Below are 115,343 nucleotides of genomic sequence, written 5' to 3'. Positions count from 1 at the left end.
GGAATTGCAGCTGAGCACCCCGCAAATGGCCTGGCTGCTCAACCGCTATGAAGGAAATACCGCTGATGATCTCAACCTGGCTGCGTTGAGCTACCTCATCCACGTTAATTTCGAAAAGGAATATCCGGGGCGTCCGGGGCGGGCCCAAGAGACCGTGAACGAACTGGTGCAGGCGGTGCGCACCCAGCGTCCTGATATTGAGGAGCGGGCCCAGAGCTACGTGCGGGAAGCGCGCGCCAGCGCCGCCGTCGGCTACGTGAGTGGAATCGTGGAAGGCGAAGGGGACCGCAGCGGTGTCATCCGCGGTATCGGTGTGCACCCGGATGATTCCGAGGCGTGGCTGCCCGGAATTCCCGTGGTTATTACCCTCAGCGGCCCGGCGGTTTTTGACGCGAGCGGAAGCGCAACCTGGAGCGGGGTGACCGATAGCAAGCCGCTGGAGCTGGCGTGGTCGGCCACCGGGAATGGCCAGGTGAGCTATACAGCCGTTTTCGATACCCCGGTTCGCACCACCCTGACTATTTTCGGGGCTGATGGCACTGTTCAAGACACCATCACCTACGGCCACCGCCCGGTCAGCGATCCCCTCACTCGCAATGTTCCGGGCCGCACCTGGGAAGTTATTTATGATTTCCAGCCGCTTGGCACCTCGAAGGTGAGTACCCGTCCTATTAATACCGACGGCGTTATTCGCGATACCCTCACCACCGCCGTCAAGGAGGATTACGGGGACGGAAAATGGACCCAGGTGAGGGGGAAAAATGTGCCCGTCACCTACCGGGCTACCGCCTATTGGGCGGGTCGCACCACCCCGCAGCGCAGCGATACCGTTCCTGAAGGAGCCGAGGTGCTGGGCTCGGTCACGGTCCAAGCGAACGGCCCGGGGCAGACTCTCACCGCGGAACTTTCCACTCCCAAACGCGGTTTCGTCACCTGGGTATGGGAGGTCCGCAAAAACGAGCAGGGGGAGAACTCCCGCTATATTCACGCCGATTGGGCTGATCATTACGGGCTTCCGGAGGAAACCTCCCGGGAAGAATTCCCCTTCCGGCCTCTCGGGGTATCCCACGTGGCTGATGCGAAAGTGGTAGATACCGGCACGGTCCTCAGCGATACTTTCGTGGCCCGCGCCGATGAGAATTTCCGGGATGGGGAATGGAGCCGCCGCCCGGGAACGAACGGTTCTTTTGAGGATGGCCCCTTTATTCCGGTTACGTACCGGGCCACCGCCTGGTATGTCTCACCCACGGCCGTTCCCGAGCCGGGCGTGGTCCCGGCCAGCTCGGAAAAAATCGGGTCGGTAACGGTGGTTGCCGAAGGTCCGGGCCCGATTCGGGCAGAATTGAGCGAGCCGGTGAGCAAACCCGGAATGTACACCTGGGTGTGGGAAGTCCTCGCGGAGGACCAACCGGCCGAGTTCACGCCGTGGATTGAGGCCGGCTGGTCGGATACGTTCGGGCTGGCCGATGAAACAACGTCGGTGCGCTACCCCGGGAAGATCGATTCGGCTCTCTCGATTCGCCAAACGAAGTCCGGCACCTACCTGGTCGATGATGTGTGGGTGAGCGGCCTACCCGCGAACCACCCCGATTTCACCGGCGGGGCTGGATTTGGGGCGGATACTCAGACGCTAACCCACACCCTGCTGTTCTTCCCGGAAGGCCAGGCGGTCACCGATGAGAACCGCGCGGCCGCCCGCCAAATCGGGCAGCCGGTGGTACTTCCCGCCCGTAACGGTTTCTATCCCAGTGTGGGCGACCCGTCCTGGATTATGGAGCAGGATGAGGCCGGGGAGAACCTGCCGGGCACCTACGTAGTGGTCTCCGATTTCGCGGGCGATGATCGGGCGGCGCCACTGGCCACCAGCGTGACCGATGTGACCGAGCAGTTCACGGTGACCCGCGAACCGTCCCTCCACACCACCATGCACCACGAGGACACCCATATCGCGCCCAATACCGGCACCGTCACCCTGGTGGATACTGTTTCTTATCAGCACCTGCTTCCCGGTAAAGAATACGAGGTCCACGGGGCGCTCCTGGATCCGGCTAGCGGCCAGCCGCTGCGCGATACCAGTGGCAGCGAGCTCACCAGCACCAGCCGCTTCGTGCCCGAGCACCCCAACGGTAGCGTCGAGGTGGTTTTTGAGGTCGACGCCGCAACTCTGGCCGGCACCAAGGTGGTAGCCACGGAAACTCTGCGTCAGGACGGGCGGGATATTGCCGTGCATGCTGACCTGAAGGATACCAACCAGACGGTGACGTTCACGCGCCTGGCCACCCGCGCCCGGGATGGCGCTCCGAGTGCTGCTGATCATGCCAGCGGCAAAGATGGTTCGGCGGGCACCGATGGTACCGAGGGAACAAATGGTGCCGGCGGCGATCAGATTCTGAGCGCCACCGCGGACGCGGTGATCACCGATGAGGTATGCGAACTCAGCGGAGCGCTTATTCCCGGGGAAACCTACCGGATCGAAACGGCCGCCATGTTCCCCGATGGGACGCCGGTGCTCGGGAAGGATGGCACCCCGGTACGCAAAGTCAGCGACTTCGTTCCCGGTTCGCCCAGCGAATGCGCCCGCATCAAGCTGGACTTTGATGCGAGTGCTTTAGCCGGCCGCGAGGTGGTTCTTTTCGAATGGGTGTACCTGGGCGACCGGCTCATTTCCGAGCACACCGATCCTCTCGATAGCGAACAGACCGTTCGCTTCGAAGAACCACCGGTACCTCCGACGACGCCGCCCGCTACGCCGCCGGCCACCCCGCCCACCACTCCGCCGGCTACGCCACCCGCTACTCCTCCGGAGCTGCAACGCACCGGTGTGGCACTCGCGGGCTGGCTCCTGGCCGGGCTCACCGCGCTTGCCGGTGGCTTGACCCTGCGCTACCGGGCCAATTCTCGCTCCAGCGCCACCCGCTAAATCCGGGATAACCAACCACTAACTATCTCCAACGTGTGTCACTCACAGCCCGGGCCGGGGAGGAAAAATCCTCTCCCCGGCCTGGGCTTGTGGGTCTGGTCATTCACGGCCGGTGCCGGGTGCAGGCAGCAATATCGGTCCGGGCGGTACCGCCAGGATCGGTGCAGAGCTCATCGACGGAAAGATGCACGGCCGGCTCGGGAAGGAGTGCGCGCCAGGCGGGCGGAATCTCAAGCGGAGTGATGTTTTCCCAATTCGCGGCCCGGCGCAGCTGGTCAAGATCGGCGATATCTACGAGGGTGCTTCCCTGCAAGAGGGTGGCACTTCCCGCATCCGTGCCGGCCACGAGCGCAGCTCCGCTGGGTAGCAGCGGGGAATCAGGTGCGTGCACCAGGAACGAGCTTCCCGCGTGGAAAGCCGTGCATACCCGCGCGGGGCCGGGCTGCGCGGCATCGGAAGTTGGGCTTGAAGCGGTAGCGGAACCACGCTCGGAATCCATACCGGCAGTCGCACCAGCAGTCGGGGCGGAAGCCGAGGCGGTGAGCGCGCCGAGATCAGCGGGCCAGCCGTCTCCGGGGCCGGTTTCGCGAAAACTAAGATGGGCGCGAGCTGCCGGATCAAGGGCGTATACCCGCGCCCGAGCGCTGTGCTCGGAGAGCCGGTACAGGTGGAACGCGGTGGGGGAGAGCGGTTCGAGCACCCCGCCCGAACTGATGTGGAACCAGGTGCGGGTGCCATCACTTCCAGCAAAAACAACCAGGTCACCAACCCGGGCCTCCCCGATGCCAGGAAGATACCCGGCCGACTCGCCAGCAGCGGGAACGCTGAGCGGGGTGAGGGCCCGGCCTTCTGACCAGAGTTCCACCCACGCCGGTGGCGCCTCAAGCACCGGTAAGCCCGGAAACTCACTACGGAAAGCGGCTTCCGGTATATCCACCCGGTAGCGTTGCTCAGCAGCAACCAGCCACAAACCACTTGTTGTTCGCACCAGCACCGCCCCACCGAATTCAGGGAGTGGGGCTGAGGCCGCCAGGGATAACGGCGCGGCCGTGCCCTGCATATTTTCTTTGTTGCCCTCCCGTGAATCTGTAACAGTCACGGGGCAGGCCACCAGCCACGGGTCACGCAGCTCGGCTGCGCTTGGTAGAGAATCGGGAGCACCCGGAATTCCCACGGGCGCCCCGCGCGGTACATCTGCGAGCCGGGCAGCCGGGAGCACATGGGTCGCCACGCCTTCCGGATACAAAAGATAAGCGCCAGCCAGGGTGGTGAGGGGATGGAGAATTCCACCGGAACTGAGATAGCGCGCCCCGCTCTCCGCAGCGATGAGAACAGCGCCATCTTCCCAGCCGTCGGGAAGTTGCGGTGAGAGCGCTCGCGCTGCCCCGGTACCGGCCGCAGTCACCAGGGCAAGCCCAAGGGCTCCGGCCAGCCCTGCTAATCCCGGGCGGGGAGCTTCCTCATGAGCCGGCAGCCCCCACCACAACGCGCCCGCAATACTGCGGCGCCGAAAACGGCGGGAGCTCATAATCGTGCGCGCGTTTACCATGGGCTGATCGCAATAACTATCCCGGCGCCAAGCAGCGCGGTAAGAATCTGCTCGGCGATCTCCATCCGCCGGATGAGAAGAAGCTGGGCCTCAGAGTGCTCGCCGCGGCCCCGATGCTCGGTAGCCCCCAGGCTCTCCAGTGTCTCCAATGTTTCCCGAGGGCTCCGATATCCGAGGAACAGAGCGGGAATACTCACCAGCGCCGGAGCGGCCAGGCAAGCAAGAAGGCCCGGTGCTGCGTGCGCTGCCGGATTCCGCATGGCCAGCACGCAGAGCTCCACATCAAGAAGAAGGAAGAAGACAAGCCGAAGTACAAACGCGGCGTCGGCGCGCATACTTATGGCACGCAGCCCGAGCACAGTTACTGCCGTGCCGCATATGGCCGCGCTGAGGATATCCGGGCGGTAGGCCAGCGGTAGCAGCGCGGCGATCACGAAGACCGTGCCGGCTTCGCCGCCCAGGGCGCGGAGGATGAGAATGCGGGCCCAGTTTTCCGGGCTGTGCTCCGCCGGTAAATCCGCTATTTCGGCGGCGGACACCTCCGGCGGGGGCGCGCTCAACCGCAAGATAATCGGCGCAATCAGGCGGGCCGTGCACACCAGGGCCACCACGATCACGAGGGCAGCCGGCTCGGCAAGTCGGGCGTGAAGCAAGGCGCTGCCGCCCCAGCCCGCCAAACAAAGTGCCCAGCTCAGCAGCATACTGCGGCCGCCCGGCACGGGAACTATCGCCCGGGCTAGCAGCGCGATGATAAGGAGAAGGCTCCCGGCTGCAATCCCACGCGGTCCCGCACCTGGTAAAACCAGCGGGGCCGCGCGCCATCCGCAGGCTGCCCCCGTCCAGCCACTGGCCGCGAGTAGAGCTAACACCACCAGCTGCGCCCGCGTGCTCCCACCTGGGCCTTCCCACCGGCGAGCATGCGCCCAATTCACGCGGGCAAGACCGAGGAAAACAAGCGCGAGCCCGGCCAGTACGGGAAGGGCGAGCATGTGGGGGAGCGCGGCCCGCGCGGTATATCCGGCCAGGCCCAGCCCGCATACCACCACCAGCACCGTGGCACAGTTGCGGAGTGTGGCTGAGGAAAGTTCGCCGCGCTCCTTCAGAGTGGAATGGCGGATGCGGCTGAGAACCGGGTCGCTGCGCGGGGGCGTGGGCGGTGCAGGTCTGTCAATAAAAAGGCAGATTCCGGGGGAGAGCTGGCCGCCTGCCGGCAAGCTTGGATCTAGCCGTTGCCCGGTGGCGGTACGAACCGTCCAGGTGGGAGCCGCAAAATCCGGGGCGAGGAGGCGCAGCACCTCGGGAATAAGCGCCGTTAGTGAGAGCGAACTGGCCAGCTCGAATTCGCCGCGCTGCCCCGCGCAATGCACGCAGACGGGAATCGCAATATCCGCCGGCTGCGCGCCGCGCGATTCTGCTAGTTCTTCGGCCATATGCCCTCCTTTCTGCGTTCTTAGGTGACCGCGCCCGCCTACCCGAGCACTCGCTTACCCGAGCACTCGTCCGCCCGGCGCGCGGCATACCGCTCGGCATACCCGCCCGCTCATGTCGCCGCAGCCGCGGGGTGAGGGCACGGTATCAAGAAGGCCGCAACCTGACCAGGGCTCATCCACAGGCCAGAGAGTTATCCACAAGCCCAGCTGGCTCTTTGCGAGAGAAATGCGTCGTCGTACCGAAGCTGTGGATAACGGTTCGCCAAGAAACCGGACCCCCGCTAGGGTGTGCCGCAAGGAGAGCGCGCTCGCGAAAGGAGGAAGCCATGGAGGCCCTGTGCATTCCCGCGCCGCCCGCGTGTTATCGCGGCAGTGGGCAGAAAATGAGCGCCGTCATGTTCCTTCCCGCGCTGCTATCCGTGGTGATGCTCGTGATTCTCACGTCCACCACCCGGCGCTCTCCCCATCTGCTTCTCCTCATGGGAACGCTCGGGGTTCTCATGCTCGCGCTCGCGCTCCTCAACGTGGGCGTGGGGCTGCGGCGTAACGCCGGGGAACGCGACGGCGCGCGGCGCGACTACCTCGCCGCCCTGACCAGGTGCGAAGCCGAAGCTGCCCGCATACTGGAGGCCTGTGCTCGCGAGGAAGCGCAACGTTATCCGGCCCCGCTCGTGCTCCCGCTGCGCCTGGGCCGCGGCACGCCACCGCCACCGGGCCCGATCCGGGTGGGGCAGGCGCTGCTCGCGCCGCCGTATACTGTCACGCTCGCGGAGGATCCTCCGGGGGAGCGCGACGACGCCGCCCGCCGGGCGCGGGACCGCTGTGCCACGGAGGTGCAGTGCCCGATCCCCGGACCTGCACTCCTCGACCTGCCTTCGTATTCCACTGTGACGGTGAGTGGGGAGGCGGCCTGGGCCTGGGTGCGGGCCCTCCTCTGCCAGCTCGCGGCGAGTTTTTCGCCTGGTGATCTCGCTATTATCCCGGGCGATCATGTGCCTGAGGCCGAGGCGGGCTGGCTCAGTTGGCTGCCCCCGTACGCCGTCTCGGAACCGGGGCTCGGAAAGGCCATACACCTTATTATTAAGGGGCCTTCCGGGGAGCCTGATTGCCCAGGCTCCTCTTCCCACCTCGCTTTGCATGTCCGGGAAAAATCAGAGCGCGAAAATCGGCCCTCGGAAGAAGCTGGCCCGGCTGATCAACCCCGCGCGCTCGCACGCGACTGGCCTGCCCAGCATGAAGCGGGCCCGCTTCCCGAACCCGGCAGTCTCGTCGCGCTTGTGGATTATTCGGATGGTGCCGAGCCCGCGCATCTCAGCCTCGCCGATAGTACCGGGGTACGCTCGGGGATTCCCGATTTGCTTGACCTGGACGGGGCGGCTTATTGTGCCCGGGCGCTCTACCGGGCTCACGGTTCGGCTTCGCAGGATTCCACCGGCGTGCAGGGTTTTGCGAAGTTGCTCGGATTGCCATCCCTCACGCCGTCGCCCGTTTCGTCACCCGTTCTACAGTCCTCCGCTCCGCAGCTCCCCGGCTCGCTTTCTCCAACTCACCGCCCGGCCGCCACCTTGCGCGTGCCGCTCGGGCTCGATCCGCAAGGCACCCTGGTGTGGCTCGATCTCAACGAGGCCGCGGCCGGTGGGATGGGCCCGCACGGGCTGCTCGTGGGCGCCACCGGCTCCGGGAAATCGGAGCTGCTGCGCACGCTCCTCCTCGGGCTCTGCCTCACCCATTCACCCGAACAGCTCAACCTGGTCCTGATCGATTACAAGGGCGGGGCGAGTTTCCATCCTTTCGCCGAGCTGCCCCACACCGCGGCCCTGGTCACCAACCTGGAACGCGATAGCTCCCTGAGCGAGCGCATGGAGGAAACCCTGCGCGGGGAAATGAACCGCCGCCAACACCTGCTCGCCGAGCACGGCCAGCACTCTCACCTGGGAGAATACGAGGCAGCGCGCGCTCGCGGCGCCCATGACGGCCCGCTTCTCGCGCCACTCCTTATTATTATTGACGAATTCGCCGAGCTCCTGACCGACCACCCCGATCTCATCGACACCATCGTCGCCATCGGCCGCCTGGGCCGCTCGCTCGGCATCCACCTGCTGCTCGCCACCCAGCGCCTGGACGAAGGCCGGTTGCGCGGCCTGGATTCCCACCTGTCCTACCGCATCGCGCTGCGCACTTTTTCCGAGCACGAATCTCGCGCGGTCATCGGCACCCCGCAGGCCGCCCACCTCCCACCCCAGCCCGGTTGCGGTTTCCTTGCCTGCGGCGGTGCGCCGCATCGCTTCACCGGGTTTTATGTTTCTGCGCCGCTCGCGGCCCGCCCGGCTCAGGTTCCCGCGGTACGACGACGCAGCTCCGGGCCACCAGCCACCCCGCTCACTCATGCAGCTTCCGGGGCGGGCACGGTTCAGACCGGGCCATCCACACTCACTGCGGCACTCGCACCGCTGCGGGGGACCGGGCCGCGGGCCCACCCGATCTGGTTGGAGCCGCTCACCCGCCCGCGCCACCTCACCGAGCTCATCGCGGTGCGTACTTCAGCCCGGTTTGGGATATATGCGCCGAGCCAGCGCGCCGCCCCGCTCCGGCTCACGCTCGGCGAGCGCGATCTTCCCCTGCTCCAACGCCGCGAAGCGCTCCATATTGATCTCGCGGATTCTCACCTCCTGGTGCTCGGTGCTCCGGGAGCCGGATGCGATGAAGCCCTGCGGACTATTGCCGGGGCGTTGGCGCTGGGATATACCCCGGCCGAAGCGCAGTACGCGCTGTGCGATGCTTCAGGGGCCGAGCTCGCAGCCCTTATTAATGTGCCGCATATTTGTTTCCGGGTCGATTATTCCGAGCCGGAGCGGATGCGCGCCGGATTGGTTGAGCTGAGGAATATGCTTCGCGCTCGCGAAGCCGCACGCAGCGGGGAATCGCCCAGCCCCGATCCTTTCGGAGAAATATTTATTTTCCTGCGCGGTTGGTCGGTGCTGCGGGCACGCCCCGAACTGGACGAGCCACTCACGGAACTTATTGAGCGTGGCCCTGCTAGCCGCATCCACATTATTACCACGGCCGGGCGCCCCACCGATATTCCCGCGCACCTGCGCGATTTTTTCACCACCCGACTGGAGCTGCGCCTGGCTGATCCCTATGATTCCCATGCCCCGCACCGGCGCGCGGCCACCGTGCCGGTGGACTGCCCGGGCCGGGGGATAACTCCGGCCGGGGAACATTTTTTACTCGCCACCACCGAGCCGTACTCCGCTCACTCAGAGGCAGCGAGCCTGCCCGCATATTCAACCGCGCCGCCCGTATATTCAACCGCGCCGCCCGCGCATCCACCCGGCTCGGGCCCGGACTCACCCGGTCTCGACCGGGGTGATCTCCTCGCCAATATCCGCGTGGCCTGGTCCGGGCCACCCGCACCCCAGCTGTGGGAACTTCCCACCCACCTCACCTACCAGGACCTACTCACGGGAGGCGGCCTCCACAAGCCCGCGCTACATTCGTTGCACCTGGGAATGAGCGCTCGCCATCGCGGGCCAGCCACTCTTGATCTTGCCGCTACCGGGCATGCTCTTGTTATTGGGGAAGCAGGTTCGGGGAAAACCGCGGCGCTGCGCCTCCTCGCCCGGCAATTAACGCATATATCCCCGCTCCCGCGGCTCTTCCTTATTGACCCGCATGGCCATCTGCGCACGTACCTCCCGCCGGAACTCATCGCGGGAAGTTACCGAAGCACCACGCAGGCCCGGGCGGATATGGAAGCCCTCGCCCAGGTACTCGCCGCCCGCCGCACCCAAACGCACAGCACGGCGGACCGTGCCCATACTCCAGATACAACCCGCCGCACCGAGCCCGCCCCGCCACAATCCCCGTCACCCGCACCGATTATTGTCATGGTGGATGATGCCGAACTTCTTGATCCGCAAAGTTCTCCGCTCGCACCCCTCGCCGAGGTACTCGTCGATGCCGCAGAACTCGGGTGGCACCTGATCCTCGCCACCGCAGAGCCCTCGCACCTCAGCCACCTCCCGCTGTGGCGGCGGCTCCTGGCTACCTCCCCGGCGGTCGTCCTGTTCTCCGGAGATTTTCGCTATCGCGGCGTGAGTGCCCGCCGTGATATTCCGGGCCGAGCCCAGCTTATTATCGGCCCGGTAGCAGATACCGTGCAGGTCGCATGGTCCCCGCCCGCCGCGGCGAACCTCGAAGAAAGCAATCGGGTGAACCCCGCCCGCCGCGGTACGGCCCCAGAAAACCCGCGGGTTAACGCTGGCAGCCCGGGCACCAGAAGAGGCGCCGCCCCGCCATGAGTTCCTCCCGGATAATTGCGCCGCAGCGCACGCACGGGCGGCCGGTGCGGTGATACACCGCGAAGCGTGAGAGCTCCGGATCCCCCTCGGGAATCGGATCGGGCTGGAATTCGGGCGGGATCGTCACAATAATCCCGGAATCCACATCGCGGCCCATGCACAGCACCAGATCATCCCACAGCTCGCGATACCGGGATTCGGAAACTTTATTAGCCGGCCGCAGCGGGGAAATCCCGGTGCGCCACAAACAATCAGCCCGATAAATATTGCCCGGGCCCGCCACAACAGCCTGATCCATCACCACCTGGCCGGCCGGGATCTTCCGGCGGCGCGCCCCGGCCACGAATCGCTGCCGGTCACCCTCCTCATTACGAATAGGATCGGGGCCGAGCCGCGCAATCACCCCCAGGACTTCCTCCCCGCTGAGAATCTCGCAGCGGGCAGGGCCGGTGAGCTGGGCAACCGCCTCCGGCCCGGCGAGGCGCAAGCGAGTTGTCGGCGTCGTCGCCAATTCTCCCAGGACTTGAATATTGTCTTCCGGTAGACCATCGCGACCACCCGTCGGCGCCTCGACCAGGCGCGTTGTGCCATCTTGCCCGCCGTCGATGGTTTTGCGCATCCCCGAATCTTCGGTGGGGCTCACCCGAATCCCGGCGCCGTGCAAACCGGCTACTCCCGGCCCCGCAAAAGCCCATTTTCCGTAAAGGCCTAGATGAATATGGAGCCAGGTGGCCTGCGGGTCGCCAAGCTCAACGGTAGGAATACCACCCGCCGCGGCTTGTTCGGAAGTGGAAAGGAAAGGCCAGAAAAGATGCTTGCCCCAGGCGTGGGCCCGCCCGGCGCGCAATCCGTCCAGCAGGGCCGCACCTTCAGCGAAACGCCCCTGCGGGGAACTGGCCGCCACGGCGTCCCCACCGAAAAGCGCCGTGAGAATACGTCCGTGACGATGAATAGCGTGACCTTCCGGCACCGCTCCTCCTCCATTCGGTATGCAATTCATCCAGTATAGGCGGGCGGGTTCGGGTGCGCCCCGCGGGGCGGCTCCGCGCGGCCCCGCAATATGCGACGCGGCACGCGGCCGCTAGGATAGCGGGTATGGAGCCGAACGCAGCAGTACGTCTTTTCTCTCGCGCAATCGAGGGGCGCCTGACCGCCACCGATGAGGGCGAGCTGGCTCGGCTGGAGGAAACCGGGCGCGTCCATGATCGCGCGTCGTTGCTGGCCGCGTGTGGGCCGGCCGCGCCGCTGCGGGAACGGGGCGGGCAACTGCTCTACAGCGATAAAACCGGCAAAGATTTATTGCGCAACCTCGCGCTCATCACAAAAACTTATTGGATTTCTGGGGCTCTTGCGCTGTCGGCGAGCCTGGATCACGCGGTGAGCGGCACACCTATTTTTTATATTCCGCAAGCCGATATTGATCGTCTGGATAAAACGGCTGCCACCTGGGGCGGCATGCAGCCCCTGTGGGTGCTCCCGATTGACGAGGATGTGAGCGCGGGAGCGCAGTGGATCGATTTCTTCAAACATTACGTGGGGGTCGGGCGCGCGGTTGTAGATACGTACGCGGTTGGTGACGTTCCTGCGGCGCTCACCTGGATTAAGGAAAAAGAAGATGATGTCGCGGTATAGCCTCGGGTCGCGGCAGTATCACGGGTACGACGACGCAGCTACCGGGCGGCCGGCCTCTGTAGGCGATGGCATTGGCGCTTTTCTGTTGCCCGCTCCTGCCGCACCCGCGATTGCACCCCGCACGCCAGAAAAAGCGGTTGAGCGCTTCGCCTTTCTTACCTCGGGGCACGTGTGGTCCATGGCCACGCTGGAAGGTAAAACTATGACCCTCCCTGAGGTTGTGACCCTGATCGAAGAACGCCCGCTACCCGGCCACAAGCGCAGCGATGAGGATGTGGCGGCGATGGTTTCCGCCCATGAGTTGGTCGCAAATCTAGTGCGGGCAGGTTTGTTCCGGATGGATGAGGACACCCAGAACCGCATCCATCGCACCCTCACCTACCACTCTCTCATTGATTCCGGCGTATTTCGGGGAGAAGGTGCGGTCCGCGGGCAGCACGGGAATGTGGACGTGGCGGGTACGCACTACCAAGCACCCCAGGATCCGGCTGCGCTGCACGCGATTTTCACGGCTTCGCTGGCGCGCCTGGATGAGAGCGATCCGCTGCGGAGCGCGGTGCAATTTTTCGCTACCTCCACGCTGGCACAGTATTACTTTGATGGTAATAAGCGCACCGCGCGGCTCATGGCTTCCGGGTATCTCATGACCCACGGATACGATGCCATAGCTATTCCGGCAGCGTATTTCGAGGAATTCCAGGATGCGCTGCGCGAGCTTTTCTTGAATCGGGATATTGCTCCGATTGCGGAGTTGATCTATCGCGGCGCCCAAGAATTAGGGTAGCGCGCGTTTCAGTGGCTTGGTACCCGCAACTGCTACATCTTCTAACTTGAGTGGAATAGACTCAAGAAAGCTTGCGTTGCTATGAGTGGATCGGCGAAGTGGTGAACAGGTAGCCGCCGCCGATGTAAGGAGTTGTCATGGATAAACTAACAACGAAGTCGCAGGAAGCTTTGGCGCAGGCCATTCGCACGGCGACGGATGCGGGCAATCCCCAGGTGGAGCCGGTGCATCTTCTCAGCGCGCTGCTCGCCCAGGAAGGCGGAATTGCTCTTGCCCTGCTCGAAGCGGTGGGGGCTAATCGGGTGGAGATCGCGGAGCGAGTATCCGGGGCGCTGGCTTCGTTGCCGCGTTCGGCGGGGGATTCGGTGCAAAATCCCGGGGCGTCGCGCCCGCTCTCGCGGGTGATTTCGGAGGCCGGCAAGGAAGCAACCAGTTTGGGTGATGCCTATATTTCTACCGAGCATCTCCTCATGGCGATTGCGGCTTCGCAGTCCCAGGCGGGGGAGATCCTCCGGAACGCCGGTGCCTCGCATGAGGCGCTGCGTGCTACCCTGCCGCGCGTGCGCACCTCGAAGGTGGATAGCGCGGATCCGGAAGGCACATTCCAGGCACTGGAGAAATACGGTCAGGATCTCACCGCGATGGCTCGGGAAGGGAAAATGGATCCGGTGATCGGCCGCGATAGCGAAATCCGCCGCGTGGTCCAGGTCCTTTCCCGGCGTACCAAGAATAATCCGGTGCTCATCGGGGAACCGGGTGTTGGGAAAACCGCCGTTGTGGAGGGGCTGGCGCAGCGCATGGTCAATGGCGATGTGCCGGAATCTTTGCGCGGTAAGCGGCTCATCCAATTGGATGTGGCTGCAATGGTGGCCGGTGCAAAATACCGCGGTGAATTCGAGGAACGCTTCAAGGCTGTCCTGAATGAAATCAGAGAGGCAGCGGGTGAAATCGTTACCTTTATTGATGAGATCCATACCATCGTGGGGGCCGGTGGCGGTTCCGAAGGCGCCATGGATGCCGGAAATATGCTCAAGCCGATGCTCGCGCGCGGGGAATTGCGGTTGATCGGTGCTACCACCTTGGATGAGTACCGCGAAAATATTGAGAAGGACCCGGCTTTGGAGCGCCGTTTCCAGCAGATTTTCGTGGGTGAACCCTCGGTGGAAGATACCATCACAATTTTGCGTGGCATCGCCCCGAAATACGAAGCGCACCATAAAGTAACAATTACGGACGGTGCTCTTGTTGCCGCGGCGCAGCTCTCGAATCGGTATATTACCGGCCGTCAGCTTCCCGATAAGGCCATTGATCTTATTGACGAAGCGGCCTCCCGCCTGCGCATGGAATTGGATTCTTCCCCGGAGGAAATCGATGTTTTGCAGCGCCAGGTGGATCGCCTCACCATGGAGGAGTCCTATCTTTCTGAAACTCAGGACGACGACGCAGCTACCGCCGACCGCCTAGAAACCATCCGTGCGGAATTGGCGGATCGCAAAGAAGAATTAGCTGCCCTGACCGCTCGGTGGGAAAATGAGAAGGCCGGGCGTAACCGGGTGGGTGATTTGCGGGTCAAGCTTGATGAGTTGCGCACCGAGTTTGAGTTAGCGGTTCGCGAGGGCCGGTATGAGGATGCCGGGCGGCTCCAAAACGGTGATATTCCTGATGTAGAACGCCAGATTGCCGCGGCGGAAGCGGCCGAAGCGGATGGCCAGGCTCGCGATCATGAACCGATGATTGCTGAGCGGGTGGATTCTGAGGAAGTTGCCGAAGTGGTGGCGGCCTGGACGGGCGTGCCGGTGGGTAAACTCATGCAGGGCGAAACGGAGAAACTCCTCCATATGGAGGAGGAAATCGGGCATCGCCTTATTGGCCAGCAGGATGCGGTGCGGGCGGTTTCTGATGCGGTGCGCCGTTCGCGCGCCGGCGTGCAGGATCCGAACCGGCCCGATGGTTCCTTCCTCTTCCTCGGGCCTACGGGTGTGGGGAAAACGGAGTTGGCGAAGTCGCTGGCGGACTTTATGTTCGACGACGAGCGCGCCATGGTGCGTATCGATATGTCGGAGTACGCCGAAAAGCACTCGGTTTCGCGGCTGGTCGGGGCACCTCCGGGATACGTGGGCTATGAGGAAGGCGGCCAGCTCACCGAAGCGGTGCGGCGGCGGCCTTACTCGGTGATTCTGCTTGACGAAGTGGAAAAGGCCCACCCGGATGTGTTCGATATTCTGCTCCAGGTTTTGGACGACGGGCGCCTCACGGACGGCCAGGGCCGCACCGTGGACTTCCGCAATACCCTCCTTATTCTGACCTCGAATTTGGGTTCTCAGGCTTTGGCTGATCCCACGATGGATGCGGCGGCCCAATATGACACGGTCATGGCGGCGGTGCGTGCGCACTTCAAGCCGGAGTTCCTCAACCGCTTGGATGACGTGATTGTTTTCCATCCGCTGAGCATGGAGGAAATCGGCAAGATTGTGGATCTGCAAATCACGCAGTTGGAGCAACGGCTGGGTGAGCGGCGGATGCATCTGGATGTGAGTCCGGCGGCGCGCGATTACCTGACGATGGATGGATACGATCCGGCTTACGGGGCTCGCCCGCTACGTCGGCTTATCCAGCGGGAGATCGGTGACCAGCTGGCCCGCATGATCCTCGCAGGTGACGCTCATGACGGGGATACCATCCGGGTGGATACCCGGGAAAATGCCACGGCCAGTGGTGGGACTTCGGGCCGTAGCTATGCCCTGCGGCTCAGCACTGAATCCTAATAACTAAATTGCCCTATCTACGTCCGGGGTGTGCCGACGCGGCACACCCCGGACGTTCGTTTCCGTGAAGCGTGTTAGTCGCAACGCTATTGAGCGCGATATTGCGACAGGTGTGCCGTTAAATGCGATGCCGGTGCACGCGATGTGGTTGCCGAAATTAAGTGGCACCAAGGTATTGACAGATGGTTAAGACGTCCTTTAGCGTAGCGTTAACGGCGCTTATCCGAGCGTCGTTAAGGGTCACAAGTCCCAACCGTTCAACGATGAACAGGAGGCAGATCATGAAGACTATCCGAAAAGTAGGTGCTGCATTCGCAGCAACACTGCTATCAATCGTGGCGTTTATGCCATCAGCCAGTGCTATCCAGGTGGGTGGCTACAAGAAATGTAACTTCAACCAGGCTCATGTTGGCGTATATGCGCAACAGCAGACGTATGAATTGATGACGATTGCGGTGCGTGGGGAGACGCTTTATTCTCGGAGCGATAGATTGAGGGCCAGCGTCGTTTCGCGTTATTTCGATGGGAACTGGAGGGCCTCGGCGGAAGAACTACTTCGTGCGCCTACCCATGCTACCTGTACCCCGATTGACTGGTAGATGGTTCTGAATCCTGTAGTGGGTGGCGGGGGAGGTCCCCTCGCCACCCACTCGATTTAGCGGGGGAGGGAAGCTCAATGAAGAGATTTTTTCTTTGTTTAGTGGTTGCTGTGGTGATCCCGATTAGCGGCTGCACAGGTGAAGGCTCCGGAGGAGCCGAAAATGCTCAAACATCGGCTTCCTCCGAATGGGATCCGAAGTCTTGGAAGTCTGATATAGAGATTTCTCCTAAGTTTACAAGTGAGGAAGATAAGCTAGCTTTCCGGAAACGCTGGCTGGAGCGTAATACTCGGACGATGGGTGTGGTGGATCCACCTGATATTGCTTTAGTTGAGTGGATGGATTCTCCGCATGCGGCCGATGAAAAGCAGGCGGAATGTTTGCGGAGTAAAGGGTTTTCCGCTGAGGTTGCTCCGCAAGGGGGAATCATGTATGACCCTCCGATCCCTGAATCGCAGCAGGAGGCTTTCGGTATGGCTCTCTATGAGTGCCATTCGATGTACTTCCTTAACCCAGAGTTTCTTGCGAATTTGACAGAGGATCAGTTACGGGTGCAGTGGGATTACTGGGATGAATACTATATTCCCTGCCTGGCGGCACATGGATTTACCGTTGATACTTCCGAGCGTCCGGGGCGGGAAACCTATGTTGCTAAGTTCCATACTGATCCGGAGCATCGCTGGTGGCCGGATAATCACGGTGAGCTTTCTTTCCGAATCACGCCGGAAGTTATGAAGGTGTGTCCGGAAACGCCACCAATTACAGAGTTTTACGGGATCGATTGATGCGTAGCGGATAGAGGTGTCGCATGAAGCATAGGATTGTACCGGTCTTCAGTTCGCTACTCATGGCAGTGGGTGGTTGCGCCCAGGCTGGTTCTGATTCGGGAAGTACCGGCGAAACTGGAAGTAAAACAGCTGTAACTTCAGCATCCGAGTGGGATCCAAATAGTTGGAAGGCGAAGATAAAGATTTCGCCGCGTTACAAGACGGAAGAGGAGAAACTCGCTTTCCGTGCGCAATGGTTGAAACGTGATGCGGAATTTTTGGAATTGGAGACTCCGCCGGATGTTCCGCTTGTGGAATGGCAAGGGTCTCTGGAATTGATGGATAATAAGAATGCCGAATGCTTCAAGGAAAGAGGTTTTAGCGCTCATGCGATACCGCAGGGCGGAGTTATTTTTAACCCAGCTATTCCGGAGTCTCAATATGAGGCGTATAAAATTGCTGCGTACGAGTGCCAAGCGATGTATTTTCCTAATCCGGAATTTCTTACTGACTGGTCGGAAGATCAATTGCGAGTGATATGGGATTACTGGGACGAGTACTATATTCCCTGCTTGGCGGCGCACGGGTTTACCGTCGATACTTCCGAGCGGCCTGCCCGAGAAACATATGTTGCAACATTTCACACTGATGCCGTAAACCGATGGTTCCCCAGCAACGACGGAGCTCTCCTGACCCAGATTCCACCTGAGGTATGGAAAAAGTGCCCTAATATCCCTCCAGAATCAGAGCTTTACGGCTTGGAATGAGGCGTGAGAGATGAGAAACAGGATTCTATGTACCTTAAGTTCCTTATTTATTGCGGTGGGTGGTTGTGCAAGCGGTAATTCTGACTCGGGAAGCGCCGGCGAAACTGGAAGTGAAACAGCTGTAGCTTCACCGTCCGAATGGGATCCGAATACCTGGAAAGCGAAAATCAAGATTTCGCCGCGCTATCACACGGAGGAAGAGAAACTAGCATTCCGCGCGCAGTGGCTGAAACGTAATGCAGAATATTCTGGGATTGAAGCTCCTCCGGATGTCGCTCTTGTTGAATGGCAAAACTCTGTGGAATTGATGGATACCAAGCACGCCGAATGTTACAGAGAAAAGGGTTTTAGTGCCTATGTGCCACCTCAGGGCGGAGTCGCTTTTGACCCGGGTATTCCAGAATCGCAAGAAGAGGCGTACGACCTTGCCTGGTACGAGTGTTATGCGAAGTATTTTCCGAATCCGGAATTTCTCACCAATTGGTCAGAAGATCAATTGAGGGTGATATGGGATTACTGGGATGAGTATTACATTCCTTGTTTGGCCGCGCATGGATTCAAAGTAGATACTTCCAAGCGCCCGGTTCGGGAAACCTATGCCACGACGTTTTACAGTGATGCTGAGCATCGTTGGTGGCCAAACAATGGAGGATCTCTTGAATTCGAAATCCCTCCAGAGGTGTTAAAGGTTTGTCCGGAGATTCCTCCAGCTTCCCAGTTTTATGGCGTGGAATGAGGTACGGCCATGAAACATAAGATTGGATCTACTCTCTGGTTTGTCCTTACAGTGCTGACTGGCTGTGCTGCTGGCGGTTCTGATTCCGGAACTGCTGGCAATGCTGACAGTGAATTGGCAGCGTCCGCTGCATCTGAATGGGATCCGGATTCTTGGAAAACTGATATAGAGATTTCTCCTAAGTTTACAAGTGAGGAAGAGAAGTTAGCTTTCCGGAAACGCTGGCTGGAGCGTAATGCCGAGACGATCGGAGTTATGAACCCACCTGATATTGCTTTAGTTGAGTGGATGGATTCTCCGCGCGCGGACAATGAAAAGAATGCGGAGTGTTTGCGGAGTAAAGGGTTCTCCGCTGAGGTTCCCCCGCAGGGGGGAATTCTGTTTGATCCTCCGATCCCTGAATCGCAGCAGGAGGCTTTAGGTATGGCAGCCTATGAATGTAAATCGATGTACTTCCTTAACCCAGAGTTTCTTGCGAATTTGACAGAGGATCAGTTGCGGATGCAGTGGGATTACTGGGATGAATACTATATCCCCTGCCTTGCGGCACATGGCTTCACAGTTGATACTTCCGAGCGTCCGGGGCGGGAAGCTTACGCGACGACGTTTTACTCTGATGCTGAGCATCGGTGGTGGCCGGATAATAAGGGTGAGCTTTCTTTCCGAATCACGCCGGAAGTTATGAAGGTGTGCCCGGAAACGCCGCCAATTACAGAGTTTTATGGGATTGACTGATCTGCTGGCGATAGGGGTGTTGCATGAAGCATAGAGTTCTACCGGTTTTTAGTTCGTTACTCATAGTGGTGGGCGGTTGCGCCGCGGGTGGTTCCGATCCTGGAAGTGCCGGTGCAACCAGTCACGGCACCGCTGCGGCTTCAGCATCCGAATGGGATCCGAATACCTGGAAAGCGAAGATTAAAATCTCGCCGCGCTATCACACGGAGGAAGAGAAACTCGCATTCCGCGCGCAGTGGCTGAAACGTGATGCGGAGTTTTTGGAAATTGAGGATCCGCCGGATGTTCCGCTCGTGGAGTGGCAAGAATCATTGGAACAGTCGAATATCAAAATGGCTGAGTGTTTGACCGGCAAGGGTTTTGGATCCCATGTCAATCCCAAAGGTGGGGTCGCTTCCAATGGGAGTATTCCAGAATCGCAAGAGGCGGCATATAACTTGGCTAGTTACGAATGCTATGCGATGTATTTCCTCAATCCAGAATTTCTTACCGACTGGTCGGAGGATCAATTGCGGGTGGTCTGGGACTACTGGGATGAATACTATATTCCATGCCTCGCCGCGCATGGTTATAAGGTTGATACCTCCAAACGTCCCGCTCGGGAAACTTATGTTGCTAAGTTCCATACCGATCCGGAGCACCGCTGGTGGCCTAATAATGGGGGATCTCTTGAATTCCAGATCCCCGTGGAAGTGTGGAAAGTTTGCCCCAGTGACCCTCCTGCCACAGAGCTCTATGGCATAAAATAACCCCATGATGTTTACCATTCACGTGTGATCGCGTGGCTACCACGAAAGGCGTGCTGCCATGAACAAGAAAATAATTCAGATCCTCGCAGGTGTGATAACACTCCTCCTCGTGGCGGCACTGGCATTCTGGGCGGGCCGCACCACCCTGAAACCCCCGGAGCGGATCACCCAAACGGGAGCGGAGACAATGACCGTCACCGTAACCGAGCAAAATATTGGCCGCACCCTCACACTCTCCACTACGGTAGAACGCGCGGCACAACCAGTTGCCGTGAACCAGCTCAACGGCACCATCACCTCCGTTGCCGCGGACGGAGAATTCCACGCTGGCGACACCCTCTACACCGTCGGAAATACCGAGGTAATCGCGGCAGAAGGTTCCACCCCCTTCTGGCGGCCCCTCGCCGAAGGAACCGAAGGTGAGGATGTCTCCCAATACCAGCGGCTCCTCGCCACCCTCGGTTATTCACAAACCGTGGCAGATGGGAAATTTGGCCCCGCCACCACCGCGGCAACGAAAGCGTGGCAAAAAGCGCGCGGGCAGGAACAGAGCGGCGTCGTCGGCCTGGGAGAACTTGTGGCAGTGCCGCAACTACCAGCTGCGCTCACCCTGGACCGCAGTATTGCATGGCCCGGTGCGGCCCTGAACGGAAGTGAAAATATTATTAACTCGGTGTCAGGAACGCCCAGTTTTTATATGGAAATCACGCGCGAACAGCAAGCCATGATTCAGCCGGGAATGGGTATTCGCGTCAAGCTGGGTGAACAGCCCCTCATCGGTATTACCGGTGAGCCGGAGGAAACAGAAGGGGGCCAGGTCAAGGTCCCTGTTACCGCGGAAGATGGCGGGCTGCTGTGCGGCACTCGGTGCGGGGAATTGCCGGCCAGCCAAAAAGCCTATCTACTTACCGATATTGAGATTGTGCCCGCGGTGACCGGGCCTACCGTGCCGGTCTCCGCGCTTTCTACGATGCCGGATGGGACCGTGAGCGTGAGGGTCGTGGGGGAGGCCGCGCCCCGCACCGTCACGGTTCAGACTGTGGCCGGCGGCCTGGCGGTAGTTGAGGGAGTGCGGGCTGGGGAAAGCGTGTATGCGTTGGCCGACGCGAAGAAGGCCGGCGCGCCCGGTGGGTCCGGCGCGCCTAGCGGCTCCGGAGCGCCCGGCGGTTCCGGCGCGGATACAGGTTCCCGCGAAGGCTCAGGAACCGGCCCCGGTGCAGATTCAGGCACGGGCACTAGCGAAGGCTCAGAAACCGGCCCCGGCGCAGATGCAGAAACCGAAGCCACCCCGAGTCCGGAAAGCACGAAGTAATGGACGCGCCCGGCATCGCCACCCGTGAGCTGCGCTTCCGCTACCGGAAAGGCGCCGAAGAACTCTTCGACGGCCTCACCCACGTTTTCGCCCCCGCCGCCATTACCGCGGTGACCGGGGCCTCGGGGCGCGGCAAATCCACCCTGCTCTACCTCCTCGGGCTCACCCTCACGCCCAGCTCCGGGCAGGTCCTTATCGACGGCGCCGCAGCCAGCGAGCTCACCGACCGGGAACGCTCGCGCCTGCGCGCCCGCCGCATCGGCTTCGTTTTTCAAGATTCCGAACTTGACCCCACCCGCCCCGTTCTCGATTCCGTGATGGAACCCGGGCTTTACGCGGGACATTCGCTGGCAGCCACCCGCACCCGCGCCCGCGAACTCCTGGCCGGCCTGGGCCTGGAACACCGCGCCGACCACCGGCCCGGGCAAATCTCCGGCGGGCAGGCCCAGCGGGTGGCGGTCTGCCGCGCCCTCGTCAATTCCCCCACCTTTATCCTGGCCGACGAACCAACCGGAAACCTCGACCCGGATAATGCCAACCTCGTGCTCGGCGCCCTGCGCGAAGCCGCGGAATCCGGATGCAGTGTCATTATTGCCACCCACGATCCCACGGTGGTCAATGCGGCAGATGAGGTGGTGCGGCTATGAAATTCGCTGTTCTGCTACGCGAAGGCGCGAAAAATGCGCGCGGGGCCCTGGTCACCACCATCCTGGTGGCCCTGGTGCTCGGAGTGATGTGCGCGGCGTCGCTCGTGACGGTGGGCCGCCAGGCCGCCACCGAAGCCGAGCTGCACCGCCAGCTCACCGGCCCGCAAGCCCGCCAGCTCACCCTCATCGATCAACAAAACGCTGGGCTGCTCCCCGAAGCATTCCTGGAAACCCTGCACGGCACCTCCGGGGTGGCCGGGGTAGTGGGATACCGGAGCACGGTGGACGTGGTCAATGGGCCGCTCGGCCCGGCCTCCCAGCTGTTCGCCCTGGTGGAAACCGGTGGCGACATCTCCAAAATAATTACATTAACAGCCGGGCGTTATCCCGGTCCGGGAGAAGCCATCGTGCCCGAAGCCATGCTGCCGCAGCTGCGCCTGGCCTTCCCCAGCGGGTACGTGGAATCGCGCGGCGGGCGGCAGTGGGCCGTGGTCGGCTCCTTCACCCCCAGCGGCGGATTCGAGGACCTCGATAATTACCTCCTGGCCGGGGGCGGCTCGGGCGCCTACGTGCGGGTGACCGCACTGGCCAACGACGCCGAAAATATTGCCGCGGTCACCGATGTTGCCCTCGCGGCCCTCGGGGATTTCGACCCCGCCAAACTCATTATCCGCAGCTCCGTCAGCCAGGCGAAACAGGGCGTGGCCGTGACCGGGCAGGTCGCGGGCATGGGCCGCGCGCTCCTCATCCTCATTCTCGGGGTGGGGGCGCTCTTTATCGCCGCGGTGGTGCTGGCCGACGTGCTTATCCGCCGCCGCGACCTGGGCCGGCGCCGCACCCTCGGTATCACCCGCGGCGGGCTGGTGGCCTTGGTAATCGCGCGCATTGCCTACCCGGCCGTGGGCGGCACCGCGCTGGGCATCGCCGCGGCCTGGGGTTATTGCCGGCTGAGCGGCAATCCGGTTGCCCTCGATTTCTCGGTGGCGGTGGGGGTGCTCGCGGTGCTCGTGGCGCTGCTCGCCTGCATTCCCCCGGCGATTTTCGCGGCCTACCGTGACCCGGTGGAGGTCATGCGCACGCCGTAGCCGCGCGCATTACACTGGCTGTCATGTACGTGGCGAGTCGTTTTGCGTTGGAACCGGAACGCGCGGTGGAACTAGCTGCCCAAATCGGGGTGGGAGAATTAATAACGGCCGGCCCGCGCGGCCTGGACGCCACCCTCCTTCCTTTTAATATTAAGTACGACGACGCCGGCACTCTCCACCTCCACAGCCATATGGCACGTATTAATCCCCAGGCGGGTGATAGCGGACCCTGCCTCATGGTGGTCACCGGCCCGAATACCTATATATCACCCTCCGATATGCCACCCGGCCCGGCAGATGCGCCGTTGGCCCGGGTTCCCACCTGGAATTACCTCACCGTGCACCTGCGCGGCGAGCTCACTATCCACGAGGACCCCGCCTGGCTCATCCCCACCCTGCGGGAATTAGTAGACGCCCACGAAATTGCCCACCACGGAGGTACCTGGCGCCCCGATACCCACGCGCGGCCTGACCAGCTGCGCCGCATGCTGCGCGCCATCGTGGGCGTGGATATTAAAGTCACGGAGATTATTGGCAAGGCCAAGCTATCCCAGAACTTATCCACGGAAGAGATTGCCGCCACCGCCGCCAGCTTGCGGCGTCGTCGTGAAAATAATGCCGCCACACAGATAGCCGAGCTGATGGAAAACCTGGCCATCCCCACCGCCGCGGCGCGCGAAGAAGCCGTGGAACGGGCGAAACACGGCCCCTGGGCCGCCCGCGCCGGCACGGAAACCGCAGAGAAGCGCACCGAAACCGAATAGCGGCGCGCGGAACGCGAAGAGAATTGCACCGAAACTTAATATGCCACCGGCGGCAAACGTGCCCTATCTCACGTACACTGTGAACATGGAATTTCTTGAGGAGAACGTCGACCCCCTGGATCTTTCTGCCATGCAGCTGGCGCGGCGCATGCGCACCGGCCGTGTGGACCCCGTCGTGCATACCGAGCGGGTGCTGGAACGGGCCCGCAGCCGCGGCGCCGCGGTGGGCGCATTCACGCATATCGCAGAAGAATTCTCGCTGCGGCAGGCCCACGCCGCCGCCGCGCAACTGAAAGAGGGCAGGGGAGGGCCGCTCACCGGGGTGCCTTTCCCCATCAAAGACCTCGACGACGTGGCCGGCCTGCCCACCGAATACGGCTCGCGGGCCATGCGCGGAAATGTCGCCACCACCACCGGCGGGGTCGCCCAGTCCATCCTGGACGCCGGCACCGTGACCATCGGAAAAACCACCACCCCGGAATTCGGTTTCGTCGGCTACACCGAACCGGCCGGCCTTACCCCGGCGCGCACCCCCTGGGACCTGGCCCGCAGCGCCGGCGGATCCTCCGGGGGAGCGGCCGCGGCGGTTGCGGCCGGCGTAGTCCCCATCGCGCACGGGAACGACGGCGGCGGCTCGGTCCGCATTCCCGCCGCGCACTGCGGGGTACTCGGCATCAAACCCAGCCGCGGGCTGGTCTCACCCGGACCCGGATCCTCCTTCTTCTCCGATAGCGGGCTGGCCACCGCCGGGGTGCTGGCTCGTACCGCCCGCGATTTGGCGGCCGGGCTCGATATTATTGCGCGGCGCCGGCCCGGGGATTGGAGCCCCTACCCGGGAGCGGGGGACTACCTGGCCACCCTGGATGCGGAATTCGGGTGCGGGCCGCAATCGCGCAGCCGGGCGCTGGCCTTGGCTGACCTGCGGGTGGGGGTGCTCACCGAACCGCTCAATGTTGATACCGAGATCCACCCCGCCTGCCTGGACGCGGTGGCGCGGGCCGCGGAAGATTTCCGTGCTATGGGTGCGCGGGTGGAGCAGATTGCGCGGCCCTTCGGGCCGGAAGCCTGGCAATCCTTTATGCCGATCTGGCAGGCGGGCGCGGCTGCCATTCCGCTCCCGCCCGAACGCGAGGAGCTCCTCACCCCGATGAGTCGGTGGCTGCGCGCTCGCGGGCGGGAGGCATCCGCGCCGCAGCTTATGGCCGGCTTGCAGGGAATGTACGCCATTGCCCGGCGCATGGGGGAGGCTTTCGCGGATTATGACGTGATTGTGAGTCCGGCGCTCGGTACTCCGCCGGCCGACCCGGCCTGGGTGTGCTGCCCGGATGATCCGGCTGAAGATTTCCGGCGCCAGTGCATTGTGAGCCCGTGGACCAGCTCCTGGAATATGTTTGGACCGGCCGCGGTCGCCATCCCGATCCACCGCGCGGAAGTCGATGGCACGGAGTTGCCCTTCGGGGTGCACGTGGGCGCCACCCGCTTCGGGGAAGAACAGCTGCTGCTTTCTATTGTTGCGGCCTTGGAAACTCTGGATCCCTGGCCGCTGATCCGGCAGCCGCGCCAGTAACGGGCGCGCCGAATTTTAAGCGCATAAATATCAATGGCCTAACGGAAGTGTTCACGTTGTGGACGCTCTGGACGGATGCGCACCATTCTTTGCGATGATAGCCCGCATCCGGTATTCCCACGCGTCACGCACTGCCGGTCTATCGCTCAAGGGTGAGAGGCTGAGCGGGAGGGGTGCATAACTTCTCCACTGGTTGGTAGATATGCGCGGCGGGGTGGGGAGGCTGCGCCGCGTGCGCCGTCGCCCTACCTCTCCCGATCCCTGGCCTCCGTGCAGGAATGACAACACCGGATTCCCCGACGGGATCCCTCCCGTCACGAAGTTAGGAGAAGGTGTGACAGGTTTTAACTGGCGCCGCCTGGGCGGATTATCCGTCACGGCTGCGCTCGCCTTAAGCGTACTCACTACTCCGGCGCTCGCTGCGGATCAGCCAGCGCCGTCGAATCCCGCCGGCGCTTTTGCCGGTCTCTTCTCTCCCGATAACCCCGAGCTGGCTGCCTTCCAGGATCTGCAGGGCTCCAATGAGCGGGTGCGGGTTATTGTGCTCCTCAAGGACCAGTCTCGCCTAGGCAGCGATACCGGTGAGGCGCAGAGCCTGGCCACGCAGGAAGACCTGGTGGCACAGTGGTCGGAGAAGTACGGTCTGCAGCTTGAGCGCCAGTTCGGCTACCTCGTCAATGGTTTCGCCGCGACGATGCCGGCGGATAAGATGGCGGCTCTGGAAGCGGAAGCTGCGGTGGCCTCGGTCAAGCGTGAGCGCGTCTACCAGACAACAGACGTGGCCGCGACCGAGCGCGCTGCGGATATTTCCCGCGCCGTCGCCCAAAGCGCGCTCGCCCAGAACGCGGGTGCCACGCAGGCGCTCGCCCAGGGCGCCCTCGCAACGCAGCCGCAGGAAAATGTGCCCCTCGAAGATGCCTCGCGCGATATGCAGGGCGCGCCCGCGGCCCTGGCTGATGCCGGCGCGGATGGCACCGGCATGGTTATTGCGATTGTGGACACGGGTATCGACCCGACTCACCGTGATATGCGCATCGATAATTGCGATACCGCGAAGATTAAGAATATTAATACCGCTGCGAATCCCGCTTTCACGTGCAAGGTTCCCAACGGCTACAACTACGCCGATGATAATTTCGAGATCGTCGATACCACCTCGTCCATGCACGGCATGCACGTGGCGGGTATTGCCGCGGCAAACGGCCTGGATGAAGGCCAAACCTTCGCGACCACCGGCCGGGTGGAAGGCATGGCCCCCAATGCCCAGCTGCTGGCAATGAAGGTCTTCTCCAATGACCCGGCACGTGCCGGCGGCGCGGCTGACGGCGATATTATTGCCGCCATTGAAGATTCCGTGAAGCTGGGCGCCGACGTTATTAACCTCTCGCTGGGCTCCGATAACGGCTTCGGATACTCCAACGGCGCGGGCCTGGCCATTGAAGAAGCGCGCGCTAAGGGCGTGCTCCCGGTGATTTCCGCCGGTAACTCCGGGCTCAATTTCTCGCCGAGCGGCGGGGAAGACGATATGTTCGGTAAATGGGACGACGGCGTTATTGGCTCGCCCTCGGCTCACGATGCCACGCTTTCGGTTGCCTCGATTGATAATAATTTCGAAACCCGCTCGGTCGCCCGCGTGACCGTGGGGGACAAGTCTGAAGATATTTTCTACGAACTTGCCACCGGTAAGCCGGATAATGTGGCCCGCGAAGCGGTAGCCGCCGGCACCGGTAAGCCGGAAGAATTCCCGGAAAACACCGCCGGTAAATATGCTCTTATTGAGCGTGGCGGCATCACCTTCGGGGAAAAGTTCGGTAATGCGCAAAAAGCCGGTGCGGCCGGTGTGATTATTTACAACCACGAAGCCGGCGGGGATTCCATGATCTCCATGGGCGGTATTGACGAATACACCTTCCCCGGTGGCGTGATGTTCCGCTCCGATGCGCTGCGCCTCGTGGAGGCGATCAAGGCCGGAACAACGGTCACCATCGCCCTCACGGATGAAGCTCGGACCACGCCCTCGGCCACGGCCGGCGCGCCCTCCAACTTCACCTCCTGGGGCCCGACCTCCAACCTGGACTTCAAGCCGAATATTTCGGGTGTGGGCGGCAACGTCTACTCCACGCTGAATTCCAATACCTACGGCTCAATGTCCGGTACTTCCATGGCCGCCCCGAACGTGGCCGGCTCCATGGCCAGCGTGCTCCAGGTGCTCGGTGAGCGCTTCCCGGAGATGTCTCGGGCGGATCGCCTCAGCCTGGCGGAAACGCTGCTCATGAACACCGCGGAGATTCCGCGGCACGACGGCGTTCCTTACGCTCCGCGCCAGATCGGCGCCGGTTTGGTGCGCGTGGATCACGCCCTGGCTTCCCAGGTGCACGCCCGCGTGGACGGCGCCAATTCGGTGGCCCTGGGTCAGGTGAACGGGCCGGTGTCCTTCACCGTGACCCTCACCAACCACGGCGATAAGGAAGCCGCCTACGCGATTCCGCGCCAGGAAGTCGTGAATGAAACGAATAACGCGAACGACACCACCTCCACCTTCATTTCCAAGGAAACGCTGACGGCGGACCGCAAGGTCCTCACCGTGGCGCCCGGGGAAACCACGCAGGTCACCTTCACGCTCACCCCGAGCAAGGGTAACCACTTCGTGGAAGGCTGGGCGGTCCTCGAAGGCGTGCAGGAAACCCCGGATATTAAGGTGCCCTACCTGGGCTTCGCCGGGGACTGGAACGCCGAACCCATTTTCGTGGCTCCGGGCCAGACCTGGGGTGAGGGAAATACCTCCACCTCCCAGCTGACCACCACGATCTTCGGGATGACCCTGCCCATGAAGAACAATATCTTCGGGGAATTCTGGCTCTCGCCCAATAAGGACAATAACGTTGATGCGGTTGTCCCGAACCTGACGCAGCTGCGTAACGCGGAAGAAGCCCAGTTCGAAATCTACGATGCGGCCGGCAAGCTCGTGACGCGCGTGGGTGAGGAACAGGAACTTTCCCGCCAGATCGCCGGTACTGCCCTGGGCACGAAGAATATTGCGCAGGCCTACCGCACCCATGCTTTCGATGGCACGGTGTGGGATGCGGCCAGCGCGAGCTTCAAGGCGATTCCGGACGGGCGCTACACCTACCGCGTCAAGGCGCGCCTGGGTGATCGTTTCGACTGGCAGACCCTCGATATGCCCTTCGGTGTGGATACCGTTGCCCCCGAAGTTTCCGTGGGTGAACCCTTCGAGCGTGACGGCCAGAAGATCCTGCCCTTCACCGTGACTGAAACCGGATCGGGGATTTTCTCCTCGCCGATGGTGGAAACGGATAAGGGCACCCAGATCAAGCCGGTTACCAAGAATTCCGATTCTTCCTTCGAAGTGGTGCTCCCCGAAGGCGTTTCCTACGTGATCGTTACCGTGGCTGACCAGGGCATGAATAACACCATGGTCACCAAGGTGCTGGGCGCGAACGCCATCGAGATCCCGAGCCTGAACACCTACAACACCCAGGTCTTCACCCCGAATCACCGCCTCGTCAAGGACGGCAAGCTGACCGTCTTCGGCCTGGCCTCCGATGCGGTGGCCCGCGTGAGCGTGGCCGGCACCGATGCGGAGCTCGGTGGTGGATTCTTCGCCGCTCAGGTCCCGCTCACCGCGGGTACCCAGGAGATCCCCGTGGTTGCCTACGGTGATAACGGCCGCGAAATCACCCGCACGGTGCTCACCGTCACCTACGATACGGTGGCCCCGAGCGTGGCGATTACCTCCCTTAATGCCGGCGGTAAGCAGCCGGTGGCTGAGGATGGTTCGGTTACGATCACCGGTAATGTGCGCGATGAGCGCGCCGGCGCCACCCTCACCGTCAAGGTGAATGGCAAGGATGTCACGGTGGATGCCAGCGGCGGATTCACCACGACCTTCACCCCGGAAGCTGACGCCGTCAGCGCCACCGTGGTGGCCTCCGATGGTGGGAATACCACCACCGAAACGGTCACCTACGAAGGCCGGGAGGTCGTGGCGGAAGATACGTCGTCGTACCAAGCACCCACCTTCACGAATGTGCAGTGCTTCGGCACCACCTGCCTGCCGGATATGTCCACCGCGGAAACCACGGCGGACGGCAAGCTGGTGCTGCGCGGTAAGGCGCAGGGCGTGTCCGCCTTTGTGCTCCAGCCGCGCGTGACCGTGAACGAGGCCGGCGCCTACGTGGTTCCGGACCCGATTAACGTGAGCGTGCAGGCCGATGGCACCTTCGAAACCGCGGTGCCGGTGACCACCGGTATTAACGCCTTCCACATGAAGGTGACCGATACCGAAGGTAAGGTCCGCATGGATAGCATCCTGCGCGTGTTCTGGGATACCGGGTACCCCAAGGTGTCCTTCACGGAACCGACCCTGTACAACGGCGTGCTCTACGCGAATTCGGATGAGGTCACCTTCGCGGGTACCGCTTCCGATGACGCCTGGGGCTACGAACTCAAGATCAACGGTTCGGTGGTGCGCAGCATTATCGACCACACCGTGGGCGGCACCAAGACCAATACCCGCAGCTTCAACCAGGCATTCCCGGTTGCGGACGGCGATACGGTCCTTGTGCAATTCGGTGACAGCATGGGCAATACCCTGCTCAACACCATCCCCGTGGTGGTGGATAAGGAAGGCCCGGCGGTGAGCATCGACGGCACGGACGGCGCGGTTATTCGCGACGGCGCTGCCATTGCCACCAGCGTGACCGACCCCAACCTCAAGGCCGCGCGCGTTCTCCTCAACGGGAACGTGCTCAGCGAGCAGAGCACCGATGCGGGCCTGCTCGGCCAGACCGTTGAGGACAGCCTCGTGGACGTCAAGACCTACTTCGGTGGAGGAAACGATGCCGGTGCGAACGGTGCGGATGCCGCGAAGGCCGTCAAGACCGATGCGAACGGCGTGGCGGATAAGGACGACGCCGCACGCGTGGTTGCGGGCGTGAAGGATGCGGCTGGACTTATGGCTGAGGCCGATGCTCCGGTTGCCGACGACGCCGCAGCTGGCGATACCACCGGTGATGCCGCGACCGCTCTCAACTACACCGTGGAAACCGCGGAGCTGGCGGCCGGTACCTACACCCTCACGGTGGAAGGTACCGACCTGGCCGGTAACTCCACCGCGCAGTCCATCTCCTTCACGAAGGACAGCCTGCCCGTGATCGAGGGCCCGGACACCGTGGAACTCACGGCGCCCGCCGGCGCTCTTGACCGGCAGGCCCTGGCCGCCGAGGTACTCGCCAAGTACACGGTGAAGGACGACGGCGCAGCTGGGGCCGCGGGCGATACCGCTCTCACCCTGGCATCGGGCACAGTGCTCAACCCGGGCGAGAATACGGTGACCCTCATTGCCACCGATGCTGCCGGGGCTGCCGTGACCAAGACCGTTAAGGTTACGGTGACTCAGGAGAGCGCTCCGGCGCCGTCTCCCACTCCGGGTGAGCCGGGCACACCGGGTACTCCGGATCCGACGCCGGGCCAGCCGGAGCCGAACCCGACTCCTGCGCCGAACCCGACGCCGGGTACGCCTGGTACTCCGGCGCCCGAACCGGGCACGCCGAGCAAGCCGGGTGATACCGGGAACGTGTTCTACCTGTCCAACGATTGGGTCTCCACGGTTGCTCAGCAGGTCTTCTCCTACGGGCGAGCCGCAGACCAAGTGTTGATCGGTGACTGGGATGGAGACGGCAAGGAAACCTTGGCGGTGCGCCGCGGTAACCAGATCTTCATTCAGAACAGCCTCACCGGAGGCGTGGCTGATGAAGTGATTTCCTTCGGGCGCGCCGATGACACCATCGTGGTTGGTGACTGGGACGGAGACGGTAAGGATACCTTCGCGGTACGCCGCGGCAACCAGGTATTCGTCCTCAACTCGATCCGCTCGGGGGATGCCGACCAGGTATTCAGCTTCGGGCGCGAGGCCGACGTGCTGCTCGCCGGTGATTTCGACGGGGATGGCAAGGATACCTTCGCGGTGCAGCGTGGGAATGTGTTCTTCGTGAATAACACCCTCACGGGCGGCAAGGCTGAAACATCCTTCTCCTACGGCCGGGCCGGTGACCAGATCTTTGTTGGTGACTGGGATGGCGATGGTAAGGATACCTTCGCTGTTCGGCGTGGTAACCAGGTGTTTGTGGCGAACTCGCTCAAGAGCGGGAACGCTGATATCACCTTGCATTATGGCCGGGCTGGTGACCAGATGCTGGTTGGTGACTGGGACGGGGATGGTGTTGATACCCCCATCGTCCGCCGCTAACAACTAGCAGCACCTAGTGCAAGAGAAAGGGGAGGCCCCGGATTTTCCGGGAGCCTCCCCTTTTCATATGCTGCCTTTAGCGCGCCCGCTGCTCCCGCCGCACCTGCCGCTGGCAAAACTCCCGAATCTCCGCGAATCCGGCTTCGCGCACCGGCGCGCGGGAGAGCAGTACGTCATGCACGGCATGATCCAATTTCAGGATATGCACATCGCTGGCAATTTCCGCGGCCCGCGCCCACATCTGCTCAACGTCCAAAACCGTATCGGCCCCGCGCAGTTCCTCGCTCCACGCGGTGGCCACGATGCTGCGCGCAGCGGTGAGCATGAGCACCGGCAGCCGCAGCCGCACATTCCGCGCCACGTACCGCTGTGCCCGAATGACCGCGTGCAGCCAGCCGCCGCGAATCGGCGCGGGATCCGGGCGCATATCCCAGGCCGGCGTCCACCCGGTGGTCCAAAACGGATCGCTGGTGCCTTCCGGCGCCCCGGGCACCCGCGTCATTCCTTCCGGGCGCCACGCGTCGAGCACCATTCCGTAAAAGCCCGGGTCGTGTACGGGCAGCGGTTTTTTCGGTGCGGTACGCGCCGCCAGTTCCGCCACAGGTACGACGACGGCGCTCCCGGCCGCGCCCACCTGCAAATCCAACCACGGGGAATTAAGCACCAGGCCAGCCAGGTCTTTCCCGCGGCGTGACCCGGCGTAGAGGGTGGCGGTGAGGCCGCCGGTGGAATGCCCGTACAGGATGGTGGGGAGCTGGGCTGCGGCGGGGCCGAAGCGCGCGGGGAGGTCGGTTCGCATAGCGGCCAGGGCGGCATCAATATCGGCAAAATACACCCGCATGCTATCCGTGTAGCCGTAGCTTTGCCGCTGCGAATCCCAGGAGCGGCCATATTTACGCAGGTCAATTGCGTAGAAAGCCCCGCCGGCAGCTGTGACCGCTTCGGCAAGAGCCCACTGGTAGAACATGTCATTCCAGCCGTGAATGGCGAGGAAAGCAAAGCTCGGGGCAGGCGCGCTTGCGGGTGGCAGCGCGCGGATAAGGGTGGCGACGACGGCGCCTTCGTCGTCGTTGGGAAGAGCAAGGGTGAGGCGTTCGTAACCGGCGCCGAGGAGGTCGGGTTCCCACGCGAGCGCGGGGTGGTGGGGTGTGGCGGCTCGAGTCACGTTCATCCTTTCGGCTTTTCCTCGATTTTACCGCCCGCGTGGTGTTCTTCGGGTCTTTCGCAAGGCCAGGATCGCGGTCACCAGCGTGACCAGGAGGAATGGGGCTAGGGCAATAGCGGTTTCCGAGATTGTATTGACGCTGCGGTAGAACACCGGGAAATCGGTATAGCCGCGCAGCGTATCCATCCATTCCGGCCCCCACCGGAAAATCACGAAGCCTACGATTGCGAGGGCCATGCATCCGATTGCGCCGAGTGCTTTCTTTGCCGTGGATGTTTGTGGCATCGTTGCCCACAGCGCCGAGGCGAGCAGCGGAAGCAGGAGGAATCCTCCGAAGAAAACCAGGGCGATCAGATCGGACCGTGTTGAGGGATATTCATCGGCAACCTTGGGCCAGTAAAGCTGGGAGGCGTAGAGAATCGTCCCGATAACAATCGCGATGCCGATGAGGATAATAATCGCAAGAACACGGTTGGGTTTCATGATTCTTCGCAATCTCGAGGAAAGTGATGAGAACCCCGGTGTTCTCAGGGACAACCTATCATGCCCGATTACCCCGCGGCAGCGGTAGCACGTGCCTCCTTTAGCTCGGCGTTCGGTGGGAGAATCGGCTGGAGGACGAGGGTGCGGTCGGTGCGGGCGGCGATGCTTGGGTCGTGGGTGACGAGCAGCAGGGCGCAATCGCGTTCGCGCACGGTATCGAGGATGAGGCTGAGGACTTCATCGCGCAGCTCGGTATCCAGCGCTCCGGTCGGTTCATCAGCCACCAGCAGGCGCGGGTGATTAATGAGCGCCCGGGCCAGCGCTACCCGCTGGCGTTCTCCGCCGGAGAGGTTTTCAGCCATCGTTTGGGGGAGGACACCTAGGGTGCCGAGGAGCTCGCTGGCTTCGGTGGCGACGTCGCCATCATGACGGTTCCACAGTAGGCGCGGAAGCATCACGTTATCGAGGGCGGTGTATCCGGCCATGAGTTCGCCGTGCTGGAAAACGGTGCCAATGGTTGTGGAACGCAGGCGCGCGAGGCGGTTGAAGGGGAGGCGGTGGATATTGGTGTCGGTCACCTCGATGGTGCCGGAGATGGGTTTATGCATCCCCAGAATCGTGGTGAGGAGGGTTGTTTTCCCCACGCCGGAGCGGCCCATGACGGTGAGGGTGTCCCCGCCGTTGAGGGTGAACGTGATGGGGCTGAACAGCGGGTGGGTGTAGCCGCAGACGAGGTTGTCACAGTGCAGAATACTCATGGTGATCCTTTCCCGGGCGCCACGCGCGGGCCCGTGCGGTTAGCCGGCGATACACAAGAATGGATTGCGCGGCGATGAAACAGCCGTAGATCGCGGCGATGGTGAGGATGAACTCCCAGGGGATAAATCCGGTTCCGGGCAGTAAGAATTGCCGTGCCAGGAAGGTGCCGACCGCGAGGGCAGCGATCCCGGTCACGATATTGGTAGCGAGGGTGCGCCGGGCGAGGATGCGGGCAACCGTGCGGGTTTGCCCGGTGAGTGCCGTGATAGCGGCGGCATCGCGCGCCTGGGCTTCGGCTTCGCGGGAGAAATTCAGCCACACCACCAGCAGCCCGCAGACGAAAGCAAAGGTAGTAAAGAGACTGAGCCAGGTGGAATGCTGGCGGTAGATTTGTGCCAGTCCGCGGCTATCTTCACCTAGCGGTGCGGATAGCGCGGGGATCGGGCTGCCCAGGTCCAAGCTGTGGATTTGGCTGAGGAGCTTTTCTCCAGAATCTGGGCCATCTGATTCGATGAGGGTGACGAGCCCGCCGCGGTTTAGGTTTTCGGGGAGATCTTTCTTCGGTGCGCCATATAACGGGGCAAGGTAATCGGAGAGCACCAGCTCTAGATTTTCTGGAGCAACCTGCCCGGCTTCTAGCGGGACCACTCCGATTCCGTTGCCGGCGGCGATAATGGCGGCATCCGGACGGGCCGCGTGAATCTGAGCAGCGGCATTTTCGAGGCAGCCCGGAGTATTGGGGCGGCACACAAAAGAGGAATCAACTGCGCTGAGGTGCTCAGGCAGAGGCGGCATCTCCTTATCGGTATCCGCGACCGCGTTGAAGCAAGCGATTAGCAGGGTTCCGATAATGAGGAAACAGCCCGCGAGGGTGCCGGAGCGGGAAGCTACCTCGGGATGGCGCATAACCCAGCGGGTGGTGAGATCAGTAAGGCGATCCCGGCGGGATCTGGTGGCGAGGCTTGCCGCGGCACGGGTAAGCAGCGTGAAGGTTGCCGGCAGGCCGAGCAGGACCAGAATAATACCTATAGGAATGGCGGCAGAAGCGATTTCCAAGGGAATCCACCAGAGATACCATTGGAATCCTGCTGCCAAGAGAATCCCGATAGTGAAGAGAGCTAGGCCAAGCCGAGGATGCTTCCTTTTTTGCCGAGCTGGGCGCATCGAAAGTGTGAGGCGGGGCCAGGCGAAAAACAGCGCGAGCGCAGCGAGTGTGACTAGCAAGGCGAGGATGATCCAGCCTAGCTGGGGGAGAAATGCCTGTGGGTGGAAGTGGAATCCGGTGAAAGGCAGGCGAATAACACCGCTCATGAGAATGGTGACCGCGGCGCTGCCCGCTAGTCCACCGAGTAATACTGGCGGAATGACTCGGGTACTGGCGTGCCGAATGAGGTGACTGCGCCGCGCCCCCACGCATTGAAGAATGAATTGCTCCTGCGCAATGCTGCTCTGAAAATTCTTACGGCATGCCAAGACGTAGAGGAAAGTGGGTAGGACGATAACAATTAGCGCGAGCGGGAGAAGGTTTTTGGCCCAGTCCTCGTACATCACAATGCTGAAACGGAAACCGGGCGTATTGTTTGGATCTGTGGTGAATCCCAAGGAGAGTGATGCTTGAGATCCTGCCCGGGCAAGCTCGGGCAAAGCATCGGTGTTTGCGGGGCGACTGATAACCAGTAGTTCGCCCTCAAGGGTTGCAGAGTCGTCAATGATTGCTGTTATGGGGCCGAATTGGCTCTCAATAAGATCGCGGTAGGGGAGAGCAGAACGATTAACTGCCGTGTTCCCCGCTGCGGGCCAGGTATCAAGCCCCAAGGGTGGTGGAATCTCTGGCCCTAAGGGTTCCACGTAGAGGACGCTCAGAAGGTGAGAATCGATGAACGCATGATCAGGCCGATAGGCGAGAGACGCTTGTGACTTATCTTCGGTGTATAAAAGTCCACTCTTCTGCACAACCTTGTTCCGGTACGGGAGCTCAACACCTATGGAAGCCAGTGAAAAAACCGCGATGACGCTCAAGAAGCCCGCAATGAACAGGGCCGAGAAGGATCTCCGAGATTCGAGGGGCTTCATGAGCGGTTGGGGGTTGTTGTTTCCCGTTTCATGATGGAACCTCCGTCTCGGTTGTTACCACCCAATGAAGCGAGTTTGCCCGGTTGGGTAGCGTGCGCTCCGTTGCGCGGTGGGGAGAGCTGGAATCTTTCCCCATTTAGGATTCTACGGGCAGATGGGCTTCAAGGGAAATCTGTCCCAATATGCAAATAGCGAAATAGATTCTCAATTTGGGTTTTCGTTATATAAAATTATCGGTTATTTTGGATGGGGAGTTCGGTAGAATCCCCATAATAGCCCATCACATAGGGAGGAGCGGCCCGTGCCCACAACCCAACGCCAACCCGGCTTTTGGGAAACAGCCACCCGGCTGCTACCCGCGCTCGGTTTCGGACTTATCCTCGGCGCCCTCCCCCTGCTCTGGATGAACGACTGGCACGGCACCCTCTACATCAGCCTCATCGTGATCGGCGCACTCACCGTGCTGGGCGGCATTATTTATTTGCGCTACCGCTATCTCCACACCGCTGCCGCGCACGACCACCCACTCCGCCCCCTCACCGCCACGCTCACGGGCATCGCATTATTTCTGGGCGGCACCCTCCTGCCCACCCTCCTCAACCCACCCCAAGCCATCCGCATCGTCACCACCCAAATCAAAGACTGGGGCGGCGGCCCACTGCGCTCCTATTTCACGGGCGGGGCTGAAGACCTGAGTGTCGCCGTCGTCGATATTGAAAAAGAAGCCGGGACCACGCAAGCGTTCCGGGCCCTCGTGCGCGAACGCCGCCTCGAAATTGACGTTCCCGTGGGCGAACACAATAACGCCGCGGTCACCTACTCCTGGGCGCTTCCGCGCGATACCACGCCCTACGGCTTCGCGGCCTCGCGGCCCTTCCGTTTCGAGCGCGTCCCCACCTTCGACTACACCCAGCTCGACGCCGCGCTCTTCACCCGCGCCACCACCCTCGTGCGCGAACGCGCCGCTCAGATCGGATTGACCGCCGAGCAGCTGGAAAGCGCGGAAGTATTCGTGCGAGTGAAAGCCGCGGCCGCCGAACTGCCCGAATGCGAAGGCACCTGCCCCGCGCCCGAGGACCTCATCTACACCGGATGGTTGCACGCCGGCGGTAAAGCCGGGCACGTGATGATCGACGCACGCGGCACCGTGCTCGGCGAAGACTGGTCGCAATTCGGCGAGTAACGGGCCGAGAAGCGGGCGGCGCGGTGGCTAAAGGGTAGCGCCCTCCCGGGCGGTTGCAACCGGCGCGATTTCCACCGGCGCCACCTCGGCGAGGAAATCCGCAATAATCGCAGAAACCTCATTATTTTCGATAAGGAAACCATCGTGACCGTGCGCGGAATGCACGGTCTGGAGCGGGCGCGCCCCGGACAAAGCCGCGGCCAAGTCCGCCATATGCTGCGGATAAAAAAGCCGATCAGAATCAACGGCGACGACGAGCGCCGGCTGCTTCAGCCCCGCTACCACCTGCGCGGTGCCGCCTCGCCCGCGCCCAATATCGTGAGTAATAAATGCCTGGCTGATTGTCAGGTAGGAATTCGCGTCAAAACGCGCCACTAATTTTGCGCCGTGATAATCCAAATAAGATTGCACCGCGTAACGGCCCCCGCGCAGCGGATCTTCGCCCTCCTGCGGGGTGCGCCCGAAACGCGCCGCCAGCTCCGGGGCGCAGCGATAAGTTAAATGCGCTATTTCACGGGCGAGGCCGAGCCCGGCATCCGGGCCGCTCACCCCGCTCTCATCGGGTTCGGCATCGTAATAATGCCCGCCGCGCCAGCGCGGATCCAGGCGAATCGCCAGATTTTGCAGATGGGCATAAGCAATATGTTCCGCGGTGCTTGCCGGGCCCGCCACGAGCACCGCAAAAGCACCCACCCGCTCCGGGAAAGAAGCCGCCCATTCCATGGTGCGGCAGCCGCCGAAGGAGGCACCTGCCACCAGGGCCCAGCGCTCCACCCCGAGCAGATCGGCGAGCCGGGCCTCCGCGGCAGCCATATCCCGCATGGTAATTTCCGGGAAGCGCGGGCCCCAGGGCTGGCCATCGGGAGCCGGGGAAGCCGGGCCGGTAGTTCCCTGACAACCACCCAACACATTCGGGCACACCACGTAATACCGGTCGGTATCAATGGCCAGACCCGGGCCCACAATATCCTTCCACCAGCCGCTCTGCCCATCGCGTGCCGCGGCATGGGAATCCCCGGTGAGCGCGTGGCACAGCAGCACCGCATTGGAGCGGTCCGCGTTGAGCTGCCCCCACGTTTCGTAGGCGAGCCGAACCTGCGGCAGGCGGCCGCCCAGCTCCAGTTCCAGGGGGCCAAGATCCGCGAAGCGGCGCTCACCCGGATCGTCCCCTTCCAGCCAGGCGCCGGTAGGGCGCTCGGTCAGGCGGGGTGCGGGGGTGTAGCCGGTATCGAAATCACCGATAGGTTCGGCATCGGTGACCGGGTCTAGGGGAGCGTGTCCCACGAGGAACTGGGGGCTGGGCGTCATGATAATCCTTGATCTTCTGGCTCTAGGCGATGGACTCGAGGCCCTGGCGAATATCGGCAATAAGATCGCGCGGATCTTCGATGCCGATGGACAGGCGCACGGTGGCCGGGCTAATGCCATTGGCCGCCAGCTCTTCCTCGGTCAGCTGCGAATGCGTGGTCGAAGCCGGGTGCACCACCAGCGACTTCGCATCCCCAATATTCGCGAGATTGGAGAAGAGATGGAGGGACTCCACGAAAGCCGCGGCCTTCTCAAATCCGCCCGCAACTTCCACCGTGAAGACCGAACCGGGGCCCTTCGGGGCATACTTGGCGGCCAGCTCATGATACGGATTATCCGGCAGGCCAGCCCAGTTCACCGAGTCAATCCCGGGGTGTTCGGCCAGGAATTCCGCCACCGCGCGGGTATTGGAAAGATGGCGGTCGATGCGCAGGGAAAGGGTCTCCAGGCCCAGCCCGATCAGGAAGGCGTTGAAGGGAGAAATCGCGGCGCCGGTATCACGCAGCAAGGTGGCGCGGATCCGGGTTGTGAAAGGAGCTCCGGGAAGATCACCCCAGACGATACCGTGGTAGGACTCATCCACCTCGTGGAAACCGGGGAACTTGCCGTTCTTCCAGTTGAAGCCCGCGCGTTCCACCACGGAACCGGCAATCGAAGTGCCGTGCCCGCCCAGGAACTTGGTGGCCGAATCCACCACCACGTCCGCCCCGAAATCAAAGGGATTCACATTGGCCGGAGTCCCGATCGTATTATCCACAATGAGCGGAATATCGTGGGAATGGGCGAGCTTGGCCAGCGCCTCAATATCGAGAATATCCTGCTTCGGGTTCGGGATCGTTTCCCCGTAGAGAGCCTTGGTGTTCTCATCAATGAGGGCTTCCCAATTGGCCGGATCCGCAGGATTCTCCACGAAACGAGCCTCGATACCGAAGTTCTTGAGCACGTGCTTGAACTGGTTGTAGGTCCCGCCGTAGAGCGAATCGGAGGACACAATATTATCCCCGGCCTGCGCCACATTCGTGACCGCGTAGAAAATAGCAGCCGAACCGGAAGCGAGGAGCAGCCCACCCGTGCCGCCGTACAGCGCGGAAATACGTTCTTCGACAGCGCCCTGGGTGGGGTTGGTGATGCGAGTGTAAATCATGCCCGGATCGGTGAGCGCGAAACGCCCGCGCGCCTGCTCATTATCTTTGAATACATAGGACGTGGTCTGGAAAATCGGCAGCGCCCGGGCGCCGTGATCGGAATCGAGGACCTGGCCGGCGTGCACCTGAAGAGTGTCGAAGTGCAAAGCCTCCGGGGTAGCTGCGGTGTGCTGGGAATTCTGATTTTCTGACATGGTGCTCTCCTTCAAAAATGTGATGGGGAGCGGGCGGCAGATAACGCCCCGGCATAAACCTAGGAAAATATTCTTTTTCTCAGGCGCAGCAATATCCATTCTGGATAAACCAGAGGTGTGACATATGAGGAATGGAATTGTGCGATGCGGCGAATGCGCTCTGACCAGCCCGCTTATTTTTCTACTTGGTGTTCTTTTCCAAAATCAGCAGGGCTGATAGCGCACGTTAGGGCGGCTGGGCCGCGGAACGTGCGCTAGTTGGGCATTCGCATGACGAACATGATGCAAGCATAGGCAGGCGGGGGTGGTGTTCGTCAAGTTCACGACGTGAATCACATTCTTGATTGAGTGCGCGGTGGCGGAGCTGCGCCGTCGTACTTGAGGCCCTTCGAGGGCTCGCAACCCTGCGCAAGCGCGCGGGCGCCCGGGCCGTTCTTCCATCGCGAGCCGTGGCGACCGCAGTTTCGGACGGGTGGTAGTTGCGGTTCCTACCCTGTGACGGTTGTGGTTTCTGATAAATGCAGGCAAGCGGTGTGACGAAAAAGAACAGAATTACACCTGTGAAATTTTGGGGCAGATGTTTCGTTTTGGACTGGTGTGAGGTATGTTCTTAGTGTTTATATCGAATTGTGGGCTCAGTCTGCGCGCACCCGTCCGGGGCGCGGGAAAGCCCGCCCTCTGGAGGTCGTGTGGAGAATCGTTCTCGGCGCCTAACGGCTGTGCTGGCCGCCTGCGCCCTCGCTCTCTCAGTGCTACCCGGCGCCCGCGCGGATAACGTTGATCGCGATATTGATCGCTCGCGGGCCGCGGAAAAGCAAACAGCTCAAAGTATCGGGCAGATTGAAGCTTCGCTGGCCGGGCTCGCCTCCCAGGCCGAAGCCGCGCGTACCGATGTGGTGATTAAGGCGGCCGAAGCCCAGCGTGCCCAGCGCAACCTGGAAGATTCGGTCAATACTGCGATGGATGCCCAGGTGGTGGCCAATAGTGCCCGGGCGGAAGCCGATGCGGCGCGCGGGGAACTCGGCTCGATTTCCTCGGCGATGTACCGGGATTCTTCCACCACGCTCACCGCCGCGAACGCGCTGCTCGGGGCGCAATCCCTGCGCGATGCCGATGATCGCCAGCGCGCCTTCCGCACCGCCGGCCACGCCACCGACCAGAAGCTGCAGCGCTACCAGGCCGCCCGCGATATCGCCGATACCCTCCAGGGCGAAGCGGATCGCAAGGCCAATGAGCAGGCCACGATTGCCGCGCGCGCCGAGGGCGCCGCGAAGGACGCTAGCTCGGCCGCCTCCCAATTGGATAGCCAACTGGCCTCCATCGAAGCGCAACGCGACCAACTTTTCGAAACCCTCGCCCGGCAAAAGGGTACGACGGCGGCACTGGAACGCGCCCAGCAAGAACAGAAAGAAGCCGCGGCGCGTGCCCAGGCCGAAGCCGAACGCCAGCGCATCGCGGCCGAAGCGGCAGCCCAGGAGCAGGCCGCCCGCGAGGCAGCGGCTCGGGAAGCCGCGGCTCGCCAGGCGGCCGCGGAAGAAGCGGCGCGGCGCCAGGCTGAAGCTCAGCCCGCTCCCGCGCCGGCACCCGCCCCCGCTCCGGCCCCCGAACCTGAACCGGAACCGGCACCCGCCCCCGCTCCGGCCCCCGAACCTGAACCGGAACCCGAACCGGAACCGGCGCCTTCGGGTGATGGCTGGGCGATTGTCAGCTTCGCGCGGCAATTCGTGGGCGTGCCCTATGTATGGGGTGGCAATACCCCCTCGGGTTGGGATTGCTCCGGTTTCACCCGCTATGTATACGGGCACTTCGGCTATTCCCTGCCGCGTACCTCCGGGGCGCAGCGTTCGGCCGGCTACGAGATTTCTCCCTCCCAAGCCCAACCCGGCGACCTGCTGTGGTGGCCCGGGCACGTGGGAATCTACACGGGTAACGGCATGCATATTGCGGCCACCAATCCGGAAGGCGGCACCCGCGAAGGGCCGATTTGGGGTAGCCCCACCTACGTGCGGATTATTGACTAGGTGCGGCTAGCGCGCGGCGGGTAAGGGTCGCGGAGCGTACTGATGCCGGCGCGCGGCACACAAGCATAAAAGAAAAGCGGGAGCTGTGCATGATCTGCATAGCTCCCGCTTTTTACGCTTCTATTTGGGATTATTGGCCCGGCTACCCGCCTACTGTTGGCCGGCTGGCTGCTTAGTGCTGGCTGGGCGGCTGCGCTTCGTGCGCGGTGTAGTAGCCTTCGTCGATGGCCCGCTGGAAGGAAGCCCGGATTTCCTCTTCCGCGGCTTCGCGGCCCACCCAGTGGGCGCCTTCCACGGACTTGCCTGGCTCCAGATCCTTGTAGACCTCGAAGAAGTGCTGGATTTCCAGGCGATGGAATTCCGAAACGTCTTCAATTTCGGTACGCCAGGAGGCCCGCTGATCCGAGGCCGGCACGCACAGCACCTTATCGTCGCCGCCCTTTTCATCACGCATGCGGAACATGCCCAGCGCGCGGCACCGAATCACACAACCCGGGAACGTGGGCTCTTCAAGCAGCACCAGGGCGTCCAGCGGATCGCCGTCCTCACCGAGGGTGTCATCAATAAATCCGTAATCATCGGGGTACCGGGTGGATGTGAAAAGCATGCGGTCCAGGCGAATCCGCCCGGTTTCGTGATCTACTTCGTACTTATTTCGATTTCCCTTGGGGATTTCGATGGTGACATCGAATTCCATCATGTGAAGCTCTCCTCGCTGACGGCTGGCACATAAGAACACCTAAGAATACGAGCTGCGTTCCGTGCAAGAATAGGCCCGTGAAAGGAAAAGCTCAGATCGCTTTGTCCCTGGTGCTCCTTCTTGCGGGCGGGTACGCATTCGCTGATGCCTTTGATCTTACCCCCGGATTGCTCACCCTGGGACCTAGGGCCGATGCCGCCGCGCCGTATCCGCATCCCACTCCCGTGCCGGCCGTGACCATTCCGGCTGCTCCCGCGCCCGCGGAACTCGAGGATGCCAGCGCCGCCAAAGTGGCCGCCCTCGGCCAGGAATTCGCCGCGCGCCTGGTCCCCACGGGCCAGGTATCCTATGAAATTCGCGAGGCTGCCACCGGGCGGGTCCTCGCCAGCAAAGACGCAAAAGTCCCGCGGGTGCCGGCCTCCAATATGAAACTGGTGACCGCCCGGGTGGCCCTGGAAACCCTCGGCCCGGATCGCCGCTTCGCTACCAGCGTGGCCGCTTCCGGCTCCACCATCCACCTCATCGGCGGGGGCGATGTGTTCCTGGCTCCCGATACCGCCGCCACCCAGGTCCCGGGCACCATTGCCCGCGGCGATCTCTCGGAATTGGCCGCGGCCGCCGCCACCTACGCGCGCGAGCACCCGGGCGGCCCGGTGAGCGTCGTCGTTGATACCTCTCTTTTCACGGGGCCGGAATACGCGCCCACCCTCGACCCGGTCAATCACGATTATGTGGCACCCATCACGCCGATTGCTGTGAATGGCGGGGCGGTGGGCTACCACTACAGCGCCACGCCCGCCCTCGACGCCGGGAATGCCCTGGCCGAACAGCTGCGCGGGGCCGGTGTGGAGGTGGCGGAGGTGCGTGCGGGGCAGGCCCCCAAGGAAGCGGCGGCCCACCCGCTGGCCACGGTGCATTCGGCGAGCGTGCGCGAGCTGGTGGACCGCATGCTCACCGAATCGGATAACACCCTGGCCGAAACCCTCGGGCACCTGGTGGCGCGTGAGCGCGGGGAAAGCGCGGATTTTGCGGGGGCGGCGCGGGCCACGCGCGCGGTCCTGGAGGAGCTCGGCTACCCGCTGGAGGGCGTGGTGATTTCCGATAATTCCGGGCTGAGCGAAACGAATCGGCTCACCTGCGTGCTCCAGCTCGCGATCCTGGAGGATCTGGCGAATCTGGCGGACGGCACGGTGGGGGCGCTGGGCGCGGGGCTGCCGGTGGCCGCGCTCAACGGCACGCTCGCGGATCGCCTCACCGAAGGCGCCGCGCCCGGGATGATCCGTGGGAAAACTGGCACGCTCGCCGATGTGGTTTCCCTCAGCGGGGTGCTGCGCACGCGTTCGGGGGCGCTGCTGACCTTCTCCATCCTCACCGATTCCCACCACGACGTTTCGTTGTTGGATGTGCGGGCCGCCGAGGATGCTTTCCTCACCGCGGTGGCGGAGCTGTAATGGCCGGACCCCATCCCGCGTACGCGGCCGGCCGGCGCCGCCTGCGCGCACTGCTGAAGAGCTGCGGTTACGGGCCGGGGACCCGCCTGACGGTGGCGGTATCCGGCGGTTCTGATTCCCTCGCGCTGGCCCGCATCGCGCTCTTCGTGGCGCGCCGGGACGGCTACCTGCTGCGCGCGGTCACCGTCAATCACGGGATTCGCCCGGAGGCGGGGCGCGAAGCCGCGCAGGTTGCGAGCCGCTTACGTTCGTGGGGGTACGACGACGCCGCAACGGTCAGTGTGGACCTTGGCGATGGATCGAGCCCGGAAGGGCAGGCGCGGGCGGCCCGGTACGCGGCATTGGCCGAGGCGGCTGGCGCTGGCGAGATGGCGGGCGTGGGTGGCGCGGCTGGCGCGGCAAGTGAGGCGCCGGGCGGGGCAGGCGAGCTTGGAGCTAGTTGCGGCCCGGTGCTGCTGGGCCACACCGCGGACGACCAGGCCGAAACCGTGCTTCTGGGCCTGGGCCGGGGTTCGGGAGCGCGTTCCCTGGCGGGTATGCCGGAAGCGGGTCCGCTGCCAGGCCACCCGGAGATCACTGCGTTACGCCCGCTGCTGGGGCTGCGGCGCGCGGCGCTTCGCGCCGCGCTGCAAGAGGAGGGCATTGCCTGGGTGGAGGACCCTTCCAATGAGCCCGATGGCCCGTGGCGGGCGGCGGGCGGTGGCCCGCTCACCCGCGCCGCGCTGCGCTCACGCGCCCTGCCGGCCCTAAAAGAGGCGCTCGGGCCGGGCACGGTGGAAGCCCTGGCACGCACCGCCTACCTGCTGCGCCGCGATAACGAAGCGCTCGATAGTTGGGCGGCCCGGGAGCTAGCCACCTGGGAAGAACACGGTGTGGTGAAAGAGGCGGGGGAGCCAGCTGGCGGCGTCGTCGTACCTATTGCGCCACTGCGCGAACTTCCCACGGCCGTACGCACCCGGATTCTGCGTGCCCTTGCCCTGCGCGCCGGAGCGCGTGGCGGGGAGGTGAACGCGGGGCATATCGAGGCCCTCGACGCGCTGGTGACCGGGCCGGGCGGCGTGCGCCACTGCGACCTGCCCGGGGCGCGAGCGCTTCGGCGCGATAATATTGTCGTCTTCGCGCGTTAGGCTTAGATGCACAGCGGAACTGCTCAAGGAGATGGTGATGGACCACACCGATATGGGTGATAAATTGGAAAAAATCCTCGTCACAAATGAGGAAATCCAAGCGAAGCTTGAGGACATGGCGCGCCAGATTGACGCCGATTACGATGGTGATCTGCTCGTGGTGGGCGTGCTCAAGGGCGCCGTCATGGTCATGGCGGATCTGGTGCGGAAAATCCACTCTCCGCTGAATATGGATTGGATGGCGGTCTCCTCCTACGGGATGGGTACCAAATCCTCCGGCGTGGTGCGGATTTTGAAAGACCTGGATGCTGATGTGACCGGCCGGCACGTCCTCATCGTGGAAGATATTATCGATTCCGGCCTTACCCTCGCGTGGCTGAAGAAGAATCTGCTGGATCGCGGGGCGCAATCGGTGCGGATCGCGGCTATTCTGCGAAAACCCGAGGCGGCTAAAGTTGACGTTCAGGTTGACTATCTAGGCTTTGATATTCCCGATGAGTTCGTGGTGGGGTACGGACTCGACTATGCCGAACAATTCCGGCATCTGCCTTTTGTGGGCACCCTGGCCCCGCACGTTTACGGAGGATAAGTGGACGAACAGCAAGAACCTCGCGGTACGGAACCGGGCGGCACCGCGCCGGGCGGAAGTGACGCTCGCGGCGGTGAGGCACGCGGTAGTGACGCTCGCGGTAGCGAAGCGAATCGCGCCGAACCCAGCGCGTATGAGCGCAAGCGCCGGGCACGCCGGGCCCACCCGCCCCAGCCGGACAACTCGGGCAGTGATACCGGTACGGAAGGTGGCGCCGGGAAGAACAAGAAATCCCGCGGCTCCGGCTCCGGCCACAAGCTCAGCGAAGAAGAACGCACCAGCCGGCGGCGCTGGCGCGTTATCTCCGGCATCGTCATCGCGGCGCTTCTTGCTTTTATCGGGACCAACCAATTCATGGCCATGCAGTGGTCCAATATCTCCACCTCGGAAGGTATCGCGCTGTTGGAAGGCACCACCGTACAGCGCGTGCAGATCACAGACGGCACCAACCGGGTACGCCTGTGGCTGACCGAGCCAACGCAAACCATGGATGGTGACGGCGATAAGCACGACGCCGGGAAGAAAGTCACCTTCCAATACGCTGACCCGCAGGGCCAGCACATCACCTCCCTGGTGGAACGGGCCAATCCGGAGCGCGGGCATAACTCAATCGTTCCCTCCCAGAACGTGTTTGTGTCCATGCTCTTTACCTTCCTGCCCATGATCCTCATCTTCGCGGTGTTCATCTGGTTCATGCGCAGCCAGATGGGGCGCGGCTTCGGGGCGAAAGATGCCAATGCGGACGGGGAAGTCTCCGAAGTGCGCTTCTCCGACGTGGCCGGGGAAGATGAAGCCGTGGAAGAAGTGAAGGAAGTGGTGGACTTCCTCAAGAACCCGGACCGCTACCAGGCCCTCGGGGCCCGCATCCCGCGCGGGGTGCTCCTCTACGGCCCGCCCGGAACGGGTAAAACCCTGCTGGCCAAGGCCATCGCCGGGGAAGCACAAGTGCCCTTCTTCTCCATCGCCGCCTCGGAATTCGTGGAACTCTACGTAGGCATGGGTGCTTCGCGCGTGCGCGAGCTGTTCAAAACTGCGAAGAAAAAAGCCCCGGCCATTATTTTTGTGGACGAAATTGACGCGGTGGGCCGCGGGCGCAGCAGCGGCGCCCTCAGCCACGGCGAACAGGAACAAACCCTCAACCAGCTCCTCGTGGAAATGGACGGCTTCTCCACTGACGAAGCGGTGGTTCTTATTGCCGCCACCAACCGCCCGGACGTGCTGGACCCGGCGCTGCTGCGCCCCGGGCGTTTCGACCGGCAGGTCGCGGTAGATGCCCCCGATATTCGCGGGCGCGAAGCAATTTTGCGGGTGCACGCGCGCGGTAAGCCGCTCGCGGACGACGTAGACCTGGCCGGGGTCGCCAAGCGCACCCCCGGTTTCACGGGCGCGGATCTGGCCAATATCCTCAACGAAGCCGCGCTCTTGGCGGCGCGCCGCCACGCCCACGTCATCACCAATGCGGATGTGGATGAAGCCTCGGATCGCGTGATGGCTGGCCCGCAGCGCTCCAGCCGGGTGATGAGCCCGGAGGATCGGCGCATGACGGCCTATCACGAGGGCGGGCACGCGCTCGCGGCCGCGGCGCTGCGCTATACCGACCCGGTCACCAAGGTGACCATTTTGCCGCGCGGGCGGGCCCTGGGTTACACGATGGTTATGCCCACCGAGGATCGCTATTCGGTTACCCGCAACCAGCTCCTCGACCAGCTCACCTACGCGCTGGGCGGGCGCGCCGCGGAAGAAATTATTTTCCGGGATCCCTCCACCGGCGCCTCCAATGACATCCAGAAAGCCACCGAAACCGCGCGCAAGATCGTGACCGAATACGGGATGACCACCGCGGTGGGGGCGGTGCGGGTGGCTCCCACGGCCCAGGAAGAAGCGAGCTTCGGGGCGGCTTCGCGCACCTCGGATTCTCTGGCTGCCACCGTGGATGAAAATGTGCGGGCCCTCCTCGACCAGGCTCTCACCGAAGCGTGGACGATCATCACCGAAAACCGGGATATCCTCGACCACCTGGCCGCGGTGCTCCTAGATAAGGAAACCGTGCTGGAAAACGAACTCGCGGAGATTTTCAAGGATGTTGTCAAAGCCCCGGAGCGGGAAGTGTGGCTTTCCGCCCCGGATCGCCCGGTCTCGCAGCGCCCGCCCATCCCGCTCCCGGAAGGGAAAACCGAGGCGGAAGCGGCAGCGGATTCGCGCCTTGCCGCCCCGGAACTCCCCGATGCTGCCACCGGGCCGCTCGGCCCGCGCGGCCGGCACGGCGCGGAAAATGAGGATGCCTAAACTTTCGTGGTTATGAGCGCGAAAAATACGGGGCGTGAGCGGGGAAAGGACGGATGCATGAGCGCAGTGGAATCAGCGGGAAGCGGCCAGGTGGATTGCCAGGGTGTGGACACGCAGCGCCGCGGCGCGCGGCAGGTCGATACCGCGCAGCAGGTCGATACCGCGCGGGTGGAGCGGGCCGTGCGGGAACTCCTCAGCGCTATCGGTGAGGACCCGGACCGCCCCGGCCTGGTGGATACCCCCGCGCGGGTAGCCCGCGCCTGCGCCGAAATTTTTTCCGGGGTGGGCAAGGATCCCGACGCGGTGCTCGACGCCCAATTCGCGGAGGACTTCCACGAAATGGTGGTGGTACGGGATATCACCTTCTATTCCATGTGCGAACACCACCTGCTGCCCTTCTTCGGGGCGGCCCATATCGTCTATATTCCCGGGGCGGAAGGGAAAGTCACCGGCCTATCCAAACTGGCCCGACTGGTGGAAGGCTACGCGCGCCGCCCCCAGGTGCAAGAGCGCCTGACCACCCAGATTGCCAATGCGCTGCGTGACCGTTTGGGCGCGGCCGGAGTGCTCGTAGTGGTGGAAGCCGAACATATGTGCATGACCATGCGCGGGGTGCGCAATTCCGGTTCGCGTACCGTCACCTCGGCGGTGCGCGGCATGCTACGCAAACCGAGCACCCGCGCCGAAGCCATGAGTCTCATCGAACGGGGAGCCTAAAATGCCAACACCACAACCGGAAGCAACCGCAAACACATACACGGCCGCGAATACCCCGGCGCCCGCGCCGCTGCGCGATCCGGAACTCCTGGGGGGACCCCGCACCCGCGTCATGGGAATCCTCAACGTCACCCCCGATTCTTTTTCCGACGGCGGACGCTGGGCCACGGTCGATACCGCCATCGCCCACGGCCATGAACTCATCGCCGCCGGGGCAGATATCATCGACATCGGCGGGGAATCCACCCGCCCGGGAGCCACCCTCCTCAGCCCCGCGGAAGAATGGGAGCGCATCGGGCCGGTGGTACGCGAACTAGCCGCGCATATCCCCATCTCGGTCGATACCTACCACGCCGAAACCGCGGCGCGAGCCTGCGCGGCCGGCGCCCGCATTATCAACGACGTGACCGGCGGGCGCGCAGACAGCTCCATGTGGGAAACCGTGGCCGAATCCGGGGCCTACTATGTGCTCCAGCACGGGCGCGGCGACGCACAAACCATGAATTCCCTGGCCGGCTATCGCGCTATCGGCCGCGAAGTCAGCACGGAAGTCCTTGAGCGCGTGGCGGGCGCCGTTGCCGCCGGAATTGCCCCCACCCGGATCATCATCGACCCGGGCTTCGGCTTCGCAAAAATGGGCGACGACGATTGGCGCTTGGCGGCCCATATTGACGAATTCCTGTGGGCCGGCATGCCGGTCCTCATCGGAGTTTCCCGCAAACGCTTCCTCGCCGAAGTAACCCCGGAAGGCCTACCTGCCAGCGGGCGAGACGGCGCCACCGCGGCACTGAGCACCTATTTCGCCGAAAAAGGCGTGTGGGCGGTGCGGGTCCACGACGTCGCATCATCGCGGATCGCGGTGGATACCGTGGCGAAACTGCGCGAATGCGGACTGGTATCCACCTCCCAACCCGGAGTGGCCCGCCCCGAAAACGCGGGAGCTGTGGAGGCCGCGCGGTCATGATGGGACTACCCCCGCGTATTCACGATGCCCTCGCCATGCTCGGATGCTGCCTGGATACCGTGAGCATCACCGGCGTGGAAGTATCCGCCCGGCACGGCGTCTACGCGGAAGAACGCGAAGCCGATCACCCTTTTATTTTCGACATCGCAGCCCTCGTGGACACCAGCGCGGCAGGCCACGCAGATGACCTCGCGGCCACCATCTCCTACGCGGATCTGGCAGAGGACGCCCGCACGGTCGGGGAAAGTGCTCCCGTGAGCTTGCTTGAAACACTGGGGGAGCGGGTAGCCAGCCGGGTCCTCGCGCGCGGGGCCCTGGCGGTGGAAGTTACCGTGCACAAACCCGAAGCCCCCGTGCCGGGCCGCTTCGCGGACGCTCGGGTGACCGTGCGGCGCCTGGCAGCTATTGCGCGCGGGGGAACCATGCGGGAGATGGTGATCGGGATGGGCGCGAATCTGGGGGAACGCGAAGAAACATTGCGTGCTGCCCTCACCCAGATTGCCGCGCTCCCCGTTCATATTGACGCGGTCTCCTCATTTCATAGCACCGCGCCCGTGCTTGCCCCCGGGCAGGAGCCGCAACCCGATTACCTCAACGCGGTACTGCGCCTGACCACCGAGCTGGCTCCCCTTGAGGTGCTGGCCGCCCTCCGCGCTATTGAGGCGAGGGCCGGGCGCCAGCGCCGCATCCACTGGGGGGCCCGCACCCTCGACCTCGATATCGAATGGGTGGAAGGAGTGCGCAGCACCAACCCGTTTCTCACCTTGCCCCACCCGCGTGCCCATAGCCGTGCATTCGTGATGGAACCCTGGCAAGAAATCGATCCGGATGCCACCGCAAAACTGGAACGCGCCCGGCTAAGCGAGCACGCGGGTGCCGGCGGCGGCGTCGGCCCCGATACGGGCGGCCGCTGTGCGTAATCTACGAGCCTTCCTGGGGTGGGGCGCGGCCGGTGCCTTAGCGGGTGAAGCGCTGCGGCGCCTCCTCGCCGCGCAACCGGTCGCGGTGCCCGCCTTCGCCGGGCTGCCACTACTCCTCATCGCCGCGGTGCTGCTCTGGTACGGCTGGCGGGTGCGGCGCCTACGCCGTGGGCGTGCTGAATCCCTTTCGCGGCTGGCCGCGCTGCGGGTGGCAGCAGGCGCGGCAGCGGGGCTGCGCAGCGGCGCACTCCTGGCCGGTGCCGGGGGAGTGCTCGCGATCATGAGTGCGCTGGGCTCCACCTCCTTTACCCGGGCGAGTGCGCGGGCCTGGGGGATCCTCACCGCCGCGGCGCTGGTGCTCGCGGTGGTCGGGTGGATCGTGGATACCTGGTGCCGTATTGAGCGGCGGTAGCGGGGCGTCGGATTCATTGCGCCGCGGCAAGCGCGGGTGTTTTTCCGGGCCAATTTTTATGTCGTAGCCCTTTGGTAGCGTTAAGCCATGGTGACTACCCCTCTTGATCCTGGGCGGAACTACCGCGCGGTGTCGCGCAAACTCTTCACGGTGCGGTGGATTATCGCCGCGTGCTTCTGGCTCGTGCTCCTCATCGCGCTCGCGGTGGCCGGATTTATTGCGCGCCCCGAACCGCTCGCTTATTATGCGCCCCTGCTGGGGCTGCCCATCCTCGGTTTCCTCATTCACCTGCGCATCGTGTCCCGGCAGGTGAATCACCTCGGTTACGCCATGGATGATATTGCGCTGCGCCTGTGCCGCGGGATTATGTTCCGCCGCATTGACGTGGTGCCCTACGGGCGTATCCAAACGGTGGATGTGCAATCCGGGCCGCTGCTGCGCCGCTTCGGGCTCGCGAAAGTCACCCTCCACACCGCCTCCATGGAAACGGATGCGGTCATCACCGGCCTGCCTACCGCGGAAGCGGATGAGGTGCGCGAACGTCTCCTTCACCTCGGCGTAGCCGAAATGGAAGGGGTCTAAATGGCGGGCACCGAAATATCCCAGGAAGCGGGAAGTGCGCTGCCCGCAGCTCCGGGCGCGTTACCGATTGCGCCCGGAGTGAGTAGCACCGCGATCTCGGGCACCTGGCAGCCGGTCTCGAAATGGACGCCGTGGAGTTCGCTGCTCTCGTTGTGGTTCTTCGTGCTGGTCGCGGGTGGCTGGATTATTATTCAACGCCTGGAGGATACCGATTCGCCCGGAATAGTCTGGCGTGATGTTGTTTATCTGCTGCGTTCCTTCTGGCTGATCGCGGTGGGTATCGCGGTGGTAGTCACCCTCGTGACCGGGATCATCGCGGCCATCCAATGGCGGCATATGGCCTGGATGTTCGATGCGTCCGGGGTGCATATGCGCAGCGGTGTGCTGTTCAAACAGCACCGCCACGTGCGCTGGGATCGTATCCAAAGCGTGGATGTCACCCAAAAACTCCTCGCGCGGTTGGTGCGCCAAGCCAGCCTCACTATTACCTCCGGTGGAGAAAAAGTAGAGATAGGGTGGTTGGCGCTGCCCCACGCTGAAAAACTGCGGCCCCTCGTGCTCTCGCTCGCGGATAAAATGCGCAGCGGGGATAGCTCGGAAGTTCCCGATCTTGCCACGGTGAGCGCTCCGGAAGTGCGCCCGCACCTGTATGCTATGTCCGCGCGGCGGTTCCTCGCCTCCCTCGTGCTGTCCCCGCGAATCTTCCTCGCTATTATCACGGTGGCCGGATCGGTCACCACCTATCTGCTTACCGATGAAGGCGGCTCCTTCGCCCTCCTCTTCCTCATCATCGCGCTGATATGGCAGCCCGTGAGCTCCCTGCAAGCCAATTGGGGAGCCCGCATCTCACCCACGGCCGAAGGCGTGGAAAAACAAGAAGGGCTCCTATCCCGGCGCACCCTCGGGTTACCTTCCTATCGCGTCCACGCGCTGGCCTTCAAAAAACCGAATTTGTGGCCCGGATGGTGGAAAGTAGAAAGCTGCGTTATTTCCGGCTCGATTTCCGAAGCGATGGAAGCAGCCAAGACCGCGAATGATGCCCTGGTCCCGGTAGGAACGGTCGAGGATGTCCTCGCCGTTGCGCGTGAACTCGGCTTCGCGAAAGACGCCGACGCTGACGTGCTTCCCGAGGCCGATGCCGCATCCGAGGCTACTACCGCTGCCGCTAGTGGCGCCGATGCTGCTGGAACTGCCGATGCTTTGGCGCGCCCACCTCACACCGGGGTGCCCAGCCTGGTCCAGCTACGCAGCTATCTTCTTGATGACAGTGCCCTCCCCGGATTCATTCCCAACCCGCGCTCCTCACGCTGGTTGGATCCCATCGGGTGGAAACGCTCGGGTATTTTCGTGGGGGAGGATGTCATTATTATGCGGCACGGCTGGTTCTGGTACCGCAAAGTAACAATTTTGCTGCGCGAACACTATCAATCCGCCATTATCAGCCAGGGCCCGCTTGAGCGCCGCTTCCAGCTCGGCACCCTGCGCTGGGCAACCGTGGGGCTTTCGGTAGATGCCCACGCCAAACACATGGATGCTGCTACCGCCAGCCGTGTCCTCACCGCCACCGTCCGCGAACGCGGGAACGGCCCACGCGGCTGGCACCCCGAATTACCTCCGACCGGGCCCACCGCGCCATCAGCCGTGCGGCCCTCCGCGCAGCCAGCGGCACCCACTCAGCCGGGCGCGCCTACGGCGCCGTCGTACCCCCAAGGGAATGACAATAGTCCCGGGTCGGGCCGCAGCCAGGTTCCTGAAAGTGATTTCGGCCCGATACAAGAGTGAAACACGTCGCGTAGCCGCACTTTTACATTTTTCTACATCTAGGATTATTCCCATGCTTAATATCTACGGCCCGGGTGGTATTGGTGGGCTCATCGCGGGAGTTCTCGCGCACAACGGTCAAAAAGTCGCGGTTGTTGCTACTGAGCGCACCGCAGATGTTATTAACCGCAACGGAATTATCATTAAATCCAAGCGGTTCGGTAATTTCACCGCGCAGGTGCCGGCAATAACCAGCCCGGCCCGCGGCAGTGAAATCCTCCTGTGCACCAAGGCATACACCCTCCCCAGCATCGAAAAGTCGATTCGCTCGGCCCGCCCCAAAGAAGTGGGGGCGCTCTTCAACGGCTTCGATCATGCTCGTGCCATCCACACCCTCACCGAAGGGGAATCCTGGTCCGGCTCCGTCTACACCATCAGCGAACGCACCGCGCCCGGAGTTATCGAACACACCTCCCAATTCCTCAAAGTGGAAATGCCCGATACCGCCATGGACGGCGAAATCGCGCGCGTACTCCTCAACGGTGGAATTGACGTGTTCTTCCGCGGCACCGAAAACCAGGTACTGTGGCGCAAACTCCGCAACCAATGCGCCATGGCCCTGCTGACCGGCGCCACCGGGCTACCCATCGGCCGCGCCATGGAACGCGCCCCGGAACTCACCGACGCGATGTGCACCGAACTGGCCCGCATCGCCACCATGGAGAAAGTTCCCACCCGCCCCGCGGAAATCCACGCGTGGCTGCGCCGCCTCGCGCCCGATGCACACTCCTCGCTCTCCCGCGACCTGCGTGACGGCAACCGCACCGAAATCCACTCCCTGGGCACCGCGGTCCTCGAAGAAGCCGCCCGCCTCGGAGTCCCCGCGCCGGCCATCACCGCCGCGCTCTCCGCCATCGACGATCGGTTGCGGGGCCGCAAGTGACACCGGGCCGGATGACCATAGGGATCATCTCGGCCGGAAAAGTCGGAAGCGTCCTCGGCGCAGCCCTGCGGGCCGCCGGCCACACCATCATCGGTGCGGTGGCCCGCAGCAGCGCCAGCCGCGAACGCCTCGACGCACTCCTCCCCGGAGTACCCGCGCGCGAAACCAAAGACCTCCTCGCCCGCGCAGACCTCATCCTCCTCGCTTTGCCCGACGCCGCCCTGCCCGGCGTCGTGGAACACGCCGCCGGGCAGGGATGGTGGCGCCCCGGCCAGCTCGTCATCCATACCAGCGCGCGCTTTGGCACGGGCGTACTCCGGGATGCGGCCGCCGCCGGTGCACTCACCCTCGCCCTCCACCCGGCCCTCACCTTCACCGGGACCTCCCTCGATATGCGCCAACTCATCGGCGCCACCTGGGCAGTCACCAGCTCCGCGCCGCTCCTCCCCATCGGCATGGCCCTCGTGAGCGAACTCGGGGGAGAACCCTCCGTCCTCGCCGAAGAAAACCGCGGACTCTACGCTGCCGCCCTCACCCACGCCTCCCGGCACACCGCACTCCTCGCCGGCCAGGTCCAGCGCATGCTCGCCGCCGCCGGCCTGGACAGCACCTACGCCCGCGGACTCCAAGAACAAGCACTCGCCATGGCCGATGCCGGTATCGAACTTATTGACCCGCCAGCTAGCGGCGTCGTCGCCGAAAAAAATGAAGACGCACCCGCCGCAAGCGCTAGCACCCCGGACGATATCGCCGCGGTGGAAGCCCTGGCAGCAACCGGGAATTATCCTGATATTCCGCCTGTCTATCGGGTGATACGGGCCGCGTCACGTGACCGGGCGGCGCGGCGTCGTCTACCATGACCATGTGAGTGAATTTCTTGATAGTGAAACCCCGGAACAGATGCGTATCCGGCTGGACAAGCGCGCCCGCCTGCTCGCGGAAGGAACCGAAGCCTACCCGGCCGAACTTCCTATCACCGCCACCATCCCGGAGATCCGGGAACAATACAGTGATATCGAAGCTGGTGAAGAACTAACCGAGACCTCGGTGGGCATCGCCGGGCGTGTCATGCTTTCCCGTACCGGCGGCAAAATTGCTTTCGCCACCCTCCAAGACGGGCGCGGCAACCGCCTCCAGGTGATTCTCTCCCTCGCGCACGTGGGCGAAGAACGCCTGGCCGCCTACAAACAGGATGTTGACCTGGGCGATTTCATTTTCGTGTCCGGGCACGTGGGGGCCTCCAAGCGCGGCGAACTTTCCGTTTTCGCCCACGAATGGCAGATGGCCTCCAAGGCCCTGCGCCCGCTGCCGAAGATTTACCAGAACGAAGCCGGCGAAGACGTTGCCCTCAACGAAGAATCGCGGGTGCGGATGCGCCACCTCGACCTCATCACCCGCCCGGCCGCCCGTGATATGGTGCGGCTGCGCGCCGGGGTCATGAAATCGCTGCGCGCCAATTTTGACCGCCGCAGCTACGTGGAAATCGAAACCCCGATCCTCCAGCCCATCCACGGCGGCGCCGCGGCCCGGCCCTTCCAAACGCATATTAATGCCTACGATGAGGACCTCTACCTGCGCATTGCCACCGAGCTCTACCTCAAGCGCGCGGTGGTGGGCGGCGTGGATCGCGTCTTCGAAATCGGGCGGAACTTCCGCAACGAAGGCGCCGATTCCACCCACTCCCCGGAATTCACTGCCCTGGAGGCCTACCAGGCCTACGCCACCTACGATACGATGGCCGAACTTACCCGGGACCTCGTCCAGCGGGCCTGCCTGGATACCCTGGGCACCACCACCGTCACCCTGAATGACGGCACCGAATATGATCTGGGCGGCGAATGGCAGAAACTTGATTTGTACGAATCGGTTTCCGCGGCCGTGGGTGAAGAAATCACCGTGGATACCCCGCGCGAACGCCTCGAAGCCCTCGCGGAAGCCCGCGATATCGCGATCGCGCCCTTCTGGGTGAACGGCAAAATCGTGGAAGAACTCTTCGAAGAACTGTGCGGGGACCAGCTCTACGCACCCACCTTCGTGTACGACTTCCCCGAGGACACCTCCCCGCTCACCCGCCCGCACCGCACCAAGAAGGGCCTGACCGAAAAGTGGGACCTGTACGTGCGGGGCATGGAACTGGGCACCGCCTACTCCGAGCTGGCCGACCCGGTTATCCAGCGCGAACGTCTCACCCAGCAATCCATCGAAGCCGCCAACGGCGATCCGGAAGCCATGCAGCTGGACGAAGACTTCCTCGCCGCCATGGAACAGGGCTTCCCGCCCACCGGTGGCATGGGCATGGGCATCGACCGCCTCCTCACCGCCATGACCGGCCTGGGGATCCGTGAAACGATCACCTTCCCCTTCATTAAACCCGGGAAGTAACCCGGCCCGAAAACAATTTTTCGGTACGACGACGCCCGCGCCGCGGAGGCTCAGCCCCCGCGGCGCGGTTGCGTATCTGGCGGAAGGTAAGTTGCCAACTAAAAGAAACGTGATGAATTTTCCTATTTATTTTTCGGCCTCTTCACGGTAATCTTCCAAGTAGTTCGGTGCCACGCCCGGCTTCCCGAATCCTATTTCCCGTGTGCAAAGGTGCCCGTCCATGAAGAAAACTGACACCATTTTCCAGGTCATCAAGCTCCTGCTCGGCCTCGTCATCGCCGCAGCCCTCGTCAAGTTCGCATTTTTCCCGAACCAACGCACCTCCACGGAACTCGTGGCCCAGGGGGATTTCACCATCCCCACCGTGGTGGCTATGCCGGGGGATATCGATAATTCCCTCACGCTCGATGCCACCGTCATGCGCAATCCGGCCACTCCCGTGCGGGCCACCGCCAACGGCACCGTGGACGTGGTCGATGTCAAAGCGGGCGCCGTCGTCAATGAAGGTGACCGGCTGCTGCGGATCCGCCACGAAGAAGAAAAAACCACCGCCGCCACCGTGGAAACTTTTGAGGACGGCACCGAAGTGGAAGTGCCCGGCGAACCCTATATCGAAGTGAGTTACGTAAATGTGCTTGCCCCGGTGAGCGGCACCGTGGCGGTGGATGTGCTCGTGGGCCAGCCGGTCTCCATCGGGGAAAGCATCGGCTCGATCACCCCGGCCACCTACCACGCCCGGGTGAGCGTGAAACCCGAACAGCTCTATTCGCTCGCCTCGCTGCCGCCGGCCGGGCAACTCGCGGTTACGAACGGCCCGGCGCCTTTCGACTGCACCAATCTGCGCACGGTCACGGAAAAAACCGGCGCGGGCGCGGGTCTGGGCGCTAAAGAAGCCGAGGCGCGCGGCCTGGATGGGGTGTCTGGAAGCGTGCAACCCGCCCTCATCTGCGATATTCCCGCCGAACAGCAGGTCTATGACGGTTCGGCCGCGAAACTCACCATTCCGGGGAGCAATACCACCGGGGTGCTCACGGTACCGGTGAGTGCGGTGGAAGGGCGCTTCCGCGAGGGCGTGGTCTACCTGCCCGCGGCGGACGGCGCGCAACCCACCAAACGCACCGTGCAACTCGGGGTCACGGACGGGCGCCAGATCCAAATCACCGGCGGACTGGAAGAAGGCGAAGAAATCCTCCAGTACGTGCCGAGCGCGCAGCCCACGCCCGACCCGATGATGGGGATGTGATGTTAGAGCTTGAGCAGGTGACCCGCACCGTCACCCTCCCGAACGGCCGCCCGCTGCCGATCCTGCGCGGGGTGGACCTGCGCATCGAGCGCGGGGAGTACGTGGCGATTATGGGCCAGTCCGGAACGGGGAAATCCACCCTCCTCAATATCATCGGGATGCTCGACCTGCCCGATACCGGCTCCTACCGTTTTGAGGGCCGCGACGTGGCGGACTTGAGCGAATCGGCGCGCGCCCACCTGCGCGGCTCCCTTTTCGGTTTCGTTTTCCAGCAGTTCAATCTTTTCCGCGGCCGCACCGCCGTGCAAAACGTCGAAGTTCCCCTGCTGTATTCGGATACCGCCACTATTTTTCGACGCCGCAGCTTAGCTGCCCAGATGTTGGATCGGGTGGGATTAGGGGACCGCCTGGATGCGATGCCCTCCCAGCTCTCGGGCGGGGAACAGCAGCGGGTGGCCCTCGCCCGGGCGCTCGTGCGCCGCCCCCAGGTGCTCCTCGCGGATGAACCAACCGGCGCCCTCGACGTGGATACCGCGGGGCGGGTCATGGATCTTATGGAAAGCATGGCGCGGGAAAATAACGCCACTTTCATTATGATCACCCACGATCCGAAAGTGGCCGCCCGCGCGGATCGCCGTTTCACCATCCACGATGGGCTCGTCTGGCCGGAGGAAAAATGACACGCATTTTCGGGGCTGTTCTCGAAGCCTGGGAAGAAATTCGAGTGGATCGCGGGCGAGTTATCCTCTCCCTCGTGGGGGTGGCGGCCGCGGTATGGGCAATGGCAACCGTGCTCGCCCTGGGCCAGCTCATTAGCGCCGCCGGGGAACACCAGCTCGCCCAATGGGAGGGCAAACCCGGCACCGTCAATATCGGGGTGTATAACACCGGCGGGGAGGGCGGCGCTGACCCGTACGCCAACCCTTATGCCGATCCTTACGCGAATCCCGTGGCTCCGCCCACCGGCGCGCAGCTCGGCACCCTAGCCGGCGCCCAAGCCAGCGAGGATGTTTTCGGCACCACCGTGGCCGAATACATGGAGAAGGCCGGTGCGAATTATTGGACGCGCTCGCGTACCTCCTATGTCTCCCTCGCCTTCCCGCCGGTGCTACCCGGAGCGGGTGGCGCCGGTGATATTCAGGACCTGGAGGGGTGGGAATCTGAAAGCATGGCCGGGGCGGAAGCCAGCGGCGAGATGGAAAGCGCCGGCGAGCTGGAAAGCGGCGGCGCGGTAGAAGGTGCCGAACCGGTGGGGGATGGTTCTGCCAGTACCGAGTTCGGTGAAGGCGGCGGCCCCGGATTCGGGATGATGGAACCGAATTACGAAATGCTCGCCGTGGACCCGGCCTACGGCCCGCTCTTCGATGTGCAGCTCACCCGCGGGCGGTGGCTCACCGAAGCGGATGGCGAGCGCCTCATGAACCCCGCCGTCGTCAATGAAATGCTCTACAAGGAAATGGGCGAGCCTTCGCTGGCCAGCTACCCGCAGATCGCGCTATCCGGACCCACCGGGGTGCGGATGACGGTAGTCGGGGTGGTCGCGGACCGCTCGCGCTGGGATAGCCCGCGCCTGCACGTGCCCTACCAGAGCATGGCCGCCGCCGCGATGGCTCAGCTTTCCCCTATGAATTCCTCCACCGTTTCGGTGCTGGTGCCGCGCGGGGAAGAAGCGGAAGCCCAGAAGGTCCTCGTTTCCGTACTCCAGGGCCGCCTGGGGAAGAACTACCAGGTGGAAGGCCAGTTCATCGAAAGTCAGATGCGCGGCCAGGAATCCACCGAACGCCAGGTCACCGCGATTATCGCGGCCATTGGCGGGATCGTGATCCTGGTGGGCGCCCTGGGCCTTCTCACCGTTTCCATCGTCACGATGAAGCAGCGGGTGCGGGAAATGGGGATCCGCCGCGCGATGGGCGCCTCCGCGCGCCGTATCTTCACCTCGGTATTCCTGGAATCCGTGGTGGCGACGACGGCGGCCGGTTTCATCGGGGTCATCGCCTCGATTATCACCATCCGCACCGCGCCCCTAGCCCGGTGGCTCGACCTGCCCTTCTCGGTGGATAGCGTGGGATACCCGGTCCTGGCCGCCTTTATTGGCCTGGCGATCTCCGCCGGAGTGGGCGCACTTTGCGGAATTATCCCGGCCACCATGGCGCTGCGCATCAAACCGATTGACGCCATCCGCTTCTAGGTGGGAGCGCGGAGAGTTAGGCTAAAGCCATGAAAGTACTGCTCCCCAATAGCTTTGACCTCTCCCTCCCGCCCGAAGCGGGCGTCACCTGGGTGACCTTCGATGTGAACGCACCCATCCCGGAAGAATACCGCGATGCCGAAGCCCTCGTGGTCTGGCTCGATCCGAATGCGACCGAACACGTGGCCCAGCTTCCCCAACTCAAACTCATCCAGGGCATGATGGCCGGCGCGGAAAGCTTGCACGCCACCAACCCGCCCGCCGGAGTCATCCTCGCCACCGCGAACGGCCTGCATGACGCTACCGTATCCGAACACGCCATCGCGCTCGCGCTCTACCTGGTGCGCGACCTGCGCGTCGCCACCGAAGAACAGCACAACCACCGCTGGTCCCGCGATCGCATCTTCTTCACCGAGCTGCGCCCGGGCGGGCGCCTGACCAGCCTGCTCGGCGCGAACGTCACTATCTGGGGCTACGGGCATATCGGGCGCCACCTGGCCGGGATGCTCAAAGTTTTCGGGGCGCAGGTGCGCGGCCTGGCCACCTCCCGGCGCACCGAAGGTGATATTGAGGTGTACGACGGCGCCAACCTCGCCCAGCGCGATGGCATCCTGGCCGATACCGATGTCCTCATTCTCATCCTCCCCGCCACCGAGGCCACCGCCAACGTGGTGGATGCGAGCGTCTTTGCGGCCCTGCCCAGTCGCGCCGTCGTCGTTAATGTGGGGCGCGGAAAAACGGTGAACGAAGAAGACCTGGCCACCGCGCTGCGCGAAGGAAAAATCGCGGGCGCCGGCCTGGACGTAACCGCCACCGAGCCGCTCCCCGCGGATTCACCGCTGTGGGATCTGGCCACGATTATTACCCCGCATACCGCCGGCGGGCGGCCCGTGGGTGCCGAAGAGCTTATCCTCGCCAATGTGCGGGCGCTGCGCGATGGAGGGGAGTTTATCAACCGCGAAGCCTAAGCGCGGAACGAAGCCTCTAGCGGCCGCGATTCCGCACCCAACCACCCGCCCGGGACTACCACCCTGCGGCAATAGTGCGCTACACTCCTTAAACTGACATACAGTTCAGCTCAAGGAGGAGTAGTGATGTCATCGAGTGACGATAAGCGGCCGGCCACGCCCGCCGCGGAATCCGAGGACACCAGCGCGCAATTCGCCGCCGCGCACCCGGACACTTTCGCGCAGTACCTCAGGCGGCGCGGCATGGTGTTCTTCGTGGCCTACCTCGGCTACGTATGCGCGTACCTGGTCCGCAATAATTTCAAACTCCGCTCCGAAGCCCTGCGCCTGGAGAACGACTGGAGCCTGCCGCAAATCGGCCTGGTGCTCACCATGTTCACCATCACCTACGGCTTCGGGAAATTCTTCATGGGGATGCTGTCCGACCGTGTTTCCCTGCGCCGCATTTTCGCCGGCTGCCTGGGGCTTTCCGCGGTGCTCTGCGTTGCCATCGGTTTTACCACGAACTTCTACCTGCTCGCGGTGCTCATGTTCCTGCTCGGCTGCGCGCAGGGGGCGCTCGCGCCTTCGTCCATGGCGATGATCGCGAATTGGTACCCGAATAAAACCCGCGGTTCCGGTATCGCGATCTGGAATACCTCGCAGAACCTGGGCGGGGCGCTGCTGCCCCTCATGATCACCTGGCTGCTGGCCCTGGGCGGACCCAGCGGCGGCGCGATTGCCTTCTGGGGCCCGGGCCTGGTGGTCTTCGGCCTCTCGATCTTCTTCTGGAAGTACGGCGGGGACCGCCCCGAAGCTGAAGGCATGCCCACCCTGCGCCAAATCTACGGGAAGGCCGGCGAACCGAATACCGACGAAACCCCCGACGAAAGCTACTGGCATATCCTGGTGCGTTTCGTTTTCACCTCCCCGCTGGTCCTCACCGTGGCCTTCATCAACGCCGCGCTCTACTTCCTGCGTTTCGGGGTGCTCAACTGGATGCCGGCCTTCCTCGGCACCGAAATGGGCTTCACGGAAGCGCAGTACTCCACGGCTTTCTCGGTGCTGGAATGGATCGCGATTCCCGGTTCCTTCCTCTTCGCCTGGATTTCCGTCAAGCTCCCCAACCGCCAGTCTGTGGTGGGCTTCCTCGGCTTGCTGTGCCTGGCCGGCCTCATCTGGGTCTACATGGGCAACGACAATTACGTGGTGCTCCTTATCGTTTCCGGGCTTATGGGCGCGCTGATTTACGGCCCGCAGCTCATCGTCAATATCCTCACCCTCAACTTCGTTCCGCTCAAAGCGGCCGGAGTGGCGGTCGGTTTCGTGGGGCTCTTCGGCTACATCGTCGGCGAAATGGGCGCGAACCTCATTATGCCGATCCTCGCCGAGCGCTTCTCCTGGGCGGCCTCCTTCACGCTGCTCGCCGGCATCGCGGTGGCGGCCGGGGTTATGTACCTTTCGCTCTCGCGGCGCGAACAGGCTGTGGTGCAGGCCTAATAGTTGCCGCAGCATAATGTACGACGACGCCGGCGCGGGGCCCGAGGATTCGGGCCCCGCGCGGGTGTGCTGGCGGCCAGCTAGCGGCGTCGTCGTTCTTAATACCGCAGGCTGCGCATTTCCGGGCCGCGCAGGCTCGCGTAACCGGCCGCGCAGATGAGGGCGGTGAGGGCGAGGCTGGTGTAGGCCACCGTCCAGCCGTAGCCGGTGACCAGGTGGGGGATGAGGAAATTCGCGAGGGTTTCGCCGGCGAGGTAGCCGGCCGCGCCCACCACCCCGGTGGCAGCCCCCGCCACATTATCGGGAACCAGGGAGAGGGTGAGCATATTAATACTCACCTGAGGTCCGTAAATGAGGGCACCGAGCAGCAGCGCGCCGGCCGCCGAAGAACTGCTAAAAGCCAGGTGGGGCCAGGCGGCGAGTGCCACGGCCAGGGCCAGCATCGCTTTCATGGCGGCCGACGAAGCCCGGTTGGGGTAGCGTGCCGCGTAGGCCCCGAAGGCGAAAGAGGCCGGAATCGCCGCCAATTCCGCGCCGGCCAGCGCGATTTCGCCGTCGCGCCCGGTGGTGTGGGCGGCGGCGAAAATAACCACCCAGTTGATGACCCCGAAACGAATGCAATACAGCAGCGTATTAATGCCGACTAGGGTGAGGATCCAGCGGTTGGTGAGCACCGCCCGCACTACCGTGGGCCAGTAGCCGTCCGCGCGGGTGCTCAGCTGCGGGGTGCCGGCCGGGCCGAATAGCATGGTGAGGGTGGGTAGGCCCTGGCGCCAGGGGCGGTCCGCGCCGGTGCGGTAAGCCCAGATGCCCACCGCGACAGTGGCCAGGCCCGGGATGAGGAAAATATGGAAATGGGCCAGGCTCCAGCCGGTGAACGCCCCGGCCAGCAGCGGGAGGAGCGCGGCGCCCAGGTTTTGGGAGGTATTCCAGATCGCCACCCGCGAACCGCGCGAAGAATTGGGGTACCAGGCCCCCAGGAGGACCAGGGCGGCCGGGGCGAGGGCCGATTGCACCAGCCCGTTCGCGAAGGTCAGGGCCGCGATAGCTTGAGGGGAGCTGGGGAAGCCGGTGAGGATGCACAGGATTCCGGAAATAATGAGTGCCCCGCCGAAGAGCCGGCGCAGGGAGACGCGGTCGGCCACCATGCCGAAAATGATTTTCCCGAACCCGTAGGCGAGGGTGAAGGCGCTGAGCACGAAACCGACCTGGTAGAGGGACCAGCCTTCTTCCTCCACGAAGCGGGCGGAGACTACTTTGAGGTTATTGCGGGTGGTGTAGGCGAATACATAGCCGATATAGACAACGAGGAAGACGTGGGCGCGCCAGCGGTAATAATCCGGGGCGGGGGTGCAGCCCGGTGGGAACCGCGTGGCGGCCATAACCCCTCCTTTCGTGCGTGCGGCGCGCGGGCGTAAAATCACAGTGGAAACTGACAGTCAGTTTACCTAGGATAAGGCGGGAGCGGGTACTCACCCAGCTCGTTATCCCGCGGAGGAAAGGAGTGCTCATGGCTCGCCGGCTTGCCGATGATCTGGCTGACCACCTGCGTGAACGCATCCTTTCCGGAAATATTGCGCCGGGGGAGCGCCTGGCCGAAGCCGCGATCGCGGAGGAATACTCGGTGGCGCGTTCCACCGCCCGCATCGCGGTGGAATCCTTGATTGCGGACGGTTTGGTCGAGCGCGAAGCACGTAAACACCCGCGGGTGGTCACCGTGGACGGCTCGGAAATCCCGGAGATCGTGGCGCTGCTGGAGATTAGTGAATCCCTGGCGCTGGCGCGGATTATGGCCGGCCATCCGGATCTGCGCCCGCTGCGCGCGGCCCGTGGGGAGCAACCCAGCCGGGTGCTCCACACCCTCGTGGAGGTCTCCGGCTCGAAGCGCCTGGAAGCACTCCACCGCCCGCTCACCTTCCACACCATGCTGTACGCGGCCAGCCGGGCGGAGGCCAGCAGCGCTGATGCCAGCCGCATCGGGGCAGCCCGCGCCGGTGCCGGCCGCACAAACTCTAGCCGCGCCGATGCCAGCCACATAGATAGCGCGCTGGAGCAAGCGCAGGAACAACTCATTGACGCTGTTTTGCTGGGGCAGGAGAGCGCCTGGGAGGCACTGCGTGCCTTACAGCGGGCACGCCAGGCCCGGCTCGGGGTGGACGCGGGCGCGGTGCTCTCGCATGCCGGCGGCGTCACCCCGCAAAAGGCAAGGTAGGCTGGCCGGCCACCGGCCCGTCCATCCACCACAGCGCCCCGGCGCCCCGCGAATCGTCATTTTCGCGCGAGACGGTCACGAAAACATCCTTACCGTCCGCCCCGCCCAGGGTCACCGCGGTGGTCCCGGTTACCGGGAGCTGGTATTCCTGCACGATCTGCCCGCTCGGATCGAGGACCCGGATGATGCCGGCCCGGTTGAGGGCCACCCACACATTCCCTTCGCTGTCGACGGTCAGCCCGTCCGGGCTCGCACCTTCCACGCGGTGGAAGTCGCTGCGGTGCTGAAGTGCGCCTGCGTCGTCGACCTCAAAAACAGAAATCGCGCGCGTGGAGGTGTCGATGTAGTAGGCACGGGTGCGGTCGGGCGAAAAACCGATGCCGTTCGAAGTGGTGACATCGTTCAAAATCACGCTGACCTCGAGGGTGGGGGAGATGCGGTAGAGGCGCGCGGTGCCGCGGGTGGTGGCGTCGCGGGTGTAGGGCATGGAACCTGCGTAGAGGTAGCCCCACGGGTCCGCGGTGCCTTCGTTCATGCGGTAGGCGGGGCTGTTCCACAGGGTTGCGGCCGGGCGCGGGGCGGCCGTGGCGGTATCGGCCAAGGCCAGCCCGCGTTCGGTGGCGACGACGTAACCTCCGCCAGTGCGCGGGCGCACAAATGCCGCGATTTTCGAGCCGGTGGCCAGGCGATCCACTCCGCCGTCGCTCCGCAGGGTGAGCAGGTCGCCGGCCAGCATATCCACGAAACGCAGCCCGCCCCAGCTTTCCGACCACACCGGGCCTTCGGCGTGGAAAGCAACAGCGTCGGTAATTTGTTCAAAAGCCATGCTCTCCAGGGTAGGCCAGTGCGCCCGGGCTGGCTAGCTGTACGGCGGGCGCGCCGGCGGGCTAGTTGCAGAGCAGGCGCCCCGGTTGGCGAGCCGCAGCGCCCGCGTCCGTTTACGCGGTGATGAAGCTCAGCACCCCGCTCGCGGCCAGCACGACGACGAGGGTCAGCAGGGCGAGCAACCCGAGCGAATAGGCAGCTCCGCGGCGCAGCAGTTCCGGTTCGCTGCCCGGGGCGCGTACCGCGGTGGCCGCAATCGCGAGGTTTTGCGGGCTGACGATTTTCCCGAGCCCGCCCCCGAGCTGGTTGGCAGCCAGGAGGAGATGCGGGTCGATGCCGGCCCCGGCGGCCGCGGTGGCTTGCAGGTTCCCGAAGAGCGCTGCCGAGGAAGTGGCCGATCCGGTGACCGCGGTGCCGATCCACCCGAGGAAGGCGGAAAGCGCCGCGAAAGCAGTGCCGGCCAAGGCCATGAAGGCCCCGATGGCCTGGGTTTGACCGGAGAAATTCATGACGTAGGCGAGGGCCATAATGGTGGCAATCGTTCCCACGGTCACGGCCAGGTTTGCCACGGTGGCCCCCAGGGTGGCCAGGCCGGTGCGGAAGGAATAGGGGTAGCGCCCGCCGGAGGAACACCGCGCGTACACCGCGGTGACCACCACTCCGGTGAGGAAGAGCATCGTCCCCGGGGAGGAGAGCCAGTTGAAAGTGAAGGTGGTGGTGGACAGGGCGTTACCGGCCTGGTCCACCAGGTGCCCGTGCAGGCCGGGCCAGCCGAAGCTGATATCGGTTTGGGCCAGGAATTCGATGCGGCGCGGGGCGGCGGCTCCGGCCGCTCCTCCCGCGCCGCCCGGGCCGGCGGTGCCCGGAACGGTAACCCGCCACAATTTGGTGACCGCGAGGACCACCACAACCAGCAGGTAGGGGAGCAGGCCCAGGAATACCCGGCTGGCGGAGATTTTCTCACCCGCGGGGGCGCTGGCGAATTCGGCCGGGGTGTGGGCCGGGCGCCAGCGGGTGAGCAGCACGGCGGTGAGCGCGAAGGAAAGAAGGGAGGCGATCACAGCGATGAGTTCGTGAGAAATGAAATTCGAGGCGATCACATGCCCGGCCACCATACCGATTCCGGCGGTGAGGGCCACCGGCCAGGTGTCTTTCACCCCGCGTTTGCCGTCCACGATAAAAACGAGGAGGAGGGGCACGCCCACGGCCACCACCGGGATAATCCGCCCGGCTACCGCGGCCACGTCCATGGGATCGGCCACCCCGCCCATGCGGGCCACGGTGGTGAGGGGGATACCCATGGCACCTAGGGCCACGTTGATGCCGTTGCCCACCATGGTGGCCAGCGCGGCCTTGACCGGGGGCAGGCCGATGGCCAGCAGCATGGCGCAGCTAATGGCCACCGGCGCGCCAAATCCGGCCAGCCCTTCGATGAGGCCGCAGAAAATAAAGCCGATGAGGATGGTCTGCACGCACATATCCCCGCGGCCCAGCGCCGCGAAAACCGCCTGGACGTCCTTACTACGCCCCGAACTTTCGGTGAGGTTGTAGAGCCACACCGCCATAATCACGATGTAGCAGATGGGGAAAAGCCCGAATGCCGCGCCTTGCAGGGCGGAGAGTCCGGCCAGGTCCGCCGGCATCCCGAAGCCGGTGACGGCGATGGCCAGGGCCAGGCCGAGGGAAATAAGGGAACACCAGTGCGTGGCAATGGAGAACACTCCGAGGAGCACGAAGAACACCAGGAGCGGAAGCGCCGCCAGGAGTGCGGAAAGCCACAGCTGGCCGCCGACCGCATCGGGCGCGGGCGTGAAGGTGGTGCCGGTGAGGAGAGAGGTATTCGCGAGGAGGGTTTTATTCGTGAGGACTGTGGAAAGCTGGCTCGGCACGGCGAGCAGCGCGGGGCTACAAGGCATTCCTTCATCGTACCGGGGCGGTTCGGGCCTTTATGATGACTTTATGTCTAGCTCGGACGTGAGATTATCGGCCTCGACGCGGGCGGCCCTGGCGCAGGACGCCCGGCCCGCCCTCCCGCATCACGGGCACGGGGAGCCCGCCGCCATGCAGGCGCGTTACGAAGCCGAGCACCGCTGGTGGAATGAGGGCGGGCCGCAGGTTGCGTGGCGTGCGGATACGCTTCCGACCCGGCACGGCCCGGTTCCGGTGCGTGTCTATTCGTCCGGGCAGGTTGCGCGGCTCGCGGGGTGCGGTTCGCTTTCGGCCACCGAATTAGGTACGACGGCGCAGTTCCCTGCAGGTGCCGCCCGGCCCATTATCGTGTATCTGCACGGCGGGAGTTACTGCGTGGGCAGCTCGGCTACTCATGACCGCCTCATACGCGAGCTTGCCGCCGCCACCGGCGCCGCGGTGGTGAGTGTGGATTACACTTTGGCGCCCGGGGCGCGCTACCCGCGCATATCCGAGGAATGCGAGGACACGGTCATCGAGCTGGCCCGCCGCTTTCCCAACTGTCCTATCGTGCTGGCGGGGGATTCTTGCGGGGCAACCCTGAGCTTAGGGACTTGGTGGCGGCTCGCACGGGGGCCGGTTGCCGAGCGGATAGCCGCGCTTGTTTTGTACTACGGCGAATACGGCCTGCCCGCTCCTCCCGCTGCCAACGCAGCCACTGTCGCTTGCGAATCGCTGGGCAAGCCCGCATGCAATACGGATGCTATGAGCGATATTGATACCGCCGATGGAATGAGCCCCGCGGATCGCGCCTACTACGACTCCCTCTATTTTTCTTCGCCCACCGAGCGGGCCACGGCCCCGGATACCGCGCTACTGCGCACCGAGCTGCGCGGCTGCCCGCCCGTTTTACTCGCGGTGGGGGAGTGCGATCCGCTGCTGGCCGATAGCCAGGCGCTGGCCACGTACCTCGAGGCGAGCGAGGTGCGCGTACGCCTCGAGGTTATCCCCGGGGTGATGCACGCTTTTCTCCAGCGAGTGCGGCTCCTGCCCGAAGCCGCCCGCGTCATCGCGGATACCGCGGTATTTCTAGCTGGCGTTCTGGGATACTCCGGTGTCCACGCTCTCAGCGATAGGTAGGTGGTAGCGGCCGTCGCTTTCCTGAGCAAGCCCGTCCTCTAGGAGTGAGGCGAGTGCGGGAGCGAATCGCTCTTCACTCAGGTGACTACCGTGCAGTAAGTCCGGACGGGCGCATCCGCCGCGGCGCTTGCGCAAGACCGCCATGATTTTTCCCCGAGCTTCGCGCTGGGTCCCGGTGAATTTCTGGGTGGTGCGCGGGGCGGCATTCTTTGGTTTCCCGGCAGATAACCAGCGGCACTCAGCGCGCAGCGGGCACCCCGAACAGGCAGGTTCACGCGCCGTACAGACCAGGGCGCCCAGCTCCATGAGGGCCGCGTTCCAGCGTGCCGCGCCCGGGCCATCCGCGGGAACAAGCGCAGCGGCCCGCTCGCGTTCCCGAACTGTTTGATGGGCGGGCGGCAAAGCGGCGCCGTCGTATACCCGAGCGAGGACCCGGCGAATATTCGTATCGAGGACGACCGAGCGTTCCTGGAAGGCGAAGGCGAGGAGCGCGTCGGCCGTATAGGGGCCGATGCCGGGTAGAGCGAGGAGTTCCTCGCGGGTGCGCGGGACGCGGCCGCCGTGCCGTTCCACCAGGGCAATAGCGCATTCACGCAGGCGCAGGGCTCGGCGCGGGTAACCGAGCCTGTCCCACATAATGAGCACGTCCGCGGGTGTGGCTGCGGCGAGGTCGGCCGGGGTGGGCCAGCGTTCCAGCCAGGCCCGCCAGGCGGGCGCGACCCGGGCGACGGGGGTTTGTTGGCTCATCACTTCGCATACCAGGATTGCCCACGGGGAGGTGCCGGGCGCGCGCCACGGTAGTGGCCGCGCTGCGCCGTCGTACCACCTTAAAAGATTCTTGAGCATTATCTGTAGTGTGCCGGAAACGCGGGCATTATGCACGTTTTGGTACCGTGGATCCGTGAAAGAAACGGGCGGAGAGCGCCGCGCGCATAAGCGGCCCACGGGTGGTGCGCCGCGGCGTGGCCGCGAGCGGCGCGAGGAGCAGGCTGGGCGAACCGCGCGAGTGAGGCGCGGGGAAAGCCAGCGTGAACGCCCGGTCCGCGGGAAAGAGCGCGGTTCGGAACGGGGCTCGGAGCGCGGGGCGCAGGCTGCGCGGCCGCGGCGCTCGGCACAATCGGCGCCTTCGGAACGCGGGCAGCGTAGCGGCCAGGCGCGTAGCGGTCAGCAACGTGCAGATAAGCAAGGTTCGGCCCAGCAGCGCGCAAATCGGCAACGCTCAGGCCGGGAACAAGTCAATCGGGAGCGCGGCGCGCGGGAACGGACTACTCGGGAGCGCACTACTCGTGAACGCTCCGGCCAGCGCTCTCCCCGCGAACGTGCAGGCCAACGTACCACTCGAGAGCGTTCACCTCGCGAACGTACTGGCCAGGAGCGTCGCCGTCAGCGCACCAGCCGGGAACGCCAGGCTTCTACTCGGCGGCGCCGCCCGGTACCGGCGGGCCCGCGCGGCCAGAGCCGGATCCCAGAAAAGACTTCGATTTTTGCGCGTTTGGAACCGAAGCATTGGCTGTGGATTTTTGCCGCGCTCGCGATTGTGATTGGCGCGGTGGTGACGTTTAAGTTTGCGGCCTCGCGTTCTCAGGAGCACGCGGAAGCCCAGGCTGCGGTTCCGACCGCTTTCTACGAGCCGGTGGCCTGCACTCCGGATATGCTGCGGATGCGGGTGACGAATAACGAACGTGGTGCGGGCGCGCCGGTATCTTTCTCCGTGGAATTGACGAATAAATCGACCACGAATCCGTGTTATGTGGATGCCGGGTGGGGCAATCTCAATGTGTCGATTACGTCCGGCGGGCACCAGGTGGCGAATACCGCGGCGTGCCAGGCCGGGGATGAACATCGCCGTCTGCTGCTGGATCGCGGGATGGACGCCGTGACCACGGTGACATGGCCGGGCGGGAACGAGGGCGTCGGGTGCGGCAGTTCGGGTTCGCTGTCCACACCGGGCACGTACAAGGCGGAAGCTATTTTTGCCGACGGCGCAGCTTCTCCCGCTACCGCCGTCTTTGAGCTGATTACCGGGGGCGGCAAGCAGCCCGCCCGCCCGGATGATGAGGCGAGTAGCGAACCGAGCACGGATGCTAGCCCGGCTCCCAGCGCGGATCCGAGCCCCGCGGCGAATAACGCGGAAGGTGAAAACCAAGAAGCAGCACCCGCCCCGGAAGCCGGCATTGGAGAAGGCGCCGAAGCACCCGCGCCGGAAGGGGATTCCGAGCCGGCGAACTAGCCGGGGCCCGCCGCGCAGGTACCACTTTCTTTCTGTGCCTACGCCATCTATGCCCGGCCTTAGCGGCTTACCCGGTGGGAAGCACCGCCTCCAGGGCCTGGCGGATATCCGCGCAGCGTTGCACCCGAATCCCCGCGGGGAGCTTCGAGCTATCGGTACGTTCGGGAACAATGGCAAGGGTGAAACCGAGCCGGGCAGCTTCGTTCAGGCGCTGGGGGAGGCCGGTAACCGGGCGGAGTTCCCCGGTAAGGGCCACTTCCCCGATGGCGATCACCCCGGGAGCAAGCGGCAGATCCATGTAGGCCGATGCCAGCGCCAAAGCAATCGCGGCGTCCGCGGCCGGTTCGCTGGCCTGCGCCCCACCCACCGTGGACACAAAAATATCTTTCTGATCCAAGCTCAAGCCCAGGCGCGATTGCAGCACCGCGACCATCATGGCCACCCGCGCGGAAAGCACCCCGGAATTGGTGCGCTGCGGCCGCCCGGAAGAAGGAACCACCAGGCCCTGGACTTCCACCGGCATGGGCCGCCGCCCTTCCAGAGTCATCGATACACAGGTGCCGGGCACCGTGTGATCCCGGGCGGAAAGGAACAACCCCGAGGGATCAGGTAGCCCCACAATCCCGCTTTCGGTGAGCTCAAAACACCCGACTTCATCGGTAGCCCCGTACCGATTCTTCACCGCGCGCACCAAACGCAGCCGCGAGTGTTTATCCCCTTCGAACTGGCAGACCACATCAACCAGGTGTTCCAGGACGCGCGGCCCGGCAATGGAACCATCTTTCGTAACGTGCCCGACCAACACCACCGGCAGGCCGTGCGTTTTGGCCACGCTCACGAGCGCCGCGGTCACGGCCCGCACCTGCGCCGGGCCGCCCGCAGTTCCCGCTACCTCAGCATCGGCCAAGGTCTGCACCGAGTCCACAATAAGAAGGGAAGGCCGGGCGTTTTCAATATGCCCGAGGGCCCGCCCGATATCGCTTTCCGAGGCAAGAAGCAGATGCTCATCCATCGCCCCGATGCGCTCCCCGCGCAAGCGCACCTGGGAGGCCGATTCCTCCCCGGAAATATAGAGGACCGGCGCCCGCCCCGAGCGCGCCGCAGCCCGCGCGGCCTTCGCCGCCACATCTAAGAGCAGGGTAGATTTGCCCACCCCCGGTTCCCCGGCAAGCAAAATTACCGCGCCGGGAACCAAACCGCCGCCCAGCACCCGGTCCAATTCAGATACCCCGGTGGGGATTTTCCGCGCGGCGGTAGCCGGCACCGAGGTGATGGGTTGCGCCGGTGAAGTTGGTGCTAAAGCGGCCGGAGCCGCGGAGGGTGCGGCCGGACTGTGTTGATCAAGCGTGCCCCACGAGCCGCACCGCGCGCAGCGGCCCATCCATTTGCCGGTGGACCACCCGCACTCGCTGCATTCGTACACGGTTGCCGGTTGTTTTGCCATGCCACCATCCTAGAGGGGGCCTACGACATAAAAATCGCGAGCTAAAAGTCGCTACCGAATCCCTACCGAATCTCTACCGAATCGCTACCGAGCCGAGCCCGTTACCGAGCCGAACCCACCGCCGGGATCCACCCCTGCCGGTTGGCGAACTCCTCCAATAGCTCGGTATCGCCGGACACAATAATCGTGTCATCTGCCCCGATGAGGGTGTCCTCGGTGGCGTATTCAAAGGGCTGATTCGGTGCCTTCACCCCGATAATCCGCACCCCGAAACGCTCACGGATACGCGATTTCGCGATGGTGAAACCGCGAATTTCCCGCGGCGGGCGCATCTTCACGATGGAGAAGCCGTCCTCCATCTCGATATAGTCGAGCATCCTTCCCGAGACCATATGCGCCACGCGCGTACCGGCGTCGTACTCCGGATAAATGACGTGGTGGGCGCCGATGCGTCGCAAAATACGGCCGTGCGCACGCGAAACCGCCTTCGCCCAAATCTGCGGAATCCCCAGATCAACCAGGTTCGCGGTCACCAGCACGGAAGCCTCCAGCGAAGTCCCTACGCCCACCACGGCCACGGTGAAATCCCCCGCGCCCACCTGGTCGAGCACCTCCATACTGGTGGCATCCCCTTCCACCACCCGCAAGCGATGGCTCCACCGCTGCGCGGTATCGGGATTCTTTTCGACGACGAGCACGTCACGCCCCAAATCATCGAGCGTGGTGGCGATGGCGGTCGAAAAACGCCCCAGCCCCACCACGAGGATGGCTTGTTCGTCGCGCGTATCCGGCATAGCCGCCCTTTCTCCGGTCACAATATCTCTGGCTCGTAGTCTAACGCTCCGTGCCAAAATTCATGTCGTAAGCCCGTGCGACCATGAAGGTACGCAGAAATCCTGCGTAAACGCACTCAACTGATATCGAAGAAAGGTAGGGCACCATGGATAGGCTTTCCGTGATACGTGAAAGATCTCGTCAGCAGGCCCGTCGAAGGCGGCAGATGCTGCGGGAGCTCACCGCTATACGCGTGAGTAAAGGTCTGACTCAAGAAACTGTGGCGCGGCGAATGTGCCTGGATGAGGAGGCGGTTGCGGAACTGGAGGCGGGCATAACTAATCCAACAATCCACGCGCTTCAGCTTTACGCTGTGGTGATCGGTGCTGGCCTTTTCTATACGGTGAAAGATCTCGATGTTGAGGAGGAGCGTTCGAAGCATGAGCACTCCTGATAGGAGGAGCACTCGTAACGGGCGGGGCGGACGGCTTAGGATAAAGGCATTCGCCGGTTAGCGGCCCGGGTAGGCAGGGGATGTTATGAAGGATTGGCGCGTGCTCGCGGTAGGCGTTCTTAAGGCGCTGGTGGTGGCTGCGATTGGCGGCGGGGTCGCTTTTCTTACGGTGACTCTCCTCAACCGTATTTTCCCGCCGGCAACCCCGAACGCTCTCGCCCCGGCCATAGTGGTTGCGGTGCTTTTGTTCCTCTCTTCTTTACGCAGCATTCTTCGGAACGACGGCGGCTCAGCCGGCACCAAGCGTCGAAGCTAGCGTAGGTAACCCCGGGATAAGCCATCTGCCCGCTTAGCCGATAATTGGCCGTTCTTCGGGCAGCCGGATGGTGCGGCGTCGTGAACGCAGCGCCAATGCAGCAGCGAGCGTCATCGTGCCCGTGCGCCCAAAGAACATGAGGAGTACCAGCACGAACTTCGCGCTGGCTGGTAGCGCCCCGGTGATCCCCGTGCTCAAACCGCAGGTAGCGAAAGCGGAAATCACCTCGACCAGAATCTCCGAGAAGGTGAAATTCGTGAGCTGAAGCAGCGCCACCGAACCGGTCACCACCATGATCCCGCCGGCGAACGTTGCCGCAATAGCCAAGCGCAACACCTCGGCCGGGATGCGCTTACCGAAAGCCTCGGTATCGCGATCACCGCGCGCCTCGGCGCGAATAGCCAGCAAGAGCACCGCGAAAGTCGTCACCTTAATGCCGCCCGCCGCGGAAGCTGAACCGCCACCAATGAACATGAGCGAATCAAGGAGGATCCACGATGTTTCACCCATCGCACCCACATCAATAGTGGTCAAACCCGTGGAACGCGCATCCACCGACAGCGTGAGCGCGGCGTTGATTTTATCGGCCACCGCCAAATTACCCAGGGTATTTGGGTTATTCCATTCCAACACCGCCAGGAAAACCGCGCCGAGCACCGCCAAGCTGATATAGGTGACCAGCGTGATCTTCGTGGTGACCGACCATTTACGCGGGCGTGAACGGTTACGCCACATATCCAAAACCACCGGGAAACCAATAGCCCCGGCAACAGTACCCAAAATAATCGGGATAGTCAGCGCCCACTGCCCCACATACGGGCTCACACCCTCCGGCATGATCACAAAGCCACCGTTATTAAAGATGGAAACCGCCATGAAATAGGAATGCGAGAGAGCATGAAGCAGGGCCTCGCCATTGCGCAAAAAGAAGGGCAGGAGGGCCAAGAACAAAATAGCCTGCGCCGTCGACGCCACAATAATCACCGCGCGGAGCAGCGTACCTACCTCGCCCAGGCTCGACTGATTCTCCTCCGCGGTAAGCATGCGCTGCGTGAGACCCACATGGCGGGAAACCGCCCGGCCCAGAATCGAGGCCAGCGTCATCACGCCTAGGCCACCCACAATGAGCCCGAAAGAAATAAAAAGCTGGCCCCATACCGACCAGTATGTCGCGGTATCAACCGTCACCAGGCCAGTCACGCACACGGATGACGTCGCGGTAAAAAGCGCATCAATGAACGGAGCACTCTTCCCCGTGGTGGTTGCCAACGGCAAAGAAAGCGCGGCAGTGAGGAACAAAATGATGAGCGCGAAAATAAGAAGCGCCAGGCGCGCGGGGCGATCCCGCGCCACCCGATCCACGCGTCCACCTACGGCCGCCAGCCGATCACGCCAGCTCAGGCGCGCGGATGCCACCTCAGGGTGTGCTGCCATGGGCGTCCTCCGGGTCCTCGAGCTAGCGGCTGCGGCCAGGAAAAACGCCGCGTACCTGTTCCGTAGTATATTCCCCTGCCACGTACCTCACGGAAAAGCGGCACATAACATGCAGAAAATGCTGTGAATGCTGAGAATATGGGATATCCTTGCTGTAGCTGTTGCCGATGTGGCAAAAAATTACTCCAGGATGATGGGATGAACCAGATGCAAATGCCTTCGTCTCCGCAGTTTTACACCGTCGCGGAAGTGGCTGAATTGACGCGTGTCTCGAAGATGACCGTCTACCGCATGGTTCACGCCGGCGATCTGCCGGCCGTGCGGGTGGGAAGCTCCTACCGGGTACCCGCCAGCGCTGTTGAAGCACTCCTGACTGGAAATAGCCTCCCGCAACAGCGCGCGGTTGGGGAATAGTGCGGCGCACGGCCGGTGCGTCGTCGCCCGAAAAGGGGCGCTAGAAACGGTGGCAGGCCCGGAGCGGTTGTGAATTTAACCGTGTTCTGATTCACGCGCTACGCATAGGCGGGCGCGGGCCGGTAAGATACTGTGATGTTCCATCGGGGCGATTCCCCGCGATCTAGTTTTGGAGGTGCCTGTGGGTTCCGTTATTAAGAAGCGCCGCAAGCGTATGTCGAAGAAAAAGCATCGTAAGCTGCTGCGTAAAACTCGCCACCAGCGTCGGAACAAGAAGTAGTTCCCCGCGTGCGGAAGGGCCCGGATGTCGGGGCCTTTTTGTTTTATCGTTTGTTTTAACGCCGTGGTATCGACACTTAGGAACAAGTGAAAGTGCTCACATATTCATGGGATGCTTATCGAGCAAACCTTGACAATTCGGGCAAAAATACTTATCAATATTACTACCTAGGTAAGGGTGTCCTTCCTAAAAAGAGAATGTAACTCTGGGTTACGTTCGTACAAAGGTATACTTCACGTGATGCTGTGGTCGACGGCGCTTGGCCAGGCACGGGCGTGCTGCGCGCGGTACCGCGCTACGAGCACCACTTAAGGCCTTTCGCTCCTGGGTTCCCGCGTGGGAAAATGGGGGAGAAGTGGCGTCATCGTTCATCCGGCGCAAGCTGGATGTGTTGCGTCCGGCGCGGGCGCAACGACGTAATGAAGACTCGCACACCCCGTGCGAGTTGCCGTTAATGTCACGACGTGACATCGTGCCTGACGAAGGGATGAATCTCATGGCCGCGGAAGTTCGCTGGCTTTCTGAAGAGGAACAATTTGCCTGGCGCGCGTATCTGCGCGCGACAGCCGTGACCTCAGAGGCGCTCAACCACGCACTCATGGTCAATCACAATCTGTCATTGAACGAATATGACGTTCTGGCCCGCCTTTCCGAGGCGGAAAATCGCTGCATGCGGATGTCGACTCTCGCCGATGTGATGGTACATTCTCGCTCGCGGCTCACCCACACCGTCCGCCGCCTGGAGGCGCGCGGTCTGGTGGCTCGCTCCGCCAACGCGCATGACCGGCGCGGGGTGGATTGCACGCTCACGGATGCAGGTTTCAAGCTGCTGCAAAAGGCGGCCATTACCCACGTGATCTCGGTTCGCGCTCACCTCGTGGACAAACTCGGTCATGATGACTTCCTCAAGATGGGCGAGCTGTGCACTCGCCTGGTGGGCAACGCCGCCGATATTTGGTAGGCGTTCGGGCACGTAGGTATTCGGGCACGCCGGTCGGATGGTGCTTTTCAAGCGAATTTCCCAAGCGAGGGGGCTTGGGGTCCGGCCGGCAGCTCCCGGTGCCGTAGACTGGCATCATGATTGACGTAACAGTTGTTCACCTGGTCCGCCACGGAGAGGTGGATAACCCCAGCGGCGAACTCTACGGCCGCCAACCCGGTTTTCACCTCACCGATCTGGGCCGGGAGATGGCCGGCAGTGTTCGGGATTTCTTCCGCGGTCGTGATGTGCGGGCGGTGATCTCTTCACCCCTGGAGCGGGCTATTGAAACTGCCACCCCCACCGCTGAGCTTTTCGATCTTGAGATTGGCACCGATGCCAACCTCATCGAAGCGGGTAATAATTTCGAGGGAATCAATGTTAACCGGAATCGCTGGATTCTGGCCTCCCCGAAATTCTGGCCGTGGTATATCAACCCCTTCCGGCCCTCCTGGGGGGAGCCCTATACGGATATTGCCGCGCGCATGACGAATGCGGTACGCCATGGGCTGGCAGCGGCCCGCGGTGGCGAGGCGGTGCTGGTTTCCCACCAGCTTCCCATTTGGACGCTGCGTTCCTTCGTGGAAGGCCGTTCCCTCGCTCACGATCCGCGCCGGCGCCAGTGCGCGCTGTGCTCGGTGACCTCGTTGACGTTCCAGGGCACCAGCCTGGTGGCGGTGGACTACGCCGAACCCGCGGCTGAGCTGCTGGCCCGGGCGCGTGATATTACCCCGGGAGTCTCCGCGGCGGACGAAAACCGCGGGGACTAAGCCAGACGCGCAGATAGAGACAGCCCCGCCGGACTGGCAGGGCTGAGCGACTCTCAGAAACTAGCGGGTTAATCCTGCGCGGGCGGCTGGGATGCCGGCCGGCCCCCAGGCTCCTCCGGATTATCCGGCTGCGCGCCGCCAGCTTCCGGGCTGCCCGCGTCTTTCGATTCACCGGCGCTGGGGGAGCCCGATGCGGCGTCGGGTGCGGCGTCGTTCTCCTTCTGTTGCCGTTCCCATTCGCGGAAACGGTTTTCCGCATCCAAGCGGGACAGGAAGTCCGGATCGTCGTCGGGCGCAACGGGGCGACGGCGCCGCTGCGACGAAGAGCGACCCCGCCCAAAAGAGCCGAGCGAAATATTTTGCTGCGGGAACTTGACCGGGAAAGAAAAAGCGATCCACAGCAGCGACCCGAGAACCGGCACCAGAACCGTGAGGGCGAGCCACGCCGGCTTACGCAGCCGGCCCGGCATGCGGGTGGTGTCCGTGCGGATGACGTCAATGATGCCGTAAATCCAGATGCTGACGGCAAGAAGTGCCATAATTACTCGGGCCATACCACCATCTTAGTCGTTAGCGCGCGGAGGCTGCAGGCGCCTAGACCAAGAGCGAACTGGCCCAGAACGAGACCAGCACCGCCAGCGCGAAAGCGAGCTCGGTAATACCGGTAGTTTTCAGGACCGGGATAAGAGCACGCCCCTGCGCGCGGGAAGGACCGCGGCTGAGCATCCGCCAACTATTGCGCGCAGCGATGGCGAAAGCGGGGAGGTAGAGGAGGAGGGACGCCTGGTGGGTGCTCGGCGTGAACGCCAGCACGACGCCGCAGCCCATCGCCACCGCGAGCATGAGCACATAGACGCGCCGCGCCCACGTATCACCCAGACGCACCGCGAGGGTACGTTTCCTGGTGACGGCGTCGGTGGGAATATCGCGGATATTGTTAGCCATGAGAATGGCGCAGGCAATAAGGCCGACGGCGCTGCCGGCCACCCAGGCTTGCCAGGGAACCGTGCCGCTCTGGATATAGACGGTGCCGGCGGTGGCGACCAAACCGAAGAAAATAAAAACAAAGACTTCGCCCAAGCCCATATAGCCGTAGGGGTGGCGCCCGCCGGTATAGAACCAGGCGGCCAGCAGTGCGCCCACGCCCACCGCGATGAGCCACCACTGCCCGCACCAGGCAATAATCACCAGCCCCACGAGCGCCGCGAGGCCAAAGCAGGTGAGTGCCACCGCGAGCACCACGCCCGGGCGCACGGTGCCGCCGCCGGTGAGGCGAGGCGGGCCGGTGCGGTGATCGTCGGTGCCGCGGATGCCGTCGGAATAGTCATTCGCGAAATTTACGCCGATCTGCAACAGCAGGGCGAGCACGAAAGCCAGGGCCAGAATCGGGCCGTACAGCGTCCCTTCCCACAGGGTGATCCCGGCCCCGGCGATAACGGGGGAGACACTCGCGGGAAGGGTGCGAACGCGCGCCCCTTCGAGCCAATCAGTAACAGTTGCCACGGCCGCCTATTCTATCGAGGGGAACGCTCCGAGCGCATCACCTAGACCGCGCTGGGGTTTAGGCCAGGTCTTCGGGGCGGGGCGCCGGTGCATGCGGCGGCTGGGCCTGCATCGGTGGCTGTACCGGCGGCCGGGCCTGCTGGGGAGCCGACGCAACCGGGGTTCCCGGATACTCCGGATGCAAGGGCATCCCGCCCGGGGCGCCGGGAACGGAAGGATGATGCGGGATATCCGAGGCGTGCGGGGTGAGGTAACCCGTGGCCATCGTTTCGGGCGGACGAGTGCGGAAGGGCCGCGAGAAAGCCTCCACCACCAGGCCCAGGCCAATCCCGATGAAAATGAGGTACCAATGCAGGTCGTAACTGGCGCTGGCCAGCTCCATGCCCTGCGCCGCCATCTTCGCGGAGCCGCGGGTAATACCCCAGATCACGGTGGTGGTGGCCCCGAAACCGAAGGGCATCACCGTCCAGGCAATAGCACCGAATTCCATACGCGGATCGCGCGAGCGGCCCCAGCGGTAGGCCGTCCACACCAGCACCAGCACCATGGAGATAAGCGCCACGATGGCCGGCGCGGTGGCCAGGTTATCCCAGAGCAGGAAGGTGGTATCACCCTGGGCGTTCACGCCCATGCCCAGGCCGGTGGCATCATATTCGGCGGCGAAGGACGCGCCCACCGCCCCGAACATGGTCATGACTCCGGTGGTGAGGAAGAAGGGGAAGGCCAAGAGGAGCCACGCGATCTTGGCATCCTGGCGCACCATGAGGTCAATACCGAAGGCGAGGGCGGAAACGCAGCTCACCAGGATAAAAGCGGTGAAGGCCAGGCGTACCGCGTGCGCGTAGGTGGGAATAGAGGAGGCCGCCGTGAGGGTGAAACGGTTACGCGGGGTGGATTTCACCGTGGTCATGCGCCCGAAGCCCGCGGCGAAAAGCCCGAGCGGGAGGCAGGTGAGCGCGGTGAAGAGGGGGCTAGCCTGCAAGGCCAGTGGCGGGATGGGCTGCCCCATGACGGCCCCGCCCGGGCTCAGATCCACCCGCATGAACGCGGCCAGCCCGGCACCGATCGCCGCGAGCACCCCGGCCGAAACCCAGGCCGGAATCCAGACCAGCAGGGTGGAATTGCGCTTACCGCGGCCCACCCACTGGTTGAGGAAGTAGATAATGAGGCCGATCAGGAGGGTGAGGGTGAGAGCGGGAACGAAGAAACTCATATCCACAAGATTCGGCTCGGCCACCACCCGCGCGGTGCCGCCCAGGGCCAGCAGCAGGGTGAGGGCCGCCCACTTCGGGGCGGTGAGCACATCACTAAGATTCACCCCGCCCATATCGAGCTCGCCCATGCCGCGCAGGCCGAGCCAGGCGAAGAAAAGCGTGACGAGGAAGGTGACCGCCACCGCGATCACGGGGCTCATAAGAGCCACAATCCAGGTGCGGGCGCCAAAATCGCGGCGCACATCGGCCAGCAGCGGCGGTGTCATAGCTGGCATGGGCGTGGGCAGGGACATAATGACTCCTCAATTCGTGACTTCTTTTTCAGTCTAGTCGCCGCCCGTTGGAAATTCGCCGGTTTGAGGTCCCGTGGGGCGCGTGCTGAACCCGGGCACTTTGTGCGGATGTGCACGCGGCTGCACGTGGCTGCGCCCCGGCTACGCAGCCAGATAGAATTCCACTCTTGCCAAATACGCCCAAGCTGGTTGAATAGAGGGCATGTCTGCACGTGCACAACTCAGCAAAGATCCGCGCGCCGTCGCCGGAATGTTCGACCAGGTCGCCCCGCGCTACGACCTGAGCAATGACCTGCTCAGTTTCGGGCAGGTGCGGCTGTGGCGCCGCTACGTTACCGAAGCCCTGCGCATTCGCGAGGGGATGGAGATCCTCGACCTGGCCTGCGGGACCGGCACCTCCACCGAGCATTTCGCCCGGGTGGGGGCGCGCGTGGTGGGCGCCGATTTTTCGGACGGGATGCTTGAGGTTGCGCGCCTGCGCCACCCGGACTTGCGTTTTGTGCAGGCCGATGCCTGCGATCTTCCTTTCGTGGATAATACGTTCGACGCCGTGACTATTTCCTACGGCCTGCGTAATATTCACGATCCCATGCGGGCCCTCCAAGAAATGGCCCGCGTGACGCGCCCGGGCGGGCACGTGGTGATCGCCGAATTTTCCACGCCCACCTGCGCGCCTTTCCGCACCCTCTACCACGGCTACCTGCGCCACGTGCTTCCTCGGGTCGCGGCCCTGGCCTCCTCGGATGGCCCGGCCTACGCCTACCTCATGGAATCGATTATCGACTGGCCCGATCAACGTACTCTGGCTGGCTGGCTGCACGCGGCAGGGTGGCGCGACGTTGAATACCGTAATATGTGCAACGGGATCGTTGCGCTGCACCGCGCTACCCTGCCGGCGGCGCATTGAGGCACCGGGCCGCGGGCCGGCGCACCATCGGAAAGCTAGGATTGGCTATCGTGAAAGACCTGACTGTCGAAGAGCTGCTCACCCGCGTGGGGGAGCGGCTCGGCGTCGTCGAAAAAAAGCTGGACGCGGCCACGCATTTTGGTGACCTGCGCGTGGACCCGATCACCACGTATCTTGCCGAGGCGGGCGGGAAACGGATGCGGCCGGCGCTGGCGCTGCTCTGCGGGTATCTGGGCCCGGAGCCGGAATCGGAGCGGGTCGAGCACGTGGCGGTGGCGATGGAGCTGACCCACCTGGCTTCCCTCTACCACGACGATGTTATGGACGAAGCCCCGCTGCGGCGCGGGGTTCCGGCCGCGCACCGCAGCTACGGGAATTCCGCGGCGATTATGGCCGGAGATATTCTTTTTTCGCGCGCCTCGTCAATGATGGCGGATCTGGGGCCGCGTGCCGTCAAGGATTACGCGGAAACGTTCCGGCGCCTGTGCACCGGGCAGCTCCTGGAAACCGTGGGCCGCACGAGCGGGGTGTCCCCGCGGGCGCACTACCTGGAAGTTCTGGCGGGGAAAACCGGCTCGCTTATTGCGGCTTCCGCGCGCGAAGGCGTGTATGCGGCGGCCGGGAGCCGGGAAGCCGAGTACGCGCACGTTGCCGCCCAGGTGCAAGAATTCGGTGAAAATGTGGGGATCGCCTTCCAGATCGCCGATGACTATATCGACGTTGTTTCCGAAGAAACCGGTAAAGAACAGGGCACGGACCTGCGCGAATCGGTGGATACCATGCCCACGATTCTGTTGCGGGAACGTGCCGCCGCGGGGATTTTGGACGACGCCGGGCTAGCGATCTTGGCGGAATTGGACCGCGGGGAGCTGGCCGGGCAGCGCCTTGATTCCGTGCTCGGCGCGCTGCGCAAGCATTCGGTTATGGATGAAACCCGGGCGCTTGCCGAGGAATGGGCAGGGCGCGCGGTGGCCGCTATTACTGACCTGGAGAACGGGGCGGTGCGCGAAGCCCTCGCGGAATATGCACGCTCGGTGGTGGCGCGCACGGTTTAGGTTGGCGCGCACGGTCTAGATTGACAGGCACGGCCTAGGGGGCGCGCCGGCGAGGTGGCGGCGTCGTCGTACCTATGCTCGTAACCACGCAGGGAAGCGCGCGAGCACCTGGTACTAGGCTGGTGAAAAACTGAGCGTAATGAAGAACGCAAAGCTAATGGTGAAAGAGGTGGGGCGGGGCGCGCTTCTACCCCGTACAATTGCATCCGTATGCCCACGGTAAGGAGCTCGACGAAGTGGCACGCTTGATTGATCGTATCCTTCGCGCCGGCGAAGGCCGCACGCTGAAGAAGCTGAAGAACATCACCGCGCAGGTCAATGCGCTTGAAAGTGATATCTCGGCGATGAGTGATGAGGAGTTGCGCGCGCAAACCGATAGCTTCAAGGAGCGCCTGAAAGAGGGCGAAACCCTCGATGCTATCCTTCCCGAAGCTTTTGCCACGGTGCGCGAAGCGGCGGTGCGGACCATCGGTCAGCGCCCCTATGATGTGCAGGTGATGGGCGGCGCGGCCCTCCACCTGGGCAATATTGCCGAAATGAAAACCGGTGAAGGTAAAACGCTCGTGGCAACCATGCCCGCCTACCTCAACTCGCTCACCGGTGAGGGCGTGCACGTGGTCACGGTTAATGATTACCTGGCTTCCTACCAGTCCGAACTTATGGGGCGCGTCTACCGCTTCCTCGGGGTGACCACCGGGTGTATTCTCACCGGGCAAACTCCCGAACAGCGCCGCGAACAATACAATGCGGATATTACTTACGGAACCAATAATGAATTTGGTTTCGATTACCTGCGTGACAATATGGCGTGGCGGACCAGTGAGCTGGTGCAGCGTGGGCATAATTTCGTTATCGTTGACGAAGTTGATTCCATTCTTATTGACGAAGCGCGTACTCCTCTGATTATTTCCGGCCCGGCCGAAGGTGATGCGAATAAGTGGTATCGCGAATTTGCGCGCCTGGTGCTGCGTATGCGCCGGGATACCGATTACGAAGTGGATGAGAAGAAGCGCACCGTGGGTGTGCTCGAAGCGGGAATTGACAAGGTGGAAGATGCCCTGGGTATCGATAACCTGTACGAATCCCTCAATACTCCGCTCATCGGCTACCTGAATAATGCAATTAAGGCCAAGGAGCTTTTCGAGCGAGACCGCGATTACGTGGTGCTCAACGGCGAAGTGCTGATCGTGGACGAACACACCGGGCGCGTGCTGCCCGGGCGGCGCTACAACGAAGGCATGCACCAGGCGATTGAAGCCAAGGAAGGCGTGGAGATCAAGGCGGAGAACCAGACTCTGGCCACGATCACCCTCCAGAACTACTTCCGCCTGTACAACAAGCTCTCTGGCATGACGGGTACGGCGGAAACCGAAGCTGAGGAATTCGCCTCGACGTATAAGCTCGGCGTCGTTCCCATCCCCACGAATAAGCCGATGATCCGCAAGGACGAACAGGATCTTATTTACCCCACCCGTGCCGCGAAGCTGCGCGCGGTTGTGGAAGATATTGTGGAACGCCACGAAAAGGGCCAGCCGGTGCTGGTGGGTACCGCCTCGGTGGAAGCTTCCGAAGAGCTCTCCGATTTGCTCGCGCGTGAAGGCATCGAGCATCAGGTTCTCAACGCGAAGCAGCACGAGCGGGAAGCGCGCGTGGTTGCGGAGGCCGGGCGTAAGGGCGCGGTCACGGTGGCCACCAATATGGCCGGCCGCGGTACTGACATTATGCTGGGCGGCAACCCCGAACATCGCGCGGTGGATGCGCTGGCGGCACGCGGCCTGGACCCGGAAGAAACCCCGGAAGAATACGAAGCGGCCTGGCCCGAAGAGCTGGCACGCCAGCAGGAAGCCGTCAAGGCCGAACACGAAGAAGTGGCCGAATTGGGCGGCCTGTACGTGCTCGGTTCGGAGCGCCACGAATCCCGGCGTATCGATAATCAGCTGCGTGGGCGTAGCGGCCGCCAGGGTGACCCGGGTGAATCCCGTTTCTACCTCTCGCTGGAAGATGACCTGCTACGCCTGTGGGGCCAGGGCATGGCCGGGCGCATGCTCAGCTACGCGATGGACGACGATGCTCCGATTGAAACGAAGCAGATGTCGAAGAACGTTTCGCGGGCGCAAACCGAAAATGAGGCGCGGAACGCGGAAATGCGGAAGAACGTTCTCAAGTACGACGACGTGATGAACGACCAGCGTACCGTGGTGTACACCGAGCGGCGTTCCATCCTCGAGGGCGAAAATATGGAGTCTATGGTGCAGGGCTTCCTCGACTTCGTGGTGGATGACGTGGTCAGCGCCCACACCGCCGATGATAATGAGGAAGCGTGGGATCTTTCCGCGCTGTGGACGGACCTCAAGGGCTACTACACTCCCGGATTCACCGCGGAGGAATACCTCGACGAAATTGGCGGGCCCTCCCAGCTGGATCGCACCGCGCTCAAGCGCGAACTCACCGATGATATTCACGCCCATTACGAGGAGCGCGAAGCGGAAGTCGGCGAGGAAAATATGCGCGAGCTGGAACGCCAGATCGTGCTGTCTGTGCTGGACCGCAAGTGGCGCGAGCACCTCTACGAAATGGATTACCTCAAGGAAGGTATTGGCTTGCGCGCCATGGCGCAGCGCGATCCGCTCGTCGAATACAAGGACGAGGGCTACCGCATGTTCCAGGCGATGAATGACAATATCATGTCGGAAACCGTCCGGTACCTCTTCAAGTTTGAGCTTCCTTCCGAGCGCGCGGCGCGCCTGGAAGCTGAAGCCCAGGCGACCGGCCCGGTGACCGTGGCGGGGAATACCGCGGCGGGTATGGCCGGCCCCGGGGTGGCGATTCGCACCAGCGGTGCGGGCAGTGCCGAGCAGGTTTCTGCCTCCCAGCAGGCACTGCGTGCCGCCCAGGAACAGCAGCGCCAGTTGCTGGAGGAAAAGCAGCGCCAGGTGCAAGCGGAACAGCAGCGGGCTTTGCAGGCCGCGGTGGGTGAAGGCGCCGAGGGTGCCTCGGGCCAGCGCGTGACCGCGGAATCCCTGGGGATTAAGCAGCCGAAGCGCCAGCAGAATGTTTCGTATTCCTCGGCCGCGAAGGACGGTTCCGGGGAAACGGAAACCACCGGTGCGCGCGGCGGTTCGCGCGGGGGCCGGGGCGGCGCGGGTGGTGCTGGCGGTTCTGGTGGTGGTAACCGGGCGCAGCGCCGGGCCGCGGCCAAGCAGAACAAGAAGCGGCGGCGGTAGACCTGAGATATATGGGTGCCGGCCGGTCACGTGCGTGATAGTTGCGTGAGCGGCCGGCGCTTGTTTTGTTTCGGGTGCGTTGCGGCCTCATAGCCCTGCGTGCGCGTTTCGGGATAGTTTTTGTTGCCCTTGCGGCCCGTTCACCCAATTTCCAGGGCGACGACGATCCAGCGCCCCGCGAGGAATTCCATGCGCATGGCAACCGCATGGGTCCGCTCGCCCGAATATACGCAGGCGATGACCTCGGCCACGCGCGGGCGCGGATGCGTTATTTTGAGCGTGGAAATCCGCAGGTTTCCCAGCCAGGGTGCTTTCCCTTTGATACGCATAGCCAGGCCGGCCCGGCGCACCAGCGCGGCAAATACTTCCGGGCTGAGATGCGGGCGTACATATCCGGGCGCGCGGTGGCCCAGCAGCACCTCAATGGAGTAGATAATAATTCCGGCGGCGAAACGATGCGGTGGCCGGATCTCGGGCGGGAGTGGATCATCAAGGGTAGCCATCTCCTCACGCCACATATCACGGTAGGGCGCGGCGGATAGCGCGAGCCGGTTCCATTGGTGGAGTTTGGATTCGGTCGGTATGGCTGTGTAGGTATCGGTGCTGTTCTCAGCATTGATGGCGTGGTAGTCACCGGCGGGGTCAACACCATCAGTGAGGTAAACATCATCGATTAGCTCAAAGGCATCGATGGGATCCACGCCTTGGGCGGGTTCCATGCCGTTTGTGAACTCCACGCTGTTTGTGGGATCCACGCTGTTTGCGGGGGCCGCGTCGGTGCCGGGGCGCTCGTTAACCATGGCGTCAGGTAGCTCCGCAGACTCGCCTGCGAGCTCACCCGCGGACTCGTCTACGAGCCCACGCGCGGGCGGCGCGTTTTCTGCCACGCAGGTATCTTCCTCGTGGGGTGCCGGCGGGAAGGGAGGGTGGCGGGTGACCGCGCGATATTGGGTGATTTCCGCGAGTTGAACCTGATCCAGAGTGGACACAATGTCATCCATATCCGGCTGTGCAAATACCGGAGGTGGTGCAGGTGGGAGCCGAGAAACCCGAATCATCTCCGGCTCCTCCGCCCCGAGATGGGAACACGCACCCGGCTGGCCCTCCGCGGTGGCTTCTTCGGGAGGAGGCAGATCCTGACCCGCAGCGTTGGTTATGGGCTGCGGTTCGGGATGGGCGGGCGTCGTCGTTTCAGTAGCACCGGGGGTATTTTCGGTATGCGGAGCAGTGGACATGGGATCTCCTTGAGATGCGTGGGGGTAGGGCAACGAACCTCGATAACCGAGGCAGGACTGAACATGGGTGGTGGGAGCAGATGCGTGGCTCTTACTCCCGCGCTGGCGGAAGAATAAAGTGTTCGCCGGGATAAATGAGGTCGCTATCCTCGATGGTATTGACCGCGGCGATGGCGTGGGTATAGCCGAGAATATCCGCATCGCTCGCTCCGGCCCCGAGGTGTGTATCGGCAATATCCCAAAGGGTGTCCCCGAGCTGGACAATATAAATCGGGGGAGGCGCTGCCCACGGCAGCTCCGCGGGCTGCGGATCCGAGTTGAGGAGCGGGGCAGCGAGCCGTGAAATCTCGGTCGGGGAAAGTGCGGGTGCGCCACGCGCGGTTGGGCGTGACGATTCGGTGGGAGCTCTACCCGGGTCGCTTGGCTGAGCTGCCAGAGAAGGCTGAGCAGGTTCGGTCGGTTCTTCCGGTGCATTCAGCGCACCCGGTTCTTTTGGTTCGTCCGCTTTACCCGGTGCATTCGCTTCGCCCGATGCATCTGCTATACCCGTCGCGTTTAGTTCGCCAGGCCCAGCCGAAGGCGAGGCCGCAGGTAGCGCCGGCGGGTGCAAATAGTAGCCACCCGCGCCGTCCCGATAGGAGACGTCACCGAGTAATTCATCAGGATTCGCGCGGAACAACCCGGTGGGATCGGGACTGGCCTGGGAAGGCGAGGTGAGAAGAGCGGAATAGTCACCGCCCCAGCCAATATCGACGCCGCTGCCGGAATCTGGCTCCGCGGCCCATGCCCCGGGCATGGCCACCAGCGTAGTGGCGAGAGTGCTGGTGAGAGCCGCGCGGAAATGGCGCCCGCCGATGCGACGGGCGAGGCGGGTGACGGCGTCGTCCTTCCCGCGCGCGAAGCGCGCAACCGCGCAATAGCAGAGGGTGAGCCGCGCGCATGCCAAGCACGCGACGATGCATACGCCCACGGTGAGAGTCCCGGTGAGCTGGGCGACGCTCCCGGGCGGGGCATGCAAGCGGGCGGTCGCGACCGCGAAAAATGCGGACGCGAGCCCTGCGAGCGCCGATAACAGCGCTTTGATCGTTGCCGACATCGTGAACCTCTTCAGTGGGGTTACCGGTCAGGATCGAAAACCTCGTGCTCCGCTCGTGATGAAGAGCGGGTGGCACGCGGTTCTCACCGTGGTGGTATGACTAAATGTCCCGTGTGGCTCAACTATTAATCAGCCGGGTACACCCGGCCTCATTTCCCTGTGGATAACTCATATAAGAAACGGCAAGGAATGACCGGGATATCCACAAGCTGTGGATGGGGACTTGGCGAGTTGCGCGCTAGCTGTCACACTGACTCCACGGCGCGAGCGGGCGTGACCGGAGGCCAAAGGGGTGGTTATTTCTGGTCGTTTCCGGTCACTTCGCATCGCTCCCGGTCGCGAGTTTTCGCGGCCGAATACGGTCAAGTGCGGTCAAATTCGCTCAAATGCGGTCAATCGGAAAGGATGGCGGATGCGTGAGAAAACGTGGGTGCGGTGGAAAGATCCGCGTCTGGCAGGTGGGGTGGCGTTGATTGCTGCCGGCGCGCTCGCGGGCGGGTATGCGCTGCGCGGCCCGGTGAGCGTTCCCGTCTATCGGGCAACCGAGGCGGTGGTGCCCGGTACCTCGCTGGACGAGGCGGCTTTGGCCGTGGTGGAAGTACCGGCCGGACTGGCCGATGCTTATATCCCGGCGGGCCAGGCCGGTACGGTTGGGCGCACGATTTACCCGGGTGAGCTGGTCGAAAAGTCGGCGTTGCGCATGTCGGGTGAGCGGGTGGTGGCGATGCTGCCGCTCAGCGGTGCACTTCCCACTGCTCTGGCGCGCGGGGCACCGGCGCAGCTGTGGGCGCTTCCCGCCGCGGGTGGCGGCGGCGAAAAAGCTCCCGCTCGGCTGATTTCCCGGGAGGTTATCTTCGCGGGAACGGCTAGTGATACGCATTTCGCGGTCGCGGCGGCGATGGAAGTCCATATCCCGCGCGCCGAGCTCGGGGCTGCGCTTGAGGAGCTCGCGGCGGGCGCGTCATTCACGCTGGTAGGTGAGGTGCAATGAGGTCGAATCCTGAGCGTCGAAAACGTGCCAGCGTCCCGAAGCACACGAATCCTGCTGAGCGTGCCCATCCTGATCCCGGTTTCCTGGTGGCTATCTGGGGGAGCGCGGGCGCCCCGGGCCGTTCCACCCTGGCACGCGATCTTGCTTGGGTGCTGAGTGAGCGGCATGCGGTGTTGCTGGTGGACGCGGATACCCGCAACCCGTCCTTGGCGCAGCTCGTGGACCTGGGCGAGGAGCCAGCCGGGCTCATCGGAGTGGCCCGCGCCCTGCATGCTGGCGACGCGCTAGAGACGCAGCTTCCGCGTTACGTGCGGGAACTGCGCACCGGCCCGCGTGGCACTTTACATTTCCTCCCTGGCCTCAATCGCGCTGGCCGCTGGCATGAGCTGATTGGACCCGGTATTGGCGATCTGTGGGATAAGCTCCGACCTTTCGCGCAGGTCACCATCGTTGATTGCGCCGCGGAACTTCCCGCTTTTCTCGACGAAGCCAGCGCTCAGGCAGGCGGATTTTCCGCTTCGAATCAGCGCGATTGGCGCGATCAGCTAGACCGGCGTGCCCGGAGTAGCGAGCGGTGTGCCGGGGTGAGCGGGGAGCGCGATAGCTTGACGCTTAGTGCCCTTCTCGCCGCGGATCTCGTGGTGGTGGCCTGCCGCGCCGGACCGGTGGGTTTGCGCCGCGGAGTGGAGGCGTGGTGGCGGGCCCGGGCGTTGGGCCGCGCGGCTTTGCCGGTGGTCACCCGCGCAGGTCTGGAGGATTGCGTTACTTTCGCCTCGCTTCTCGGGGAGCGTGAGATACCCGCCGTGATAAGGGTGGGCGACGACGCCGCTCGCTACGCACGGGCCGAACGAGCCGGCACCAGCGTGGTGGCTGTAGCCCCTCGCAGTAGGGTGAGTCGGGATGTACGGCGGCTGGCGCGTGCTGTTCTGGACTATCGGGGTGTGGGGCGGTGAGTAGACTGGGCGCATGAGAATTTATCTTCCGGCTACTCCTGCCGATGTTGCGATGTCCGTGCTTTCCGGGCGTGTGGTGCACGCGGCAACGGAGGCCCTGGCGCGTGAAGTGAATGATGAAGATCGTGACTATCTCGAGGCGATTGCTTTCAACGCGGCCGCGGATGATTCTTTGTGTGCCGTTTCGGCGATGTTCGCCGGGAAGGCCGATCCTCAGTTCGGGGTAGTGCTCCCGGAGCGGGGCGGGCTGCGCCCGCGCCGAGTTGTGATTGCCGCTGAGGTAGCACCCGAGAAATGCCGGGATCTTGCCAACCCGGAGGAGTATTTACCCACGGCCCTTGAGCTTTCTGATGAGCTCTCCTGGGCTGAGGTGGTGTCTATCCACGTGGACGGGCCGGAGATGGAACCCTACGTGCTGGCAGGGCCTGACGACGGGGCCGCTTTCAAGGTACTCGCCGAGGAGGACTTGCTCTGGTACGACGTTTCCGAACGCCTTGATCTAGCCCTCGAACTGGGTGCAGCGGCAAGCGTTTAAGGCGCCGACATGGTTATGTGGTCTGGATGTGCATGCTGATCGGATGATGCTGCATGTATAGCCGCTTGTTATGAAAACCGCGCGAATAGTTCTCTCATATCTATGAGACTTATTCTCTCAAAGAGGCTATGTGCAAATTGAATAATGATTCACGAGTCCATGTGCAGGCGGGTGGTTATGTTCCACACACTTTGTGGAAAATGAGTTACATAAAGACTGCAAGATGGGCGGAAAGTCCCCTATCGATTGGGGGTCGTCCAATAAAGCCCCAGATCAAAGCGGTATATGCATATTTGATGAGGTATTGCTAAATATCAAAGGGGATATTCATGGTTGTGTTACGATTTTGAATGTTTAGGCGATACGGTGCGTTACTGATTATGTTTTGGTGATACTTGGGTGTATCACTTTCATAATTTTCACATATGTGACGGCGTCCGGCTCCTAAATATCCGTATATCTAACCAATGGAGAAAAGATGTCTCACTACACGGGGTCGCTTAATTCGGCACCCGGCATTTTCGCTCCGGCTGGCAATCGAGCGGGGGGGGGGTATCTCTTCGTAAGAAGCTGTGGGCGGGCCTTACTGCTGCAGCTTTGTGTTTGAGTCTCACCCCGACGTTTAGCGCTCCTTCTGCACAAGCCTATGAGCTACAGCGGTCAGACGGTAATCTCGGTGAAATTAAAGGCTCGGTATATGGCCGAGTTTTCCACGACCGAGGCGGCAGTATCGCTAGTTTTGACAGTAATGATGAGGGCCTGGCTGGCGTCAAAGTGTATGCCCAGTGGGTTGATTTTAAAAACAAAAAGCTGAAGGGTGCTGTCTCGCCGGTCTATTGGACCGAAACTAAAGCCGATGGCAAGTACTCGATCAAGCTCCCTAATTGGACGGACGCACTAGGTATCGAGCATGAGTGGAAAGCTCAGGCAGGGCAAGGCTTGCGTATTTGGTCCGATAACCCCGATAAAACCAAGTACGTCAATTCATTTGTCGAATCCGACGGCGTATTTGTTAGTAACGGGATGGTGCAGCGTTATGTAGGTACGTGGAATGCATGGCCACAGTCCGCTGCGGAGAACTTCAATATTTCATATCAGGAGCGCCCGCAAATTAGCGAGATGTTCCCGGATGAGAGCACTTGGAAGGAAACCACCAACCAAGAAAACGGTGGCTGGGTTTCGGGTCGTGTTTTCTATGACCAGAGGAATGTGTTTGGTGCACCCAAGGCGGTGCGCATGTTCCAAGACAGCTTTGGTGATGTTGCAGTACCTGGCGTTAAAGTAGTCGGCGCATACGTTCAAGACGGAGTGGCGAAACTCTTCGACGAATGGAAGAAGAACCACAACGGCTATACTCGCGAGCAGTTTAAAGCTGCGCAGCGGGAAATTATGGCGAAGTATGAGCAGGATACCGGGAAGAGCGCTATCGCCGAGACTTCCTACGCGGTCACGGATGCCAAGGGTAATTATCACATCCAGTTCCAGGGCCTGTGGGGTGACTCTTACAGCTACAAGGGAATTGTGAATGCTGGGCAACACGGCGATCCGGTTCCCGAAGGTGCGAGCGCTTCGTGGCTCAAGGGTAACCTCAAGTCGCGACACGTTAACGTCGAATATATGTACGTTGCTCCCGTTCTTCCTGATGGAGTAGGGGGCGCCCTTGATAACTTCCCGGATAACTTGTATCAATACGGCGCCCAGGTTGTTGACTATGCGACCGACGGCGCTATGAGCAATATTAGGGATCAGGATTTTGCCCTTCGTATGGAGGATCGTGATTTCCAGGTTCTGGAATACAACCAGACCACTAAGCCTGCGGCTCCTGGCGTAACAGTCGAAACGAAGGCTACTGGTTTTGTTCCCTCAAGCGGCCACGAAATTGTGTGGACGGATTCTGAAGGTAACGAGGTGCATAAGTGCATCTCCACATCTTCGAACCTGGGAGTTGTGAACTCGTGTCCTCTGACCGTTCCGGCTGATCTCGATCATGACGAAATCTACACGGCAACAATCTATCCCGAGGGCTCGCGCGATACTGCGCTAGCCAAGGACGCATTTGCCGCCAAGCCCACTCCGGAGTACAAGCACACCTCGGTTGACCTCGACACGACCGAGACTGTTGCTTCGCCGCTTCACAAGGAAAACGGAACCAAGCCGCGAGATGCCAAGTATGCTCCGCTTGATGACAACACGAAGATTCCGGCGGAACTGCTTGCTGATGTCGACCAGGCCAAGGTGAAGGTTGGCCAGCAGCCCTGGGCGACGGTTAATGAGGATGGGACAATTTCCCTTGCTCCGACCGCTGGAAATGCTGAAGTTGGCGAATACCTCATCCCGGTCAAGATGACTACCCCGACGGGTGAAAAGATTCTTCTTGCTCCGATTACGGTGCGTGATCCGAACGCCGATGGTGATAACGACGGCACTCCGGACCTGAAGGATCAGTGTCCTGCTGTTGCTGGGCCGGCTTCTAATAATGGTTGCCCCGCTTGGGGTGATGGTGATGGTAAGCCCGGCGCTGAAGTGACGCTGGAGAAGGACCCTGCTAATGGCAAGGTTCCGGATACTGCATCATGCGAGGCGACTGGTGGTGCCACCTGCGCCATTGGCCCCGATGGCAACGTCGTCGTCAAGATCCCCGGTGACGCCAAGGATAAGGACGAGATTACTGTCACGATCAAGGATGGCGATAAGACGTTTGATACGTCGAAGGTGACCGTCACTGATCCGGATACCGATGGCGATACTGTCCCAGATTCTTTGGATAAGTGCCCGGATGTTGCTGGGCCGGCTTCCAATAATGGTTGCCCTGCGTGGGGTGATGGTGATGGTAAGCCTGGCGCGGATGTGACCTTGGAGAAGGATCCGGCTAACGGCGATATCCCGAACACCGCTACCTGTGAAGCCGGCAATGGTGCTACCTGCACCATTGGCCCGGATGGCAACGTCGTCGTCAAGGTTCCGGAAGACGCTGCCCCCGGTACTGAGATTCCGGTGACCATTAAGGATGGCGACACGACTCTGGACACCTCCAAGGTGACCGTTGTTCCCGCGGACAACCCGATCTGGAATGACACGACCACCGAGCCTTCCGCACCGGTTAAGCTGCCTAATGAGGGTGGTCCTGTCCCGGCTGGCTCCACGGTTGAGGTGACCGGGCCGGGTACGGCAACCCTGAACGAAGACGGCTCGATCACCGTCACTCCGAACGCGAACGCCAAGGATAAGGACCAGATCGTCGTCAAGGTCAAGGACCCGAACGGTAAGGATCTTGACTCCGCTACCGTGACCATTGCTGACCCCGACACCGACGGCGACAATGTCCCCGATGGCAAGGATCAGTGCCCGACCATCGCTGGGCCGGCTTCCAATAACGGTTGCCCTGCGTGGGGTGATGGTGATGGTAAGCCCGGCACTGATGTGACGCTGGAGAAGGATCCTGCTAATGGTCCGATCCCGTCCTCGGCCACATGCGAAGCAACCGGTGGTGCCACCTGCACTATTGGCGGGGATGGCAACGTCGTCGTCAAGGTTCCTGGGGATGCTAAGGATAAGGACGAGATCACCGTGACCATCAAGGATGGTGACAAGGTCCTCGACACCTCCAAGGTGACCGTCACCGATCCGGATACTGATGGCGATACCGTCCCGGATGCGCTTGATCAGTGCCCGGATATTGCCGGTCCGGCTTCCAATAACGGTTGCCCTGCGTGGGGTGATGGTGATGGTAAGCCCGGCACTGATGTGACGCTGGAGAAGGATCCTGCTAATGGTCCGATTCCGTCCTCGGCCACATGCGAAGCAACCGGTGGTGCCACCTGCACTATTGGCGGGGATGGCAACGTCGTCGTCAAGGTTCCTGGTGACGCGACCCCTGGCACTGAAATCACAGTAACCATTAAGGACGGCGATAAGACACTCGATACCTCCAAGGTGACGGTTACCGAGCCGGAAAAGCCTGTGTGGAACGACGGAAACAGTAAGCCGGGTGTTCCAGTTGACCTTCCTAATACCGGCGGGCCGGTACCCGACGGCACAACGGTGGAAGTGAACGGTCCGGGTACCGCGACCCTCAATCCTGATGGTTCAATCACGGTTACCCCGAATCCGGATGCTAAGGACAAGGACGAAGTTGTCGTCACGGTCAAGGATCGCGATGGCAAGGAACTCGATACCGTAACCGTGACGGTCAATGATCCTGATACTGACGGCGATGGCCTGACCGATTCCGAAGAAGAAAAGATCGGAACCGACCCGAATAACCCCGATACCGACGGCGATGGCATCAATGACGGTGACGAGGTCAATGGCACCAAGAACCCGTTCAAGGACGATAAGTTCAATAAGGACGGTAAGCCTGGTAACACTGACCCGCTCAACCCCGACTCGGATGGCGATGGTGTGAATGACGGTGACGAAGTGACCGGTAAGCACAACAATGGCAATCCGACTAATCCGAATAAGGCCGACTCTGATGGTGACGGCGTGACGGATGGGGATGAGAAGAAGGACGGAACTGATCCGAATAACCCGGACACCGACGGCGATGGCATCAATGATGGTGACGAGAAGAAGATCGGGACTGATCCGAAGAACCCCGATACCGACGGCGATGGCATCAATGACGGTGACGAGGTCAATGGCACCAAGAACCCGTTCCAGGATGACAAGTCTGATCCGAATGGGAAGCCTGGTAACACTGACCCGCTCAACCCTGACTCGGATGGTGACGGTGTGAATGACGGTGACGAAGTTACCGGTAAGCACAACAATGGCAATCCGACTAATCCGAATAAGGCCGACTCTGATGGTGACGGCGTGACGGATGGGGATGAGAAGAAGGACGGCACCGATCCGAATAACCCGGACACTGACGGTGATGGCATCAATGATGGTGACGAGAAGAAGATTGGTACTGATCCGAAGAACCCCGATACCGACGGTGACGGGATCAATGACGGTGATGAGGTGAACGGCACCAAGAATCCGTTCCAGGATGACAAGTCTGATCCGAATGGGAAGCCTGGTAACACTGACCCGCTCAACCCTGACTCGGATGGCGATGGTGTGAATGACGGTGACGAAGTGACCGGTAAGCACAACAATGGCAATCCGACTAATCCGAATAAGGCCGACTCTGATGGTGACGGCGTGAACGACGGGGACGAGAAGAAGGACGGCACTGATCCGAATAACCCGGACACTGACGGTGACGGCGTGAACGACGGTGACGAGAAGAAGGACGGGACCGACCCGAAGAACCCGGACACTGACGGTGACGGTGTGACTGACGGTCGTGAAAAGGACCTGGGCACCGACCCGAAGAACCCGGATACTGATGGGGATGGCCTGACCGATGGTGAGGAAGCCGGTACGGATATCGACGAGAACGGCAAGCCTGCTCGCAACGAGGATGGCACCCCGAAGGTTGATGACTCCAAGGCCACCAAGACCGACCCGAAGAACCCTGACACCGACGGTGACGGTATCAACGACGGCGACGAAGTCAACGGCACCAAGAACCCGTTCAAGGACGACAAGTCCGATCCGAATGGGAAGCCTGGTAACACCGACCCGCTCAACCCTGACACTGATGGTGACGGCGTGAATGATGGTGACGAGGTGACGGGTGCGAAGAATGGTGGCAAGCCGACTAACCCGAACAAGGCCGATACCGATGGTGACGGCGTCACCGACGCTGACGAAATCAAGGACGGTACGGACCCGAATAAGGGTGATACCGATGGTGATGGCCTGACCGATGGTGACGAGAAGAAGATTGGTACTGATCCGAAGAACCCGGACACCGACGGTGACGGCATCACGGACGGTGATGAGGTGAACGGCACCAAGAACCCGTTCCAGGACGATAAGTTCAATAAGGACGGCAAGCCTGGTAACACTGACCCACTCAACCCTGACACCGACGGTGATGGGCTCACCGATGGTGACGAGGTAACCGGCGCGAAGAACGGTGGTAAGCCGACTAACCCGAATAAGGCCGACACGGATGGTGACGGTATTAACGATGGTGACGAGATTAAGAACGGCACCGACCCGTTGAACCCGAACGACCCGGGCAAGCCTGCACCGAAGACCAAGAAGGTCAAGAAGACTCTTCAGGTCACTGGTGCAACGAGCGTGGGTCTTGCTGGTACGGCGGCATTCTTGCTGCTTGCTGGCGGGCTCGTGGTGACGCGGCGCCGCAAGGCATAAGTGCTGAACTGATCGCGTAACGCAAGAGAGGGGCTGGCAGACGAACCTTCACAAGGACAGTCTGCCAGCCCCTCATCCATGTAGAAATACATTCAATCCACGGCTCTAAACGGTGGATTTACCCAGAAAACTTAGGCAGTCACGCGGATATGCGAGGTGCCGTCGTCCCGTGGGATAACTGCGATGCGTTCGCTGATCATCTGTTTCATTTCCGACACGTGGGAGACAACCCCTACGGTGCGCCCGTTTTTCCCTAGGCCGTGCAGCACTCCCATGACCTGATCAAGTGCTCCATCCGACAGCGAGCCGAAGCCTTCGTCAATGAGGAGGGTATCGAGGTGAATCCCTCCATTTTCCGCGCGCACTACTTCCGCTAAGGCGAGTGCCAGGGAGATAGATACGTAGAATGTTTCCCCACCCGAGAGCGTGCGAACGGAACGTTGGACCGGTTCGGGACCGGCGTGGTCAATAACAGCCAGCCCGAGGCCGGTTTTCGACTGGTGACTGCCTTTCTCCTTTTCGTCCGTCCGGATGAGCTCAAAACGCCCGAGGGAAATATCCGCGAGCTGCTCATTAGCAACATCAACAACCTGCTCAAAACGGTGTTGCAGCACGAAGGTTTCCAGGGGAACTTTCGTTACTGATTCGGGGCCCGCGGTAGCCAGGGAAGCTAAACGCACAACCGCTCCGGAATGCTCACGAACTTCCCGCCATGCCTGGAGATCCCGCTGTGCGGTGCGCAAGCGTTCCCCGCCGGAGCGGGCCTGGTTCTCCGCCCTCGTAGCCTGCGCCCGTGCTTCTTGAGCGGCGTGGCGTGCCAGCGCGCTGGCTTCCTCCGCCCTCGCGACATCAGCCTGAGCATCTTCGGGAAGTTCCGCGAGTTCCGGTTCTGCAAGTTCGCGCTTCACATCGCGGCATTCCTCATCAAAAGCGGTGATGGAATCCTGGAGCTGTGCCTCTTCCACTTTGTTGAGCATGGCAGCATTCACCGCCTGGGCATCCGCGAACTCAGTGCCGGCCAGAGCCGCAGCGAGCTCATCACCGTGGGCCTGTTCATCTTCGCGCGCAGCGAGTACCCCACTCGCGGCGGTGTTCCAGGCATCCTGGGCTTCGCGTAGTTCATCAAGAGCCGTGCGGCGCGCTGCGATAGAAGAAAAGCCGGCGTACTCGGCGCTGAGGCGGGTGAGCTGGGTACTGATCTCACGTGCGAGAGAGGTGTTTTCAGCCTCTAATTGCGCCACTTCGGTGCGCAATTGCTCTAGGGAGGTTTCCCGTGTGCGGGCTTTCTCGGCAAGTTGCGCGAGCCGCTTCTCCAAGTTTGTTACGCGCAAAGCTGCCTGCTGTGCCGCACTCAAATCAGCGCGGGCAGCAGCTAATTCCGTACTGGCCGCTTCCGTGGTGGCATCCCCGGCCACGGCCCGTTGCTCAGCAAGCTGGGCTTTTATTTTCTCCACATGAGCTAGGCAGGTGCTGTAGTGCTCGCGGGCGGTGCTGGCAGCCGCCTGGGCGGCCTTCACCTGCGCCGCAGTGGCACGCACATCTTCCGGTGGGGCAGGCGCCGGGTGGGTACAGGACCCACACACCGGACAGGGCTCATTCTCACGTAGCTGCCCCGCTAATTCACCTGCGGTGGACTGTACCCACGCGTCGGTGATTTCCCTGGCGGAGCTTTCCTTTTCCTGAACCTGGGCAAGAGCATCTGCAAGCTTGGCCCGGGCTTCTGCTTGCGCATTTTCACTGGTGGCTACCCGATCCAATACTTCAAGGAGCTCGGTGGCGCTGCGCACCCGCTGCCCGGCAGCAGCCTCACCGCTGGCGGTGGTGCGGGCAGTTTCGAGCTTTCCCTCCACTTCCTCGCGTTCAGTGGCCGCGGTAGTTGCTTCCTCACGCAGCTCTTCCACCGCGCTCTGGCGCTCGGCGAGCTGTTCGGTGGCGCGGGCAGCTTCCTGTTGTTTGCGCTCCACCTCCTGTTCTGAGCGCTCCAATTCGGTCAAGCGCCCGCTAGCTTCGCTCAGCTCGGTGACCAGACGGCGCCCGGATTCCACCCCGGCAGGGCTGAGATCAGTAACGGGACCGTGTTTGCCTCCGGTGCCCGTGCCGAATTCTGCAAAAACAGCCACGAGATGGGCGTGGGCTTCTGTGCAGGCGCCGGCACAGTCGCGGCTCTCTTGGCGAGCCCGGTCAAGGGCATGTACATGTGGCAGGAGTGGGGCTGCGGCGCGGTGGGCAGCGAGGCGTGCACGATCCACGGCGATCACGGCTTCGCGTTCCCGGAGCTGGCCGGCCCGGGCGTGCAGAACCCGGCGACGTTCAATGCGGGCAGCCAAAGCGCGTTGCGCGTTTTCGGCTTCGCGAGCCAGCTCTAACGCGGCCTCGGCTTTTTCAGCTTGGGCGAGTGCATCGCTAGCACACCCAACGGTGGTAGCGAGCGCCTGTTCGAGACTAGCGACTACAGCTTCGCCTTCAGCTGGTAGATCCACGCCTTGAGCGGCGGCGGTGAGGGACTCACTTTCCTCAGGGGGGAGCTCCAAGGCGGTTGCGGTGTTCGATACGGCCCGCACGAAAGTTTCCTGAGCGCTCGCAATAGCTCCGCGTGCCGCCCGGGCGTGATCCGTGAGCCACTGGGTGACCGAACCAAAAACCCGGGTATCGAAAATCTGGGTGAGCAGCTTGGTGCGCTCCTGGCTTTCCAGCCGCAGAAATTCAGCAAACTTTCCTTGCGGAAGCACGATAGTTTGCAAGAACTGTTCCGCATTGAGGCCGAGGAGGTTGCTGATATACACCCCGACATCGCGAGCTTTGGTAGCAATCGGGGTACCGCCATCTATATCTCCGAGGTCCACCGCAGTTTCGGAAAGCTTCCATAATTTTGCGGTAGCAGCGGTGGGGGAGGAATTGCCCGGTTTGGTGAAGCTAGGGGTGCGACGCACCCGGAATGTGCCCGCTTCGATGGTGAAAATAACGTCCGCGTAGCTGATGGTGGAGGGATCAACATACGTGGAGCGCAGGCGCTCGGTTGAGCTTTCTTTCCCGCCCGCGACCGTACCGAAAAGCCCGAAAACGACGGCGTCAATAATGGTTGATTTGCCAGCTCCGGTGGGCCCTTCCACCAGGAAAAGCCCAGAAGCTCCCAGGGCGTCAAAATCAATAACTTCCCGCCCCGCGAAGGAGCCGATACCTTGAAGTTCTAAGCGGCGCAGCTGCATGAGTCCCTACTCCTTCTCCCCGGTGCGGACGGCTTCCCATGCCGCCACCATGACCTGGTTTTCTTCTTCCGTGAGATCCCGGTGCCCACTTTCCGTCATGAATTGGCGTAGCACGCTCAGGGAATCAAGGCGGCGAGTATCCGCTGTGCTGTGGCGGGTGGCGGCCGGATCCACCACGTGGCGAATTTCCAAAGCGTGCGGGAAAGCGGCCCGCACCCGGGTGGTGAGATCCGCCGGGCGGGCCGGATCGGTTACCAGAATACGCGCGAATTTATCCCGATCGTCACGGTGTGCGGGGCTGAGTACCTCGGCTAGCGGTGCTTCGATGGTGACGATGGGGCGCCATACCGGAGCCGGAATGAGTTCTTCTTCCACCAGGGTCCCGCCTTCAAAGGTGAGAAGAACAGAAGATTTGGGCCGGGTTTCCGAGAAAGAAAAAGCGATAGGCGAACCCGAGTACCGCATAGGCGGCAGCCTGCTAGCTTCAGAAGTACCCGGTTCTGGCGCACCGCCCACCCGCTGTGGGGAATGCAGGTGGCCCAGTGCCACGTAGCTCAGGCCCGCCGTGGCGCTTGCCCCTGCGCTTCCCAGGGCGAAAAGCGCGGCGGGAACAACTTCCACTCCGCCCACCGAAATATCGCGTTCGGATTCGCTGGCCGCCCCGCCGGCAACGAAAGCGTGTGCCATAGCGATACGTGCCACCGGCTTGCCAGCGTGCGGGCCGTGCTGAATATCTGCGGCAATACGCTCCAAAGCTGCGTGCATGACCGCGGTGTGCGAGCGTTCCAACAGCTCTGCGCCATCGTTGCGATCAACGTGATCAGCGTGATCAACGTGATGAACATGATCGATACGATCCGCATTATCCGCACCTTCCAAGTGATCCGCGCCAGCGTAACCAGCGTGAGCAGCACCGCCTGCCAGGCGGCGGCGTTCCACATCGGGATCCAAATAGGGAATGGGGTAAACCAGTGCGCCAAGATTACCGGCGCGATCACGCACTTCTACCGGCTGGGCGCAGCGCAGCGGATCGGTGCGAATGACAATGCGCTCCTGGAAAAGTTCCGCCCCGAATCCTAGGCGCTGCGGGGAATCATGGTTCCCGGAAATCAAAATGACCGTGGTGAGTTGCGCGAGCCGGCGCAGGGTGCGCGAAAAAAGCTCAACCATGGGAGCGGGTGGGACGCTGCGATCATAGACATCCCCGCTAATCAGAAGGGCATCTACACCGCGTTCCCGCACGGTATCCACCACGTGATCCACCCACATTTCAAAGGCCGGCGTGAGATCCGCCCGGTGCAGGGTGCGCCCGAGGTGCCAATCGGAGGTGTGCAAGATCTTCATGGCTTCAGCCTACTGTGGGGCTACGACAAAAATTTTGGCCCGATGAGGTTCCGGCCCACGGAATGCACCGGCCCGCGAACGTCCAGCGCACCCCATTCTGCTTTAGGCTTCCGCCTGGCCTCCATTGACCGGGTCCTTATCCGACCACGGGAAGGCAATCCACGCGTCGGTGTGCAGATAGGCGTAATCGGGTTTGAGCACCGAGCGTGACTTTTCGTAGAGGACCGCCACCCGAATCTCGGTAGCGTACTCTTCGCAGAGTTCCTTCACGAAGCGTAAAGTCCGCCCTGAGTCAGCGACGTCGTCGACAATTAAAACCTTTTTGCCGGCCATTCCACGCACGTCACCGGACGGTTCCACCAGGCGCGGATCCTTGAGCGTGACCCCGATGCCGGTGTAAAACTCGACGTTGAGGACGAGCATGCTTTTGAGGTCTAAAGCGTAGGCAATTGCGCCGGCGGGAAGCAGCCCGCCGCGGGCCACGCTCACGATAATTTCCGGGCGGTAGCCGGAATCCCAGATGTCGCGGGCGAGTTCGCGGGTGACCTCGCCGAAACGGTCCCAGGTGAGGACCTCGCGCGCGGGCGTGTTGGCGGGCGCATGCGCGGGTGCGTTGACCGGCGCGTTTGTGGGCGCACTACCCGGTGTACCAGTGGGCGCACTAGCCGGCCCGCTGCCGGGAAGACCCTCGTTCTCGATCAACGGCTCGGCCTTATCACTGCTTCCCACGGCTCCTCCTTCGATTTAGTTCCGGCTACCCGGCTGGATCTGTTCCCGGCTGTGCGGGTAAGTCTCGTCCTCGCTATCCGGTCGGCTAGTCGCGGCTACCCGGCTGGACATGTGTCTCATTAATAATTGCTTGGGCGGCGGCGTGCAACTTTCCGTTGGTGACCAGTGCGCTTCCCCACCACGGCCCCGGTTTGCCCTCCATAGAGGTGAAGGTTCCCCCGGCCTCTTCCACGATCGGTACCAGCGCCGCCATATCGTAAACATCCAGGCCCGGCTGCGCGGCAATATCGAAGGCTCCCTCGGCCAGCAGCATATAGGGCCAGAAAGCCCCGTAGGCGCGGGTGCCCCAGGTGGCGCGGGCGAAGGCGATGAGGGTGGCCATGCGCCCGGTTTCGTCCCAGCTCGAGAGGGACGAAAAACCGAAAGCGGCCCGGTCCATCCGATCAATATCGGAGACGCGCAGGCGCTGGGGCTCGCCCCCGTTTTCACTCAGCCACGCCCCGCCGCCGCGACTCGCCCACCAGCGCCGCCCGAGCGCGGGCGCGGACGCCATACCGGCCACCATCTGGCCGTTTTCTTCCACGCCGATGAGCGTGGCCCACACCGGGTTGTGGCGCACGTAGTTGCGGGTGCCGTCAATCGGGTCGATAATCCAGCGCCGCGGGGCGTGCTCCAGGCTGCCGCCCTCCTCTTCCCCGTACACGGCATCCCCGGGGAAATCCCGCTCCAGGTACTCGCGGATAAGTCGTTCGGCCGCCCGATCCGCATCGGATACCGGCGAATTATCGGGCTTCGTATCCACGGTGAGGCGGCGGCGCTCATAACGCTCCAGGGTGAGGGCGTCCACGGCATCCGCAACGGTGTGCAGAAAAGCGATAGTGGAGCTGGCATCCATTTATTTCTCCCATTCTTCGAAGCCGCGCGAGGCGAGCACGCGGCGCAATGAACTCACCCGCTCGCGCAGGCGTGGATCGGTGAGGCTATCGAGGGCACATTCGGGTTCGGTGGCCTCATGGCTGCACCCGCGCGGGCATTCCAGCGCGGTTTCTTCTAGGTCGGGGAAGCCGCGGAGGATATCGGCGGCGTCCAGATGAGCCAGGCCGAAGCTGCGCACCCCCGGCGTATCAATGAGTTGCCCGCCGCCGGGCAGCGGAAATGCGATAGCGGAGGTGGAGGTGTGCCGGCCCTTTCCGGTCACCTCGTTGACGTGCCCGGTTTCGCGCGCCGCGGCCGGCACCAGCGCATTGAGCAGGGTGGATTTGCCCACCCCGGAATGCCCCACGAGCACCGTGGTGCGCCCGCGCAGCGCCGCGCGCACGGCCTCCAAGCCCGAGTGCGTGGTCGCTTCTCCGGGTGCGGGCACCGTGTCAGAACCCGCTTGCGTGGCTGCGTCCCCGGCTGCGGGAGCTGCGCCGTCGTACCCCAAAGCCGTTGCGAGAATCGGCACCCCGAGCGGTTCGTAATACGCGCGCAAGGCGTCCGGGCGCGCCAGGTCCGCTTTGGTGAGGATGAGGAGCGGATCCATGCCGGCGTCGCGCGCGGCCACCAGGCAGCGGTCAATCATGCCGCGCCGCGGTTCGGGTTGCGCGAGCGCCGCCACAATCGCCATCTGGTCCGCGTTCGCCACGATGGTGCGCTCGCGTTCGTTGCCTTCGTCCGTGGAACGCGTGAGTTGCGAACTGCGTTCCTCGATAAAAACGATGCGGGCCAGGGTGTCCTTACGCCCGGAAAGGTCACCGGTCAGGCGTACTTTATCTCCAACAACGACGGCGCCCCGGCCCAATTCCCGCGCTTTGACCGCAATCACGCGGGTGCCTTCGTTCATGAGCACGGTATAGCGCCCGCGGTCGATGGTGATGACCTGGCCGAGGGGCCGGTCGGAGTAATCGGGCCGAATCTTCGTGCGCGGCCGCGAGCCCTTTCCGGGCCGCACTCGCACGCGGGGATCGTCGGTGCCGATATCCCTCATCGGCCCACCAGGTCTGTCCACATCTGGGCGAAACGCGGCATGGTTTTCCCGGTGGTCGCAATATTTTCCACCCGCAGCCCGGGGATGCGCAGGCCGAGGATCGCCCCGAAGGTTGCCATGCGGTGATCCTCGTAGCTGCGGATAACCGGGGTGTTTAGCGCGGGCGCCGCGGGCTGTGCGCCTGCGGCCGCGCCGCCCGCCGCCGCACCCGAAACCGCCGCCGCGCCGCCCGCCGCCGCGCCCCGCCCAGCCGGCGGGGTGATGATAATGTCATCGCCTTCTTCGCGGGCGGGGATCCCCACGCCCCTCAGCTCCGCGGTGATGGCGGCCAGGCGGTTGGTTTCATGCCCGCGCAGCTGCCCGATATTGCGCAGCGCGCTCGGGCCGGTGGCGAAGGCCGCCACCGCGGCAACCGTGGGCGTGAGCTCCCCAACATCGCTGAGATCGGTATCGAGGGGGGCAATATCCCGCGGCCCGGTCAGCTCAAGGACGCCGTCATCGCGCAGCTGGGCGCGCGCCCCCATGGCCGTGAAAATATCGACGATTTGCGCGCCGGGCTGGGTGGTGCGTGCCGGCCAGCGCGGAATTTCCACCGTTCCGCCCGTCACCATAGCGGCGGCCAGGAAGGGGGAAGCGTTGGAAAGATCCGGTTCCAGCACCACTGTTCCCAGCTGCGGGGTGCCCGGATGCACATGCCATTCCACCGCCGGGTGTTCGCGATCCGCGGGCGCCCCGCCGGCCGCGAATTCTTCCACCTGAATACCGGCCCGGCGCAGCACGTCCACCGTCATGGCCAGGTGGAAAGCGGAAGGAACCTTCGGCCCCACCGAACGCAGCACCAGCCCGCCCTCGCAGCGCGGGCCGGCCAGCAGCAGCGCGGAAATGAATTGCGAGGAGGCGGAAGAATCAATCTCCACCGTTCCTCCGGCCAGGCGCCCCTGGCCGTGCACTCGCACCGGGAGGACCGCCCGCCCGGCGCTATCGCTGGCGGCATCAACCTCCACTCCCAGATCACGAAGAGCCCGCACCACCGGGTCCATGGGGCGCACGCGGGCGGCGTCGTCGCCATCAATAACGACCTCACCACGCGCGAACGCGGCCAACGGCGGCACGAAACGCATGACCGTGCCGGCGAGCCCCGCGTCAATGGTGGCGCCGTGGAGCGGGGCGGGGGAAATATCGAGGACGTCCTCAGCTTCGGTGGTGCCGCGCTGCCAGGCGACCCCCACGCCCATGCTCGCGAGGGCGCGGGCCATGAGCTCGGTATCGCGGGCGCGCAGGGGCGCGAGGATTCGGCCCGTGGTGCCGGGCCCGCCCAGCGCGGCGGTGATGAGGAAGCGTGCCATGAGCGATTTGGACCCGGGAACGGCCACGCTGCCGCGCACGGGGGAGGGGTGGAACGGTGCTGGCCACAGGTCAGTCATTTAGGAACGCTTCGCCTCTCTGATTTGTTCGCGTGCGTGAGCGCGCACATCCGCGAGCTCATTGCGCTGATCGCGCCATTCGGACACACGGTACCCCAGGGAGGGCTTGCCTTTGCGATCCGTCCACGCCAGGGCGGCGCCGCCGGCCAACCCGAGCGCGCCGAGCAGCCCGCCCAGCACCTCACGCCGCTCGCTCTTCTCCGCCGCCCAGACCGGGTGATTGGCCAGGGCCACCGGGATTTGGGTGAGGGCGAGAGCCGCGCCGGACAGGCGCTGGAATTTTCCGATGGAAAGGAAAGCCCCGCCGATGAGCTGGACGGTGCCCAGCGCGCGGGTGAGGGTGGTGGTGTCAACGGATTCAAGATCAACCCCGGCCATTCCGGCCAGCCCGGCGATGTTCTCAGCCCGTTCCTGGTGGTCCTCGGGGTGGCGTACCGCGGACAACCCCTGTGCAATAAAGGGCGCGGCAAGCAGGGGCCGCGCGAGGAATCGAATCATACCCATACCTATATTGTTACACTAAATCGGGGAATATACCCGCGTTTTCCGGGCGTTATACCCATGTCAGTCCTGCAGACGGACTAGGCTAGACCATGATGAGCACAGACCTAATGAGAAGCGCCCCCGATGAAACCGCAGCCGAACGCGCCGCGCGGTTTGAACGGGATGCTCTTCCGTATCTCGACCAGTTATACGGGGCCGCGATGCGCCTCACGCGCAATCCCACCGACGCCGAAGATTTGGTTCAGGAGGCCTACGCCAAAGCCTTTTCGGCCTTCCACCAGTACCGGCCGGGCACGAATTTGAAGGCGTGGCTCTACCGCATCCTCAATAACACCTTTATTTCTAATTACCGCAAGGCGCAGCGCCAGCCCAAGCAGGCTGACTCCTCGGAGGTGGAGGATTGGCAGGAGTATCGGGCGGCTTCGCATGCTTCCTCGGGGATGATGTCCGCGGAAGCGGAGGCCCTGGAGAATCTGCCGCAATCGGAAATTCGCGATGCTTTGAGCGCGCTGCCGGAAGACCGCCGCATGGCTGTCTACCTGGCGGATATTGAAGGCTTCTCCTACCAGGAGATCGCGGACATCATGGAAACGCCGATCGGAACGGTGATGTCCCGTCTGCATCGCGGGCGTAAACAGCTGCGGGAATTACTCGCGGATTACGCGCGTGAACTCGGCTATGGGAAGAAGGAGAAGAAGTGAGCGGTGAGGATAGGTTGCAGCGCGGGGTAGAAGACTCGTTCCGGAACCGCGGGATTGAATTGGATAGTGCCGCGGGGGAGTGTTCCTGCCGGGATATTACTGATTATCTTTTCGAGTATCTGGATCACCAGCTTTCCGCGGTGCAAAGCGAGCGCTTGCAGGCCCATATTTCGGGGTGCTCGCGGTGTACGGAACGGGCGGAAGCGGAAACCCACGTGCGCGATATTTTGCGAGCCTCGTGCCGGGAGGTCGCGCCGGCGACGCTGCGGGTGCGGATCGCCCAGCAGATTTCGGTGTACCGGCGTACCACTCGCGATTTCGGGTAGCGCGCGTGGCGCGTTGCGGCGTTGCCTACGATGTAGCGCGCGTTACGCTTCGCGCGGGTGCCGCGCCGGTTGTTGCACGCGCCGTTTCGGGTAGTTTCGCCACATTGTGCCGGTTTTATTTACCTGACCGGTCGCCCTTGGTAAGCTAATGTGGTTGCTCGTTTACGAGCTGAGAAAACGTTACGTGAGGAGAGAACATGAGCCAGCGTGGTCGTAAGCGCAAGGATCGCCGCAAGAAGAAGGCGAACCACGGCAAGCGCCCCAATTCCTAAAGTGGTGCGCTCGCTGTTGCGAGATGTGTAGAGGGTCCGGTTTTCCGGGCCCTTTATTTTTTACGACGACGCCGCCAGCTGGCGGGATGGGCTTTGGCGGGGTACGCCGCCGCTTCCGCGCCTGAGCTAAGTGACATGCATAGTGACAAAAATGTCACTATGCAGAAAGTATGCAGGCGGAGAAGGCGCGATTCGCGCGGCGATCTGCAAGCGGAAGCTGTGGGCTGCGGGGTGGGATCAGCCACCTCTGCCGAGAACTCCTGGCCGGTCATCTATATTTTCCTTATGGGGAAACGTGTATTGGAAACTAGTGGCGACCACGGCGTGCAGGGATCTTTGCATCGATATGGTTCTGGCCGGCACAGTGTCGCGTTTCCGGGCTACCGCATCTTCGACGAGGGGCAAACTGGCGTTACCTTCGATTTGCTATTTGCCTCTTATCTGCGGGGATGTACGGATGTTGAATTGCACGACCCGTTCATCAGCTATTCCTATCAGGGGCGTAACCTCGTTGAGTTCATGGCGGTTGTGGCTCTGGTGAAAAATCCTGAAAAGCGATGCCGCTTTCGGTTGTTCACACTCAGGGCGAAGAAGAATGAGCATCACGAAATTCAGGTTCGGATGCTCGATAAGATCACGAAAAATGCCTCTGAGCAGGGCATTGACCTCGACGTGATTTTCGATTCGCGTGCGCACGACCGCTGGTTGCGTACCGATACGGGATGGCTTATCTTCTTGGGCCGGGGCCTCGATATCTACCACAACTTCGAGGGTGGCCACTATGCCTTCCCTACCTCGCGTCAAGAATTCCGAAAGGTTCGGGGTTTTAGCATCGCCTATTCCCTGGATAAGAAGTAAGGGAATCCGTGGGAGAGTGGGTGGAAACGGGGGCTAGCCTCCAAACTCCTCCGCGGATAGAGGATCAGCCCACACCGAGGAACCTCGGGCGGGCTGAACTATTGACGCAATAATAGCAGAGAAACAACTGGATTTCTCATATCCTGAAAACTTGCTGCGCTACTGGGCTATCCCTACTACTATGTGATGCATACAAGCGGTGCAAACGTGCTCGCACGGCACCTGCACCGCGGTGACTAAAGGGGGGAGTGGTGGCTGATTCCCAGCTTCGTAAAGGCGTGCTTGAACTCATCGTGCTCGCCTCGCTTTCCAGGGCGCCGGCCTACGGCGGGGCGTTGCTCCAGCGCCTGGAAAATGCGGGTATGGCGGTATCGGCCGGTACTCTCTACCCGCTTCTTAACCGTCTCAAAAAGGCCGGCCACCTGGCCATTCATTGGGAGGAATCCCCGGCCGGGCCCCCGCGCAAGATCTACACGATCACCGCGGCTGGCCGCAGCTACGGGGAACGACTCGCCGGCGAATGGCGCAATCTTGCCGCCGTCGTCACATCCCATCTCACCGCTCTCACAACCGACCGAGGTGATAACAATGCCGGAGCCTAACTCGCCCACAACCCCCACAATCTTCGGAATCCCCGCTTCCCTGGAAGCCCTGCGCTCCCGCGAAGCTCGCTCGCGCTGGTTCGAACCGGAAAATCCCCGGGTTTTTGTGCCGCGTAGCTTCGGGATCGGCTGGGATATTAATATGGGCGCGCTCGCGGTACGCCTGGGAATGATTCGCCCGGATGATTCCCTCCCGGACCTGGAAGACTATATTCCTCCCCGAACCCGCAGCGCCCTCAGCATCGCGCCCGCACTTGGCGGAGCTCTTGCCGTGGGAGCGGCCGCCCTGGTGGCCCGTCGCCACCGGCTCCTTCCCTCCGGTTTTCGTGCCAATCTGCGCCCGCGCGGCATAGTTCCGGCGGCACGGGCCGTGGCGCCCGCCGCGCTCCTCGGAGCTGCCGGCACGGCGCTCGCGGCCTGGGGTAATCGCGAACGCGTGGATGTTCCGGCTACCGCGCTCGCCGCCGGATTACAGGCCACGGCCCTCCTCTCGCTTGCAGCACAGGACCGCTACGCCAGCCATCGCCAAGCCTCGGCATCCCTCCTGGCTGGATGTACCGCGGTGGCACTTCCCGCGGTGGCAGCTGGCGTCGTCGTCGCTACTACGCGCGGAGCGCTACGGAATCTGGACCGTTTGCTTAAACGCAAGCACTCGGAAAACTCGGACGCATCCGCAGGCGCCGCCGATGCCGCGCACGGCACCACAACCTCACCCGATACGAAAGAAACTGAATAACCATGGAAGATTTTCTTGCTTTGCCCGCGGCGGCGCAGATCGCCCTGGGAATCGTGGCACTGATTCAACTCGCCCTGCTCATCACGAGCCTGGTGCTGCTGTCGCGGTGGCCGGAGCGGCAGCTCGCCGGGGTGCCGCGCCTGGGATGGGTGGTGATTGTTCTGCTCGGCTCGCTAGTGGGGACCTTGCTGTTCCTCTTTATGTACGCGCGGGCGCGTAAGGCATTGGCGCAGCGGCAGGCCTGGGAAGAACGGCGGGCCGGCGGCGCTCCCGGGGTAACCGGTGCCGGCACGCAAGCACCCGGAACCCGCGCCGCCGCGGCGCAAGCACCCGCAACTCAAGCTGCCAACGCGAGTGGAACGGTGCGTGAGCTCTATGGATAAGACGTACGCGGTTCGCACCGAAAATCTTAGTAAGAATTTCGCGGGGCTCGCCGCCCTCACGGATGTCAATCTGCACGTGCCCGAGGGCTCGGTGTACGGGCTGATCGGCGGGAACGGCGCCGGGAAAACTACCACAATTAAAATTTTGCTGGGGCTTATCGCCGCCAGTTCTGGCACGGCGCGAGTGCTTGGGTATGAGCGGGGCACGCTGCCGGCTGCCCCGGTGCCCGGCATCGCCTACCTGCCGGACGTACCCAGCCTGCCGGGATGGATGAGCGCGCCGCAGGCCCTCGAATTTTTCGGCGAGGTGTCCGGGGTGCAGCGCGCGGTGGCTCGCCGCCGGGCCGCCAATCTGCTCGAGCTGGTGGGCCTGACCCGCGCCCCGGGGAATATTGGCGGGTTTTCCCGCGGCATGGCGCAGCGCCTGGGAATTGCCCTGGCGCTGGTGGGTGCCCCGCGGCTCCTGGTGCTGGATGAACCGACGAGCGCCCTCGATCCGCTCGGCCGCGCCGATGTGCTGAATATTATTCGCGAGCTGGCCGGGCGTACCACGGTGCTTCTCACCTCGCATCTGCTCGCGGATGTGCAGCAGGTATGCGACCACGTGGGGATGCTGCACGAGGGCACGCTCCTCGCCGAAGGGACCCTCGATGAGGTGCTCGCGCTCTACCGGCCCGAACGCGCAACGGTGCAGGTCAGCGTGGCGCACGCGGATACCGAAGTGGCGCGCAGCGCCATCGCGGCGGCGTGCGGGGAGGCGGGTGTGGATGCGCAGCTCGATGTCGCCCCGCCCTCGCTCCAGCATGTATACGAATACCTCTCGCGCGGAAAGGTAAGCCAATGAGTTCTGCTGATACTCGCGTTACGGGCAGTCGCGCTACGGATCGCCCCGCCGCGCGCACTAACGCCACGCACATCCGCACCGGCAACCGCGCGATGCTGCGCTACGACCTGCGCCGCCTGCTGCGGGTGCCCAGCACCTGGGTGGTCCTCGGCCTGGCGCTGCTGCTCGCGGTGGTCTCCCCGCTGACGGCGCTCTACGCCCCCGATATTATTGCCGCGCTGGCCGGGCCGGATACCGCGGCGGCGCTCGGCGCGGCCATGCCCGAGCCCACCTGGATCCAGGCGCACGCGCAATGGCTGAAAAACGTCCACCAGATTTTCGGGATGCTTTTCGTGATGCTCGGCGCCTACCAGATCGTCACCGGGATGCTCGGCGGCCCGGTGGTATTGATCGTGACGCGCTCGGTGAGCCGCACGGCCGTTTTCGCCGGGAAAATGCTGAGCACGGTGCTCTTGGTGGCAGCGGTGGCTTTCGGCGGCAGCACAGTGGCCGGCATCCTCACCCGCATTCTTTTCGACGACGGCGCCGTGCTCGCGCTCCTGGGAGCCGCGGCACTCTGGCTGCTCGCGATTATTTTCTTGCTTTCCGTGGTGGTGCTGGCCGCGGTGGCAACGGGAAATATGCTAGCCAGCGCCGGTATCGGTTTCGTTGCCTACCTCGTGCTGGCTTTCGGTGGCATGTGGGAGGCGGGCGCGCGCTACAGCCCGCTCGGTTTGAATGATGCGGTGGGCGCCGTGGCGAGTGGTGCTGAGGTTCCGGGTCTGTGGTGGATAGGTACGACGACGGCGCTCGCGGCCTGCGCGCTCCTCTGGCTCGCACTGCGCCTCTACCAGCGCCGCCCGCTCGGGTGAGTTGGCGCGACCGGGGTGAGCTCGGTTGTGGGAATCGGCTACTGCCCTCGCCCCGGCTTATTCCTTTGCGTAGACTCGCGGTATGGACGTTATCTCCGCCACCGCAGCGCAGGAAAATCTGCCGGAGCTCATCGAGGCCGTGAATGAACGCAGCGCGCCGGTTATTATTGCCGGCCGGGCAGTTAACGCCGTTTTGGTGAGCGAGGATAACTGGCTGGCCCTCCACGAAACTCTGCGCTTAGTGAGCACTCCCGGCTTCGCTGAATCCGTTAAGGCGACCCGTCACGAGGGCGGCACAAGCGATCCGCTTGAATGGTAGGAACTAAGCGGCTCCCGCATTATGTTCAGTGCGGGAGCTGCTTTGCTGCCGGCTAGTCCCGGTGCTCGTTACCGTACAAAAGCACCGCTTCGCTCACCCGAGCTTGGGAATCCGGGCTGAGCCGCAAGAGGCTGAATTCTTTGAGAATACGGCGCACGAAATCCTCATCAGGATATTCGCCCCACCGGTATTCTCCCGGATACTTGTCAACCAATACGCGTGCCATATTATAGATTTCGCGCAGTGGAATCTCGTTGATGCCTCGGCCGGGATATGGCCGGTAGTAATGCCAATTTTCCGGATAGACATCCTCAGGCCATACAAATTCTTGGCCATCGGAATCATCAACGAAAATCTGATCCTGAGGGATGAACGTATCGAGGATTTTATTGACCTTTTCAGAGGTCCGTTGCCGCCCAAACCTCTTAACAATCGCTACCCGCAAGGACTGCAAAGGAAGAGGTGCACTCTCTTCGATCATCTCTCGCACAGCTTCGCGAACTTCGGCTGTTCGCGCGGTAGACATGGGAAATTCCAGCTCCTCCCGACTCCCCAAGGGCGACGTGTCCGGGAGAGTTAACGGTGCTGGGCATGGCGGAATATCGGTACCCCAGTCATCAACGCTCTCGCTTATGTGACGGACGGATTCTCCGGGTTTCGTGCCGTGTTTTTCCCAGGCTTCCCCAAAACGCCAGCGTCCCTCAGAAGTATCACTGGGATTTTCCGGGGTGGCTGGTTTGAGAGCGACCCGAATTGTACTTCGCTTCGGTTGCGGAGCAGATTGCGGGCTTGGCTGCGGATCCTCCGGGGTTCCGTGTTGCGCTGGCTCAGCCGCACGTTTTGCTTTCGTGTGCGTATTGCGCTGCGCCGAGGGGACTTCGCGCCAGGTGAGGGCCGGTTCGGCATCCGGGGCCCGGTGGTTGCTTACCGGGGCGCGGCTGCTTTCCGAGGCCGGGGTGAGCTCCTCGCCAGCCGCGGCATCGCTATCCGCTGTTGCCTTGCGGGCAAGTTTGGCTTTGCGGCCGGCCAGCTTTTTCGCGGCCCGTTCCTGGCGTTTTTCGGCCTTCCGTTCCTCTGCCGCATACCGTTCCTTGGCTGCCCGCGCCGAAGCATCAATGCGGTCAATGACCCCAGCCGGATCGCGCCGCAGCTCCGGAAGCCACACCCGTTCCACCGCGAGCCACCCCATCATGGAGGTCAGCAGCTGCGGAGTAATATCACGATCAGTCACGGTGGGGAGCGAACTCCATTTTTCGTCGTCGAACATGACAGCCAGAAGCCACACCTTGCTACCCGGCTCGCGCACCACGATATCGAGGGTGTAACTAGAGAGGCCGTAATCGCCCTGCACTTCCCAGCCACGCTCGCGCAGCTCACGCATGAGTCGGTCACGCACCGGGTTGTCATTAATGCTCAGGGCGCGGGGAAGTGCAGAACTGGCTTCCGCAGCCGAATCGGCCGGTGCGGGAGCTGCGCCGTCGTTCTGAGTACGCGCGCGGGCCCGCAACATATATTCACGTAAGTCCTGCATTCCGCGCGAGCGGGTGCGATTGAGGTCGATGTCCTCCGGATCAAAGGAGGTGACCACCAGCACCTCGCTGCGGGCGCGGGTAATGGCGACGTTGAAGCGGCGTTCACCGCCCTCGCGGCTGAGTGGCCCGAAATTGAGGGGAAGCGGGCCACCGGGTTCGCGCGGTGAAAATGCGGTGGAGAAAATAATGACATCGCGTTCGTCGCCCTGGACGTTTTCGAGGTTCTTGACGAAAAGCGGATCTTTTTCCTGTTCCATCGCGGCGCGGATGAGGGGATCGCGCGAGTCTTCCAGCAGGTCAAGGATGAGGTTGCGCTGCTGGATATTGAAGGTGACAACACCGATTGATTGGTGCGCTAATGCCGGCGAATTGAGGCGCCGGTGAATATCGCGCACGATTTCTTCGGCTTCCACCCGATTCGTGCGGAAGGTAGCCCCGCGGCTGCGGTCGAACGTTCCAGAAACACGCCGCATACTCACGCCCGCACCGCCGAAAAGCGCCGCGTTACCCGGCGAGGGGAAACTGGAAAGTTTGCCTTCGTAATAGGCTTCGTTGGAGAAGGCAATGAGGGATTCATCCCGGGAACGGTAGTGCCAGGAGAGCCACAGGCGCGGCAGGCCCGATTCGACCGCCTCGGAAAGAATCGACTCCAGATCGCTGACCACCGTCTCCACGAGCGGGCGATCCGGATCGTCAAGATCCTCATCATCACCGCTGAACGGCCCGGTTTTCCCGAACCGCGTAGGCGGCATCTGCCGGCTATCCCCGGAAATGATCACCGCTTTGGCGCGGCCGATGGCACCCATCGCCTGATCAACGGTAATCTGGCTCGCCTCATCAAAAATGACGACGTCGAAAACTACGGCAGTGGGATCTACGAACGTGGCAAGCGATGCCGGGCTAGCGAAGAAACAGGGCGTGGCTTCCAGGATCTCCTCGGTGAATTCTTCCAGCAAGGAGCGGAAACTGCGTGCCCCGCGTTTGCGATCCAGGTTGCGCCGCAGGGTTCCCACTTTTCCGTGGAGCTCCCCGGGGCGGAAGGACCGCCGCGCCATAAGGGTTGCCGGTAGCGCCTGGGTGGCTTCACCCTGGATCGTGGCGAAAGCTTCCTGGAGGCGGGTGAGATCCGAACTATTTTGTTCCGAGAGGGAAATGTGGCCGCTGAAAGCGCGCATGCGTTCTTCCGCGCTGGTGGAGGCCACCCCGCGGCGGAAGGCCAGCGAAATATCACGGTCGGGCACCTCACCCATTTCGATTTGGTGCTGGAATTCTTCCAGGCCGTTCTTGCGCAAGATCGCGGTGGCGCGGTGCCATTCGACCGCGGCAGCCAGGGAATCGCGCCCGGCTGCTGACCAGCGCGGATACCATTCTTGGAAAACGCTCATCCACCGATTCTCCGAGGGGAGTTGCAGATCGGCGGCGCTCACCCAGGCATCCCAGGTGGAGCTAATGATGTCGAGCGCAGCGCGAGCATCATCCAGGCTGCCGGCGCGGCGGGTGAGCTCCACCAGGGCGGGGAAACGGGTGGAAAGCTCCAAAGAACGCTGGAGAGAATCCGCGGCCTCCGCGAGCGCTGCCGGAGCGCTCGGGTCGCTGAGGGCCACACTCACGCGCTGGCGAGCTCCCGGGATGTTTTCTAGTTCTGTTTCCAGATCAGCTAGGGCGCGGCGCATATAGCTCAGCCGGCCGAGCGCGGCCCGGACTGTATCAGGGGAGTGCTCGCCCTCAATATCCGGTTCCCGCCCGGCGGGCAGCGCCGGAATAAGGGCCGAACGGTAGGCCGCTAAGCGCTTCTTCTTCCCGAAGAAGCCGCCCTCCGCGAGCTCATCGAGCGCGCGGCTGAGCGCGGAGGTATCGCCGTACGCGAAGAACGCGGGAGAGAAAATGTCGGTGAAAAACTCCAGTTCGGGAGCCAGCC

At 62.9% G+C, this 115,343-nt stretch carries 93 protein-coding genes (2 of these 93 cut by a window edge); 63 read left to right on the top strand and 30 right to left on the bottom strand.

The window, feature by feature from the left end; translation table 11 throughout:
- On the top strand, positions 1-2,920 hold the 3' portion of the coding sequence (locus ACRQFC_RS00700; RefSeq protein WP_284904301.1) for a VaFE repeat-containing surface-anchored protein. Its footprint begins 356 nt before the window's first position; 2,920 of the gene's 3,276 nt are visible here — the last part of the coding sequence; the start codon falls outside the window, past its left edge; its stop codon occupies positions 2,918-2,920.
- 103 nt (positions 2,921-3,023) lie between these two features.
- On the opposite strand, the gene ACRQFC_RS00695 is transcribed toward ACRQFC_RS00700, so the two are convergent.
- Positions 3,024-4,469: a type VII secretion protein EccB gene (locus ACRQFC_RS00695; RefSeq protein ID WP_284904300.1), complete on the bottom strand. Its 1,446-nt coding sequence runs from the start codon at positions 4,467-4,469 to the stop codon at positions 3,024-3,026.
- Positions 4,463-5,899 carry a hypothetical protein gene (locus tag ACRQFC_RS00690; RefSeq protein WP_284904299.1) on the bottom strand — a complete coding sequence of 479 codons (1,437 nt, stop codon included), beginning with the start codon at positions 5,897-5,899 and terminating at the stop codon, positions 4,463-4,465. The genes ACRQFC_RS00695 and ACRQFC_RS00690 overlap by 7 nt, the downstream gene beginning before the upstream one ends.
- A gap of 326 nt (positions 5,900-6,225) precedes the next feature.
- Between ACRQFC_RS00690 and ACRQFC_RS00685 the strand changes: the two genes are divergently transcribed.
- Positions 6,226-10,203 (top strand): FtsK/SpoIIIE domain-containing protein, encoded by a 3,978-nt coding sequence (locus ACRQFC_RS00685; protein ID WP_284904298.1) that lies wholly within the window; start codon positions 6,226-6,228, stop codon positions 10,201-10,203.
- On the opposite strand, the gene ACRQFC_RS00680 is transcribed toward ACRQFC_RS00685, so the two are convergent.
- Positions 10,157-11,173, bottom strand: a complete 1,017-nt coding sequence (locus tag ACRQFC_RS00680; RefSeq protein WP_284904296.1) for an Fpg/Nei family DNA glycosylase — start codon at positions 11,171-11,173, stop codon at positions 10,157-10,159. The two genes, ACRQFC_RS00685 and ACRQFC_RS00680, sit on opposite strands and share 47 nt — an antisense overlap.
- A 125-nt stretch (positions 11,174-11,298) precedes the next feature.
- Between ACRQFC_RS00680 and ACRQFC_RS00675 the strand changes: the two genes are divergently transcribed.
- The 15 genes from ACRQFC_RS00675 (at position 11,299) to ACRQFC_RS00605 (ending at position 31,380) form a co-directional block, all read left to right on the top strand.
- A complete protein-coding gene (locus ACRQFC_RS00675; RefSeq protein WP_284904295.1) occupies positions 11,299-11,835 on the top strand; it encodes a hypothetical protein in 537 nt (178 codons plus the stop codon).
- A complete protein-coding gene (locus tag ACRQFC_RS00670; RefSeq protein ID WP_284904293.1) occupies positions 11,819-12,619 on the top strand; it encodes a Fic family protein in 801 nt (266 codons plus the stop codon). Before ACRQFC_RS00675 ends, ACRQFC_RS00670 begins: the two co-directional genes overlap by 17 nt.
- A 137-nt stretch (positions 12,620-12,756) precedes the next feature.
- Positions 12,757-15,384 (top strand): ATP-dependent chaperone ClpB, encoded by a 2,628-nt coding sequence (gene clpB / locus ACRQFC_RS00665; RefSeq protein ID WP_284904291.1) that lies wholly within the window; start codon positions 12,757-12,759, stop codon positions 15,382-15,384.
- Between the two features lie 281 nt (positions 15,385-15,665).
- Complete coding sequence (locus ACRQFC_RS00660) at positions 15,666-15,983, top strand: hypothetical protein (protein ID WP_087069963.1); 318 nt, start codon at positions 15,666-15,668, stop codon at positions 15,981-15,983.
- Positions 15,984-16,060: 77 nt separating this feature from the next.
- Complete coding sequence (locus tag ACRQFC_RS00655; RefSeq protein ID WP_435713466.1) at positions 16,061-16,768, top strand: hypothetical protein; 708 nt, start codon at positions 16,061-16,063, stop codon at positions 16,766-16,768.
- A gap of 23 nt (positions 16,769-16,791) precedes the next feature.
- The gene (locus ACRQFC_RS00650; protein ID WP_435713465.1) at positions 16,792-17,517 is read left to right on the top strand and encodes a hypothetical protein; all 726 of its coding nucleotides are present in this window, start codon (positions 16,792-16,794) and stop codon (positions 17,515-17,517) included.
- Between the two features lie 10 nt (positions 17,518-17,527).
- Positions 17,528-18,253, top strand: coding sequence for a hypothetical protein (locus tag ACRQFC_RS00645; RefSeq protein ID WP_087069961.1), 726 nt, complete (start codon positions 17,528-17,530; stop codon positions 18,251-18,253).
- Between the two features lie 9 nt (positions 18,254-18,262).
- Positions 18,263-18,988 carry a hypothetical protein gene (locus ACRQFC_RS00640; RefSeq protein WP_435713464.1) on the top strand — a complete coding sequence of 242 codons (726 nt, stop codon included), beginning with the start codon at positions 18,263-18,265 and terminating at the stop codon, positions 18,986-18,988.
- Positions 18,989-19,011: 23 nt separating this feature from the next.
- Positions 19,012-19,737: a hypothetical protein gene (locus ACRQFC_RS00635; protein ID WP_284904289.1), complete on the top strand. Its 726-nt coding sequence runs from the start codon at positions 19,012-19,014 to the stop codon at positions 19,735-19,737.
- Positions 19,738-19,795: 58 nt separating this feature from the next.
- Positions 19,796-21,049, top strand: coding sequence for a peptidoglycan-binding domain-containing protein (locus ACRQFC_RS00630; protein ID WP_284904287.1), 1,254 nt, complete (start codon positions 19,796-19,798; stop codon positions 21,047-21,049).
- The gene (locus ACRQFC_RS00625; protein WP_016441826.1) at positions 21,049-21,696 is read left to right on the top strand and encodes an ABC transporter ATP-binding protein; all 648 of its coding nucleotides are present in this window, start codon (positions 21,049-21,051) and stop codon (positions 21,694-21,696) included. Before ACRQFC_RS00630 ends, ACRQFC_RS00625 begins: the two co-directional genes overlap by 1 nt.
- Positions 21,693-22,781: an FtsX-like permease family protein gene (locus ACRQFC_RS00620; RefSeq protein WP_284904286.1), complete on the top strand. Its 1,089-nt coding sequence runs from the start codon at positions 21,693-21,695 to the stop codon at positions 22,779-22,781. Before ACRQFC_RS00625 ends, ACRQFC_RS00620 begins: the two co-directional genes overlap by 4 nt.
- Before the next feature lie 23 nt (positions 22,782-22,804).
- Positions 22,805-23,545 (top strand): FMN-binding negative transcriptional regulator, encoded by a 741-nt coding sequence (locus ACRQFC_RS00615; RefSeq protein ID WP_284904284.1) that lies wholly within the window; start codon positions 22,805-22,807, stop codon positions 23,543-23,545.
- Positions 23,546-23,630: 85 nt separating this feature from the next.
- Entirely contained in the window at positions 23,631-25,112 is a 1,482-nt protein-coding gene (locus tag ACRQFC_RS00610; RefSeq protein ID WP_284904282.1) for an amidase, read from the top strand.
- A gap of 334 nt (positions 25,113-25,446) precedes the next feature.
- Entirely contained in the window at positions 25,447-31,380 is a 5,934-nt protein-coding gene (locus tag ACRQFC_RS00605) for a S8 family serine peptidase (protein ID WP_435734629.1), read from the top strand.
- A gap of 76 nt (positions 31,381-31,456) precedes the next feature.
- On the opposite strand, the gene ACRQFC_RS00600 is transcribed toward ACRQFC_RS00605, so the two are convergent.
- From ACRQFC_RS00600 to ACRQFC_RS00585, 4 genes are all read right to left on the bottom strand, one after another.
- On the bottom strand, positions 31,457-32,551 hold the full coding sequence (locus ACRQFC_RS00600; RefSeq protein ID WP_284904280.1) for a serine aminopeptidase domain-containing protein: 1,095 nt from the start codon (positions 32,549-32,551) through the stop codon (positions 31,457-31,459).
- Positions 32,552-32,572: 21 nt separating this feature from the next.
- Positions 32,573-33,028 (bottom strand): hypothetical protein, encoded by a 456-nt coding sequence (locus ACRQFC_RS00595; protein ID WP_284904279.1) that lies wholly within the window; start codon positions 33,026-33,028, stop codon positions 32,573-32,575.
- A gap of 68 nt (positions 33,029-33,096) precedes the next feature.
- The gene (locus tag ACRQFC_RS00590) at positions 33,097-33,786 is read right to left on the bottom strand and encodes an ABC transporter ATP-binding protein (RefSeq protein ID WP_284904277.1); all 690 of its coding nucleotides are present in this window, start codon (positions 33,784-33,786) and stop codon (positions 33,097-33,099) included.
- Positions 33,767-34,882 (bottom strand): hypothetical protein, encoded by a 1,116-nt coding sequence (locus ACRQFC_RS00585; protein WP_435713463.1) that lies wholly within the window; start codon positions 34,880-34,882, stop codon positions 33,767-33,769. Before ACRQFC_RS00585 ends, ACRQFC_RS00590 begins: the two co-directional genes overlap by 20 nt.
- Before the next feature lie 1,279 nt (positions 34,883-36,161).
- Between ACRQFC_RS00585 and ACRQFC_RS00580 the strand changes: the two genes are divergently transcribed.
- On the top strand, positions 36,162-37,043 hold the full coding sequence (locus ACRQFC_RS00580; protein WP_284904274.1) for a hypothetical protein: 882 nt from the start codon (positions 36,162-36,164) through the stop codon (positions 37,041-37,043).
- A 27-nt stretch (positions 37,044-37,070) separates the two neighbouring features.
- Here ACRQFC_RS00580 and metX read toward each other — a convergent pair whose 3' ends face one another.
- The gene (metX, locus tag ACRQFC_RS00575; RefSeq protein WP_284904272.1) at positions 37,071-38,351 is read right to left on the bottom strand and encodes a homoserine O-acetyltransferase MetX; all 1,281 of its coding nucleotides are present in this window, start codon (positions 38,349-38,351) and stop codon (positions 37,071-37,073) included.
- Positions 38,352-38,373: 22 nt separating this feature from the next.
- Positions 38,374-39,690, bottom strand: a complete 1,317-nt coding sequence (locus ACRQFC_RS00570) for an O-acetylhomoserine aminocarboxypropyltransferase/cysteine synthase family protein (RefSeq protein ID WP_284904270.1) — start codon at positions 39,688-39,690, stop codon at positions 38,374-38,376.
- A 689-nt stretch (positions 39,691-40,379) separates the two neighbouring features.
- Here ACRQFC_RS00570 and ACRQFC_RS00565 point away from each other — a divergent pair.
- Positions 40,380-41,711, top strand: coding sequence for a C40 family peptidase (locus ACRQFC_RS00565; RefSeq protein ID WP_284904268.1), 1,332 nt, complete (start codon positions 40,380-40,382; stop codon positions 41,709-41,711).
- 172 nt (positions 41,712-41,883) lie between these two features.
- Here ACRQFC_RS00565 and ACRQFC_RS00560 read toward each other — a convergent pair whose 3' ends face one another.
- A complete protein-coding gene (locus tag ACRQFC_RS00560; protein WP_026428653.1) occupies positions 41,884-42,408 on the bottom strand; it encodes an inorganic diphosphatase in 525 nt (174 codons plus the stop codon).
- Between the two features lie 80 nt (positions 42,409-42,488).
- On the opposite strand from ACRQFC_RS00560, the gene dacB reads away from it, so the two are divergent.
- The 18 genes from dacB to ACRQFC_RS00470 all read left to right on the top strand — a co-directional run bounded on the left by dacB (position 42,489) and on the right by ACRQFC_RS00470 (position 62,423).
- A complete protein-coding gene (dacB, locus tag ACRQFC_RS00555; RefSeq protein ID WP_284904267.1) occupies positions 42,489-43,862 on the top strand; it encodes a D-alanyl-D-alanine carboxypeptidase/D-alanyl-D-alanine endopeptidase in 1,374 nt (457 codons plus the stop codon).
- Positions 43,862-44,989 (top strand): tRNA lysidine(34) synthetase TilS, encoded by a 1,128-nt coding sequence (gene tilS / locus ACRQFC_RS00550; RefSeq protein ID WP_284904265.1) that lies wholly within the window; start codon positions 43,862-43,864, stop codon positions 44,987-44,989. The genes dacB and tilS overlap by 1 nt, the downstream gene beginning before the upstream one ends.
- Before the next feature lie 37 nt (positions 44,990-45,026).
- Positions 45,027-45,578 (top strand): hypoxanthine phosphoribosyltransferase, encoded by a 552-nt coding sequence (hpt, locus tag ACRQFC_RS00545; protein WP_016441812.1) that lies wholly within the window; start codon positions 45,027-45,029, stop codon positions 45,576-45,578.
- Complete coding sequence (gene ftsH / locus ACRQFC_RS00540; RefSeq protein WP_284904263.1) at positions 45,579-47,864, top strand: ATP-dependent zinc metalloprotease FtsH; 2,286 nt, start codon at positions 45,579-45,581, stop codon at positions 47,862-47,864. It begins immediately after the preceding gene.
- A 57-nt stretch (positions 47,865-47,921) separates the two neighbouring features.
- Entirely contained in the window at positions 47,922-48,581 is a 660-nt protein-coding gene (gene folE, locus ACRQFC_RS00535; protein ID WP_284904260.1) for a GTP cyclohydrolase I FolE, read from the top strand.
- 1 nt (position 48,582) lies between these two features.
- Positions 48,583-49,545, top strand: a complete 963-nt coding sequence (folP, locus tag ACRQFC_RS00530) for a dihydropteroate synthase (protein ID WP_284904259.1) — start codon at positions 48,583-48,585, stop codon at positions 49,543-49,545.
- Entirely contained in the window at positions 49,542-50,465 is a 924-nt protein-coding gene (folK, locus tag ACRQFC_RS00525; RefSeq protein ID WP_284904257.1) for a 2-amino-4-hydroxy-6-hydroxymethyldihydropteridine diphosphokinase, read from the top strand. The genes folP and folK overlap by 4 nt, the downstream gene beginning before the upstream one ends.
- Complete coding sequence (locus ACRQFC_RS00520) at positions 50,458-50,877, top strand: DUF3180 family protein (RefSeq protein ID WP_087069941.1); 420 nt, start codon at positions 50,458-50,460, stop codon at positions 50,875-50,877. The genes folK and ACRQFC_RS00520 overlap by 8 nt, the downstream gene beginning before the upstream one ends.
- 87 nt (positions 50,878-50,964) lie before the next feature.
- Positions 50,965-51,459 (top strand): PH domain-containing protein, encoded by a 495-nt coding sequence (locus ACRQFC_RS00515; RefSeq protein WP_284904256.1) that lies wholly within the window; start codon positions 50,965-50,967, stop codon positions 51,457-51,459.
- Positions 51,460-53,241, top strand: a complete 1,782-nt coding sequence (locus ACRQFC_RS00510) for a PH domain-containing protein (RefSeq protein ID WP_435713462.1) — start codon at positions 51,460-51,462, stop codon at positions 53,239-53,241.
- A 52-nt stretch (positions 53,242-53,293) separates the two neighbouring features.
- The gene (locus tag ACRQFC_RS00505) at positions 53,294-54,163 is read left to right on the top strand and encodes a ketopantoate reductase family protein (protein WP_026428660.1); all 870 of its coding nucleotides are present in this window, start codon (positions 53,294-53,296) and stop codon (positions 54,161-54,163) included.
- An 11-nt stretch (positions 54,164-54,174) separates the two neighbouring features.
- A complete protein-coding gene (locus ACRQFC_RS00500) occupies positions 54,175-55,023 on the top strand; it encodes a Rossmann-like and DUF2520 domain-containing protein (RefSeq protein WP_284904252.1) in 849 nt (282 codons plus the stop codon).
- A 40-nt stretch (positions 55,024-55,063) separates the two neighbouring features.
- Positions 55,064-56,545: a lysine--tRNA ligase gene (lysS, locus tag ACRQFC_RS00495; protein ID WP_284904313.1), complete on the top strand. Its 1,482-nt coding sequence runs from the start codon at positions 55,064-55,066 to the stop codon at positions 56,543-56,545.
- A gap of 220 nt (positions 56,546-56,765) precedes the next feature.
- Positions 56,766-57,788: an efflux RND transporter periplasmic adaptor subunit gene (locus tag ACRQFC_RS00490; protein WP_284904251.1), complete on the top strand. Its 1,023-nt coding sequence runs from the start codon at positions 56,766-56,768 to the stop codon at positions 57,786-57,788.
- Positions 57,788-58,468 carry an ABC transporter ATP-binding protein gene (locus ACRQFC_RS00485; RefSeq protein WP_035276747.1) on the top strand — a complete coding sequence of 227 codons (681 nt, stop codon included), beginning with the start codon at positions 57,788-57,790 and terminating at the stop codon, positions 58,466-58,468. The genes ACRQFC_RS00490 and ACRQFC_RS00485 overlap by 1 nt, the downstream gene beginning before the upstream one ends.
- Positions 58,465-59,976, top strand: coding sequence for an ABC transporter permease (locus ACRQFC_RS00480; RefSeq protein WP_284904250.1), 1,512 nt, complete (start codon positions 58,465-58,467; stop codon positions 59,974-59,976). The genes ACRQFC_RS00485 and ACRQFC_RS00480 overlap by 4 nt, the downstream gene beginning before the upstream one ends.
- A 29-nt stretch (positions 59,977-60,005) precedes the next feature.
- Positions 60,006-60,944 carry an NAD(P)-dependent oxidoreductase gene (locus tag ACRQFC_RS00475; RefSeq protein WP_284904249.1) on the top strand — a complete coding sequence of 313 codons (939 nt, stop codon included), beginning with the start codon at positions 60,006-60,008 and terminating at the stop codon, positions 60,942-60,944.
- A gap of 126 nt (positions 60,945-61,070) precedes the next feature.
- Positions 61,071-62,423 carry an MFS transporter gene (locus ACRQFC_RS00470; protein ID WP_087069933.1) on the top strand — a complete coding sequence of 451 codons (1,353 nt, stop codon included), beginning with the start codon at positions 61,071-61,073 and terminating at the stop codon, positions 62,421-62,423.
- A 98-nt stretch (positions 62,424-62,521) separates the two neighbouring features.
- Here the strand turns inward: ACRQFC_RS00470 and ACRQFC_RS00465 are convergent, their stop codons facing one another.
- Positions 62,522-63,805: an MFS transporter gene (locus ACRQFC_RS00465; RefSeq protein WP_284904247.1), complete on the bottom strand. Its 1,284-nt coding sequence runs from the start codon at positions 63,803-63,805 to the stop codon at positions 62,522-62,524.
- Positions 63,806-63,933: 128 nt separating this feature from the next.
- Between ACRQFC_RS00465 and ACRQFC_RS00460 the strand changes: the two genes are divergently transcribed.
- Positions 63,934-64,635: a GntR family transcriptional regulator gene (locus ACRQFC_RS00460; protein ID WP_284904245.1), complete on the top strand. Its 702-nt coding sequence runs from the start codon at positions 63,934-63,936 to the stop codon at positions 64,633-64,635.
- Here ACRQFC_RS00460 and ACRQFC_RS00455 read toward each other — a convergent pair.
- Both ACRQFC_RS00455 and ACRQFC_RS00450 read right to left on the bottom strand, forming a co-directional pair.
- Positions 64,613-65,461: an SMP-30/gluconolactonase/LRE family protein gene (locus ACRQFC_RS00455; RefSeq protein WP_284904243.1), complete on the bottom strand. Its 849-nt coding sequence runs from the start codon at positions 65,459-65,461 to the stop codon at positions 64,613-64,615. The two genes, ACRQFC_RS00460 and ACRQFC_RS00455, sit on opposite strands and share 23 nt — an antisense overlap.
- A 112-nt stretch (positions 65,462-65,573) precedes the next feature.
- On the bottom strand, positions 65,574-67,376 hold the full coding sequence (locus ACRQFC_RS00450; RefSeq protein ID WP_284904242.1) for an L-lactate permease: 1,803 nt from the start codon (positions 67,374-67,376) through the stop codon (positions 65,574-65,576).
- A 43-nt stretch (positions 67,377-67,419) separates the two neighbouring features.
- On the opposite strand from ACRQFC_RS00450, the gene ACRQFC_RS00445 reads away from it, so the two are divergent.
- Positions 67,420-68,508 (top strand): alpha/beta hydrolase fold domain-containing protein, encoded by a 1,089-nt coding sequence (locus ACRQFC_RS00445; RefSeq protein ID WP_435734628.1) that lies wholly within the window; start codon positions 67,420-67,422, stop codon positions 68,506-68,508.
- Here ACRQFC_RS00445 and ACRQFC_RS00440 read toward each other — a convergent pair.
- Positions 68,458-69,354, bottom strand: a complete 897-nt coding sequence (locus ACRQFC_RS00440) for an HhH-GPD family protein (RefSeq protein ID WP_284904239.1) — start codon at positions 69,352-69,354, stop codon at positions 68,458-68,460. The two genes, ACRQFC_RS00445 and ACRQFC_RS00440, sit on opposite strands and share 51 nt — an antisense overlap.
- A gap of 646 nt (positions 69,355-70,000) precedes the next feature.
- On the opposite strand from ACRQFC_RS00440, the gene ACRQFC_RS00435 reads away from it, so the two are divergent.
- Positions 70,001-70,738 (top strand): hypothetical protein, encoded by a 738-nt coding sequence (locus ACRQFC_RS00435; RefSeq protein WP_284904238.1) that lies wholly within the window; start codon positions 70,001-70,003, stop codon positions 70,736-70,738.
- A gap of 67 nt (positions 70,739-70,805) precedes the next feature.
- Here ACRQFC_RS00435 and radA read toward each other — a convergent pair whose 3' ends face one another.
- Positions 70,806-72,182, bottom strand: coding sequence for a DNA repair protein RadA (radA, locus tag ACRQFC_RS00430; protein WP_284904236.1), 1,377 nt, complete (start codon positions 72,180-72,182; stop codon positions 70,806-70,808).
- A 101-nt stretch (positions 72,183-72,283) separates the two neighbouring features.
- Positions 72,284-72,976 carry a potassium channel family protein gene (locus ACRQFC_RS00425; protein WP_016441787.1) on the bottom strand — a complete coding sequence of 231 codons (693 nt, stop codon included), beginning with the start codon at positions 72,974-72,976 and terminating at the stop codon, positions 72,284-72,286.
- A gap of 146 nt (positions 72,977-73,122) precedes the next feature.
- Here ACRQFC_RS00425 and ACRQFC_RS00420 point away from each other — a divergent pair, with 146 nt between their 5' ends.
- Complete coding sequence (locus ACRQFC_RS00420; RefSeq protein WP_284904234.1) at positions 73,123-73,410, top strand: helix-turn-helix domain-containing protein; 288 nt, start codon at positions 73,123-73,125, stop codon at positions 73,408-73,410.
- An 85-nt stretch (positions 73,411-73,495) separates the two neighbouring features.
- Positions 73,496-73,726 carry a hypothetical protein gene (locus tag ACRQFC_RS00415; protein WP_284904233.1) on the top strand — a complete coding sequence of 77 codons (231 nt, stop codon included), beginning with the start codon at positions 73,496-73,498 and terminating at the stop codon, positions 73,724-73,726.
- Positions 73,727-73,759: 33 nt separating this feature from the next.
- Here the strand turns inward: ACRQFC_RS00415 and ACRQFC_RS00410 are convergent, their stop codons facing one another.
- Complete coding sequence (locus tag ACRQFC_RS00410) at positions 73,760-75,160, bottom strand: TrkH family potassium uptake protein (RefSeq protein WP_026428671.1); 1,401 nt, start codon at positions 75,158-75,160, stop codon at positions 73,760-73,762.
- Between the two features lie 207 nt (positions 75,161-75,367).
- Here ACRQFC_RS00410 and ACRQFC_RS00405 point away from each other — a divergent pair, with 207 nt between their 5' ends.
- From ACRQFC_RS00405 to ACRQFC_RS00390, 4 genes are all read left to right on the top strand, one after another.
- Positions 75,368-75,574, top strand: a complete 207-nt coding sequence (locus ACRQFC_RS00405; protein ID WP_284904310.1) for a helix-turn-helix domain-containing protein — start codon at positions 75,368-75,370, stop codon at positions 75,572-75,574.
- A 175-nt stretch (positions 75,575-75,749) separates the two neighbouring features.
- A complete protein-coding gene (locus ACRQFC_RS00400; protein ID WP_425541650.1) occupies positions 75,750-75,854 on the top strand; it encodes a 30S ribosomal protein bS22 in 105 nt (34 codons plus the stop codon).
- A 454-nt stretch (positions 75,855-76,308) separates the two neighbouring features.
- The gene (locus ACRQFC_RS00395) at positions 76,309-76,815 is read left to right on the top strand and encodes a MarR family winged helix-turn-helix transcriptional regulator (protein WP_087069920.1); all 507 of its coding nucleotides are present in this window, start codon (positions 76,309-76,311) and stop codon (positions 76,813-76,815) included.
- A 116-nt stretch (positions 76,816-76,931) separates the two neighbouring features.
- Positions 76,932-77,603 carry a histidine phosphatase family protein gene (locus tag ACRQFC_RS00390; protein ID WP_284904229.1) on the top strand — a complete coding sequence of 224 codons (672 nt, stop codon included), beginning with the start codon at positions 76,932-76,934 and terminating at the stop codon, positions 77,601-77,603.
- Between the two features lie 68 nt (positions 77,604-77,671).
- Here ACRQFC_RS00390 and ACRQFC_RS00385 read toward each other — a convergent pair whose 3' ends face one another.
- The 3 genes from ACRQFC_RS00385 to ACRQFC_RS00375 are packed head-to-tail and all read right to left on the bottom strand — an operon-like array spanning position 77,672 to position 80,613.
- Entirely contained in the window at positions 77,672-78,157 is a 486-nt protein-coding gene (locus ACRQFC_RS00385) for a PLD nuclease N-terminal domain-containing protein (protein ID WP_284904227.1), read from the bottom strand.
- 40 nt (positions 78,158-78,197) lie between these two features.
- Complete coding sequence (locus tag ACRQFC_RS00380; RefSeq protein WP_435734627.1) at positions 78,198-79,106, bottom strand: 1,4-dihydroxy-2-naphthoate polyprenyltransferase; 909 nt, start codon at positions 79,104-79,106, stop codon at positions 78,198-78,200.
- A gap of 58 nt (positions 79,107-79,164) precedes the next feature.
- Entirely contained in the window at positions 79,165-80,613 is a 1,449-nt protein-coding gene (locus tag ACRQFC_RS00375; protein WP_284904224.1) for a hypothetical protein, read from the bottom strand.
- Between the two features lie 202 nt (positions 80,614-80,815).
- Between ACRQFC_RS00375 and ACRQFC_RS00370 the strand changes: the two genes are divergently transcribed.
- The 3 genes from ACRQFC_RS00370 to secA all read left to right on the top strand — a co-directional run bounded on the left by ACRQFC_RS00370 (position 80,816) and on the right by secA (position 85,799).
- Entirely contained in the window at positions 80,816-81,520 is a 705-nt protein-coding gene (locus ACRQFC_RS00370; RefSeq protein WP_284904223.1) for a class I SAM-dependent methyltransferase, read from the top strand.
- 50 nt (positions 81,521-81,570) lie between these two features.
- Positions 81,571-82,575, top strand: coding sequence for a polyprenyl synthetase family protein (locus ACRQFC_RS00365; protein WP_284904221.1), 1,005 nt, complete (start codon positions 81,571-81,573; stop codon positions 82,573-82,575).
- Positions 82,576-82,811: 236 nt separating this feature from the next.
- On the top strand, positions 82,812-85,799 hold the full coding sequence (gene secA / locus ACRQFC_RS00360) for a preprotein translocase subunit SecA (RefSeq protein WP_284904219.1): 2,988 nt from the start codon (positions 82,812-82,814) through the stop codon (positions 85,797-85,799).
- 140 nt (positions 85,800-85,939) lie between these two features.
- On the opposite strand, the gene ACRQFC_RS00355 is transcribed toward secA, so the two are convergent.
- Both ACRQFC_RS00355 and ACRQFC_RS00350 read right to left on the bottom strand, forming a co-directional pair.
- Positions 85,940-87,034 (bottom strand): Rv3235 family protein, encoded by a 1,095-nt coding sequence (locus tag ACRQFC_RS00355; protein ID WP_284904217.1) that lies wholly within the window; start codon positions 87,032-87,034, stop codon positions 85,940-85,942.
- 91 nt (positions 87,035-87,125) lie between these two features.
- Positions 87,126-88,130, bottom strand: a complete 1,005-nt coding sequence (locus ACRQFC_RS00350) for a LysM peptidoglycan-binding domain-containing protein (RefSeq protein WP_284904216.1) — start codon at positions 88,128-88,130, stop codon at positions 87,126-87,128.
- 412 nt (positions 88,131-88,542) lie between these two features.
- On the opposite strand from ACRQFC_RS00350, the gene ACRQFC_RS00345 reads away from it, so the two are divergent.
- The 4 genes from ACRQFC_RS00345 (at position 88,543) to ACRQFC_RS00330 (ending at position 96,825) form a co-directional block, all read left to right on the top strand.
- Complete coding sequence (locus tag ACRQFC_RS00345) at positions 88,543-89,121, top strand: hypothetical protein (RefSeq protein WP_284904215.1); 579 nt, start codon at positions 88,543-88,545, stop codon at positions 89,119-89,121.
- On the top strand, positions 89,118-90,074 hold the full coding sequence (locus ACRQFC_RS00340) for a CpaE/TadZ family protein (protein ID WP_284904214.1): 957 nt from the start codon (positions 89,118-89,120) through the stop codon (positions 90,072-90,074). Before ACRQFC_RS00345 ends, ACRQFC_RS00340 begins: the two co-directional genes overlap by 4 nt.
- 13 nt (positions 90,075-90,087) lie before the next feature.
- On the top strand, positions 90,088-90,609 hold the full coding sequence (locus ACRQFC_RS00335; protein ID WP_284904212.1) for a DUF6912 family protein: 522 nt from the start codon (positions 90,088-90,090) through the stop codon (positions 90,607-90,609).
- 774 nt (positions 90,610-91,383) lie between these two features.
- Positions 91,384-96,825: an Ig-like domain-containing protein gene (locus tag ACRQFC_RS00330; RefSeq protein ID WP_435734626.1), complete on the top strand. Its 5,442-nt coding sequence runs from the start codon at positions 91,384-91,386 to the stop codon at positions 96,823-96,825.
- Between the two features lie 131 nt (positions 96,826-96,956).
- Here ACRQFC_RS00330 and ACRQFC_RS00325 read toward each other — a convergent pair whose 3' ends face one another.
- The 7 genes from ACRQFC_RS00325 to ACRQFC_RS00295 form a co-directional block, all read right to left on the bottom strand.
- Positions 96,957-100,031, bottom strand: coding sequence for an AAA family ATPase (locus tag ACRQFC_RS00325; RefSeq protein WP_435713417.1), 3,075 nt, complete (start codon positions 100,029-100,031; stop codon positions 96,957-96,959).
- A 6-nt stretch (positions 100,032-100,037) separates the two neighbouring features.
- Positions 100,038-101,375 carry an exonuclease SbcCD subunit D gene (locus ACRQFC_RS00320; RefSeq protein ID WP_284904623.1) on the bottom strand — a complete coding sequence of 446 codons (1,338 nt, stop codon included), beginning with the start codon at positions 101,373-101,375 and terminating at the stop codon, positions 100,038-100,040.
- Between the two features lie 102 nt (positions 101,376-101,477).
- Positions 101,478-102,104, bottom strand: coding sequence for a phosphoribosyltransferase family protein (locus tag ACRQFC_RS00315; protein ID WP_284904624.1), 627 nt, complete (start codon positions 102,102-102,104; stop codon positions 101,478-101,480).
- A gap of 85 nt (positions 102,105-102,189) precedes the next feature.
- Positions 102,190-102,999: an inositol monophosphatase family protein gene (locus tag ACRQFC_RS00310; protein WP_284904625.1), complete on the bottom strand. Its 810-nt coding sequence runs from the start codon at positions 102,997-102,999 to the stop codon at positions 102,190-102,192.
- Positions 103,000-104,073, bottom strand: a complete 1,074-nt coding sequence (rsgA, locus tag ACRQFC_RS00305; protein WP_284904626.1) for a ribosome small subunit-dependent GTPase A — start codon at positions 104,071-104,073, stop codon at positions 103,000-103,002.
- Positions 104,070-105,497 (bottom strand): 3-phosphoshikimate 1-carboxyvinyltransferase, encoded by a 1,428-nt coding sequence (gene aroA / locus ACRQFC_RS00300; protein ID WP_284904627.1) that lies wholly within the window; start codon positions 105,495-105,497, stop codon positions 104,070-104,072. The genes rsgA and aroA overlap by 4 nt, the downstream gene beginning before the upstream one ends.
- On the bottom strand, positions 105,498-106,001 hold the full coding sequence (locus ACRQFC_RS00295) for a DoxX family protein (protein ID WP_284904628.1): 504 nt from the start codon (positions 105,999-106,001) through the stop codon (positions 105,498-105,500).
- A 107-nt stretch (positions 106,002-106,108) separates the two neighbouring features.
- Between ACRQFC_RS00295 and ACRQFC_RS00290 the strand changes: the two genes are divergently transcribed.
- From ACRQFC_RS00290 to ACRQFC_RS00245, 10 genes are all read left to right on the top strand, one after another.
- Positions 106,109-106,702 carry a sigma-70 family RNA polymerase sigma factor gene (locus ACRQFC_RS00290; RefSeq protein ID WP_307886242.1) on the top strand — a complete coding sequence of 198 codons (594 nt, stop codon included), beginning with the start codon at positions 106,109-106,111 and terminating at the stop codon, positions 106,700-106,702.
- A complete protein-coding gene (rsrA, locus tag ACRQFC_RS00285) occupies positions 106,699-107,028 on the top strand; it encodes a mycothiol system anti-sigma-R factor (RefSeq protein WP_026429087.1) in 330 nt (109 codons plus the stop codon). The genes ACRQFC_RS00290 and rsrA overlap by 4 nt, the downstream gene beginning before the upstream one ends.
- A gap of 197 nt (positions 107,029-107,225) precedes the next feature.
- Positions 107,226-107,300, top strand: a complete 75-nt coding sequence (locus ACRQFC_RS00280) for a 50S ribosomal protein bL37 (protein ID WP_096334972.1) — start codon at positions 107,226-107,228, stop codon at positions 107,298-107,300.
- 159 nt (positions 107,301-107,459) lie between these two features.
- Positions 107,460-108,158 (top strand): MIT C-terminal domain-containing protein, encoded by a 699-nt coding sequence (locus ACRQFC_RS00275; RefSeq protein ID WP_284904629.1) that lies wholly within the window; start codon positions 107,460-107,462, stop codon positions 108,156-108,158.
- A gap of 251 nt (positions 108,159-108,409) precedes the next feature.
- Entirely contained in the window at positions 108,410-108,760 is a 351-nt protein-coding gene (locus ACRQFC_RS00270; RefSeq protein ID WP_016441758.1) for a PadR family transcriptional regulator, read from the top strand.
- Positions 108,747-109,496: a DUF5808 domain-containing protein gene (locus ACRQFC_RS00265; RefSeq protein WP_284904630.1), complete on the top strand. Its 750-nt coding sequence runs from the start codon at positions 108,747-108,749 to the stop codon at positions 109,494-109,496. The genes ACRQFC_RS00270 and ACRQFC_RS00265 overlap by 14 nt, the downstream gene beginning before the upstream one ends.
- A 2-nt stretch (positions 109,497-109,498) precedes the next feature.
- A complete protein-coding gene (locus tag ACRQFC_RS00260) occupies positions 109,499-109,879 on the top strand; it encodes a hypothetical protein (protein WP_284904631.1) in 381 nt (126 codons plus the stop codon).
- Complete coding sequence (locus tag ACRQFC_RS00255; protein WP_284904632.1) at positions 109,872-110,723, top strand: ABC transporter ATP-binding protein; 852 nt, start codon at positions 109,872-109,874, stop codon at positions 110,721-110,723. Before ACRQFC_RS00260 ends, ACRQFC_RS00255 begins: the two co-directional genes overlap by 8 nt.
- Positions 110,720-111,574 (top strand): ABC transporter permease, encoded by an 855-nt coding sequence (locus tag ACRQFC_RS00250; RefSeq protein WP_435734625.1) that lies wholly within the window; start codon positions 110,720-110,722, stop codon positions 111,572-111,574. The genes ACRQFC_RS00255 and ACRQFC_RS00250 overlap by 4 nt, the downstream gene beginning before the upstream one ends.
- 82 nt (positions 111,575-111,656) lie before the next feature.
- Positions 111,657-111,893, top strand: coding sequence for a type II toxin-antitoxin system Phd/YefM family antitoxin (locus tag ACRQFC_RS00245; RefSeq protein WP_284904634.1), 237 nt, complete (start codon positions 111,657-111,659; stop codon positions 111,891-111,893).
- A gap of 52 nt (positions 111,894-111,945) precedes the next feature.
- Here ACRQFC_RS00245 and ACRQFC_RS00240 read toward each other — a convergent pair whose 3' ends face one another.
- Positions 111,946-115,343: the 3' portion of a DUF4011 domain-containing protein gene (locus ACRQFC_RS00240; protein WP_284904635.1), read on the bottom strand. It continues 2,896 nt past the right edge of the window; only the last 3,398 of its 6,294 coding nucleotides appear in the window; its start codon lies beyond the right edge, outside the window; it ends in the stop codon at positions 111,946-111,948.

Origin of the sequence: Actinotignum inguinis (genome assembly GCF_051265835.1) — a bacterium.
GTDB classification, from domain to species: Bacteria; Actinomycetota; Actinomycetes; order Actinomycetales; family Actinomycetaceae; genus Actinotignum; species Actinotignum timonense.
The sequence above is the reverse complement of the archived record's forward strand: the minus strand, read 5'-3'. Positions and strand labels throughout refer to the sequence as shown.

Bases quoted from the DNA above. Each gene is read 5' to 3' on its own strand.
- radA (WP_284904236.1), bottom strand. From the start codon at position 72,182: ATGGCAAAACAACCGGCAACCGTGTACGAATGCAGCGAGTGCGGGTGG.
- ACRQFC_RS00690 (WP_284904299.1), bottom strand. From the start codon at position 5,899: ATGGCCGAAGAACTAGCAGAATCGCGCGGCGCGCAGCCGGCGGATATT.
- ACRQFC_RS00630 (WP_284904287.1), top strand. From the start codon at position 19,796: ATGAACAAGAAAATAATTCAGATCCTCGCAGGTGTGATAACACTCCTC.
- ACRQFC_RS00510 (WP_435713462.1), top strand. From the start codon at position 51,460: ATGGCGGGCACCGAAATATCCCAGGAAGCGGGAAGTGCGCTGCCCGCA.
- ACRQFC_RS00610 (WP_284904282.1), top strand. From the start codon at position 23,631: ATGGAATTTCTTGAGGAGAACGTCGACCCCCTGGATCTTTCTGCCATG.
- ACRQFC_RS00345 (WP_284904215.1), top strand. From the start codon at position 88,543: ATGCGTGAGAAAACGTGGGTGCGGTGGAAAGATCCGCGTCTGGCAGGT.
- ACRQFC_RS00320 (WP_284904623.1), bottom strand. From the start codon at position 101,375: ATGAAGATCTTGCACACCTCCGATTGGCACCTCGGGCGCACCCTGCAC.
- ACRQFC_RS00505 (WP_026428660.1), top strand. From the start codon at position 53,294: ATGCTTAATATCTACGGCCCGGGTGGTATTGGTGGGCTCATCGCGGGA.
- ACRQFC_RS00440 (WP_284904239.1), bottom strand. From the start codon at position 69,354: ATGCTCAAGAATCTTTTAAGGTGGTACGACGGCGCAGCGCGGCCACTA.
- ACRQFC_RS00590 (WP_284904277.1), bottom strand. From the start codon at position 33,786: ATGAGTATTCTGCACTGTGACAACCTCGTCTGCGGCTACACCCACCCG.
- ACRQFC_RS00595 (WP_284904279.1), bottom strand. From the start codon at position 33,028: ATGAAACCCAACCGTGTTCTTGCGATTATTATCCTCATCGGCATCGCG.
- ACRQFC_RS00615 (WP_284904284.1), top strand. From the start codon at position 22,805: ATGTACGTGGCGAGTCGTTTTGCGTTGGAACCGGAACGCGCGGTGGAA.
- ACRQFC_RS00370 (WP_284904223.1), top strand. From the start codon at position 80,816: ATGTCTGCACGTGCACAACTCAGCAAAGATCCGCGCGCCGTCGCCGGA.
- ACRQFC_RS00265 (WP_284904630.1), top strand. From the start codon at position 108,747: ATGCCGGAGCCTAACTCGCCCACAACCCCCACAATCTTCGGAATCCCC.
- ACRQFC_RS00250 (WP_435734625.1), top strand. From the start codon at position 110,720: ATGAGTTCTGCTGATACTCGCGTTACGGGCAGTCGCGCTACGGATCGC.
- ACRQFC_RS00390 (WP_284904229.1), top strand. From the start codon at position 76,932: ATGATTGACGTAACAGTTGTTCACCTGGTCCGCCACGGAGAGGTGGAT.
- rsgA (WP_284904626.1), bottom strand. From the start codon at position 104,073: ATGAGGGATATCGGCACCGACGATCCCCGCGTGCGAGTGCGGCCCGGA.
- hpt (WP_016441812.1), top strand. From the start codon at position 45,027: ATGGACCACACCGATATGGGTGATAAATTGGAAAAAATCCTCGTCACA.
- folE (WP_284904260.1), top strand. From the start codon at position 47,922: ATGAGCGCAGTGGAATCAGCGGGAAGCGGCCAGGTGGATTGCCAGGGT.
- ACRQFC_RS00325 (WP_435713417.1), bottom strand. From the start codon at position 100,031: ATGCAGCTGCGCCGCTTAGAACTTCAAGGTATCGGCTCCTTCGCGGGG.
- ACRQFC_RS00675 (WP_284904295.1), top strand. From the start codon at position 11,299: ATGGAGCCGAACGCAGCAGTACGTCTTTTCTCTCGCGCAATCGAGGGG.
- ACRQFC_RS00395 (WP_087069920.1), top strand. From the start codon at position 76,309: ATGTCACGACGTGACATCGTGCCTGACGAAGGGATGAATCTCATGGCC.
- lysS (WP_284904313.1), top strand. From the start codon at position 55,064: ATGCGTATCCGGCTGGACAAGCGCGCCCGCCTGCTCGCGGAAGGAACC.
- ACRQFC_RS00655 (WP_435713466.1), top strand. From the start codon at position 16,061: ATGAAGAGATTTTTTCTTTGTTTAGTGGTTGCTGTGGTGATCCCGATT.
- ACRQFC_RS00415 (WP_284904233.1), top strand. From the start codon at position 73,496: ATGAAGGATTGGCGCGTGCTCGCGGTAGGCGTTCTTAAGGCGCTGGTG.
- ACRQFC_RS00290 (WP_307886242.1), top strand. From the start codon at position 106,109: ATGAGAAGCGCCCCCGATGAAACCGCAGCCGAACGCGCCGCGCGGTTT.
- ACRQFC_RS00600 (WP_284904280.1), bottom strand. From the start codon at position 32,551: ATGAACGTGACTCGAGCCGCCACACCCCACCACCCCGCGCTCGCGTGG.
- folK (WP_284904257.1), top strand. From the start codon at position 49,542: ATGATGGGACTACCCCCGCGTATTCACGATGCCCTCGCCATGCTCGGA.
- ACRQFC_RS00660 (WP_087069963.1), top strand. From the start codon at position 15,666: ATGAAGACTATCCGAAAAGTAGGTGCTGCATTCGCAGCAACACTGCTA.
- ACRQFC_RS00275 (WP_284904629.1), top strand. From the start codon at position 107,460: ATGCAGAAAGTATGCAGGCGGAGAAGGCGCGATTCGCGCGGCGATCTG.
- ACRQFC_RS00480 (WP_284904250.1), top strand. From the start codon at position 58,465: ATGACACGCATTTTCGGGGCTGTTCTCGAAGCCTGGGAAGAAATTCGA.
- ACRQFC_RS00695 (WP_284904300.1), bottom strand. From the start codon at position 4,469: ATGGTAAACGCGCGCACGATTATGAGCTCCCGCCGTTTTCGGCGCCGC.
- ACRQFC_RS00455 (WP_284904243.1), bottom strand. From the start codon at position 65,461: ATGGCTTTTGAACAAATTACCGACGCTGTTGCTTTCCACGCCGAAGGC.
- ACRQFC_RS00515 (WP_284904256.1), top strand. From the start codon at position 50,965: ATGGTGACTACCCCTCTTGATCCTGGGCGGAACTACCGCGCGGTGTCG.
- ACRQFC_RS00645 (WP_087069961.1), top strand. From the start codon at position 17,528: ATGAGAAACAGGATTCTATGTACCTTAAGTTCCTTATTTATTGCGGTG.
- ACRQFC_RS00685 (WP_284904298.1), top strand. From the start codon at position 6,226: ATGGAGGCCCTGTGCATTCCCGCGCCGCCCGCGTGTTATCGCGGCAGT.
- ACRQFC_RS00310 (WP_284904625.1), bottom strand. From the start codon at position 102,999: ATGGATGCCAGCTCCACTATCGCTTTTCTGCACACCGTTGCGGATGCC.
- ACRQFC_RS00350 (WP_284904216.1), bottom strand. From the start codon at position 88,130: ATGTCGGCAACGATCAAAGCGCTGTTATCGGCGCTCGCAGGGCTCGCG.
- ACRQFC_RS00450 (WP_284904242.1), bottom strand. From the start codon at position 67,376: ATGCCTTGTAGCCCCGCGCTGCTCGCCGTGCCGAGCCAGCTTTCCACA.
- ACRQFC_RS00490 (WP_284904251.1), top strand. From the start codon at position 56,766: ATGAAGAAAACTGACACCATTTTCCAGGTCATCAAGCTCCTGCTCGGC.
- ACRQFC_RS00445 (WP_435734628.1), top strand. From the start codon at position 67,420: ATGTCTAGCTCGGACGTGAGATTATCGGCCTCGACGCGGGCGGCCCTG.
- ACRQFC_RS00460 (WP_284904245.1), top strand. From the start codon at position 63,934: ATGGCTCGCCGGCTTGCCGATGATCTGGCTGACCACCTGCGTGAACGC.
- ACRQFC_RS00375 (WP_284904224.1), bottom strand. From the start codon at position 80,613: ATGTCCCTGCCCACGCCCATGCCAGCTATGACACCGCCGCTGCTGGCC.
- clpB (WP_284904291.1), top strand. From the start codon at position 12,757: ATGGATAAACTAACAACGAAGTCGCAGGAAGCTTTGGCGCAGGCCATT.
- ACRQFC_RS00470 (WP_087069933.1), top strand. From the start codon at position 61,071: ATGTCATCGAGTGACGATAAGCGGCCGGCCACGCCCGCCGCGGAATCC.
- metX (WP_284904272.1), bottom strand. From the start codon at position 38,351: ATGACGCCCAGCCCCCAGTTCCTCGTGGGACACGCTCCCCTAGACCCG.
- ACRQFC_RS00475 (WP_284904249.1), top strand. From the start codon at position 60,006: ATGAAAGTACTGCTCCCCAATAGCTTTGACCTCTCCCTCCCGCCCGAA.
- ACRQFC_RS00340 (WP_284904214.1), top strand. From the start codon at position 89,118: ATGAGGTCGAATCCTGAGCGTCGAAAACGTGCCAGCGTCCCGAAGCAC.
- ACRQFC_RS00385 (WP_284904227.1), bottom strand. From the start codon at position 78,157: ATGGCCCGAGTAATTATGGCACTTCTTGCCGTCAGCATCTGGATTTAC.
- ACRQFC_RS00500 (WP_284904252.1), top strand. From the start codon at position 54,175: ATGACCATAGGGATCATCTCGGCCGGAAAAGTCGGAAGCGTCCTCGGC.
- ACRQFC_RS00410 (WP_026428671.1), bottom strand. From the start codon at position 75,160: ATGGCAGCACACCCTGAGGTGGCATCCGCGCGCCTGAGCTGGCGTGAT.
- ACRQFC_RS00670 (WP_284904293.1), top strand. From the start codon at position 11,819: ATGATGTCGCGGTATAGCCTCGGGTCGCGGCAGTATCACGGGTACGAC.
- ACRQFC_RS00260 (WP_284904631.1), top strand. From the start codon at position 109,499: ATGGAAGATTTTCTTGCTTTGCCCGCGGCGGCGCAGATCGCCCTGGGA.
- ACRQFC_RS00560 (WP_026428653.1), bottom strand. From the start codon at position 42,408: ATGGAATTCGATGTCACCATCGAAATCCCCAAGGGAAATCGAAATAAG.
- ACRQFC_RS00570 (WP_284904270.1), bottom strand. From the start codon at position 39,690: ATGTCAGAAAATCAGAATTCCCAGCACACCGCAGCTACCCCGGAGGCT.
- ACRQFC_RS00640 (WP_435713464.1), top strand. From the start codon at position 18,263: ATGAAACATAAGATTGGATCTACTCTCTGGTTTGTCCTTACAGTGCTG.
- ACRQFC_RS00255 (WP_284904632.1), top strand. From the start codon at position 109,872: ATGGATAAGACGTACGCGGTTCGCACCGAAAATCTTAGTAAGAATTTC.
- tilS (WP_284904265.1), top strand. From the start codon at position 43,862: ATGGCCGGACCCCATCCCGCGTACGCGGCCGGCCGGCGCCGCCTGCGC.
- ACRQFC_RS00625 (WP_016441826.1), top strand. From the start codon at position 21,049: ATGGACGCGCCCGGCATCGCCACCCGTGAGCTGCGCTTCCGCTACCGG.
- ACRQFC_RS00245 (WP_284904634.1), top strand. From the start codon at position 111,657: ATGGACGTTATCTCCGCCACCGCAGCGCAGGAAAATCTGCCGGAGCTC.
- ACRQFC_RS00335 (WP_284904212.1), top strand. From the start codon at position 90,088: ATGAGAATTTATCTTCCGGCTACTCCTGCCGATGTTGCGATGTCCGTG.
- aroA (WP_284904627.1), bottom strand. From the start codon at position 105,497: ATGACTGACCTGTGGCCAGCACCGTTCCACCCCTCCCCCGTGCGCGGC.
- ACRQFC_RS00420 (WP_284904234.1), top strand. From the start codon at position 73,123: ATGGATAGGCTTTCCGTGATACGTGAAAGATCTCGTCAGCAGGCCCGT.
- ACRQFC_RS00620 (WP_284904286.1), top strand. From the start codon at position 21,693: ATGAAATTCGCTGTTCTGCTACGCGAAGGCGCGAAAAATGCGCGCGGG.
- folP (WP_284904259.1), top strand. From the start codon at position 48,583: ATGCCAACACCACAACCGGAAGCAACCGCAAACACATACACGGCCGCG.
- ACRQFC_RS00465 (WP_284904247.1), bottom strand. From the start codon at position 63,805: ATGGCCGCCACGCGGTTCCCACCGGGCTGCACCCCCGCCCCGGATTAT.
- ACRQFC_RS00295 (WP_284904628.1), bottom strand. From the start codon at position 106,001: ATGGGTATGATTCGATTCCTCGCGCGGCCCCTGCTTGCCGCGCCCTTT.
- ACRQFC_RS00405 (WP_284904310.1), top strand. From the start codon at position 75,368: ATGCAAATGCCTTCGTCTCCGCAGTTTTACACCGTCGCGGAAGTGGCT.
- ACRQFC_RS00485 (WP_035276747.1), top strand. From the start codon at position 57,788: ATGTTAGAGCTTGAGCAGGTGACCCGCACCGTCACCCTCCCGAACGGC.
- ACRQFC_RS00355 (WP_284904217.1), bottom strand. From the start codon at position 87,034: ATGTCCACTGCTCCGCATACCGAAAATACCCCCGGTGCTACTGAAACG.
- ACRQFC_RS00425 (WP_016441787.1), bottom strand. From the start codon at position 72,976: ATGCCGGATACGCGCGACGAACAAGCCATCCTCGTGGTGGGGCTGGGG.
- ACRQFC_RS00635 (WP_284904289.1), top strand. From the start codon at position 19,012: ATGAAGCATAGAGTTCTACCGGTTTTTAGTTCGTTACTCATAGTGGTG.
- ACRQFC_RS00650 (WP_435713465.1), top strand. From the start codon at position 16,792: ATGAAGCATAGGATTGTACCGGTCTTCAGTTCGCTACTCATGGCAGTG.